This is a genomic window from Mesorhizobium sp. 2RAF45 (genome assembly GCF_052115225.1).
Classification (GTDB): domain Bacteria; phylum Pseudomonadota; class Alphaproteobacteria; order Rhizobiales; family Rhizobiaceae; genus Mesorhizobium; species Mesorhizobium jarvisii.
On record NZ_JBFRGG010000009.1, the window covers coordinates 56,279 to 171,621 of the forward strand.

93 protein-coding genes (2 of these 93 running past the window's edge) are annotated in these 115,343 nt (G+C 63.2%); 44 read left to right on the forward strand and 49 right to left on the reverse strand.

Translation table 11 applies throughout. The features are described from left to right. A protein-coding gene (locus AB4Z43_RS22160) for a branched-chain amino acid ABC transporter permease (protein ID WP_019856603.1) crosses the window boundary here: on the reverse strand, nt 1–284 show its beginning. 589 nt of this gene lie to the left of the window's left edge; the window shows 284 of its 873 coding nt (coding positions 1–284); its start codon is at nt 282–284; the stop codon falls past the left edge of the window. A 70-nt stretch (nt 285–354) separates the two neighbouring features. After that, the gene (locus AB4Z43_RS22165) at nt 355–1,560 is read right to left on the reverse strand and encodes an ABC transporter substrate-binding protein (protein WP_441939015.1); all 1,206 of its coding nucleotides are present in this window, start codon (nt 1,558–1,560) and stop codon (nt 355–357) included. 184 nt (nt 1,561–1,744) lie between these two features. On the opposite strand from AB4Z43_RS22165, the gene AB4Z43_RS22170 reads away from it, so the two are divergent. After that, a complete protein-coding gene (locus AB4Z43_RS22170) occupies nt 1,745–2,731 on the forward strand; it encodes an aldo/keto reductase (RefSeq protein WP_019856601.1) in 987 nt (328 codons plus the stop codon). A 269-nt stretch (nt 2,732–3,000) separates the two neighbouring features. Here AB4Z43_RS22170 and AB4Z43_RS22175 read toward each other — a convergent pair whose 3' ends face one another. The 3 genes from AB4Z43_RS22175 to AB4Z43_RS22185 are packed head-to-tail and all read right to left on the reverse strand — an operon-like array spanning nt 3,001 to nt 6,630. Then, nucleotides 3,001–3,990, reverse strand: a complete 990-nt coding sequence (locus AB4Z43_RS22175; protein WP_167470408.1) for an ABC transporter permease — start codon at nt 3,988–3,990, stop codon at nt 3,001–3,003. A gap of 14 nt (nt 3,991–4,004) precedes the next feature. Further along, a complete protein-coding gene (locus AB4Z43_RS22180; RefSeq protein WP_080643705.1) occupies nt 4,005–5,639 on the reverse strand; it encodes a sugar ABC transporter ATP-binding protein in 1,635 nt (544 codons plus the stop codon). Continuing rightward, on the reverse strand, nt 5,563–6,630 hold the full coding sequence (locus tag AB4Z43_RS22185) for an ABC transporter substrate-binding protein (protein WP_051726740.1): 1,068 nt from the start codon (nt 6,628–6,630) through the stop codon (nt 5,563–5,565). The genes AB4Z43_RS22180 and AB4Z43_RS22185 overlap by 77 nt, the downstream gene beginning before the upstream one ends. A 295-nt stretch (nt 6,631–6,925) precedes the next feature. On the opposite strand from AB4Z43_RS22185, the gene AB4Z43_RS22190 reads away from it, so the two are divergent. From AB4Z43_RS22190 to AB4Z43_RS22250, 13 genes are all read left to right on the forward strand, one after another. Then, nucleotides 6,926–7,825 (forward strand): DeoR/GlpR family DNA-binding transcription regulator, encoded by a 900-nt coding sequence (locus AB4Z43_RS22190; protein ID WP_240564763.1) that lies wholly within the window; start codon nt 6,926–6,928, stop codon nt 7,823–7,825. Beyond that, nucleotides 7,812–8,906 (forward strand): four-carbon acid sugar kinase family protein, encoded by a 1,095-nt coding sequence (locus tag AB4Z43_RS22195; protein ID WP_441938957.1) that lies wholly within the window; start codon nt 7,812–7,814, stop codon nt 8,904–8,906. Before AB4Z43_RS22190 ends, AB4Z43_RS22195 begins: the two co-directional genes overlap by 14 nt. A gap of 230 nt (nt 8,907–9,136) precedes the next feature. Beyond that, a complete protein-coding gene (gene pdxA / locus AB4Z43_RS22200; protein WP_148307347.1) occupies nt 9,137–10,168 on the forward strand; it encodes a 4-hydroxythreonine-4-phosphate dehydrogenase PdxA in 1,032 nt (343 codons plus the stop codon). A 41-nt stretch (nt 10,169–10,209) separates the two neighbouring features. After that, nucleotides 10,210–11,700, forward strand: coding sequence for an aldehyde dehydrogenase (gene aldA / locus AB4Z43_RS22205; protein ID WP_069091505.1), 1,491 nt, complete (start codon nt 10,210–10,212; stop codon nt 11,698–11,700). A 75-nt stretch (nt 11,701–11,775) separates the two neighbouring features. Next, on the forward strand, nt 11,776–12,918 hold the full coding sequence (locus AB4Z43_RS22210) for a substrate-binding domain-containing protein (RefSeq protein ID WP_081296043.1): 1,143 nt from the start codon (nt 11,776–11,778) through the stop codon (nt 12,916–12,918). Between the two features lie 63 nt (nt 12,919–12,981). After that, nucleotides 12,982–14,565, forward strand: a complete 1,584-nt coding sequence (locus tag AB4Z43_RS22215; protein WP_064983471.1) for a sugar ABC transporter ATP-binding protein — start codon at nt 12,982–12,984, stop codon at nt 14,563–14,565. After that, entirely contained in the window at nt 14,562–15,509 is a 948-nt protein-coding gene (locus tag AB4Z43_RS22220; protein ID WP_064983472.1) for an ABC transporter permease, read from the forward strand. The genes AB4Z43_RS22215 and AB4Z43_RS22220 overlap by 4 nt, the downstream gene beginning before the upstream one ends. A 131-nt stretch (nt 15,510–15,640) precedes the next feature. After that, nucleotides 15,641–16,756 (forward strand): sugar ABC transporter substrate-binding protein, encoded by a 1,116-nt coding sequence (locus tag AB4Z43_RS22225; protein WP_027046546.1) that lies wholly within the window; start codon nt 15,641–15,643, stop codon nt 16,754–16,756. Nucleotides 16,757–16,815: 59 nt separating this feature from the next. Then, nucleotides 16,816–18,339, forward strand: a complete 1,524-nt coding sequence (locus tag AB4Z43_RS22230) for a sugar ABC transporter ATP-binding protein (protein WP_441938958.1) — start codon at nt 16,816–16,818, stop codon at nt 18,337–18,339. After that, nucleotides 18,336–19,298: an ABC transporter permease gene (locus AB4Z43_RS22235; RefSeq protein ID WP_202360536.1), complete on the forward strand. Its 963-nt coding sequence runs from the start codon at nt 18,336–18,338 to the stop codon at nt 19,296–19,298. The genes AB4Z43_RS22230 and AB4Z43_RS22235 overlap by 4 nt, the downstream gene beginning before the upstream one ends. Further along, the gene (locus tag AB4Z43_RS22240) at nt 19,298–20,281 is read left to right on the forward strand and encodes an ABC transporter permease (protein WP_019856587.1); all 984 of its coding nucleotides are present in this window, start codon (nt 19,298–19,300) and stop codon (nt 20,279–20,281) included. The genes AB4Z43_RS22235 and AB4Z43_RS22240 overlap by 1 nt, the downstream gene beginning before the upstream one ends. Before the next feature lie 123 nt (nt 20,282–20,404). Further along, entirely contained in the window at nt 20,405–21,310 is a 906-nt protein-coding gene (locus tag AB4Z43_RS22245; protein ID WP_441938959.1) for an SMP-30/gluconolactonase/LRE family protein, read from the forward strand. 14 nt (nt 21,311–21,324) lie between these two features. After that, on the forward strand, nt 21,325–21,720 hold the full coding sequence (locus tag AB4Z43_RS22250) for an SDR family oxidoreductase (RefSeq protein WP_274609721.1): 396 nt from the start codon (nt 21,325–21,327) through the stop codon (nt 21,718–21,720). Nucleotides 21,721–22,334: 614 nt separating this feature from the next. Here the strand turns inward: AB4Z43_RS22250 and AB4Z43_RS22255 are convergent. The 13 genes from AB4Z43_RS22255 to AB4Z43_RS22315 all read right to left on the reverse strand — a co-directional run bounded on the left by AB4Z43_RS22255 (nt 22,335) and on the right by AB4Z43_RS22315 (nt 36,535). Beyond that, entirely contained in the window at nt 22,335–23,102 is a 768-nt protein-coding gene (locus AB4Z43_RS22255) for an SDR family NAD(P)-dependent oxidoreductase (protein ID WP_038644973.1), read from the reverse strand. After that, nucleotides 23,099–24,064: a carbohydrate kinase family protein gene (locus tag AB4Z43_RS22260; protein ID WP_019856583.1), complete on the reverse strand. Its 966-nt coding sequence runs from the start codon at nt 24,062–24,064 to the stop codon at nt 23,099–23,101. Before AB4Z43_RS22260 ends, AB4Z43_RS22255 begins: the two co-directional genes overlap by 4 nt. Before the next feature lie 20 nt (nt 24,065–24,084). Then, nucleotides 24,085–25,068, reverse strand: a complete 984-nt coding sequence (locus tag AB4Z43_RS22265) for an ABC transporter permease (RefSeq protein ID WP_038644971.1) — start codon at nt 25,066–25,068, stop codon at nt 24,085–24,087. Further along, a complete protein-coding gene (locus AB4Z43_RS22270) occupies nt 25,065–26,096 on the reverse strand; it encodes an ABC transporter permease (protein ID WP_019856581.1) in 1,032 nt (343 codons plus the stop codon). Before AB4Z43_RS22270 ends, AB4Z43_RS22265 begins: the two co-directional genes overlap by 4 nt. Next, nucleotides 26,093–27,619, reverse strand: a complete 1,527-nt coding sequence (locus AB4Z43_RS22275) for a sugar ABC transporter ATP-binding protein (RefSeq protein WP_171903268.1) — start codon at nt 27,617–27,619, stop codon at nt 26,093–26,095. The genes AB4Z43_RS22270 and AB4Z43_RS22275 overlap by 4 nt, the downstream gene beginning before the upstream one ends. Before the next feature lie 67 nt (nt 27,620–27,686). After that, nucleotides 27,687–28,688, reverse strand: coding sequence for a sugar ABC transporter substrate-binding protein (locus AB4Z43_RS22280; RefSeq protein WP_441938960.1), 1,002 nt, complete (start codon nt 28,686–28,688; stop codon nt 27,687–27,689). Nucleotides 28,689–28,749: 61 nt separating this feature from the next. Next, nucleotides 28,750–29,409, reverse strand: a complete 660-nt coding sequence (locus tag AB4Z43_RS22285; RefSeq protein ID WP_064983486.1) for an L-fuculose-phosphate aldolase — start codon at nt 29,407–29,409, stop codon at nt 28,750–28,752. A gap of 26 nt (nt 29,410–29,435) precedes the next feature. Further along, nucleotides 29,436–30,212: an SDR family NAD(P)-dependent oxidoreductase gene (locus AB4Z43_RS22290; RefSeq protein WP_019856577.1), complete on the reverse strand. Its 777-nt coding sequence runs from the start codon at nt 30,210–30,212 to the stop codon at nt 29,436–29,438. A 198-nt stretch (nt 30,213–30,410) separates the two neighbouring features. Further along, nucleotides 30,411–31,247, reverse strand: coding sequence for a GntR family transcriptional regulator (locus AB4Z43_RS22295; RefSeq protein WP_019856576.1), 837 nt, complete (start codon nt 31,245–31,247; stop codon nt 30,411–30,413). Nucleotides 31,248–31,318: 71 nt separating this feature from the next. Continuing rightward, a complete protein-coding gene (locus AB4Z43_RS22300) occupies nt 31,319–32,563 on the reverse strand; it encodes an MFS transporter (protein WP_441938961.1) in 1,245 nt (414 codons plus the stop codon). After that, complete coding sequence (locus tag AB4Z43_RS22305) at nt 32,560–33,450, reverse strand: MaoC/PaaZ C-terminal domain-containing protein (protein ID WP_244748258.1); 891 nt, start codon at nt 33,448–33,450, stop codon at nt 32,560–32,562. The genes AB4Z43_RS22300 and AB4Z43_RS22305 overlap by 4 nt, the downstream gene beginning before the upstream one ends. Further along, a complete protein-coding gene (locus AB4Z43_RS22310) occupies nt 33,450–34,601 on the reverse strand; it encodes a thiolase family protein (RefSeq protein ID WP_441938962.1) in 1,152 nt (383 codons plus the stop codon). The genes AB4Z43_RS22305 and AB4Z43_RS22310 overlap by 1 nt, the downstream gene beginning before the upstream one ends. Continuing rightward, entirely contained in the window at nt 34,598–36,535 is a 1,938-nt protein-coding gene (locus AB4Z43_RS22315) for an acetoacetate--CoA ligase (protein WP_202360541.1), read from the reverse strand. Before AB4Z43_RS22315 ends, AB4Z43_RS22310 begins: the two co-directional genes overlap by 4 nt. A gap of 132 nt (nt 36,536–36,667) precedes the next feature. On the opposite strand from AB4Z43_RS22315, the gene AB4Z43_RS22320 reads away from it, so the two are divergent. The 10 genes from AB4Z43_RS22320 to AB4Z43_RS22365 all read left to right on the forward strand — a co-directional run bounded on the left by AB4Z43_RS22320 (nt 36,668) and on the right by AB4Z43_RS22365 (nt 60,493). Beyond that, nucleotides 36,668–37,846 (forward strand): acetyl-CoA C-acetyltransferase, encoded by a 1,179-nt coding sequence (locus AB4Z43_RS22320; RefSeq protein ID WP_441938963.1) that lies wholly within the window; start codon nt 36,668–36,670, stop codon nt 37,844–37,846. Nucleotides 37,847–38,604: 758 nt separating this feature from the next. Then, a complete protein-coding gene (locus AB4Z43_RS22325) occupies nt 38,605–39,735 on the forward strand; it encodes a hypothetical protein (RefSeq protein ID WP_441938964.1) in 1,131 nt (376 codons plus the stop codon). Further along, nucleotides 39,732–41,060, forward strand: coding sequence for a hypothetical protein (locus AB4Z43_RS22330; protein ID WP_441938965.1), 1,329 nt, complete (start codon nt 39,732–39,734; stop codon nt 41,058–41,060). Before AB4Z43_RS22325 ends, AB4Z43_RS22330 begins: the two co-directional genes overlap by 4 nt. After that, on the forward strand, nt 41,057–44,905 hold the full coding sequence (locus AB4Z43_RS22335; protein WP_064983500.1) for a hypothetical protein: 3,849 nt from the start codon (nt 41,057–41,059) through the stop codon (nt 44,903–44,905). Before AB4Z43_RS22330 ends, AB4Z43_RS22335 begins: the two co-directional genes overlap by 4 nt. Then, complete coding sequence (locus AB4Z43_RS22340) at nt 44,902–46,242, forward strand: hypothetical protein (RefSeq protein WP_038644950.1); 1,341 nt, start codon at nt 44,902–44,904, stop codon at nt 46,240–46,242. The genes AB4Z43_RS22335 and AB4Z43_RS22340 overlap by 4 nt, the downstream gene beginning before the upstream one ends. 44 nt (nt 46,243–46,286) lie before the next feature. Next, nucleotides 46,287–48,284 (forward strand): hypothetical protein, encoded by a 1,998-nt coding sequence (locus tag AB4Z43_RS22345; RefSeq protein ID WP_441938966.1) that lies wholly within the window; start codon nt 46,287–46,289, stop codon nt 48,282–48,284. Nucleotides 48,285–48,303: 19 nt separating this feature from the next. Then, nucleotides 48,304–50,427: an RICIN domain-containing protein gene (locus AB4Z43_RS22350; RefSeq protein ID WP_441938967.1), complete on the forward strand. Its 2,124-nt coding sequence runs from the start codon at nt 48,304–48,306 to the stop codon at nt 50,425–50,427. Between the two features lie 65 nt (nt 50,428–50,492). Next, nucleotides 50,493–53,333, forward strand: coding sequence for a leucine-rich repeat domain-containing protein (locus AB4Z43_RS22355; protein WP_441938968.1), 2,841 nt, complete (start codon nt 50,493–50,495; stop codon nt 53,331–53,333). 25 nt (nt 53,334–53,358) lie between these two features. Continuing rightward, a complete protein-coding gene (locus AB4Z43_RS22360; protein WP_441938969.1) occupies nt 53,359–59,817 on the forward strand; it encodes an RHS repeat-associated core domain-containing protein in 6,459 nt (2,152 codons plus the stop codon). 25 nt (nt 59,818–59,842) lie between these two features. After that, on the forward strand, nt 59,843–60,493 hold the full coding sequence (locus AB4Z43_RS22365) for a hypothetical protein (RefSeq protein ID WP_441938970.1): 651 nt from the start codon (nt 59,843–59,845) through the stop codon (nt 60,491–60,493). A 237-nt stretch (nt 60,494–60,730) separates the two neighbouring features. On the opposite strand, the gene AB4Z43_RS22370 is transcribed toward AB4Z43_RS22365, so the two are convergent. From AB4Z43_RS22370 to AB4Z43_RS22395, 6 genes are all read right to left on the reverse strand, one after another. Continuing rightward, nucleotides 60,731–61,285 (reverse strand): Lcl domain-containing protein, encoded by a 555-nt coding sequence (locus AB4Z43_RS22370; RefSeq protein ID WP_441938971.1) that lies wholly within the window; start codon nt 61,283–61,285, stop codon nt 60,731–60,733. A 743-nt stretch (nt 61,286–62,028) separates the two neighbouring features. Then, nucleotides 62,029–63,591 (reverse strand): glutamine-hydrolyzing GMP synthase, encoded by a 1,563-nt coding sequence (gene guaA / locus AB4Z43_RS22375; RefSeq protein ID WP_010914447.1) that lies wholly within the window; start codon nt 63,589–63,591, stop codon nt 62,029–62,031. Between the two features lie 55 nt (nt 63,592–63,646). Beyond that, nucleotides 63,647–64,312 carry a 5'-methylthioadenosine/S-adenosylhomocysteine nucleosidase gene (locus AB4Z43_RS22380; protein ID WP_441938972.1) on the reverse strand — a complete coding sequence of 222 codons (666 nt, stop codon included), beginning with the start codon at nt 64,310–64,312 and terminating at the stop codon, nt 63,647–63,649. Then, on the reverse strand, nt 64,312–64,770 hold the full coding sequence (locus AB4Z43_RS22385) for a PaaI family thioesterase (protein WP_023686843.1): 459 nt from the start codon (nt 64,768–64,770) through the stop codon (nt 64,312–64,314). Before AB4Z43_RS22385 ends, AB4Z43_RS22380 begins: the two co-directional genes overlap by 1 nt. A 96-nt stretch (nt 64,771–64,866) precedes the next feature. Continuing rightward, nucleotides 64,867–65,319, reverse strand: coding sequence for a TspO/MBR family protein (locus tag AB4Z43_RS22390; RefSeq protein ID WP_441938973.1), 453 nt, complete (start codon nt 65,317–65,319; stop codon nt 64,867–64,869). Nucleotides 65,320–65,394: 75 nt separating this feature from the next. Next, nucleotides 65,395–66,684: an RsmB/NOP family class I SAM-dependent RNA methyltransferase gene (locus tag AB4Z43_RS22395; protein ID WP_069091439.1), complete on the reverse strand. Its 1,290-nt coding sequence runs from the start codon at nt 66,682–66,684 to the stop codon at nt 65,395–65,397. A 301-nt stretch (nt 66,685–66,985) separates the two neighbouring features. Here AB4Z43_RS22395 and AB4Z43_RS22400 point away from each other — a divergent pair, with 301 nt between their 5' ends. Beyond that, complete coding sequence (locus tag AB4Z43_RS22400) at nt 66,986–67,663, forward strand: MIP family channel protein (RefSeq protein WP_019860000.1); 678 nt, start codon at nt 66,986–66,988, stop codon at nt 67,661–67,663. A 72-nt stretch (nt 67,664–67,735) separates the two neighbouring features. Here AB4Z43_RS22400 and katG read toward each other — a convergent pair whose 3' ends face one another. Continuing rightward, on the reverse strand, nt 67,736–69,934 hold the full coding sequence (katG, locus tag AB4Z43_RS22405; protein ID WP_064986469.1) for a catalase/peroxidase HPI: 2,199 nt from the start codon (nt 69,932–69,934) through the stop codon (nt 67,736–67,738). 150 nt (nt 69,935–70,084) lie between these two features. Here katG and AB4Z43_RS22410 point away from each other — a divergent pair, with 150 nt between their 5' ends. Beyond that, nucleotides 70,085–70,993 carry a hydrogen peroxide-inducible genes activator gene (locus AB4Z43_RS22410; protein ID WP_019860002.1) on the forward strand — a complete coding sequence of 303 codons (909 nt, stop codon included), beginning with the start codon at nt 70,085–70,087 and terminating at the stop codon, nt 70,991–70,993. Between the two features lie 18 nt (nt 70,994–71,011). Here the strand turns inward: AB4Z43_RS22410 and AB4Z43_RS22415 are convergent, their stop codons facing one another. The 4 genes from AB4Z43_RS22415 to AB4Z43_RS22430 are packed head-to-tail and all read right to left on the reverse strand — an operon-like array spanning nt 71,012 to nt 74,715. Then, nucleotides 71,012–71,764: an amino acid ABC transporter ATP-binding protein gene (locus AB4Z43_RS22415; RefSeq protein WP_441939016.1), complete on the reverse strand. Its 753-nt coding sequence runs from the start codon at nt 71,762–71,764 to the stop codon at nt 71,012–71,014. A 50-nt stretch (nt 71,765–71,814) separates the two neighbouring features. After that, on the reverse strand, nt 71,815–72,756 hold the full coding sequence (locus AB4Z43_RS22420) for an amino acid ABC transporter permease (RefSeq protein ID WP_019860004.1): 942 nt from the start codon (nt 72,754–72,756) through the stop codon (nt 71,815–71,817). 56 nt (nt 72,757–72,812) lie between these two features. After that, complete coding sequence (locus AB4Z43_RS22425) at nt 72,813–73,670, reverse strand: ABC transporter substrate-binding protein (protein WP_038644927.1); 858 nt, start codon at nt 73,668–73,670, stop codon at nt 72,813–72,815. Between the two features lie 31 nt (nt 73,671–73,701). Then, entirely contained in the window at nt 73,702–74,715 is a 1,014-nt protein-coding gene (locus AB4Z43_RS22430) for an isopenicillin N synthase family dioxygenase (protein ID WP_064986464.1), read from the reverse strand. Between the two features lie 103 nt (nt 74,716–74,818). Here AB4Z43_RS22430 and AB4Z43_RS22435 point away from each other — a divergent pair, with 103 nt between their 5' ends. Then, on the forward strand, nt 74,819–75,763 hold the full coding sequence (locus AB4Z43_RS22435; protein ID WP_202379347.1) for a nucleoside hydrolase: 945 nt from the start codon (nt 74,819–74,821) through the stop codon (nt 75,761–75,763). Between the two features lie 103 nt (nt 75,764–75,866). Next, nucleotides 75,867–76,538, forward strand: a complete 672-nt coding sequence (locus AB4Z43_RS22440; RefSeq protein WP_019860008.1) for a TetR/AcrR family transcriptional regulator — start codon at nt 75,867–75,869, stop codon at nt 76,536–76,538. Between the two features lie 52 nt (nt 76,539–76,590). Here the strand turns inward: AB4Z43_RS22440 and AB4Z43_RS22445 are convergent, their stop codons facing one another. Then, nucleotides 76,591–77,115, reverse strand: a complete 525-nt coding sequence (locus AB4Z43_RS22445; RefSeq protein WP_064986461.1) for a hypothetical protein — start codon at nt 77,113–77,115, stop codon at nt 76,591–76,593. Between the two features lie 12 nt (nt 77,116–77,127). Then, nucleotides 77,128–77,958 (reverse strand): class I SAM-dependent methyltransferase, encoded by an 831-nt coding sequence (locus AB4Z43_RS22450; RefSeq protein ID WP_441938974.1) that lies wholly within the window; start codon nt 77,956–77,958, stop codon nt 77,128–77,130. Between the two features lie 77 nt (nt 77,959–78,035). Between AB4Z43_RS22450 and AB4Z43_RS22455 the strand changes: the two genes are divergently transcribed. Continuing rightward, nucleotides 78,036–78,944, forward strand: a complete 909-nt coding sequence (locus tag AB4Z43_RS22455) for a LysR family transcriptional regulator (protein ID WP_441938975.1) — start codon at nt 78,036–78,038, stop codon at nt 78,942–78,944. Between the two features lie 47 nt (nt 78,945–78,991). Here AB4Z43_RS22455 and AB4Z43_RS22460 read toward each other — a convergent pair whose 3' ends face one another. The 5 genes from AB4Z43_RS22460 to hisS all read right to left on the reverse strand — a co-directional run bounded on the left by AB4Z43_RS22460 (nt 78,992) and on the right by hisS (nt 85,531). After that, on the reverse strand, nt 78,992–80,095 hold the full coding sequence (locus tag AB4Z43_RS22460; RefSeq protein WP_441938976.1) for a calcium:proton antiporter: 1,104 nt from the start codon (nt 80,093–80,095) through the stop codon (nt 78,992–78,994). Nucleotides 80,096–80,164: 69 nt separating this feature from the next. Continuing rightward, nucleotides 80,165–81,937 (reverse strand): AMP-binding protein, encoded by a 1,773-nt coding sequence (locus tag AB4Z43_RS22465; protein ID WP_441938977.1) that lies wholly within the window; start codon nt 81,935–81,937, stop codon nt 80,165–80,167. 102 nt (nt 81,938–82,039) lie between these two features. Continuing rightward, the gene (hisG, locus tag AB4Z43_RS22470; RefSeq protein ID WP_441938978.1) at nt 82,040–82,738 is read right to left on the reverse strand and encodes an ATP phosphoribosyltransferase; all 699 of its coding nucleotides are present in this window, start codon (nt 82,736–82,738) and stop codon (nt 82,040–82,042) included. Beyond that, entirely contained in the window at nt 82,735–83,856 is a 1,122-nt protein-coding gene (locus tag AB4Z43_RS22475; RefSeq protein WP_441938979.1) for an ATP phosphoribosyltransferase regulatory subunit, read from the reverse strand. Before AB4Z43_RS22475 ends, hisG begins: the two co-directional genes overlap by 4 nt. 178 nt (nt 83,857–84,034) lie before the next feature. Then, a complete protein-coding gene (gene hisS / locus AB4Z43_RS22480; RefSeq protein WP_064986455.1) occupies nt 84,035–85,531 on the reverse strand; it encodes a histidine--tRNA ligase in 1,497 nt (498 codons plus the stop codon). Nucleotides 85,532–85,883: 352 nt separating this feature from the next. Here hisS and AB4Z43_RS22485 point away from each other — a divergent pair, with 352 nt between their 5' ends. After that, on the forward strand, nt 85,884–86,135 hold the full coding sequence (locus AB4Z43_RS22485; RefSeq protein ID WP_019860017.1) for a hypothetical protein: 252 nt from the start codon (nt 85,884–85,886) through the stop codon (nt 86,133–86,135). A gap of 87 nt (nt 86,136–86,222) precedes the next feature. Here AB4Z43_RS22485 and AB4Z43_RS22490 read toward each other — a convergent pair whose 3' ends face one another. Next, complete coding sequence (locus AB4Z43_RS22490) at nt 86,223–86,861, reverse strand: DNA-3-methyladenine glycosylase I (RefSeq protein WP_441938980.1); 639 nt, start codon at nt 86,859–86,861, stop codon at nt 86,223–86,225. 214 nt (nt 86,862–87,075) lie between these two features. Between AB4Z43_RS22490 and AB4Z43_RS22495 the strand changes: the two genes are divergently transcribed. Continuing rightward, nucleotides 87,076–87,807, forward strand: a complete 732-nt coding sequence (locus AB4Z43_RS22495; RefSeq protein ID WP_019860019.1) for a L,D-transpeptidase — start codon at nt 87,076–87,078, stop codon at nt 87,805–87,807. Between the two features lie 264 nt (nt 87,808–88,071). Continuing rightward, the gene (locus tag AB4Z43_RS22500; RefSeq protein WP_441938981.1) at nt 88,072–88,992 is read left to right on the forward strand and encodes a bifunctional 5,10-methylenetetrahydrofolate dehydrogenase/5,10-methenyltetrahydrofolate cyclohydrolase; all 921 of its coding nucleotides are present in this window, start codon (nt 88,072–88,074) and stop codon (nt 88,990–88,992) included. 10 nt (nt 88,993–89,002) lie between these two features. On the opposite strand, the gene glcF is transcribed toward AB4Z43_RS22500, so the two are convergent. The 5 genes from glcF to AB4Z43_RS22525 all read right to left on the reverse strand — a co-directional run bounded on the left by glcF (nt 89,003) and on the right by AB4Z43_RS22525 (nt 95,074). Continuing rightward, nucleotides 89,003–90,328 (reverse strand): glycolate oxidase subunit GlcF, encoded by a 1,326-nt coding sequence (glcF, locus tag AB4Z43_RS22505; RefSeq protein WP_038644901.1) that lies wholly within the window; start codon nt 90,326–90,328, stop codon nt 89,003–89,005. Between the two features lie 10 nt (nt 90,329–90,338). Beyond that, the gene (locus AB4Z43_RS22510) at nt 90,339–91,544 is read right to left on the reverse strand and encodes an FAD-binding protein (protein ID WP_038644899.1); all 1,206 of its coding nucleotides are present in this window, start codon (nt 91,542–91,544) and stop codon (nt 90,339–90,341) included. Further along, nucleotides 91,541–92,125: a hypothetical protein gene (locus AB4Z43_RS22515; protein WP_038644897.1), complete on the reverse strand. Its 585-nt coding sequence runs from the start codon at nt 92,123–92,125 to the stop codon at nt 91,541–91,543. The genes AB4Z43_RS22510 and AB4Z43_RS22515 overlap by 4 nt, the downstream gene beginning before the upstream one ends. A 4-nt stretch (nt 92,126–92,129) precedes the next feature. Continuing rightward, nucleotides 92,130–93,626 (reverse strand): FAD-linked oxidase C-terminal domain-containing protein, encoded by a 1,497-nt coding sequence (locus AB4Z43_RS22520; RefSeq protein ID WP_027047180.1) that lies wholly within the window; start codon nt 93,624–93,626, stop codon nt 92,130–92,132. Nucleotides 93,627–93,751: 125 nt separating this feature from the next. Further along, nucleotides 93,752–95,074: a DUF3422 family protein gene (locus tag AB4Z43_RS22525; protein WP_010914419.1), complete on the reverse strand. Its 1,323-nt coding sequence runs from the start codon at nt 95,072–95,074 to the stop codon at nt 93,752–93,754. Nucleotides 95,075–95,298: 224 nt separating this feature from the next. On the opposite strand from AB4Z43_RS22525, the gene AB4Z43_RS22530 reads away from it, so the two are divergent. From AB4Z43_RS22530 to AB4Z43_RS22540, 3 genes are read left to right on the forward strand one after another with little or no spacing between them, the layout of a single operon-like run. Continuing rightward, nucleotides 95,299–96,102 carry an FCD domain-containing protein gene (locus tag AB4Z43_RS22530; protein ID WP_019860026.1) on the forward strand — a complete coding sequence of 268 codons (804 nt, stop codon included), beginning with the start codon at nt 95,299–95,301 and terminating at the stop codon, nt 96,100–96,102. A 23-nt stretch (nt 96,103–96,125) separates the two neighbouring features. Beyond that, a complete protein-coding gene (locus AB4Z43_RS22535) occupies nt 96,126–97,262 on the forward strand; it encodes an alpha-hydroxy acid oxidase (RefSeq protein WP_019860027.1) in 1,137 nt (378 codons plus the stop codon). A gap of 37 nt (nt 97,263–97,299) precedes the next feature. Then, nucleotides 97,300–98,067 (forward strand): metallophosphoesterase family protein, encoded by a 768-nt coding sequence (locus tag AB4Z43_RS22540; RefSeq protein WP_038644895.1) that lies wholly within the window; start codon nt 97,300–97,302, stop codon nt 98,065–98,067. Nucleotides 98,068–98,111: 44 nt separating this feature from the next. Here the strand turns inward: AB4Z43_RS22540 and AB4Z43_RS22545 are convergent, their stop codons facing one another. Continuing rightward, nucleotides 98,112–98,243 (reverse strand): hypothetical protein, encoded by a 132-nt coding sequence (locus tag AB4Z43_RS22545; protein WP_257784452.1) that lies wholly within the window; start codon nt 98,241–98,243, stop codon nt 98,112–98,114. A gap of 298 nt (nt 98,244–98,541) precedes the next feature. Further along, nucleotides 98,542–99,240, reverse strand: coding sequence for a type 1 glutamine amidotransferase (locus tag AB4Z43_RS22550; protein WP_027047181.1), 699 nt, complete (start codon nt 99,238–99,240; stop codon nt 98,542–98,544). 87 nt (nt 99,241–99,327) lie between these two features. Here AB4Z43_RS22550 and AB4Z43_RS22555 point away from each other — a divergent pair, with 87 nt between their 5' ends. The 4 genes from AB4Z43_RS22555 (at nt 99,328) to AB4Z43_RS22570 (ending at nt 103,361) form a co-directional block, all read left to right on the forward strand. Next, complete coding sequence (locus AB4Z43_RS22555) at nt 99,328–99,975, forward strand: hypothetical protein (RefSeq protein ID WP_064986444.1); 648 nt, start codon at nt 99,328–99,330, stop codon at nt 99,973–99,975. Nucleotides 99,976–100,006: 31 nt separating this feature from the next. After that, the gene (locus tag AB4Z43_RS22560; protein ID WP_202362374.1) at nt 100,007–100,741 is read left to right on the forward strand and encodes a 16S rRNA (uracil(1498)-N(3))-methyltransferase; all 735 of its coding nucleotides are present in this window, start codon (nt 100,007–100,009) and stop codon (nt 100,739–100,741) included. A 143-nt stretch (nt 100,742–100,884) separates the two neighbouring features. Continuing rightward, nucleotides 100,885–102,258 (forward strand): glutamate--cysteine ligase, encoded by a 1,374-nt coding sequence (locus AB4Z43_RS22565; protein WP_019860032.1) that lies wholly within the window; start codon nt 100,885–100,887, stop codon nt 102,256–102,258. A gap of 89 nt (nt 102,259–102,347) precedes the next feature. Further along, nucleotides 102,348–103,361, forward strand: a complete 1,014-nt coding sequence (locus AB4Z43_RS22570) for a DUF937 domain-containing protein (protein ID WP_019860033.1) — start codon at nt 102,348–102,350, stop codon at nt 103,359–103,361. Nucleotides 103,362–103,530: 169 nt separating this feature from the next. Here AB4Z43_RS22570 and AB4Z43_RS22575 read toward each other — a convergent pair whose 3' ends face one another. Beyond that, on the reverse strand, nt 103,531–103,821 hold the full coding sequence (locus AB4Z43_RS22575) for a DUF1127 domain-containing protein (protein WP_019860034.1): 291 nt from the start codon (nt 103,819–103,821) through the stop codon (nt 103,531–103,533). 177 nt (nt 103,822–103,998) lie between these two features. On the opposite strand from AB4Z43_RS22575, the gene AB4Z43_RS22580 reads away from it, so the two are divergent. Further along, entirely contained in the window at nt 103,999–104,955 is a 957-nt protein-coding gene (locus AB4Z43_RS22580) for a LysR substrate-binding domain-containing protein (RefSeq protein WP_019860035.1), read from the forward strand. An 8-nt stretch (nt 104,956–104,963) separates the two neighbouring features. Here AB4Z43_RS22580 and AB4Z43_RS22585 read toward each other — a convergent pair whose 3' ends face one another. Continuing rightward, complete coding sequence (locus tag AB4Z43_RS22585) at nt 104,964–107,180, reverse strand: bifunctional diguanylate cyclase/phosphodiesterase (RefSeq protein WP_027047182.1); 2,217 nt, start codon at nt 107,178–107,180, stop codon at nt 104,964–104,966. Nucleotides 107,181–107,310: 130 nt separating this feature from the next. On the opposite strand from AB4Z43_RS22585, the gene xseA reads away from it, so the two are divergent. Next, on the forward strand, nt 107,311–108,876 hold the full coding sequence (gene xseA / locus AB4Z43_RS22590) for an exodeoxyribonuclease VII large subunit (protein WP_038644885.1): 1,566 nt from the start codon (nt 107,311–107,313) through the stop codon (nt 108,874–108,876). 2 nt (nt 108,877–108,878) lie between these two features. Continuing rightward, a complete protein-coding gene (locus AB4Z43_RS22595; RefSeq protein ID WP_441938982.1) occupies nt 108,879–110,015 on the forward strand; it encodes a DmpA family aminopeptidase in 1,137 nt (378 codons plus the stop codon). A 60-nt stretch (nt 110,016–110,075) separates the two neighbouring features. Here AB4Z43_RS22595 and AB4Z43_RS22600 read toward each other — a convergent pair whose 3' ends face one another. The 3 genes from AB4Z43_RS22600 to AB4Z43_RS22610 form a co-directional block, all read right to left on the reverse strand. Further along, nucleotides 110,076–110,327 (reverse strand): DUF768 domain-containing protein, encoded by a 252-nt coding sequence (locus AB4Z43_RS22600; protein ID WP_069091423.1) that lies wholly within the window; start codon nt 110,325–110,327, stop codon nt 110,076–110,078. A gap of 390 nt (nt 110,328–110,717) precedes the next feature. Next, the gene (locus AB4Z43_RS22605; protein ID WP_441938983.1) at nt 110,718–111,407 is read right to left on the reverse strand and encodes an SDR family NAD(P)-dependent oxidoreductase; all 690 of its coding nucleotides are present in this window, start codon (nt 111,405–111,407) and stop codon (nt 110,718–110,720) included. Nucleotides 111,408–111,706: 299 nt separating this feature from the next. Beyond that, nucleotides 111,707–112,726 carry an isopenicillin N synthase family dioxygenase gene (locus AB4Z43_RS22610; RefSeq protein ID WP_019860041.1) on the reverse strand — a complete coding sequence of 340 codons (1,020 nt, stop codon included), beginning with the start codon at nt 112,724–112,726 and terminating at the stop codon, nt 111,707–111,709. Nucleotides 112,727–113,319: 593 nt separating this feature from the next. Here AB4Z43_RS22610 and AB4Z43_RS22615 point away from each other — a divergent pair. Both AB4Z43_RS22615 and AB4Z43_RS22620 read left to right on the forward strand, forming a co-directional pair. Then, nucleotides 113,320–114,369: a hypothetical protein gene (locus AB4Z43_RS22615; RefSeq protein ID WP_441938984.1), complete on the forward strand. Its 1,050-nt coding sequence runs from the start codon at nt 113,320–113,322 to the stop codon at nt 114,367–114,369. A 32-nt stretch (nt 114,370–114,401) separates the two neighbouring features. After that, a protein-coding gene (locus tag AB4Z43_RS22620) for a hypothetical protein (RefSeq protein WP_441938985.1) crosses the window boundary here: on the forward strand, nt 114,402–115,343 show its 5' portion. Its footprint extends 351 nt past the window's final position; 942 of the gene's 1,293 nt are visible here — the first part of the coding sequence; it begins with the start codon at nt 114,402–114,404; its stop codon lies off the right edge, out of view.

The following is a 115,343-nucleotide window of genomic DNA, read 5'->3' on the forward strand; positions in this document are numbered from 1 at the left end:
ATGAAGCCGTTGGTCGGCCGCTCCAGCGTGAAGCGGAACAGGCCGCGCTCGAGGATATAGCCCATCAGCCCGACCGCCAGGATCGCCAGCACCACAGCAATGGGGAAACCGAGGCCGGCGCTGACGGCGAGCCAGGTGACGATGCCGCCGATCATCAGGAATTCGCCATGGGCGAAATTGATGATGCCGGTCAGGCCGAAGATCAGTGTCACGCCGATAGCGATGAGCGTGATGACGCTGGCGATGGAAAGGCCGTTGAGGATTTGCTGGATGAAAATATCCACGGCGATCGAGACCTGTCTTGAAAAAAGGGAGTTGGCGGCTGATGCCGCCGCCAACCCTGGGATTAGGGGCTTAGCTCTTCGGCGCTTCGGCCGGCGGCTGCTGCATGGCGCAGGAGATGGCCCCGCCAGGTGCCGCGGCGCAGACTTCCGTTGCATGGGTGACCTGATGCGTCGGATTGAACGTCAGATCATCCGAGACGACGCCCTGGTGGTGGAGGCTGAGCAGCGCCTCGACCGTCTTGTCCGGATCGAAGCTGTCGGCCTTCTGCCAGGCTTCGACGAGGAAGTGCACATAGTCATGGTAGAGCAGCGACACCGACGAGGTCACGCCGTGCGGGGCGCCGGCGGCGAAGTAGGCATCGAAATAGGCCTTGGCCTTCGGGTTGGAGGACTCGCCCCAGCACACCGGCACGCAGCTCATCGCCACCGGTACGTCAGCCGAAAGCTGCTTTTCCTTCCAGATGCCGGGGTCGACGCCGAACAGGAAGTAGCTCTTAGCGGCGCCCAGTTCGAGCGCCTGCGGCAGTGCCGTCAGTGTTGAATCGCCATTGTACCAAAAGTGGATGATATCAGGATTGAGGCTCTTGGCCCGGGTCAGGAAGGGCGAGAAGTCGGTCGTGTCCGGCGGATAGAAGATGATGTCCGGGACATCCTGCCCTTCGGCCTTCAGCGCCTTGTAGTAGTAGGACGACAGGAACTGGCCGGTGGCATCGTTGCCGACGATCATCACCGACTTCTTCGGCTTGAAGCCAAGCAGCGGTTCGAGCAGGGACAGCACGCCGCGCGCGGTCGATCCGGAGCGCTGGAACTCCTGCGGTTCGGACTGGAAGAGATAGTGATCCTCGCCGCCCGGCTTGACGCTGTCGGGGTTGAGGATTTTCGCCAGCGTCGAATTTCCGGCGAAATGGATGATCTTGGCCGGCTGCGTGATCTTGGCCATGGCCAGCGTAAAGTCATGCGTTTCCGAGCCGAAGATCGCCTGCACCTTGACGTCGCGCACCAGTTCCTGGGTGGCGGCGATCGCGGTGGCGATATCGGTGCGGTCGTCGCGCTTGACCATTTCGAGCTTGTAGGTCTTGCCGCCGACCTTGAAGCCGCCGGCATCGTTGATCTGCTTGACGGCAAGGCCGACGCCCGCCGGCAAGGTATGGCCGGCGGACACGAACGAGCCCGATTCCGCCGCGACGACGCCGATCTTGACGATGTTGTCCTCGGCAAACGCCGGATGAGCGAACGCGCCAAGGCACAAGGCCGCCGAGGCGGCCAGTTTAAGCACGGTTTTCAATTTGAGATCCTCCCGACTCCAAATCATTGCAGTCTTACCGGGTTGTCATACAACCCTGTAATCTGGTAAATCTTACGGACGGGGATGTCAATCGCATTGCCATGCGATAAGGCTGCCCGAAGATCAGAATCGCAGAGCCGGAATTGCCGGCGAAGCCGCAGTCAGGAACAGCAAGATGCAATCACGGAAATTCGGCCGCACCGGCAGATCAGTCAGCGAGATCGGCTTTGGCGCCTGGGCGATCGGCGCCGCCTGGGGCGAGGTCAATGACGACGATGCGGTCGCCGCCTTGCACGCGGCACTCGACGCCGGCGTCACCTTCCTCGACACCGCCGATGTCTATGGCGATGGCCGCTCGGAGAAGCTGATCGCCAGGGTGATGAAGGAGCGCGGCGGCGAGCGGCCGTTCATCGCCACCAAGGCCGGACGGCGGCTGCCGAAGCAGACCGTCGAAGGCTACAGCCTGGAAAACCTGACCGGCTGGATCGACCGCAGCCTGAAATATTTGGAGACCGACACGCTCGACCTGGTGCAGTTGCACTGCCCGCCGACCGACCTCTATTACCACCCGGAAGTGTTCGAGCGCCTCGACCGGCTCGTCGAGCAAGGCAAGATTCGCAATTACGGCGTCAGCGTCGAGCGTGTCGAGGAGGCCCTGAAGGCGATCCAGTATCCCAGCGTCGTCAGCGTGCAGATCATCTTCAACGCCTTCCGCCAGCGCCCGGCGGAACTTTTCTTCGCCGAGGCGAAGAAGAACGATGTGGCTGTTATCGCCCGCGTGCCGCTGGCCAGCGGTCTGCTGTCGGGCAAGTTCAAGGCCGACAGCAAATTCGAGCCCACCGACCATCGCCTGTTCAACCGCAACGGCGAAGCCTTCGATGTCGGCGAGACGTTTTCGGGCGTGCCCTATGAGGTTGGGCTCGCGGCGGTCGAGAAGATCCGGCCGCTGGTTTCGGGCGACGCGACGATGGCGAAATTCGCGCTGCGCTGGATCCTGATGTTCGACGCGGTGAGCGTGGTCATTCCCGGCGCCCGCAATCCGGCGCAGGCGCGTTCCAATGCCGAAGCGGCGGTGCTTGCGCCATTGTCCGATGATCTTATGGGCAAGGTGAAGGCCATATACGACCAGGACATCAGACCCTACGTGCACCAGCGCTGGTGATCGTCGACGCCATCGAGCCGGCCGCCCTTCCATCTGCCTCCGACGCCTCCCGTCACAATTCGCGAGAAGCCACCGCTACCTGATTTGACCGTCACGGCAGTCGGTCGGCGTGCCGGCGGCGGCTCGGCGAAACCGATAGATGCCCGGAGTTATGACCGGAGCGGGATGGTCGGGCCGAGCGTAGCGCCTTGACCGAACGCATCTATTGCGTTCGGGGCCGGTATGGCCTCGCGTGATTGCGAGATAGCGATGGCATTGAGCGCAGTTTGCTACTTTATTATGCCGATCTTCCTGCGATCGATGGTCACGAATACGGCACAAACCAGAACGGTCCCCTTGACGATATTCTGGAGGTACGGATCGACGCCGGCCATATTCATTCCATTCGACAGAAGCGTGATTATCAGAACGCCCAGCATGGTACCGACAACACTGCCGACACCTCCGGTCAACGGTGTTCCGCCGACCACCACCGCGGCTATGACGTCCAGTTCCAGCCCCTCCCCGAGTTGAGCGGTGGCGGCCATGGCGCGCGCGCCTTGCAGCAGGCCGGCAATGCCGCACAGGGCCCCGAGAAGCACATACATATAGATTTTCACGCGTGCGACCTGAATGCCCGTTAAAATGGCGACGCGTTCCCCACCGCCTATGGCGCGAACCTCGCGCCCGAACACAGTCCTGTTGATAATGCCATACGCGACAACCATCAGCACCAGGCCAATGATCACGGAATGCGGAATGCCCAAAGTCCGGTTGGTATAGACATTCAGGAATTGCTCGTCCTCGATCGAGACAGGAGCACCGCGTGTGAAAAGCAGCACGATGCCGCGATAGACCACCATCGCGCCCATGGTTGCGATGAAGGACGGCACCTTGCCTTTGGCCAGGAGAACGCCATTGACCAGTCCGGCAGCAGCACCGACAGCAATGGCGGGAATGATCGCCGCGGCGCCGAGGCTGTCAGCTGTCAACGCGGTTGCCAATGCCGCGAGCGCAACAATTGAACCGACCGAAAGATCGATTGAACCGGCCATGATGACGAAGGTCATGCCGAGCGCAGCAACTAGCAGCACCGTGCCCTGCTGAAGCACAATGAGAAAGTTGCTGAAGGTCAGGAAGCGTGGCGAGGCTATCGAGAAGGTCACAATGAGCAAGACAAGCATGGCAAGTGGAAAGCCGCGTTTGACGACTTCGAACCGGCTGGCATTGACGCCAGGTTCCCCGGTTGCGTTCGGTGTTTTGGTGGCGATCGAGGTCACGTTCGTTTCCATGGTCAGGCCATATGTCCAATGATGTCATGCTCGGTGGCATCGGCTGCCGTCTCGATGCGATGCGTAATTTGTCCTTGCCTGAGCACCAGCAAGCGGTCCGACATACCGATCAGTTCGGGCATGTCTTCTGATGACAGGATCACGGCGAGGCCCTGCGCCGCCTTCTGCCTTACGATGCGATAGATTTCCGTGCGGGCGCCGATATCGACCCCTCGCGTAGGATTGTTGAGCAGGAGCAGACGCGGCTGAACAGCCAGGCATTTGCCGATCACCACCTTTTGCAAATTGCCTCCCGAGAGTGACCGACAGGACGAATCGACGCTTTGTGTCTTGATGCCGATCTGGGCAATGAGGTCACCCGCGATGGCAGTGGCAGCGGCGCGATCGAAGAACGGCCCATGATGCGGCGGGCGGGCCATCACCAGATTGTCGAGGATACTGAAGTCGGCGATCAGGCCTTCATTGTGCCGGTCACCCGGCAGATAGGCGACGCCCTGTCCCCAGGCAGAAGTCGGGCTTGACGGCGCATATGAACTACCCGCAAGCGTCATCGAGCCACCACGCAAGGGCAAGTCGCCGCAAATGGCTGCGAACAGCGCTTCGGCGCCAGCGCCCTTCAATCCGGCAAGGCCGAGGATTTCGCCGGCACGCACGTTGAGGCTGACGCCGCCGAGTTCGCGCCCGACGGCGACCTCGCAGGCTTCGAAGACAACAGGCTTGCTTGGATCTCCCGGCGGCCGCGGCGGATAGATGCTTCTCGCGAGCTCGCGCCCCACCATGCGGCGATGAATTTCATTGGGCTCGATCTCGGTCGTCCGATATGTTCCGACATATTGCCCGTCTTTCAGGATCGTCAATTCATCCGCGACGGCAAGCACCTCGTCGAGATGATGAGAAACGAAGGCTACGGTCATCCCCTGCCCCTTGAGTTCGCTGATGACGCGAAGGACAGCCTGAACCTCTCGATGATCGAGATAGGCGGTGGATTCGTCGAGAAGGAGGATTTTCGGATTTGTAGACAGCGCTCGGGCGATCTCGATGCATTTCAGCTCGCCGAGATTGAGGCGGCCTGTGTCGGCAGAGATCGATATTTGCGCGCCGATCCGTTCCAGGATCGCTCGCGCCGCGGCTTCCATACGCCTGCGATCGATAAAACCGAGAGGGCCGGCGAACTGCCGCAGGCGATCGATGAAGATGTTTTCGGCGACAGTCAGCGAACGGTTGATCGTGATTTCCTGGTATACAAGCGATACGCCAAGGGCGGCCGCACCGACAACGCTTGGTGGAGCGTAGCTTGCTTCATCCAACGTCATGACGCCGCTGTCAGGCGGTTCTGCGCCAGCAAGCATACGCAAGGTCGTCGATTTGCCGGCTCCGTTTTCGCCGACGATGGCGTGAACCATGCCGGGCCGAAGCACCACGGATACGCCATCAACGGCACGTGTCTGGCCGTAGCTTTTGCGCAGGTCGCTCGCAGCAAGTGTCATGAATTGACTACGCCCAAATGCCAGGCAGAGCCTGCCTGCAACCGTGGGATTGCAGGCAGGCCCAATCGGACGTTCAGTTGCTATACTGCATCTCGAAAACGGCCGGCTTGGCGTCCTTGTTGTAGAAGCGGGAGTGCTGCCGGAAATCATATGTCGGCACGCCGCCGGGGAAGTCCTTCTCGAACTGCGCAACGCGATCCTTGGTCAGCGGCAGCAGCTTCAGCTTGACATTGTCGGCGCCCGCGGGAACCGGAATACCCTTGATCTGATCGAAAAGGGCGACAAGGGCGAAGCCACCCTGAAGCCAATGACCGCCAATATCGAAAAGCAGGTCGCCGGACTTTACCGCATCGACATTCTCGGGGTTGAGATCCATTCCGACGACCATAACGTCCTTGCCGGGCGCTTTCCCATGGTTCTTGAGCGCAGCCATCACGCCGGTCGCGGTGCCGCCATTCGCGGCCCAGACGCCGGTGATGTCCGGGTTGCCCTGGAAGAGGGATTCAAATGCGGTCTGTGACGTATCACGGACGAAATTGCCATCGACTTCGCCGGCGACGCGCACATCGGGCGCTTCCTTGAGAGCGTCTTCCAGCCCCTTGCGGCGATCAATGGCGACCGAGGTGCCGGCGGTGCCGTTCACCACGCCGATCACTTTCTTGCCATCGGGCCCCGGCTTGATCGCGGCGAACAGCGCCTTGGCCATTTGGTATCCGGCGTCCTCATCGCTCGGCCCGATAAAGGCGATGTAATTGGGGAAACGCTCGGTTTGAGGCGAAAAATCCGGATAGCTGTCGGTGAGGATGACCGGGATGTCGGCTTCCTTGGCCAGGGTAAGCCCGCGAGCGGCAGTGGCCCAATAGGGCGTGAAAACAATGCCGTCGACCTTCTGGGCCACCAAGTCCTCAAGCGACTTGACCATCTGGTCAGGCTTGTTGTCGGCATTGAGGACGACGAGCTTCACACCAAGCTCATCCGCTCCCTTCTTCATGAAAGCGACATAGCTGTTCCAGAATTGCGCATCCAGGGTCGGCACGACAACGCCGACCGTGGGTTCATCGGCAGCGACAGCCGCCGTTGACAAGAAGGCCGCGGCAGCGGCGCCGACAAGGGCCGATTTAAGCTTCGACAAGAAAGACATGGTTCCTCCAACCCGGTTCGCAACAGAGCCCAAACGCTCTGAATCGCTGACATAATTCCCATTTTTTTGACAAGAACTGCGCACTTGTCAGTGCCAATTGACGACGATTGACGATCATCGCTTATCACATATGGTCAAAATCAGTCAAAATAATTCCAATAAGGCCAAAAGCGATAGGAATTCGCTCATCGCCATGACAAACCAGTGGGCTCGCCGAATGAATTCGTGATATTCGCGATGCTGGGCTCGCCATGATTCCGGCGAGCGCGTTGCTTCACTGTGCGGAGATACGGACGTGGCAAGGAATGTTCGAAAATCAACGGTGGAAGATACCGGGCCCTCGGCGTCCGCCGGGTCATGGGAAGACGATGGCGGGCGTGGACGGGTCGATCTGATACCGGCCAAGCGTCATGCCTTCATTCTCGAATGCCTTAAACGGGAAGGAACCGTCGGCGTTCAGGAACTCATCGATCTCATCGGCGCGTCACCCTCGACCATACGGCGCGACCTCGAGACGCTTGAACGGCAGGGGGCATTGGAGCGAACGCATGGCGGAGCGATGCTTCAACGCACGGAACTCGCCACCTTCGAGCCAGATCTCGCCACTGCCGCACACTTCGCCAGGGCTGAGAAGGAGGCCATAGGCGCGGCCATGATGTCGGAACTTCGCCCCGGGCAGAGTGTCATTTTCGACGCGAGCACGACTGTCCTGGAAGTCGCCCGCGCCATCGCCGCCGCGCCCATCGCGCTTACGGCCGTCACCAACAGTCTCGCGATCGCGCAGATACTCGCAACCGTGCCGGGCGTACGCCTCGTCATGCTTGGAGGCACCTGCAAGCCGGGTTCTCTGACTCTGGTTGGCCAGCCTGGCGAGAATTTCCTGCGCACCATCCACGCCGATGTGGCAATTCTGGGCACTCATGCCATCACCGGGGACATGCTCACGGAGACCTCGCTTGAGGTCGCGGCGATGAAGCAGGCGATGATCGCCGCGGCGCGCCGGGTGGTCGTGCTTGCCGACAATTCCAAATTCACCACTCCCAATTTCTGCACCATCTGCCGCTTGGCCGACATCCACCAGATCATTACCGATGACGGCATCGATCAGGCCAACCTCACCAATCTTCGGACGCTCGATGTGAACGTCCGCGTCGTGCGCGTCAGCCGTTCGGGTTCTTCAGTTGAGCGTTCTTGAGACTGTGGATATCCGGATCATCGCGGACGACCTGACCGGCGCCCTGGACAGCGCGGTTTGCTTCGCCTCGCCAGGCCACGGTGTCGGCGTGAGCTGGCGACTGGATCGTGCGCTCTCGGGCCGTTTGGCTGTCGATATCGCCACACGTGAGGGTTCCGAGACAACGGCCGTCGCGAGACATTCGAGGTTCGCGCCGTGGCTTGCCGCCGGACAGCTGAGCTTCAAGAAGATCGACAGCCTTTTGCGCGGTCACGTCATCGCCGAAATAGAAGCCTGCATCGTCGAGGGCGGGTACCAGCGCGTTGTTCTGGCACCCGCGTTCCCCTTTCAGGGCCGCGTTACACGTCTTGGGCGTCAATGGCGGCTCGACCGGCCCGAAATGGTAGGTCCCGACATCGTCGCCGGCCTGGGTCAGCGCTTTTCGTCTGGCCGGTCGGTACCGGGCGCGCGGCCAGCTCATTTCATCACACTCTACGACGCCGAAACGGACAAGGACCTGGACGAAATCGTTGCAACGGCGAGCGCGCCGCGGACACTCTGGGTTGGTACGGGCGGCCTGGCTGCCGCGCTGGCACGGCACGTGGGCACGCCACACATGCCTGTTCCGGCATTACCCGTCCCGTTCCTGGGCCTTGTCGGCACAAATCACGAAGTCACGATGGCGCAGGTGGCCTGCTTTTCCGCCAGCCATGCGGACGCGCATATCGTCGTGGAACGCGACATCGACAAAGCGAAAAGGGATTTGGCCAAACGCATAAAGAGAGGCGCGCCATCGGTTGTCACCGTCGCCGCATCGGGTGATCGCCAAATGGTGGCGGATCATATCAGCAAGGTGTTTGCCTCGCTTCTCGACGGCTTGCCAATGCCTGGAACGCTGCTCGTCACCGGCGGTGAAACATTGCGATCGGTGTGCTCCAGCCTGGGCGTCGTCGAACTCACGGTCGAGAGCGAGATCGAGCCGGGGCTTCCGATCTCCAGAATAGAAGCCGGCGTTTTCAAGGGGCTGGCCACAATCTCAAAATCTGGCGCATTCGGCGACAGCGCCCTCTTCTGCAGGCTCGCGACTCCAGCCCATCGCTGATCAAGACCGTCGCCGATCAAAGGCATAGGGGGCAGATCATTCGCGCCGGTCAAATGACGTCAAACGACGGTTCAGCAGCCCGGGGATATGGGATCGCCCCCTCGGAGCGGTTGAAAAACATGCGAATTTCCACCGCGCGGTTGATTACGAATGACCGCAAAAGAAAACTATTGCGCATTGATGGTTATAAGGATTAGAAGATGATCACAATTGACCGATTAGAGGCGTTCATGTCTGGTCCACGACTCGGCATCACAATGGGTGATCCTGCGGGCATCGGCCCCGAGATCATCGCAAAGGCATGCGCACGGCTGAAACCGCGCCTTGTCGACGGATCGTTGTCCCTTCTCATAATCGGCAGCGTCACCGCGATGCGTGCGATGGAGTCGATTTCCGGGCGCATCGAGGAGGAACAGCCGTCGGCTTCGGCCACCGGGGTTTTTCCGCCGGTAGCCATTCTCGAAGCCGGCCCCGAACGGACACCTATCGAGACAGGCGTCTTGTCGGCGGAAGGCGGGCGCCTCGCCTATCTGGCGATCGAAAAGGCCGTTCGCCTGGCGCAGGCCGGTTCAATTGCTGGTATCGTTACGGCTCCCCTCAACAAGGAAGCGCTCAATCTGGCCGGCTATCATTATGCCGGCCACACCGACATGCTGGCAGAACTGACAGGCGCCCGCGATTCCGTGATGATGCTTGCCCATGGCGATTTTCGCGTCAGCCATGTCTCGACCCATGTAGCGCTTGCCCAGGTTCCGTCGAAACTGACCGAACCTCGGTTGCGGCGGGTAATCCAGTTGACGGTCGAGGCATTGCGCGGCCTCGGCATTGCCCATCCCCGCATTGCGATCGCCGCGCTGAACCCGCACGCCGGCGAAGGCGGCATTTTCGGTCGTGAGGATATCGACATCACGACCCCGGTCGTCGCCTCCTACAAATCCACCGATTTTACGGTATTCGGACCCGTTCCCGGCGATACGGTTTTCGTCAAGCTGCGTGCCCGCCAGTATGACGCCGTGGTCGCGATGTATCACGATCAGGGCCATGTGCCGGTGAAGCTGCTCGGCTTCAACGTCGATCCCGCGACCGGTGAGTGGAAAGCGCTCTCCGGCGTCAATGTCACGCTCGGCCTTCCGATCATCCGCACCTCCGTCGACCACGGCACGGCCTTCGATATCGCCGGCAGGGGCATCGCCAATGAGGACAGTCTGGTCGAAGCGATCGAGTTCGCGGTCCAGATGGCTGCGGCGAAATCCACCCCTTAGGCGCCGGCACGCCTGCAACGCACGCAGAAGCGGATTGAACCATGGCAGTAGAAGACAAGAAATCCTATCTCATGTTGATCGACGGGAAGTTTGTCACCGGCGAAGCCGGTATGCGCCCGGTGATCAATCCGGCCAATGGCAAGGCCTTTGTCGACGTGCCCGAGGCAAGCCCGGATCAGGCTCGCCAGGCCATAGTAGCCGCCCGCAAGGCGCAGAAGGCCTGGGGGCTCAAATCACCTCTTGCCCGTGCGGCGATCATGAAGCGGATCGCGGTCCTGATCCGGCAAAACGCCCGGCATCTGGCCGAGGTGGTGGTCAGGGAACAAGGCAAACCGATCAATGAAGCAATCGGTGAAGTCGGCGGCGCGGCCGAGTTCTTCGACTACTACGCCGAGTTTGCCCGTCGCATTCAAGGTGAGATCCTGCCGTCGGACTACGCGGGAGAACAGGTCTGGATACAGCGTGTGCCGGTAGGCGTCGTCGCCGCCATTATTCCATGGAACTACCCGAGCGCTCTGGTCAGCCGCAAGGTGGCGCCGGCCATGATCGCCGGCGACACCATCGTCATCAAGCCGCATGAAGACACGCCCCTTTCGGCGCTCGAAATGGCCCGCATCTTTGTCGAAGCGGGCGTGCCGGCCGGCGTGGTGAACGTCATAACGGGACGAGGTGAAACAATCGGCGAAGTGCTCTGCACCGAACCCGGCGTCGACCTCATCACCATGACCGGAAGCGTACCGACCGGCAAGCGCATCATGGCGAATGCGTCGCGCAATCTGACGCCTGTTTCGCTGGAGCTTGGCGGCAAGGCGCCATTCATCGTCCTGGCTGATGCCGATCTCGAGCTGGCGGTTCGTTCCGCGGCCACGTCGCGCTACATGAATTGTGGACAGGTCTGCATATGCAACGAACGCACGCTCGTTCACCGTTCGATTTACGATCAGTTCGTCACACGCTTCGTGGAATTCTCCAAGTCGCTCGTCGTCGGCGATCCGATGCAGGCAAATACGGATATCGGCCCGAAAGTCAGCCGTGACGAGCTGGAAAAGGTCGAGGCGGTCCTTGCGGAAGCCGTCGCGGGCGGCGCGAGGCTTGCTCTCGCAGGCGGGCGCCCGACCAAGGCGCCTATCGATGGTGGCTACTGGCTCAATCCGACCGTGCTGACCGACGTCACGCCTGACATGCCGATAATGACGCGCGAAATCTTCGGGCCGGTCGTGCCGATCATGCCATTCGACACTTTCGAGGAGGCGGTCAGCATCACCAATGCCAGCAACTATGGCCTGTCGGCCTATCTTTTCACCAATGATCTGGGCCGCGTCATGAACGCAGTGAACGAGGTTTCGTTCGGTGAGATCTACGTGAACCGGATTGGACCGGAAATGCTGCAGGGTTTCCATGTCGGCTTCCGCGAAAGCGGCCTGGGCGGTGACGACGGCGTGCATGGGCTCGAGAGCTACATGCGCAAGAAGACGGTCTACGTGAATTACTCGGGTGCCGCCACGGCGGCGTTGATGCCTTACGGGCGCTGAACAGCGCCCGACCAGTACGACCAGCCAGGTCGCCACCGGCCGTTGCGGCCGTTTCATCTGATCGGGAGGAATGAAATGCACTATCGTGGATTTATGGCGGCCGCCTTGGCCTTGACGCTATCGGGATTGGCCGCATCGTCGGCGCTCGCCGATGACACCATTCCACCGGAAGCAAAAGCCCTGCTCGAGCCGCTGCCCTTGTCGCCGAGGGGCCAACCCGTCCCGGGCTTCCCGGACGGTCCGCCGGCGGTATCACCTGATGTGCTGAAATTCTCCGATCAGGACCTTGCCAAGCTCAAGGCGGGAAAATTTACCGCTGGCCTGGTGATGCACACCATGGATGCCGGCTGGCCTCAGTTGCAAGTCGCCGGAATCAGCAACACGCTCAAGGACCTGGGCATCGAAGTTGTCGGAACCACCGACGCCAAATTCCAGCCCGGGCAGCAGATCAGCGATCTGGAGCAGATGATCGCCCGCAAGCCGGACGTGATCTTCTCGATCCCGATCGATCCGAAGTCTGAGTCCGAAGCCTACAAGAAGGCGGCGGCGGCAGGCATCAAGCTGGTTTTCATGGACAACGTCCCGGTCGATATGGCGCCGGGCAAGGACTATGTGACCGTCGTCGCCTCCGACAACGAGAAGAACGCCTATTTCGCCGCGCAGGAACTTGTCGGGGCGATTGGCGGCAAGGGTGAGGTCGGCATCATCACGCTGGTTTATGATTATTACTACTCGGTCGCGGCCCGCAAGGTCGGTGCCTTGAAGGCGTTCGGTGAACATCCCGACATCAAGGTCGCCGATGTCGGCACCTTCACGGCGCCGGAGAAGGCTTACGAGGTCGCCACCGCAATGTTGACGGCGCATCCCGACATGAAGGGAATTTTCGTTGCCTGGGACACGCCCGCCCAACAGGTCGTGGCCGCGGCAAAGACGCTCGGCCGCGATATCGTCGTCACCACCAATGACATTGCCGCGGACAGCGCGCTGAACGTTGCACGTGGCGAATTTCTGGCCGTAGGCGCGCAGCGTCCCTACGACCAGGGCGTCGCCGAGGCCAAGGCAGCCGCGCTTGCATTGCTTGGACATGACGTCCCGCCATACATCTCTGTGCCGACATTGCGTGTCAAGAAGCTCGACCTTCTCAGTGCCCTCAAGGAGGTCACCAAGGAAGATGCTCCCGCCTCGGTGGTAAAAATCTGCAACGGCGAATGCTTCTAGCCACTTTTCGTCGGCGGGTCCCAGCTGCCCGCCGACGCTCACCAAGCGATCGAGAAAATCGTCATGGCCGAAGCCAAAACCTCAACGTCCCGGAACGCGATCGTAGCGATGCAGCGCATCAGCAAGTCGTTTGGCGCGAACCGTGTTTTGTCCAATGTTTCGTTCGAGGTCATGGCCGGTGAAACGCACGCGCTGCTCGGCGAGAATGGTGCGGGCAAATCGACGCTCATGAAGATCCTCATGGGAGCCTATCGAACGGACGAAGGCCGCATTCTGTTCGCCGGAGAGGACGTCACCGCCTTGTCGCTTCGCGAGAGGATCGACCGCGGCATCGCAATGATCTTCCAGGAACTGAGTGTCTTGCCGAACCGCTCGGTTGCCGAAAACCTGTTCATCCTTCGCGAGCCGCTCGCCTTCGGCCTGCGCGTCGACGCCAGAAAAATGGTTCGCGATGCCCAGGCTCTGATCGAGCGGTACGCCTTCTCGCTCGATGCGTCCGCGCGTGTGGGCGATCTGGCCTTCGCCCAACGGCAGATGGTCGAGATCCTCAAGGCGATCTCGCGCGGCGCCAAGCTGCTCGTAATGGATGAGCCGACTTCGTCTCTGACCATCCACGAGGAAGAAACACTTTTCCGCACCATCGGCCAGCTAAAGCAGAACGGGATCGGTATCGTTTACATCAGCCATCGCATGGCCGATGTGCTGCGGCTTTCGGATCGCATCTCGATCATCAAGGATGGGCGACTGGTTGGCCCGCTTGACCCGGACAGCACATCCATCGAGCAGATCGCTGCGATGATGTCGCGGCCAAAGGGCGAAGCGTCGTTGCCCACCGTGGCGGCGCCTGCGAAACGCCCGCCGGCAATGCCGGTCGGGACGCCGGCTCTCGAGGTCCGCGATCTGGCCACGTCGCGCAAGCTGTCAGCCGTATCGTTCTCGATCGATCCAGGCGAGATCGTCGGCCTTGCCGGGCTCGTCGGCAGCGGCCGCTCGACCTTGGGCAAGGCCTTATTCGGCATCCTCCCGGATGTATCCGGCCACATCACTGTCGCGGGAGAACCCGTTCGGCCGGGCAGCGTCAACGGGGCCATCGCTGCTGGTATCGCGCTTGTTCCCGAAGACCGTCGGCTCGAAGGGCTTGTCGGCGGGCGCTCGATTGAGGAGAACCTCTCCCTTCCCCGCCTTTCCGATTTCTCGCTGGCGGGTCCCTTTGGGCCGATGGCGAAGGCCCGGATAACCGCACTATTCCGACAATACCGCGACGACCTCAACATCCTGTGCCGCGGCCCCTTGCAGAAAGCCCAGGAGCTTTCGGGCGGCAATCAGCAGAAGATTGTCTTCGCAAAATGGCTGGCAATGAAGCCGAAGCTGTTGGTCCTCGACGAGCCAACCTCCGGGGTCGACGTCAATGCCAAGCGCGATATGCGCGAGCTTGTGCGCCGCACGGCCGGCGAAGGCGTCGCCGTGTTGCTCATTTCTTCGGAACTCGAGGAACTTCTGGATCTGTCCGATCGCATTCTGGTCATGGCGCAGGGGCTGATAACCCGCAGCATCGGCAGCGCGCACGACGAGGCTGGGCTGCGCGCGTTGCTGCAGGCCGAGGCCGCCAGACAAAGCAGCGCACGCGCCCAGGGAGTTGCAGCATGAAACCGTCCTCGATGCCGATGCGCTCAGCTGCGATGGATTTTTTCCGCGATCACATCACCTATGTGATCTTTCTGGCGATCACCCTCTATTTCGTCTTGTTCGCCCCCCACTTCGCGTCGGTCTCGACCGCAAGCGCGGTTCTGCGCATCACTGCCATCGTCTCCGTGATGGCGATCGGCATGACGTTCGTCATCATCTGCGGTGAAATCGACCTGTCGGTCGGGTCGGTTGCCAGCTTCTCAGGCATGATCGGAGCCTTGCTGCTCGATCAAAGTGTCCCGACCTATGTCGCCGCGCTTCTGGTGTTGGGCACCGGGGCCGCGATCGGAGCAGTGTCGGGCTTGCTGGTTACAAAACTGCGCATTCCATCGTTTCTCGTGACCCTTGGCATGTTGTCCATTTTTTCCGGGCTGGCGCTGACCATCACCGGCACCCGGCCAGTGTCGATCGTCGATGATGATTTTTCGAATCTGTTCTGGAACGGCAGTTTTCTGGCCGTTCAGGCACCGATCTGGTGGACGATGGTCCTTACGGCCGCCGGCTACTACCTGCTGCATCAGATGCCCTACGGCCGGCGTGTTTATGCGACCGGTGGAAATGCCGTCGCCGCGCGTTTTTCCGGCGTGCGCACGGACGGCGTCAAGATCTTCGCTTTTGTGTTGTGCGGCATGACCGCATCCCTTGCGGGCCTGATGCTCGCGGCCCGCTCCACGGCTGGCAATCCCAGCCTGGGAGCGGGTCTCGAACTGGACGTGATCGCGGCCGTGATCATAGGCGGGACAAGTCTCTTTGGCGGCTATGGATCAATCGTGGGCTCCGTCGTCGGCGCAATCTTCATAGGCATTCTCGGGTTCGGTCTTCTCGTGCTCGGTCTTTCGACCAGCATCCAGGAGGTCATCAAGGGAGCCATCATCATCATTGCCGTCTCGTTGAACCGGCGTTGAGGAGCAGACCCAATGATCGGACCACATGCACGCATTCCAGAATTCGGCCTCCGCGGCGGTAGCCGCGGCGCAGGAAAGTTCAGTTTCAGTTTGAAAACCAGCGTCGCTGGAGAAAAAGGGAGGAAAGTGAAATGACCAGACGTATGACGCTTCTGATGTTGGGTGCTCTGGCCGCATCCACCGCAATGTTCACCAGTGCTTCTGCGCAAGACACCTACAAGCCCGGCTGCTATGCTCCTGCGCCAAACAGTGCCTCGGTGATCTCCTATCCGAAGAAGGCCGGACCCTACAAAATTGCCTTGGTCAACGGATATGTCGGCAACGATTGGCGTGCCAATTCCATTCAGACCGCCAAGGCCTGGGGCGCCCGTCCCGAAATCAAATCCAAGCTGTCCGAGCTGAAGATCGTTTCGGTTGGCAACGATTCCACCGCGCAGATCTCGGCGATCGACAACTTCATCGCCGCCGGCTACGACGCCGTGATCATCAATGCCGTCAATCCCACCGCCTTCGACGCAGTGGTCAGGCGCGCCAAGCAAGCCGGTGTGGTGCTGGTGACCTATGACAATGTGCTCGACTCCGACCAGGTCGTGCAGATCAACGAAGATCAGGTCGACCTTGGCCGGATCAAGGCGCAGGCCGTGGTTGATGGCATCAAGGCCAAGAAGGGCAATGTTTCGGGTCAGGTTCTCGAAATCGACGGCGTACCGGGCAACAGTGTCGACCGTGACAACCAAGCGGGATTCAGCGAGGTCTTCTCCAAATATCCCGAGCTAAAGGTGGTCAAGGTCGAGGGCGACTGGGATGTGGGCACGGCCTCGAAAGTGACATCCGACGCCATTGCGACCAACGGCAATTTTGATGGCATTGTTGTTCAAGAGGGCTCGGTTGGCGCACTCGAGGCGATGGCCGCCGCGAAGCACCCGGTTGTCCCGGTCGGGTTCGATGCCGGCAACGGCACGCGCATGCTGGTCAACAAGGGTAAGTATCCTGGCATCACGGCTGCCCAGGCGCCGGCGCTGGCCGCTATGGCACTGGAGGCCTCGGTCGTGTTGCTGGAGGGCAATGCGCTGCCGCAGAAGGTGTTCCTGCCAATCCCCCAGAAGAACAATGCGGATCTGGCGGAAGGCAAGGATTTTTTCCCCGATCTGCCAAAGACCTTCTACACGGCCACCGGCTTTCCGCAGTGTTTCCCTGTGTTCACGCCCGATGAGCTGAAAGGCCAGACGGCCGACAACGCCAATTGAGCCATGGCCCGAACCTGGCTGGCGTTTAGGCCGGCCAGGTCGGCAGCAACGGAGCAAGCATGGCCGATCGCTATGTTGAACTGAAATCGGTGTCAAAATCCTATGGCGGCGTTCCAGCGCTGACCGCAGTGGATTTCCGCTGCGAGCCGGGACGCGTGCACGCCATTCTCGGCGAGAATGGCGCAGGCAAATCGACTTTGATGAAGTTGTTGGCAGGTGTCATCCAGCCGGACGCGGGAACGATCTCCATCGGCGGGCAGACGGTGCGCTTCTCCTCCCCGCGGGAGGCGGCCGAACAGGGCACTGTCTGCATGTTCCAAGAGCTGTCGCTGATGCCGCATCTTTCGGTTGGCGACAATATCGTGCTTGCGGCCCCGCGCACCCGGATGGGGATGATAGAGCGCAGCGTTTATCGTGAAGCGCGCGAGGCCCTGGATCTTGTCGGGGCCAAGTCGATCCCGCTTGGCGCTCGCGTTTCGGGCCTGTCCCTGTCGGAACGACAGCTTGTGGAAATCGCCAAGGCCGTGTTCCGCAAACCTAAGCTTCTTATCCTTGACGAGGCGACGTCAGCGTTGACCAGCGAGCTCGTCGAAACGGTGTTCGGTGTCCTCAGAATGCTGAAGGAGCAAGGTGTCGCGATCCTCTTTATTTCGCATCGCATGCACGAGGTCGACGCCATCGCCGACCGCATATCCGTCTTCCGCAATGGCAGACATATCGAGACCTTCGACGTTGGCGCACGCACGACCGACGAGATCGTCGGCCTCATGATCGGGCGCTCGCTGGAAGAGCTCTTTCCACCGCGCCGCGCGCCTGTGCCTGACACGGCGCCGGTCGTTCTGAATGTGTCGAACGTGAGCTGGGCAAGCCAGCTTGTCGATGTATCCCTGGCTGCGCGCGCGGGCGAAATTGTCGGGCTCGGCGGTTTGGACGCACAGGGCCAGCAGCAGATCATGCATGCCGTCTTCGGTGTACTGCGCGGCGTGACGGGCCGCATCACGCTCAATGGCAAGCGATTGAATGGTCTCAAGCCGCCGAGGGTGAAACAATCCGATATCGGTCTGGCGCTCGTGCCTGAGGATCGCAAGACCGAGGGGCTGATCCCCAGCATGTCTGTTGCGCAAAACATGCGCTTGGCGGTTCTTGGGCGGGCCCCCTTCGGCCTGCTTGACCTGGACGGCAGCAGCGAGGCCCGGCTGCAGGAACTGATCGCACGCCTGGCCCTGACCTACGGTTCGCTGGACGATCCCATCGCGACGCTGTCGGGCGGCAACCAGCAGAAGGTGGTGCTGGCCAAATGGCTTGTGCTGTCGCCCAAATGTCTGCTGCTGATGGACCCTACCCGCGGCATTGACCTGCCGACCAAGGCGCAGATCTACAGGCTGCTCACGGACTTGGCGGCCGAAGGAATGGCCGTGATCTTGCAATCAACCGACTATGAAGAACTCATCCACTTGTGCGATCGGGTGTACGTCTTCTACCGGGGCAGTGTGGCCAAGGAACTGACGGGGGATCACCTGACCGCCGATGCGCTCATAGCCGCCTCGATGAACGTGCACCTTCACGCTGGAGCCCAAGCATGATGACCTGGCTTCGCCAAAATGCCAGGGAAACGATCGCCGCGCTCGCGCTGGTGATACTGTTCGCTGGCTATATCGCCATTCATCCGCGCGGCTTTTCGACCTATGTGGTTACCATCTGGTCGAACCAGGGAACGCTGCTTGGGCTCGCCGCGATCGCCCAGTTCTTTGTCGTTTTGGTCAAGGGCATAGACCTGTCGGTAGGGTCAATCATCGCGCTGACCAACGTGATGGGATCCTTCCTCCTCAACGGATCTCCCACGTCGATTGCCCTTGGTATGGCGGTGGTACTCACCGTCGGGGTGGCCTGCGGACTGGTCAACGGCATCGCGGTCGTCTACGGAGGGGTGCAGCCAATCGTCACGACCCTGGCGACGGGTGGCATATTCGGCGGCATCGCCCTGCTTCTGAGGCCAACGCCTGGAGGCAGCATTGATGAGACAATGTCGGACGCGCTCACCTATGCAGTGGCGGGCATCCCGGTCTCGGCGGTCATTCTTGTCATCGTTCTCGTCATATTGCTGGTGCTTCTGCGCCGCACGGCCGTCGGCCTCGGCCTTTATGCTATCGGGTCGTCCGAACAGTCGGCCTATATGACCGGCCTTCGCGTGAACCGGCTTAAGCTCGTCGCCTATGGCAGCAGCGGCTTTGTCGCGGCTCTCGCCGGCACCTATGTCAGTATGGTTACGCTGACTGGCGATCCCAATATTGCGCCGTCCTACACGCTGAACTCGATCGCCGCCGTCGTGTTGGGCGGTGTTGCGCTAAGCGGTGGTGTTGGCAGCCCCCTCGGCGCGGTGATCGGCGCTTTGATCCTGAAGACCATCTCGTCGCTGATGTTCTTCTCCGGCCTGCCGCCATTGGCGCAACCGTTCTTCGAGGGATTGATCCTCGCAACTGCAATTGCACTCGGCGCGCTCGGCGTTTTCCAGGTGCGCAGCCGGCTTGAGTTGTACCGCTGATGACTGATGCAACCGAGCGAACCGTCACCTCCCGCTGGCTCAACCGGGACCGCGTATCGGTGCTGCTGATCGCGCTGGGCTGCGTCGCTCTGCTGTTGGGCGGCTCCCTCTTGTATCCCGGCTTCCTGAAACCTGGCTACATCCTACAACAGCTTCAGATCGCCGCCTTTCTTGGCATCATCGCCACCGGTGCCATGCTGGTGATCCTGCTCGGCGAGATCGACCTTTCGGTACCGTGGACCATTACCGGCACGGCGATCGTCGTCATCTCGGCTTCCGGCAGCTCCAATCCCCTGGTCGCCAGCCTCGCAATTCCCCTGGGCCTATGCCTTGGCATTGCAGTCGGGCTCTTGAACGCCATCGGTGTTGCTGTCTTTCGCGTGCCTGCGATGGTCTGGACGCTGGCCGTCAACGCCATGCTGCTTGGCGCTGCGGTTTTCTACACGGGCAACAGCCGTCCCAACGGCGAGGTCCCCTGGCTGGCGACGCAGGCGGCGACCGGCCGGACCTTCGGCATCCCCAATGCTTTTCTCGTTTGGCTGGTGGTCGCCGCGATCACCGTCTGGGTTCTCAAACGGACCGTTTATGGAAACTATCTCTACGCACTAGGCAATTCGCGACGTGCCGTGTTTCTTGCCGGGGCGCGGGTTCGTCTGGTGATGGTGGCGACTTTCGTCCTTGCCGGGGTGTTTTCCAGTTTCGGCGCCATCCTCCTGCTGGGCTACACCAATCAGGCCTATCAGGGCATGGGGGACCCCTATCTCATGCCGGTAATCTCGGCCGTGGTGATTGGGGGGACCTCGATTCAGGGCGGCCGAGGGAACTATATCGGCACATTCGCCGGCGCGATCTTCATCACGCTTCTGTCGTCGATCCTGTCGGTTATGCAAATGCCCCCTGCAGCGCGCGAGATGATCTTCGGCGCGATCATCCTGGTCATGCTGCTGGTCCACGGTCTCACCAACAAGAAGGAAGGCGTCTGAAAGCCAATGGCGGTCAGCGATGCGCAGCATTCTCGCGACATTGAAATGTTCCAGCAGGCCGAGTGCAAGCCCAAACGGCCGGTCGGCTGGCAAGGCAAACCCTAGCAAGCAAGGCCTGTCAAAATGACATACTACGAGGTTCTTGATGATCGCTTCCAGGATTTCATTATCTCTCTGTGCAGGCTCGAAAAACTCCATACTGGAACGCGCTGGGCCGAAGGGCCAGTGTACTTCGCCGACGGCCGCTTTCTGCTCTTCAGCGACATTCCCAACAACAGGATGCTGAAGTGGGATGAAGTGACGGAGACTGTTTTCGTTTTCCGCCATCCTTCGAATTTCTCCAACGGCAATACGCGCGACCGGCAAGGACGCCTGGTCAGCTGCGAACATGGGCGGCGCGTCACGCGCACCGAGTACGACGGCAGCATCACGATCCTGGCCGATCGGCTCGAGGGCAAACGTCTCAATTCTCCCAACGATGTCGTGGTCAAATCCGACGATACTGTCTGGTTCACCGATCCGCCCTACGGCATCCTGAGCAACTATGAGGGCTACAAAGCACCCAGTGAGATCGGGGCCTGCAACGTCTACTGCCTTGATCCCAAGTCAGGTGCGCTGACGGTGGCAGCTGGCGACTTCGACAAGCCGAACGGCCTCGCCTTCTCCCCGGACGAGGGACGTCTCTACATCGCCGACAGCGGCCGTTCCCACGGCCGGGATAAACCGCACCATATCCGTTGCTTTGACGTGGGCGAAGACGGTCGCCTTTCGAATGGTTACATCTTTGCCGAGATCGATCCCGGCATCCCTGATGGTTTTCGGATCGATGTCGACGGCAACCTATGGGTGTCAGCTGGCGACGGCGTGCACTGCTTTGCGTCGGACGGCACGCTTCTTGGCAAGATTCTTGTCCCTGAGACTGTCGCCAATGTCTGCTTTGGCGGACCTCATCGAAATCGCCTGTTCATCGCCGCCAGCAGCTCGCTCTATGCCGTCTATCTCAACACAACAGGATTACAGTTCTGCTGAGCAAGGAAGATTCCATCCGCGCGGCGCCTGATCTCGTCAAGCAGCATGACCATCGGGCCTATCGCCACCTAAGGGATGGTGGACGTGTCATTACGATCGGCAGCAATGTCGCGATCCGTGCCGGTTCCGCCGGCGTCAGCGCCTACCAGATGAGCAAGGGTGCGGTCGCGGCTCTGGTTAAGGGCGTCGCGCATGATCTCGCGCCGCGCCGCGGTACGGTCAACAACATCCAGCCCGGCGCGATCGGGACGGACATGATCCCCGACCACGGGGCGGCTGCAGGTGGCACCATCCTCAAGCGCACCGGCACGCCCGAAGAGGTCGCCGGGCTCATCTCATACCTCGCCCGCGATGAAGCGGCCTTTGTAACCGGCACCGGCATCACGATGGACGGCAGTTACGTCCTTTGAACACTCGGGGCCGTGCCGGCGCGGTAGTTCCGAAACGCGTCAGCAGGGCTTCGATCAGATTACAGGAGCGCTGCATGGTCACTGTCACGCTAATCTTGCCGAGTGTGCCCAGCACGACGTAAATTTCGCGTTCTTCAGGTCCGTCACCTTCTTCTCACGTGTTGAGACGGAATTCTGATCCCTCTGGCCACGCAGGCTGAGCGACGTTTTTCGCGTTGGCTTGGCTGGTTTGCCGGTTGAAGAAAATGCCCGGCGAGCAGCATCTGGCCCACGTGTCCTAGCAGCGCGGGTGCGGCCAGGATTGTCCCGCGTATGTGGTTAGGCCTGGTGAATCGCTCCGGGCTGTTGCCGCTGGGTTACAGCCTACAACGGGAGGCGGTAGTAGGAGTATCCAGCGCTAGGTTCCTGGCTCTCTGGCGGGGGCATCTGGGAAACGGCGTAGTACGAGGAAATTGCCCGTCGACTTCGGTCGGCGGGCTTTTCATGTTCGATCAGTAGTGAAAATGAGCCGGAGCGTCTTCGTAGCGTCAGGGTGATATGGCCAGAAAAACTGACGCTTGTGTCTCGTATCACACCGGGTAGTCTTGGCGACACGTAGGCCAGACCGGCGAGGATCAGTGGTAGTAGATGCCGCCGTCGACGTTGAGCGACTGGCCGGTGACGAAGGCCGACAGATCCGAGGCGAAGAACAGCACCGGCCCGACGACATCTTCCGGTGCGCCGAGGCGCTTCAGCGCCGCGACATCTTCCCAATGGCGGATCGCCGCCTCGCTGCCGAGGTTGTTCTTGCCCATCTCGGTCAGGATGATGCCGGGGCAGATGGCATTGACGGTGACTCCGTCCATGCCGACTTCCTGCGCCAGCACACGGGTCAGCGTGATCACCACCGATTTGGTCGCCGCGTAATGACCTTGCGTCGGCACCCCCTGGCGGCCGGCGATCGATGCGATGTTGATCACCCTGCCCGATCTCCTGGCGCGCATATGCGGCAGCACGGCCTGGCACATCATCAGCACGCCTTTGGCATTGATGTCGAAATGCGCGTCCCAGCTGGTCTCGTCGAGGTCCTGGAGCAGGCTGGGCTTCAGGATGCCGGCATTGTTGACCAGCACGTCGATGCGGCCTGCCGCCGCAAGCAGCGCCTGCGCCATCGCCTCGATCTCGCGCTTCTTGCTGACATCCATCGTATAGACATAGGCCTTGCGGCCGGCGGCCTCGATCTCGGCCTTGGTCACGGCAAGCTCAGCCGCCTGCGACGGCAGGTCGGTGACGGCGACGTCGAAGCCCGCTTCAGCCAGCCCTTTCGCGAGAGCCCTGCCGATGCCCCGGCTGGCGCCGGTGACGAGAGCCGTCTTGCCCTTGGCTTCAGGAAGAATGGTCATGCTGCTTGCACCTTTGATGTCTTGACCGGCAGCGAGTTCATCGCCGAGACCGTGTCGTCGAATGAAACGAGTTTGCCGTCGGAGCCGAGGCCCATGGCCACCTTGGCGGCGACGGCGGTTGCGAAGCGCGCCGACTGTCTGAGGTCCCAGCCCTTGATGATGCCGACGATGATCCCAGCGGTGAAGGAGTCACCGCAGCCCGTGGTGTCGAAGACCTCGACGTCGAAGGCCGGCAGGTGGAAATCCTCACCATGCTGCGGCGAGACATGGACGCCGTCAGCGCCGAGCGTGATGATGCAGTTCTTCACGCCTCTTGCCTTGAAGAAGGCGGCAACGCGGGCCGGGTCGCGGTCATGCGCCATCTCGCCGGCCTCGTCGATGCTGGGCACGAAATAGTCGATGTAAGGCAGGCACGGCTCGACCAGCTTCCACGTCTCCGGCGTCGCCTGGATGAGATCGAAAGTGGTGATGCGGCCGAGTTCCTTGGCCCGCTTCAGAAGCTTGACCGTCGGCTCGCCATCAAAGCGCTTCAGCAGGCCTGTACCGCCGACATGGACGATGGTGGCGTCAAGCGCGGCATCGAGATCGGCATCGGCGACCTCGAACAAGGTCGCGGTGCCCGGCACATGCAAGGCCGGTCGCTCGCCGTTCGGCCGCACCGGCAGTATGGTGGAAGAGGTCTGAACGCGGCCGTCGCGCCGGACAAGGCTCGTCTCCAACCCGTACTTGCCGAGCTTGGCGAGGAACCAGTCGCCCATGTCGTCGGTGCCAAGCGTCGTGACGGCGCGTGTCTTCATCCCGAGGATGGCGCAGTCCATGCCGGTGGCCCCGGCGGTGCCGGCGACCGTCATGCGGATCTCTTCGATGAAGTCGGCACGCCCGCCTTCGGGGATGCGCGACACCGGCCGGCCGAGAATGTCGAGGACGTAGAAGCCGATCGAGCTGACGTCGAATTGTGGCATGGGAGACGACCCTTTCGAACTCAATGCGAGGCGCGGCGCAGGCCGAAGCTTGCGGCCAGCACCAGGAAGACGAGCACGCCGATGCCGACCTGCTGCCAGTAAAAATTCCAGCCGACCAGCAGCAGCCCGTTCTTGACGATGGCAAGCAGCAGCACGCCGAGCAGCGTGCCGATCACCGAGGGCTTGCGCTCGCGGCTGAGCGTCGTGCCGATGAAGGTGGCGCCGATGGCGTCGAGCAGGAAGGCGTTGCCGGACAGCGGCACGTAGGACTTCACCGTCGCCGACAGCAGGATGCCGGTCACGCCGGCAAGCAGCGCGCACAGCACATGAACCATGGAAAGCTCGCGCGGCACGCGAATGCCGGAATACCAGGCCACACCGGGCTGCGCGCCCATCGCCTGCACATAGCGGCCGAAGACCGAACGGTGTAGCAGAACATGGACCGTAACGGCCACGACGACAAGCACGATCACCGGCGTCGGCACGCCGAACAAATCGGTGCGGGCAATGGCGTTGAACTGGTCAGCGGCATAGCCGCTTGTGAGATAGATCGGCTGGCCGCCGCTTGTGGCAAGCTGCTGCGTGCTCTGACCGATGAACAGCACGCCGAGCGTTGCAAGGAACGGGCTGATGTTCAGCCTGGTGATGAGGATGGCGTTGAGGATGCCGACGATCAGCGCCGCGCCCAATCCACCGCCGACGCCGACCACGCCGCTATAGCCGGTGGCAAGCAGCATCACGAAGACCATGCTGGCCATGTCTACGGAGACGCCGACGGAGAGATCGATGCCACCCGACGAGATGACGATGGTCAGCCCCAGCGCCACGATCGCCAGCATGACGACATTGTTGACCAGCACGTTGAAGAGGTTCGCCGGCGTCAAGAAGGTCGGGCTCGCCACGGCGAAGAAGATGACGATCGCCGCGAAGGCAATAAGCACGCTGTATTTGGCGAGGAAGGCGCGCAGGTTCATCTTGGAGCTGTCATTGGCCGAGACGCTCATCGTGAACCCTCCGAACCGCGGGCAAAGGATGTGATGGCGACCACCAGCAGGATCAGCGCACCCTGCACGCCATTGACCCAGTAGCTGGAGACGTTGAGCAGCTGGAAGCCATTGGCGAGCAAGCCGATGAACAGCACGCTGAGCAGCGTGCCGCCCATGGTCGGCACGAAGCGGCGGGAAAAGACGGTGCCCAACAGTGCCGCCGCCAGCACCGACAGAAGCAGTTCGCCGGAACCGGGCGTGCTGGCTGACAGGCGCGAGACGGTGAGCACACTTGCCACCGCCGCGCAGAAGCCGCTCAGCACGTAGGTGAAGGAGACATAGAAGGGCACGCTGAGACCGGCCGCGCGCGCTGCTTCGGGATGGCCGCCGACCGCGTAGAGCCGCAGCCCAAACGCCGTGCCATGGATGATGGCGATGATGATCGCAGAGAACACGATCAACGCCCAGGCGAGTGCTGAGATGCCGAGGAAGCTGCCTGAGACCAGAAAGCCGAGCAGCGGGGAGGATGCGCCGACAACCGTGTTCTGGGTGAGCGTAAGTTCCATGCCGGCCGCGACGTTCAGCACGGCAAGCGTCGCCAGCAGCGGCAGGATGCCAAGACCGACAACGGCAAGGGCGTTCAGCGCGCCAACCGCCATGCCGACGGCGATGGCCGCGAGCACGGACAGGAAGTCGCCATAGCCCATCGACAACAGCGTCGCGTAGACAGCCGCGCATAGCCCCATATTGGCGGCGATCGACAGGTCTATGCCGCCTTCGGTGACATCGGAGCCGCCGCCAATGATGACGGACGTCATGCCATAGGCGAGCACGCCCAGGATCGCCGACTGCTCGACGACATTGATGAGGTTGAAGGTCGAGGTGAAGCCCGGCGCGAAGACGACGAAATAGGCCATGATCGCGGCGAAGGCGGCAATCGCGCCGAGCCGCACGACGAGGGTGGCGAAGCGCCGGCCGGCACTTTTGCCGGTGGTGCGGGTTTCATCGGACGCGCCGGCCTCAGTGTGGAGAGTTGTCGCGCTCATGCCGCCATTCCATCAGCGTTCGAGCGGGCGCCTGAAGAGGCCGCGAGCAACGCGTCGCTGTTCATCGACGGGCCGGAGAAGGTGCCGGCAAGCCGGCCGCGATAAACAACCAGCACCCTGTCGCAGACGCCGACCAGTTCGAGCAGGTCGGACGACAGAAGCAGGATCGCCGCGCCCTCGCCCGACAGCCGGTTCAACAGATTGTAGATCTCGACCTTGGCGCCGACATCGACGGCCACCGTCGGCTCGTCCAGAACATAGACACGCGACTGGCAGCTCAGCCACTTGGCGATCGCCACCTTTTGCTGGTTGCCGCCGGAGAGTTCGCGCACCAGCGCGTCGCGATGCGGCGTCTTGATCGACAATTCCTTGATCAGTCCGTCGACCGCCTGGTTCTCGCTGTTGCGGCTGACCATGCCGTTCTTCGAATAGCGGCGCAGGCTGGCCAGCGAAATATTCTCGCGTACCGACAGGCCAAGCGCCACGCCATGCGCGCGGCGATCCTCCGGCAGCATGGCGATGCCGTCGCGTACCGCCTTGACCGGCGTCGACAGCGCGAGTTGCTTGCCCTCGACCGTGATCGAGCCGCCGTCGGCGGTCTTGAGGCCGAACAGGCATTGTACGATCTCCTTGGCACCGGATCCGAGCAGGCCGGTGAGGCCGACGATCTCGCCGGCGCGAACATTGAAGCCGATGTTTTCGAAACCGCCGCCGAGGCGCAGATTGGCGACTTCGAGCACCGGCGCGCCCAACGTGACAGAACGCTTGGGAAACATCTCGCCGACATCGCGGGCGATCATCATCGAGATGATCGCATCGATCGATGTCTCGCGCGGGTCGACTGTGCCTACATCGGTGCCGTTGCGCATCACCGTGACACGGTCGCAGAGCTTTTCGATCTCCTGCATGTAGTGGGAAATGAAGACCACGGCGATACCGTCGTCGCGCAGCCGGCGCAGCACGTCGAACAGGCTGTCGACCTCGCGCTTGACCAAGGCCGCCGTCGGCTCGTCGAGCACCAGCACCGAGGCTTTCTGCGCCAGCGCCCGGGTGATCTGCACGACTTTCTGCTGTGCCGTGGTCAGGTCCTTGACCAGGGTTCCCGCCGGCAATTCCATGCCGAAGAACCGCTTCAACAGATCGGCCGCCTTGCGCTCCATGGCGCGGCGGCTGACGAACGGCCCGAAGCCGATTTCGTGGCCGAGGAACACCGCCTCGCCGACCGTCGCGGTCGGCACCAGCAGCCTGTCCTGATGGATGAAATGCACGCCGAGCTTTTCGACCGATGCCGGCGACAGCGAGGTCACGGTCTCGCCATTGATGACGATGGTGCCGCTGTCCGGCTTGATGATGCCGGCCAGCACCTTGATGATCGTCGACTTGCCGGCGCCGTTCTGGCCGACAAGGCCGAGGATCGAGCCGCGCGCAATCTGAAGGTTCGCGTTCTCCAGCGCACGCACCGGGCCGAACCGCTTCGATATGTCCGTCATCGATACAGCAATTTCACGCTTTGCTGTCTGCATGGCCGTCAATCCTGGTTGATGATGGCGGGCAGCCACAAAGGCTTGGCTGCCCGCCGTTACGCTCAGCCTATTTAACGCCTGCCTTCTCGGCCGCGTCGAGGAAGGGTTTTCCCTTTTCGGCGGCATTTTCCTTGTTGATCAGCACCGCGGGCACGAAGGTGAAGGGCGCCACCTTCTGGCCGGCAAGATATCTGGCGGCATTGTCAACCGAAGTCTTGCCGATTTCATAGGGCTGCTGCGCTGCCACGGCACCGGCGGACGACTTCGAATCCATCACCATCTTGATGACTTCCGGGCTGCCGTCGATGCCGTAGGTCTTGACCTCGTTGCGGCCGGCCGCCTCGACCGCCTGCGTAGCGCCGATCTGCGGCACGTCCCAGCAGGCCCACACTGCGCCGATCGAACCCTTCTCGGGCGACTTGGTCAGCATGTCGGTGACGTTGGAATAGGCGCTCTGCACGGTGTTCGGGATGACGTCGCGTAGTTCCGGTTCGACGATCTTCACGTCGGGAAACGAGGTCAGCACATATTTCAGCTGGTCGTAGCGGATCTTGCAGACCGGCACGCTGTAGAAGCCGTTGAAGACCAGCACATTGCCCTTGCCGCCCATGTCGGCGACCATCTGCAGCGCGATTTCGGCGCCGATATTGTAGTTGTTGGAGGTGGTGTTGTTGATGGCGTGCGGTGTCGCGGTGTCGACGGTGAACAGCGGGATGCCGGCATCGCGGATCTTCTGCAGCCACGGGTTCAGCACTTCGAGATTGCCGAGCTGCTCGATGATGGCGTCTGGCTTCTGCGCGATCAACGTCTGCAGCTGCGCGATCTGCTGCTGGTCCTTGCGGCCGGCGTCGAGCGCGATGACTTCGCCGCCTAGCTCCTTCACCCGGTCCTGGATGCCGCGGAAGGCCATCAGGTCCCAATAGTGATCGGTGCCGATAGCGGAGACGCCGATGCGCTTGCCCTTCAGCGACAGTTCCTCGGCATTCGCGCCCGAGATGGCGGCCAGGCTGCAAGCCGCCGCCAACCCCAAAGCGAGCGCCTTGACGAGGCCTTTCATGGATCCGGTCATTCATTCCTCCCTTGTTGATCGCTCCGGGCCTTCCCGGAGGATTCTGCCAGATGACTGCGGCTCAGGCAGCAGCCTCCTTGTCGCGCAGGCCATAGCTGGCCATGCGCTTGATGACGTTTTCGATCTCTTCCTCGGACAGGATCGGCGGCTCGCCGATCTGCAGGGCGCCGTGATACTGGCGCGCCAGCGTTTCCACCTCGACCGCCAGCCACATCGCCTGGCTGAGGCTGGAACCGACCGCGATCATGCCGTGCTGTGCGAGCAGGCAGGCCTTGCGGTCGCGCAGCGCCTCCACCGCATGCGCCGAGAGCTCCGCCGTGCCGAAGGTGGCGTAAGGAGCGCAGCGAATGTCACTGCCGCCGGCAACCGCCACCATGTAATGGATCGCCGGTATCTTCCTGCCCATGATGGCGATGGTCGTGCAGTAGGTCGGATGCGCGTGGACGACCGCGTTGACCTCGGGCCGCGCCTTCATGATGTCGAGATGGAAACGCCACTCGCTTGACGGCGGCAGGCGCCCGTCGACCTCACCGTCCCAGGCCATGAAGACGATGTCCTCGGGCACCAACGTCTCGTAAGGCGTGCTGGTCGGCGAGATTAGCATGCCTTCGCCATGGCGCCTGCTGACATTGCCTGACGTGCCCTGGTTGATGCCCAGCGCGTTCATCTCCAGGCAGGCGTCGATGATTGCCTGGCGTGCCTCTAGGTCCGAAACGGTCATGCGATATTCCAATCCTTGCTCGGCCCTCACCAGGCCGTGTAGCCGCCATCGATCGACAGGATCGCGCCGGTGACGTAGCTCGACGCCGGCGAGGCGAGAAACAGGATCGCCGAAGCGATCTCGTGCGGCTCGCCGAGCCGGCCCATCGGGGTCATATCGATCCAGGTGTTGAAGAGTTCGGGCCGCTCGCGCATTTTCAACGTCATCTCGGTGCCGACATAGCCGGGCGCGAGCGCGTTGACGCGAACGCCTGACTTCGCCCATTCGACGGCGAGCGCCTTGGTCATCATGTGCACGGCGCCCTTGCTTACCATGTAGGACGGCGCGGTCTGCGGACGGTTGATGATCAGGCCCGACATCGAGCCGAGATTGACGATCGAGCCCTTCTTGCGGGCGACCATGGACCGGCCGAAAGCGCGCGAGGCCCAGTAGACGCCGTTGACGTTGACATCCATAACCAGGCGCCATTCCTCGTCTGATGTGTCGAGCGCGGTGTTTAGGCGAGCGATGCCGGCGCTGTTGACCAGTATGTCGACCTGGCCGAAATCGCTGACGATCTTGGCGGCCTTCGCCTCGACGGCACGCGGATCGGTGACGTCGAGCACGCGGCCATCGACGCTTCCAACACCGGCCTTCTTAAGCGCCTCGGCGGCTGCATCCAGGCCCTGCGTATTCACGTCGAGCAGGACGATGCGCGCACCGCAGGTGCCGAGCGCCTTGGCGGCCTCCAGACCGATGCCGCTGGCACCGCCGGTGACGACGGCAACCTCGTCCGTCAGGTCGAATTGCGACCGGTAGTCCATGCAAATCCTCCATCAGGATCAGGCTTGGCGCGGGCAAAATCTTCCCCTCGCCGCCGAAGCGGCGTCGCAAGCCAGCCGGTCCTGATAATGCCTGGGTCAGGCTCCTCCCGGCCCCATGACGAGGACGTTACAGAAGCTTCCCCGGTCCGTCAATCTGGTTATAACCAGAAAACGGAATCTTTTTTGTGCTGTGAAAACTCAGGTGCGATCGACACCGTTCACCGTCGCGGACGGTTGCTCGACCGCCATGTGGATGCGGGCGACGGAGGAGTTGTAGAAGGCCTCGTAATATTCGAGCGCCGCACCGTCCGCGTCATAGGCAATCGACTCGATTTCGATCAGCGGCGTGTTGGCGGCAACGCCCATCTGCTCGGCCTCTTCCTTAGTAGGCAACGCCGCGCGCAGCCAGCGATCGGCGCGCTTCACCGTCAGGCCGAACACCGCGCGGATGGTGCCGAAAATCGACTGGTTTTCCGACAGGATGTTTTCGAGACCGGGCACCCGGTGCCCTGGCAGGCTGATGCGCGTCATGGTAATCGGCGCGCCGTCGGTCATGTAGACGCGGCTGATGCGGACCACGCTGCCATTGGCGGGAATGCCGAAGACTTTGGACTCCTTCTCGTTCGGCGGGCAGCGGTAGATTTCGAGCGTGCGCGTCGAGACCTTGTGGCCTTTCGCCGTCAGGTCGTCGAACACGCCGAGATTGGCGGTCATGAAGTCGACATGCTCGCGCGGTGCCGCGACGAACATGCCCTTGCGCGGCATCTTGATGATGCGGCCTTCGCTGGACAGCGAGCCGATCGCGGCGCGCACGACCGGGCGCGAGACGCCAAAGAAGTCGCACAGCGCCTGCTCGGAAGGGATGCGCGAATTGGCCGCCAGCAGGCCGGTGTTGATGGCTTCCTCGACCTGGTTACGCAATTGCACCCACAGCGGTGCGGCCTCGTCGCGATTCAGTTCGACCTTGGAACCGATCGTGCGGAACGCCTCGGCGGCTCCGGCATCTTCCTGGTCGTAGCGAGGCCGCCCACGCATTCTGGTCGTTTGTTCCATTCAACCCGCCGCAAATCATTTTGCCGCGACTCAGAGAGCGGCAGCGTCCTCCCCTAGCGGAGGCCGCCGGCCATATTCACGCTCTCCGGCAAGTTTCGCAACCACAGCATGGCCGAAGCCCCCAGAAGCGGCCCGGGAACGAGCAGCAGGAAGGCCCAGCGCCAGCCGCCGATGAGGTCGGCGAAGCGCGGTGTCAGCCAGATGGCCAGCACCGTCAGCGCGAAACCGGCACCGAGCTGCACCGACAGCGCCGTGCCGACGAAGCGGCGGTCGGCGAGTTCGGTGACGGCAGCGGAAAACTGCGCGGAATCGCCGACCACCGAAATGCCCCAGACGATCGCGACCAGCATGAACAGCCAGAGCGGCCCCGTGAACAGGAAGCCCATCAGGAGTGCACAGCTTCCCGAGACGATCATCATGCCGACGGTGGTCGCCGTTCGGCCGATGCGGTCCGAGAGATAGCCTCCGAGCAGGCAGCCGAGGATGCCGGAGGCCACGACGAAGAAAGTCGACAGCGAGGCGATCGCGGCCGTTCCAATCGCCTGCGCTTCGAAAGCGGCGCGCGTGTAGGCAAGCAGCCAGGCCCACATGGCGTAGAGTTCCCACATGTGGCCGAGATAGCCGAGATTGGCGAGCAGCAGCGGCTTCTCGCGAAACACCTGGCCGATGCGCGACGGCTCGAAAACCGCCTTGCCGAAAGGATAGGGCCCTTCCCTGGCAAACAGCAGGAACAGCAGCGCGCCGATGGCCGTCGCCAGGCTGGCGGCGGCAACCACCGGCCGCCAGTCGAGCGCGCTCAAGGCGGCACGGAAGAGATGCGGCAGCGCCGAGCCGATGGTCAGCGCGCCAATGACCGCGCCAAGCGCCAGCCCCCTGTCGCGCGTGAACCAGGTCGCGACCAGCTTCAGGGCCGGCGGATAGACGCCGGCAAGCGCCGTGCCGGTGACGATGCGCGCGGCAATGGCGCCGCCCGCATCGGGATGAAACAGCAAGCTGGCATTGGCGAGCGCGGCGACAAGTGCTGCGGCCGCCATCAGACGGCTGAGCCGCACCAGGTCGGGAAGGTTGACCAGGCTCGCCACCAGCGCGCCGATCACGAAGCCGACCTGGACACCGTTGGTCAGCCACGCCTCGGCGCCGGCAGTGAGCGCAAGGTCCTGCTTCAGCTCAGGCAGGATGGCAGTTGCTGAGAACCAGGTGGTCAGCGACAGAACGACAGCCAGGCAAAGCAGTGACAGCACACGCCAGCGTTCGCTGTCGGCCGCCACGCCGGGACGGCTGTCTTCCATCGCGATCATGCGCCTTGCAGCGGAACGGTGAACACCGTGGCCGTGCCAGTGAGGCAAAGCTCGCCCTGGCCGTTGCGCACCGATGTCTCGATCTTGCAGATCGGCTTGTCGGGGCGCACCTCCCTGACCTCGACGCGTCCGGTGATCTCCTCGTCGACGCCGACCGCCTTGACGAACTTCCAGGCGACTTCGAGGAACACGGTGCCGGGTCCCGGCAGGTCTTCGGCGACCAGCGCGTTGAGGATGCCTGAGGTGACGCCGCCCTGGACGATCAGCTTGCCGAACACCGATCTCTCGGCGAGCGCGCGGTCATAGTGCAGTGGATTGCGGTCGCCGGTGATGTCGGTGAAGGCTTCGATGTCGCTGGCGCGCGTGCGCCGCGTGCGTTCGGCGAAGGCGCCGACTTGCGGGCGGCCTTTCACCACGCCTGCCCAGCCGTCTTTCGTCTCGGTGCTCATTGCGGCTTCCTCCTCTGTTGCGGTTTCGACTGGTTTGAAGGCTGGCAGGACGCGGCCGCCGATCGCCGTCGGCGCTAGCTGCAACGCGTCCCCTGCCCTGGGCGGCTGTGCGCCAGGCAGGATGAAGCTCAGCATGGTCGGACCCTCGGCCAGTTCGACCAGCCCGACCACGTAAGGTGCCGCCGGCAACCAGCCGGCATGGCCCGGCTTGTGCACTTGCGAAAAGGATTTCAGCCTGCCCTTGCCCGACACCTCTTTCCAGACAAGGCGCTTGCCCCAGCAATGCGGGCAGATCGGGCGCGGATAGAACACGGCCTTGCCGCAGTCCTCGCAGTGCTGGATTTTCAGCCGCCCTTGCGCCGCCGCATCCCAGAATGGCTGGGTCAGCGCGGTGCTCGTCGGGGCCGGGGTCTTCAAGGCGTTGAAATCGATGGGCATCAGCCGGCTCCCAGCACGAGGGCGGTCGCCTCGCTCATCGTCGCGCCATTGCCGGTGACCAGCGCGAGGCCGGCCTTGCCAATCTGGCGTTCGCCAGCATCGCCGCGCAGCTGCCGCACCGCTTCGACGACATGGGTCATGCCGCCGGCAAGATCCGGCTGGCCGAAGCCGAGCTGGCCGCCATGGGTGTTGAGCGGCTTGTCGCCCCGGTGAGAGAGATCGTGGTCACGCAGCCATGCGCCGAACGCGCCCGGCGCGCAGAGCCCGGCATCCTCGATCGTCGTGGCGACCATGATCGTGTAGCAGTCGTAGAGCGAGAGTAGGTCCATCTCATTGGCCTGGGTTCCGGACTGCGCGAAGGCCCGGGCCATGGCGCTCTTCAGCGGACCGGAGGTCAAGCTGGGCGCCTGGCTGACCGCGCGATGCGTGACCTTCTCGCCGGCGCCGAGCAGATGCACAGGTCTTCTGGGCAGCGAGCGCGCACGTTCGGCCGAGGTGACGATCACCGCCTCGCCGCCGGCAACCGGCATGACGATTTCGTAGAGATGCAATGGCGAGGCGATCATCGGCGAAGCCAGCACGGCGTCCGCATCCGCCGGTTTGCCGAAGAAGATTGCGTCCGGGTTGAGCTGTGCGTTGGCCCGCGCCGCCGCGGCGATCAGCGCGAAATCCCTGGCTGTCGAGTCATGCTGCGCCATATGGGCCTGCATCAGCAGCGCGTAGGAGATGTTGGCGCCCGAGGCGCCGAACGGCACGTCGAACTCGCGGATCGGATTGCGGTTGGGCGAGCGCGGTGCTGCCTCCTCGCGATTGTTGGCGAGCACGCACAGCACCGTCTCGCACATGCCGGCCTCGATGGCCGCCGCCGCGCGCCAGACCATCCCCGCACCCGAAGCGCCGCCGAGGTCGACGACATTGGCCATGGTCGGCGCCAGACCGAGATACTCGGCAATCGTTGCCGGGACATGTTGCGGCGTCTCGCCGACCTGCGGCCCGACCAGAAGCCCGTCGATCGCGCTCGGCTCCAGCCCGGCATCGAACACCGCCAGGCGCGAGACCTCCGCGATCATCTCCAGCGTCGTCACGCCGCTGGTCAGGCGCTGCGGCTTCAATTCGCCGATGCCGACGATCGCTCCCCTGGCCCGGCTCATGCCGCCTTGCTCCTATCGAGCGCGCGGTATTCCTCGAGGCATGCAGGATTGGCAAGCGAAGCCATGTTCTTCACCGGCTTGCCCTCGAGCGTCGTTCGCGCCGCACCTTCCACCCTCTTGCCGTTGAGCGTGTAGGGCACGGCCCGCACCGCATGAATGCGATGCGGCACGTGGCGCGGCGATGCGCCTTCACGAATGGCGCGGCGGATCTGCGCGGCGAACTCAGGCGTCAGCTCAAAACCGTCGTTGAGCTTGACGCAAAGCACGATCTCCTCGTCGCCTTCGACCGGCGCGCCGAACACCAGGCAATCCTCGATCTCGGCAAAGTTTTCGCAGGCGGCGTAGATTTCGGCCGTGCCGATGCGCACGCCGCCGGGCTTCAACGTCGTGTCCGATCGACCATGGATGATCCCCGAGCCATGCGTGGTCATCTCCGCGACATCGCCATGCGTCCAGATTTCCCGGCGTGCCGCGAAATAGGTGGCGTGGTAGCGCGCGTCGCCGTCCTTTCCCCAGAATGTCAGCGGCATGGACGGGAACGGTTCGGTGCAGACCAGGTCGCCCTGCCTGCCTATGACCGGCGCATTGCGCTCGTCCATGACAACCACCGCGAGGCCCAGCCCCTTCACTGTCAGTTCGCCACGGCGAACCGGATGGATCGGCGAACCGAGCAGGAAACAGCCGATGATCTCGGTGCCGCCCGAGATCGAGGCAAAGATCATGTCCTGCTTCACATGCGCGTAGACCCAGTCGAACTGGCTGGGCGAGACCGGCGCACCGGCCGAGAGCAGGGAGCGCAGCGAGGACAGGTCGTGCAGACGTCCCGGCGCGTAGCCTTCGGCGGCCAGCGTCGCCAGATATTTCGGGCTGGTGCCGAAATGCGTGACGCTTGCACGCTGCGCCATTGTCCACAGCGGACTGGGGTCGAGGCCATCAGCGGTCTTCAGGATCGGCGCGCCGTCATAGAGCACAACAGCCGCGTCGCAGGCGAGGCCCGAGATCAGCCAATGATACATCATCCAGGCCGTGTTGGTGTACCAGCTCATGACGTCGCCGGGGCGGACATCGCCATGCAGCAGATGCTCCTTCAGATGCTGGAGCAGGACGCCGCCGGCGCGGTGGACGATCGCCTTGGGCGCACCCGTGGTACCCGAGGTGTAAAGCACATAGGCCGGATGATCGAAGGGCACGCGTTCGAAGGCCAACGGAGCGTGTGCGCCGAAATCCTCGAAAGCAACAGCCGCCGGCATGGCGGGCTTATCGTCGCCGGTCAGCACCAGCGTGGTCACCGTCGGCATCGCCGCGACGATCTCGGTTAGCCTGCCGGAGATGTCGTGCTCCTTGCCCGCATAGCGGTAGCGCGGTGCTGCGAACAACACCTTGACGCCGATCTGGCCGAGCCGGTCGACGATCGCCGCGGCGCCGAAATCGGGCGAGCAGGACGACCAGACAGCGCCGATCGAAAGCGTCGCCAGAAGCGCCACCAGGCCTTCGACCCGGTTGGGCAGGATGCCACCGACGCTGTCGCCGCTGACCACGCCGGCCACGCGCAGGCCTTGCGCGGTGCTGGCGACGAGCCGACGCAACTCGCCAAGGGTGAAGGTGCGGAAATGGCCGCTCTCGTCGGCCTCGATGACCGCGACCCGATCATCGTCGCCCCGCAGCAGGTTTTCCGCGAGATTGAGCGATGCGTCCGGGAAAAACCGGCTCTGCGTCATCGGCTGCTGATCATCCCGCAGGAAAGATCGTGCGCCGGGATTGCCGATCACGCCGGCAAAGTCCCACACCGCCCGCCAGAACGCACCGGGATCACTGACCGACCAGCGATGCAGCGTCTCGTAGTCGCGCGGGTTGAAGCCGTTGGCCAGGCAAAAGCGCGCAAGGTTGGACGATTCGAACGCGGCTGGCGCCGGCGCCCAAAGCACGGATGACATGGATTTCCTCCCGGAATGCAGGCCGGCACGAAGCCGTCATCTTGTCTGCATGTTGCTTTCAGATTATTGGTTATAACCAGAATGTCAAGCGGCGAGCACAGCCTGTGTGCCGCGGAGGTGGAGGACGGAAAATTGCAGGATGCGGTGTATATCGTCGCGGCCAAACGCACGCCGATCGGCAAGCTCAACGGCGCGCTCGCCAGCCTCTCGGCGGCGGAACTGGGCGGGCAGCTCATTCAAGCGATGCTCGCCGAAACCGGGGTTGCGGCCGATGCCGTCAGCGAGGTGATCATGGGCCAGGTGCTGACCGGTGGCGCCGGGCAGAACCCGGCAAGGCAGGCATCGCTCAGGGGCGGCCTGCCGGTCAGCGTGCCGGCGATGACGGTCAACAAGGTGTGCGGCGCCGGACAGAAGTCGATCCATCTTGCCGCGCAGGCCATACGCTGCGGCGACGCCGATTGCGTGATCGCCGGCGGACAGGACTCGATGACGTCGGCGCCGCATTTCATGTCAGGCATTCGCGGCGGCGTGCGCATGGGCGACCGGGTCGTCAAGGATTCGATCATCACTGACGGGCTGTGGGACGCCTTCCATCAGGTCCATATGGGCGTCACGGTCGAGTCCCTGGCGCAGCGCTACCAGATCACACGCGACGAGCAGGACCGTTTCGCGTTGCGCTCGCAGGAGAAAGCCGACGCCGCCATCCGCTCGGGAAGGTTCGGTGACGAGATCGTCCCTGTCTCGATAAAGACCAGGCAGGGCGATGTCATCGTCGACCGCGACGAGCATCCAAGCCCCGCGACTACCCTCGAAGGACTTGGTCGACTAAAGCCGGTCTTCGATCGGGCGGGGACGATCACGGCCGGCAACGCCTCCGGCCTCAACGACGGTGCGGCAGCCGTACTTGTGATGTCGGAAACACGGATGAACGAACTCGGGCTAAAGCCCCTCGCCCGCATCGCGTCCTATGCTTCGGCGGGGGTCGAGCCGATGGACATGGGGTTGGGGCCGGTCGCGGCCTCACACCTTGCGCTGGAGAAGGCCGGCTGGCAGGCATACGAGCTCGACGTCATGGAGATCAATGAGGCCTTTGCCGCGCAGGCCATCGCGGTCAACCGCGAGATGGGCTGGAACGAGGAGATCATCAACATCAGCGGCGGCGCCATCGCGCTCGGCCATCCGCTGGCCGGATCCGGCTGCCGCATCGTGGTGACGCTGCTCCACGAGATGACGAGGCGCAACGCCCGCAAAGGCCTGGCCTCACTCTGCATCGGCGGCGGCCAGGGCGTGGCGATCTGCCTCGAACGATGAAGCTGAACCTCTGCGCAGTTTTAGTCTGAGAAGAAACGGGCATGGTCTTGGCCACGCCGCCTATTAATTTCATGATCCGACGAACGGCAGCTTTGGTCAACGGCAAGGCTCAACTCTACGACCGACTTGCGGCGCAAAGTAGACCTGTCTTTGTGCACGCCGTTCTACGCTGTAGCCCTCCCCCTTTCGAAGCGTCTTTATTTCATAGGGGATGTAGGCGCAGATCGAGTATGCTGTGCTCTCCAATGACACCGAGCTCGCCGACGGTCGTGTCGAAGGTACTAGCTACTCTGACCCGCCGCACCCACCGGTCGCTGAGATCGACGGAGATCTTGTTGACGTTGTCGTTCAATCCGGCGTCACGCGCGGTTCCGGTACGCCCAGCTATTGTCCCGACACGAGCGCCTCCGTCTCATCGGCGACGTTCGTGCCGGCCGAGCCAGATTTCCTTTTGAACAAAAGCTTAGACGTTCAAGCAACTGGATCGAAAGCCGCGGGAAGGCAATTCTTTACGATACGTTAACCGCGTCGACACTTTGGCACGGATTTCCGTAACGGAAGCCAAAAACCAGGTGCATTGGTCGCCAATCCGTTTTAGTTTACATTCTATAAATGCGTTATTCGGCGAAGTTGAATTTGAATTAGCCACACTTTTTGTGGCCGATCCTCGCTGTAGCGACCCAATACAAAATTGAACTTGCAAAGATATTGCCTGTAAAGAGCGATGAGGCCGCCGCTCCGGTGGCCGGGGGGCTTTCGTGCATTTTCTTTTGCTCGTCTTGCTGAAGAAACACGTCTTCAATCCAGCGATCGCCCTGGCAGCGCTTCTTGTCTGCGGCGGAGGAACTAACCTTGCCGCAGCTCAGCAAATGTGCGGCCAGGCGCTGTCACAGTGCGACCTGCAGACCGACTCCGCATGCCTCGAACGCACTTATGCGTGCGGCGAATATGATACCGTTATCCAGTCGCTCTTCGTTGAGCGGTTCGAACCGACGCCCGACCAGAAATACTTCGTCGGTGCATCGTTTTACGGCCGCCACATCCGCGAGCGCGCCGCCGGCGTGCAGTGCGAGATGGTGAAGTTCGCGCGCGAATACCTGACCGACTACCTGTCCGGCGTTGAGGCCGAGTTCACCACCAGCGGCTCGTTCGGCACGATGCGCCAGATGGATCAAATCTATCATGCCGCGCAGATGCTGACCGACCTCGGCGACGTCACCGGCTGCCCGGAATCGGCGCTGACACGCGCCACGGTCGAGGACATCGCCCGTAGCGAGGCCGTACGCTATGCACGCTCGGTGTTCCTGCAGCCGCCGCCGGAAGCTCGTTCGTCGTTCGACACGCTGCAATTGGCGCTGAGAAGCTTCGTCAGTCGGGCGTCCGACCTCGAAACGGGGATCGCCCTGCGCCGCGTCGAAATCAAGTCGGCCGAAACGCATCTGAAGGCGATCCGCGCCATTTTCGCTGATATCTTCGGACCGGTGACCGGGGCGGGCGCGACGCTGGTCGCCAACACCTCGATTCTCGACGGCCTGGCCGCGAATACGACGCAGATGCTGCGCTCGGTCGAAGTCTCGGAGGGAGAATTCAAGCGGGCGCTCGGCAACGTCACGCCAGAGCAATACGCCAATCTCAATCGCAACACGGTCGCCAGCGCGGAAGATTTTCTCAAGGTCTCCGCCTTCCACATCAACATGATCGGAGTGCTGCTGCCCACCGATCCGGCAAAGCCCTTCTGGCGGCTGGACGCCGAGGTTCATGCCGACAACGCGGCCCAAGGGGCATTCAACGATCTCGCCAAGATAAAGGCAGACTGGAAGGCGCACGGTGCCGCGACCGGGATCTGCGCCCAGGCTGGCGCGGCAGACAGGGTGTGGTACTGCCGATGACAAGCCTCCGAGACATCGCGTTGTCTCTGATCGTCAGTTGCGTCCTGGCCGACGCGGCCAGCGCCGCATCGATCCTGGAGCGCGCCTACACTTCCGAGAAACTCGACGGCTTCTGGAACGCGACGCTCTCGAACGCAACGCCCGAGACGAGCCGGTTCAACCTGCTCGCCCCCGGTCCCGCCGCCGTCGAACCGAGCCACGAGGCAACGCAGCCCGATTTCGGCCTGCCCTTCGCCGGCGAGGTGATCGGCGAGGCGTCGGGCTCCTCCGGCGGCAGCCGCAGCGTCGGCTTTCCGATCATCCCGCTTTCGGCCGACGACGCCTCGGTGCTGATGCGACGGCTCGCGTGGTCGGAGATCTACCTAAGCCGCTACCGCTTCTTCGCCCCAATCTCGACCGATAGCGCCGAAGAGCTCGCCGCGCTCGTCGGCCGACAATACGCCGCCGCCGTAGAGGCCTATCTGATTACCGGGCGGCTTTACTTCTCCGGGGCCGACCTGCCGGAGAAATGCCGACACCTGACGCGGATGAACGAGATCAATGCTGGACCTTTGTCGGGCGCCAGCATGGATGCGCTGCCCGCGGCATGGCGTCCGCTGTTCCCGATCGTCGAGGCAGTGCGTGCTCGGCTCGGCTCGGACGCGCTGGCGAAACTGGTCTGTTCGGTCAGGCCGGTACGCGGCCGGGCCGAAACGACCGGCCTGATCGAGACGCGGGTGCGCGCGCAAATCGTCAAGGCGGTCAGGACGAAGGTCGACGACACGCTCAACCTGATGAACGCCGCTTCGACCGAATACCAGTCGCTGGTCAACGAGATGGACGTGTCGATCAAGTCGGCCGAGGTGATGGAGCTGGAGCGTGTGCTTGGCAACGCGCAGGCTAACATGGTCCTCGTCAAGGAGGATCAGCTGAAGGCAGCCGAGACGATCGCCGCGCTGCAGGCCGTCGACCTCTCCAGCCTCAACCAGCCGGAATCGCTGAAGGAGTTCGAAGACGGCAAGGCACGGATGACGCAGATCGTCGGGCAGATAGAAAGCGTCATGACGGCTCTGTCCGGGCTCGCGCATGTCGTCGACGATCCGGCGATCACCGCCGAGCTTTCTTCCTGCGCAGGACTGGCCGGAGCGTATTCGAGGCTGGATCTCACGCTCGACACCGGTGCTCTGACCGCGACGATCAACGGCCCCTACGAGGACTGCATCAACCATGCCCGGGCGGTGGTCGGGCGGTTCCAGAATCCATCGCTTTCCAAGGCGCAGATGGCCGAGCTTGCACGGCACGTGCGCCAGATTTCCGAGGTCTTTCTGTCGACGGGGCAACCATGAGACGGTTCTTCCTGCTTTGCGGACTGGTCGTCAGCATCGTTTTCGGCGCGGCAGGAATGGCGCGCGCGCAGGACTGCATGGCGCTCGATGTCGACGCGGCGGCCGGCCATGCCGGCGAGCTGACGACGCTGCTCAAGATCGCCAATTTCCGCGCCGACGTGAAATACATGGGTGAAGTCGCCACCGAGCTCGAACAGTTCCTGACGACCTGCGGCGACGAGGCGACCGGACGGCTGGCGATCGTGTGCGATTTCGACTGCCACCTACAACTTGGACGCTATCGCCTGTTCCTCGCCGCCGACATGCCCTTCCTGTCGTCGGCAAGCGGCGTCAGCCGCAACGATACGCCCGTTTCGCCGCAATCGGCGCAGGAATTCGGCCGGCAAGGCATCGAGATCGTCGACCGAGGTCTTCGCATTCTCGCCCGACAACAAGGCGGTGACCAGGGCACCGCGGCGGGAGAAGATGCAAGTTACCGCACCTTCGTGCGGCAGCTGACGGCGCTGTCCTCGCTGAAGATCCAGCTGCTGATGAACACCGGGGACGTCTGGTACCAGACCGTCTCGGAAGCACGCGTCAAGGCGCTCGACTTCCTGGTCAACGATACGCTTGGCGCCGTCGGAGGCGCTGGCCTCGACAGCCAACCCAACCTCTCCAAGGCCTACACCAACTACGAGGCCGCGATGTGGGTGCTGGTCGAGACGCAGATGGATATTCCGGGCGAGTCCACCTACGACGACCTGCGCGCCGACCTGCTGCTGCAGCAGAGCGACCTCGATGCGCGCATGGACAGCGTGCGCAAGGGCTTCCTGTTCCTCAACATCGACCCGATGCAGTTCACGACGATTCCGTTCGAGGAACTGCAGCAGGCCCTGGCCGAGAGCGAGCAGCGGTTGACCGAGGTCGAGCGCAATGTCGAGGCGCTGGTTGAGCGGTGGTACGCCAACAAGGAAGGCGAAGCGACCCGCGCGCTCGACGAGGAGCGGACGATCCGCAGCCAGGAAGTCAACCTTATCGCCCACAAGATCGGCAAGCTGGAGCACGAGGCACAGACCTTCGCCACCACCGTCCAGCAAGAGATCAACGCGGTCGACGCCGAGAAGGACACGTTCGGCTATCGCCAGCAGATCAGATCGCTGGAAATCGAGCTCGGCACCAAGATCGCCGAGTTCGAAAACCAGCGCCGCCAGATCAATGACAGGCAGGAACTCGACCTGATCGTCCTCTCCAAGGAGGCCGAAGTCGAACGGCGCAACGAACTGCGCTGGCTGCTGAACTGGGAAATGACGCAGATGAACCTCGATCTGCAGATTTCCTCGCTCGAAAGCCAGATCACCGAATATGCCCGCCAGACCGAGCGCAACGCCAACCAGCTCGAACAGGCGGTTCGCCAGCGGCAGATCCTTCAAACGCAGATCACCAACAACCAGGGCGCTATCGCCCGCGCCAACGACACAATCACCGAACTGCAACTGCGCCAGACCGACCTCTATCAGCGCCGCCGGGCCGTCGACCGAGAGCAGCTTTGCGGCATCGAGAATCAGCTCGCCCTGATCGGAGATACAGCCGACCATCCGTTCACGCCGCTGCTCGCGGGCGAACAGCCATGCCAGACCGTGACGCCGGCCTTCACGCGCAACCAATACGTTGCCCAGATGTGCGGCCCGGACGGTCAGTCGGGCCTCCGGGCCCAGCTCTTGAACTCGCAGACACAAGCGAAAGCGTTCCTGATGAAGTGCGTCATCGGCAGTGCCGACTTCGCCGATGTCGAGCCGCTGATCGCCGACCAGCAGATGATCACGTCGAACATCTCCCTGCCGCAGGAACTTGCAAACGTCGATTGCGGTTCTTTTTCCCAGACGGAAACGGACTTCGCCAAGAAACTCTACGAAGCCGAGCGGGACCTCTACGCGAAGAGGAAGGCGGACCTTGAGGAGGCGCGCGACCAGGTCGACGGCCAGTTGTCGGAAGTGATCGCCTGGTTCGTGGCGTTCAACGGCACCACACAGGCCGCGCAGGTCATCCTGACTTCGGTGCAAGGTGCATATTCGATCGGCGCCGCGGTACCCGAAATCATCACCTGCGCCTGCGGTTTGGGCAGCGGGGTCGCGACTGTGGTGGACGTCGCCAAACCGATCAGGGCGGCGTTGGAGGCGGCCCAATCCATCCTGTCGACGATCATTAACACCGGCCAGATCACTCAGGCGAACATAAATGAAATCAATGCGCTGAAGCAGCGTCTCACGCAGCTCCGCCAGGCGATCGGGCAACTCGATCTCGACAAGGCGCTCAAGGCAAGGGCGCTGGTCGACACGCACTTCCAACTGGCCGGCCGGTTGGCGCAAGGGGCACAGGACATCAAGGAATTGGCGCTACAGGGCTCGATGGCGGCGGTCGACTGCCAGAGCCAGGATCTCAGCATCGACGAGCAGGTGGCGCGGCTCAAGTCCGACCACGAACGCATCCTCGCCGGGCTCGATCTTCAGGCGCGCGAGAACGACTTGCTGAGTTTCCAGATTACCGACCAACAGCGCACGATCGACCGGCTGACCAACGAGATCGCGATCCTCAATCTCGAACTAGACAAGCTGTCCCTGTCGGAAGCCCAGCTCAACCAGGACAACGCACGTGTCGCCGAACTGGTCGCGGCAACCAACAGCCGCATCGACCGCGTCCGCGCCGCGCAGACGACCGTGACAGGCCTCGCCGAGGAATCAAACGCCTCGACCAACCTGATCAATGAACTGCGCGACCGGCAGAAGGACAAAATGCTGGCGCTGAACGATGCCGAACTCGCCTTCGTCGAGCAGCGCATCACGCAGTCGCGCGGCAACACCGAGGAACTCGTCGCGGGTCTGAACCAGGCAAAGGATCTCGGTCTCAAGAGCCGCGCGCTGCAGGACAGCATCCTGAAATTCCAGAGCAACGTTCAGGCCGAGGTTACAAAGCAGCAGGAGGACATGACGAAGCTCGTCACACAGATCGACGATCCGGCGACGCGCAAGAATCTGTTCATCGCGACCCAGGACACCGTCGCCGATCTGATGAAGGGCATTCCCGAATATCTGGTGACTAAGCGGCGCGTGCTCGAGACCGCCAACCGGCTGATGCACCTGATGAGGCGCCGCTTTGAAGTGGTGCAGGCCTTCACCGGCGAGGCGGCGACAGTGCCCATGGTCTATGTGCGCAACGCAACCCAGCTGCAGGCGATGATCGACGACATCGTTGCCAAGCGCTTCTTCGACGAGCGGCAGATCAATATCGATGTCGCCCAGATCGTCGTGCCCGCCAATTCAGGTTTCGCCCGCAAGCTGGCGCTCGACGAGAATGTCGAGTTCGAGGTTTCGCCGTTCGCGTCGACCGAAGCGCTGATGAAGGCAAACGGCTATTTCGCGCTGTGGGCGCCCAACAAATTCCGCGAGCGCAAGAACCTGACCCTGATCGATGTCTTCGCCGGCACAGACTACCAGTGCACGGGAGCGCAGTGGAACCGCTTCGCCTTGCAACACCGCGGCAGCGGCTTGGTCTTCAAGCCGCTGACCAAGGGATCGAGCGAGGTCAGCGCAGACATTTCGGTTGGGCCGGAGCGGGTGGCGTTGCAGACCTTCTTCAACCAGGCCGACAGTGGCGACGAGATCAACCGGATCATCCGCTACTGGGTGCAGGATCGCTACCAAGCGCGCAAATTCCCGCGCGCGCCCGGACCGTCGAACGACACCAGCCTGATCCTGCCCTATCTCGGCGCGCCGCTGATCGGCTCGTACCGACTGTCGCTGCAGCCGAGCGATTGTCCGTTCGACGGCGCCGTGTTCACCCTCTATTTCATCTTCGCGAGCGCGCCATGAGAGCCGTTGGGGTCATAGCAGCGCTCGGCCTGGCGCTCAGCGCGACGGGAGCAGCCGCGCGCGACCTCTTCGTCGACAATCTCGCCGGCTATACGATCGAATCGCGCGTTCTCGACGCTCCCAACTGCGAGGGGCCGGCCATTCCGGACGGCATGCTGAAGACCTTCGAGCAAGGCCTCTGCGTCTTCCATCGCCCGGCCCGCAGTCCGGCCGACAGCCAACGTGCGGCCAACCTGATGCGGGAGGCGCAGACCCGCGGACTGCCGCCCGTCCACCAGCAACTTGCCGGGCTGATTTCAGGCTTGGCGAACTGTGCGGAGGCGACGCGCCATCTCGATGCCTACCGCGCTTCGGGCAACCAGAGCCGGATGGAGCAGACACTGTTCTGCCGCGACCGGCGCCACAGCCAGGCCGACCTGAACGCGATCGAATGGAACCATGCGCTGTTCGAATATGCCGACGGGCTCGCTTCGAACCGAACGCTCGATCAGAGGCTGGCCGAGATGAGCGTGTGCCAGGCCGGACCCTTGAGCGCCGATTTCGACGCCCAGTGCGGCCTGATCTCCAACCTGTCCGACACCGAGATCGATGCCTTCGCCGATGGGGCGGCCGGCAAGGTGATTGAGAGCTACTTCGCCAGCGTCGAGAGCCCGATCACGGCGATGTTCTCGCGCAAGCTGAAACGAGCCGAGGGCCTGGTGCAGAGTTCGCGCGCCGGCATCGATGACATCAAGGCGGGCGCCGACACGGTGAACAAGGAATACGCCGCTTTGAACCAGGTCTATGAGGCGGCGCGCGATACCAAGATGGGGCCGATCTACAACGCCTACCGAGAGGCGATCCTGAGGGCGACCTCGATCCTCGACGAGTTCGACCGGTGGAAGGGCGGGCTGTTCATAACCTCGGAAAACATCAACCTGATGCCGAAGATCACCGAACGATCGGGCGAGATCGCGGGCGAGAAGACGCGCGTTGACGGCCTCGCCTTCGAGGCCAAGGCGAGCGCACTGGTCGGAGACATCAAGCGCATCATCAATGCCGATGCCGAGAACCGCGCCGCGGTGGCCGCATTCTGCCGCATCTATTTCTGCGAACTGACCAACCGCCGCGCGATGGCCGACGTCATCCGAACCTGCCGTCGGCCGGCGCTCGCCAACAATCCGCTGTGCGTCGGCCAGAACGGGCAGATCACCAATGGAACTCTTACTGTCGACTTCCAAGGGCCGCATTCGATCACCGTCAAGGCGCTGTGCCAGTCAGCCGGCCTCGATCCGCTGATGACCGAAGTCAACATGGACCCCGCGCGCGCCGCAAGCTGCTTGAGCGAGTTGAGATGAGACGGGCGGTCGTATTGCTCACCCTAATTCTCGCAGGCGCGTCAGTGGCCCGCGCCGAGCCGCAGCTTGCCGCTTTCGTCACCGACCAGAACAACGACGTCTATGTCGCGCTTTTCGACGGCAAGGCGGTGGAACTCGCCGGCTGCTCCAGTGCGGGTCAGGCGAAAAGGTTGCTGCACCTGCCCGACACCGCTCTCGTCGCGGAGGCGACGCTCGCCAAGCTTCAGGCTGAAAACAGCTTTGGGGCGCAGCCTCGGCTGCCATGTCCTGGGACGGCGTTCAATATCGACTGGCAGGCGACGACCGCTATCTGGGCCGATGTCGAGGCATCCGGCAACTACTATCTCCCTTCCCCCTCGGGCACCGGCTATTTCGCCGTGCCCACCGCCTGCGCAGAGATCAAAGCGGCACTTGCCATCCGCGAGCGGCTGCAACTGCCGGGCGTACTCCAGGGTTTTGCCGCGCCGCCCAATGTCGGGACACCGTTCGTACTCGATTGCGGACGCGGCGATCTCGGGGGCCTATCGGATATTGCGGCGGCGAGCGTGGCCCGCTGGAGCCTGCACCGGTTCGAAACCTTCCTCAGCGCTGAAAGCATCGGCGACACGATCTATGTCGTGCGCTACACGCCACCGGGCGAAGGCGCTCGGCCCTCCTACCTGCCGATTGCGCGCCTCGACGGCAAGGCTACGCGCGACATCATCGCCGATGCGGCCGCAGCCGAAGCGGCGGAGACGAAGCTGCGAGCGTTCTTCGGTATCGCCGAGGCCGAGGCGGTAACCCTGCTCGGCGCCGACGCGGTAGCGGCGCTTCGTTCGGCGCCCTTCGTGGACCTGTGTCTGTCGAACTGCGATGGCTATCAGCGCGAGCACGCGGCCTTCGCGCAGCCGGGCATCGACCTCGGCCTGTCGCCGCTGTCCGCAGGCCTCTCCATCACCTCGCTCGACCCCCTCGGCAATGCGCGACTGGACTGGACTTTCGCGGAAGGGCGGGCGCTATCCTTCACGGGTTGCCCGCTTCTAACATCGGCGCTCGGCCTCTCCGCCCCCGGCATTGGCGACTGGATGGGCGAGACGGATCGCGCGCTGACCGCCGCTCCACCGCCGGGTACCAGCTTCGACTGTCGAGGGTCGGCCAGTGATACGTGCGTTCGCCGCATCAATGATGGCGGCACGCTGACGCTGGCGCAATTCTCCTCCGAGGGCGATTGCGCAGGGCGGGCGAATCTCAGGCTCGAACTGCCCGCATCGGTTAAGACGCCGCAGACACTGATCTTGAAGGGACTGCCGTTCAAGACGGTGCATATGGCGCCGGCCCCCGGCGTCGCCCGCACGCGGCTCGTCGGCACCGCCAACCGGGTGCCGGCCGGCACGTCGTCATGCATCCTGTCCGCCACCGGGGTGATCATCGTCGCGGACGGGTTGTCGCGGCTCGAACTCGAGCGGATCGACTTATCGCGGGCTGCCGATCAAACGACGGATGAGGTCGTTGCCGTGATCGCTCAAAACGGCGCGGTCGCGCTCGACGATGTGACCATCGGCACCGTGGCGGATGGACTGTCGCCGATGGCGCGCGGCGCGTCGTTGTGCCTGGCCGACCTTTATGCGCGCGGGCTCAGGGTTGAAGCAGACATGCTGGCGATCCAGGGCGTTCGGGCGCGGCTGCTGATTTCGGCACAAGCGCCAGTCCGTTCCACCCTCGTCCGCGCGCGTTTCGGCGCGGTGCTCACCTCCGACAGCCTGATGCGGATGGACTTCACCGACATCGCCGCAGCCAATCCGCTGGTGCTGCGCGGGGCGGTCGTGGCGGGCCGCTCGGACGGGCTCGCGCCGACGGCGGCGGGCCTTGCGGTCGGCTCCGCTATCCAGCTCGAGCGCGGTTCGTCGGCGAATTTCACCACCTCTACGGTGTCCGGCTTCCGCTGCGCGGTCAGTTTCGCCGACAGCGCCTCCAGCGCCAGTTTCCTGCTGCCGGGCAACGACATCGCACACGACAACACCAGCCAAGCCTGCGGGCCAGGCCACTTCAGCCTGGTCGAATAGAGCGGAAGGGGAAAACCAGATGACCCGAATCGCCCAATCGCTGCTCCTGTTGGTGGCGCTGCTTGCGGCGATCACCGCAGGTCCTGCCCGTGCCGAGGAACCGAAGGTCGTCCTGTTCGAGGATCCGACGCTGAACGCCACTCGCTTGCACTATCCCCTGCTCATCTCCGAAGGACGCGGCTACCGCATCCGTTGCAGCGACCAGGCGGACGAAGAGGCGGTAATCCACGGACTAGGCTTCGCCACCGTGCCATCGCAAGTGCTGAGCGCCGTCGACAATGCGGTCGTCGCCGCCGACCCCGCCGCCAATCCGCTGTTGTGTCCATCCGCCGAGAACTACCCGATCAAGGTCTTCGCGCACGACGGAGGCAGCGGTATCGTCTACTACCTGCAGTTCCCGATCGATTTCGGGTCAACATCCTTTTCCGACCAACTTTACATTCCCGGCTGCGCGCCTTTGGTCGAGGGACTGGCGCTCAACCTCAACCAGGCGATCGACGCCGACCCCACCCCATTCTTCGCCGGAAAGGTCCATACCATCGCATGCGTCGCGGGACCGCCGCTTGTCGGACGGCCGACGACCTTTGCCAGTTGGTGCATCAAGGATAACCTTGATCCGGCCCAGAAGACGACGGTCAAGGAACTGCTCGAGCTGACACCTGGCGGTGCCTCCGCTCTTGGCAATCCGGCGGCGTGCGCAAGCGCGCAGGACTTTCTCGCGTCGAGTACGACACTCGACCTGGCCGGGCGACGGCTGACAAACCTCGAACCGCTGGCGACGCTTACCCATCTGACGCGCCTGACCTTGTCGGGCAATGAAATTGCCGACACGCGGGATCTGGGAAAGCTGACCAAGCTCACCTTTCTCGATCTGTCGCGAAACAGGATCAGCAACATCAACGTGGCGGCCGTGATGAAGGATCTGGCCGACGCCGACCTCAGTTCCAACCAGATCGCCGACCTGCGGCCGCTCGCCTCGGCACGGGCGCTGACACGGCTGGTTCTGGCCGGCAACAAGATCGTCGACGTGTCGCCACTGCGGTTTCTGCAAGAGCTCACCGCGCTCGACCTGTCGAAGAACCGGATCACGGATGCGCGTCCCTTGATGAGCCTGACCAAACTCGCCGCTCCGAACCTGCGCGCAAACCGCCTGGCCACGGCGCAGTCCGTCAGCGCCATCCTACCGTTCAATCCTTCGCTGGACGGCAATCCGGTCTGCATCAGTCGACCCGAGCAATCGACCACGGCCACCAGCAAGATTTTTGAAGCCTGCATCACGACGATCAAGGAGGGAGACGTGGTGATGGCCAATATGCAGACCGGCAAATGCCTGGCTGTTTCCGAGGGGCGCCTCGACAACAACGCGCCAGCCGTCCAGTTCACCTGCGACGGCGACCAGTGGCGTCGCTGGAAACTGGTCGAGACAGATGACGGTTTTCAGCTGCAGAACGTGCGGACCGGAAAATGCCTGACGATTTCCGGTGGGGTCAGCACCGGCAACAACATCCCGGCCCTTCAATTTGACTGCGACCGGGATCCGTCGCGGCGCTGGAAGCTGACCGCGACCGGCGATGGCTTCCAGGCTGAAAACGTGCAGACGGCGAAATGCCTGACCATCGCCGGCGGGGTGAGCACCGATGACAACGTCCCTGCCCTCCAGTTCAACTGCGACCGGGATCCGTCGCGCTTCTGGAGCATCCGGGCGGCTGACCCCGAAGTCATGTTGGTGAACCGACAAACCGAAAGGTGCCTTTCGGTTGCGGAAGGACGAACCGACAACAACGCACCGACGGTGCAATTCGACTGCAACGGCAGCAGTCAATGGCAGCGCTGGAGGCTGGTCGAGACAGGCGACGGCTCCCAGGTGGCGAACGTCCAGACGGGCAAGTGCCTGACGATTGCCGGCGGGATCAGCACCGAAGACAACATCCCGGCCCTGCAGTTCAACTGTGACAGCGATCCTTCGCGCCGCTGGAACCTGGTCGAGACCCGCGACGGCGTTCAGGCGGAGAACGTCCAGACCGGCAAGTGCCTGACGATTGCCGGCGGGGTCAGCAACTTGAACAACATCCCGGCCCTTCAGTTCACCTGCGACCGCGATCCGTCGAGCTATTGGACCATCAAGGCGGCGGACGAGAGGTAGCGCCGCCAGCGGTTCGGGCTGATTGAGCCTTGTCGATCAGCCTGAGCCTCGAAAGGAGACACAAGATGAACCGCATCGCCCAATTGCTCCTAGTTCTGGTCGTGCTCGTGGCCGCCGGGACTGGCATGGCTCGCGCGGACGAGCCGAAGGTCGTGCTGTTCGAGGATCCGACACTGGAGGCGAACCGGCTGCATTATCCGTTGCTTATCTCCGAAGGGCGTGGCTATCGCATCCGCTGCAGGGACCAGGCGGAAGAGGAAGCGGTGATCCGTGGACTTGGCTTCGCGACAGTTCCTTCGGAGGTGCTGACCGCCGTCGACAGCGCGATCGTCGCCGCTGATCCGGCCGCCAATCCGCTGCTGTGCCCTGCGGGCGAGACATATCCGATCAAGGTGTTCGCCAACGACAATGGCAGCGGCCTTGTCTACTACCTGCAATTCCCCTCCGACTTCGGCGCGACGACATTTTCCGACCGGCTCTACATTCCCGGCTGCGCGCCGCTGGTCACCGAGCTGAAGCTCAATCTCGATCAGGCTCTGAATGCCGACCCCACGCCATTCTTCGCTGGCAAGATCCACACCATCGCGTGCCTCTCCGGCGCGCCGCTGGTCGACAATCCGACGACCTTCGCCAAATGGTGTGTCAAGGGCGACCGCACGCCGGCTGAAACGGCGACCGTTATGGCGGTGCTCGATTCAACGCCCGGCGGGGTCTCGGCGCTCGGCAACCCCGCAGCCTGCGCCGCCGCACAGACCTTTCTGGAATCGATCACGACGCTGAACCTGAACGGCAAGGGCGTGCAGTCGCTCGAGCCGATTGCAGTGCTGAAGAACCTCACCAGCCTGTCGATCGCCAACAACTCGATCGCCGACCCCGGGCCGCTGGCCAAGCTCAAAACGCTGACCTTCCTCGACATCTCCGGCAATCACATCAGCAACATCAGCGCGCTGACGCCGCTGACCGCGCTGACACGGGCCGACGTCTCCGACAACGACATCACCGACATCCGCGCGCTGTCGGCGCTGGCGTTGCTGACGAACCTCACGCTCGACGACAACAAGATCGCCAGCCTTGAGCCGTTGCAATTCCTGCAGGCGCTCTCGATCCTGTCCATCGCCAACAATGGCCTCACGGGCGATATGCTCGATCCGCTCAGCGCGCTCGGCGGCCTGACCAGCCTCAACCTCGCCAACAACAAGATCGAGACCTTCGCCAATCTCGGCAGCTTCCCTTCGACGCTGGCCATCAACCTCAGCGGCAATCCCATCGTCGCGAATGGCGGGCAGAGCTTCGTCGACCTGTGCGTGCTGCACCGCGACGCGGCGACTCCGCTTGGGCAAACCATCCGGGCCATGGTCGAGTTGGAGGGTAGCGGGACCTGCCTGGCGGTCGGCAACAAGCTGCTGGCGACCACCGCGCTCGACCTGTCGTCGAAGATCGTCAGCGACCTACGTCCGCTCGCCACCTTGCCGCAGCTCACCTCGCTCAACCTCTCAAGCAATGCCATCACCGACGTTTCGCCCCTTGCCGGCCTGACCAATCTCGGCACGCTCAACCTGTCGAAGAATTCGATCGCCAATGTCAGGCCGCTGGCAGCGCTGTCGGGGCTGATCAGTCTCGATCTTTCAGACAATCCCGTGCAGGCGAACGACTTCCTGTCGGCGTGCCTGATGCGCAACCAGACCGACTTTCTGACGCCCGCGCAAACTGCGGAAGTGAACGCGCTGCTGTCGATCTCTGGCAAGACCGTCTGCGGCAAGGCCTATGACGATCTCAATTCACGCCAGTTCGCCGATGCCAGGAACCGCGGGTTGACCAGCGTCTCGCTCTTCCCGGTGATGGGAAATCTGACCTCCATCGACCTGTCCGACAACCAGCTGTCCGACGTCTCGGCGTTGTCGGCGGTGCCGGGGCTGACGAAGCTTTGGATCCGCAACAACCAGATCCCGTCGATCCAGGGCGTGTTGCAGTTGCGCCGCCTAGAACAATTGAACATCGAGGGCAATCCACTGTCGAACCTGATCGGCATCGGGGTGCTCAACAAGCTGACAAAGCTCTATTTCTCGAACACGCACGTGCAATCCGTGACGCCGCTGGCGGACCTGCCGCTGCTCGACGACGCCGGCATGCGCAATCTGCCGCTGCAATACGCCAGCTTCGCTGAGTACTGTATCGTCTACCGGTTCGATTCGATTGCGCTCGGCGACGTGCGCGGCTTCATGGCGGCACTCGACAGCCGCATGCAGGCCGACCACGTCGATAGCGCCGATTGCAGCGCTGCGCAAAACTGGGCGCAGTCACTGAGCAGCCTGACGCTGAACAAGAAGTCGATCATCGCCGTAAACCCCGTGGTCTATTTCCGGGCGCTGGGCGAACTCAACCTGTTCGACAATGTGATCACCGACGTGTCCCCGATCGCTTCGCTGACGGGACTTCAGAAACTGAACCTCGCCACCAACCGGCTGTCGGCAATCCCGCGATTCGGCTCGAGCGGGCTCAAATACATCTATCTGAACGACAACCAGATCACCGATGTCGGCAATCTGTCGAACATGCCAGCGTTGTCGAATGTCGATCTACGCAACAACCGGGTCTTCAATGCGCTGCCGCTCGGCTCGCTTCCAGCGCTGTCGATCGTCGATCTGAGGGGCAACCGGATCGAGAACTTCGCCCACATCAATACGGTGATCGGAAAGTCCTATCTCGGCAACAATCCGATCTGCTCTTTCCCGCAACCGCTGGCGCCGCAAGTCGCCGAAGCCTGCAAACGCGAGCCGTTGCGCATCCTGGATGTCAACATTCATTTGCTCGACGAGATTGCCGTCCAGCCTTTGGTCGTCTGTCCGCGCCCCAACTGCCTGCAGCTTCAGCCGCACGTCATCGTGAGCCCGATCATTCATCAGTAATGCCTGCATACGGAGAGGTAGTCCCATGTTCGCAAAGACCCTTACCGCCCTCGCAGCCCTGACCGCCGCCACCGCAGTCCTTGGCTCCCCGGCCCGTGCAGAAGACAAATCCGCGACCTCGATCGTGCAGCTGCCCTCTGCGGGCGGCACAGTCACGCAGGAGGAAGGCAGCTTCGCGCTGAACAACAACACGGGATCGGCGAACTTCACCCTGCCGCTACCCACGCTGCCGACGCGCGGCCAGTTCGGGCCGCAAATGAGCCTCACCTACAGCCAGTTCGCGGGCGATACCGGCAACGGGCTAGGCATCGGCTGGCAGTTCAATACCCAGGCGATCGTCGTCAACGACGATCTCGGCACGGCCGTGCCCGGCACCAAACCGGGCGGCGATTTCTTCTCCCGCCTATCGTACATGGGCACGCGGCTCGTCTTCCTCGGCAACCAGAACGGCGTCTGGGAATACAAGCCCGAATACGCCGAGGATTTCGTCAAGATCCTCTACCACACCGGCGCGTTCGACGTCATTTCGCTCGACCTGTCAGGCGGCCTGCACACCGACACCATCCCCTCCGGATTCGAGGTGACCAACGCCGACGGAACGCGGCTGATCTTCAGCGGCGACCCTTCGGTGGCTGAAGGTAATTTCGACATAGCCAAGCCCTACGTGACGAAATGGCCGCTGGTGCTGCAGCTCAACGCCAACCGCGAAGCCGTCCGCTACGACTACCAGCGTTTCGGCGGACGCAGCTATCTGACGAAGACCAGCTTCGCTGGCGGCCAGAGCAGCTACCAGTTCGACCTGATCGAGACGCAGTCGACGCTCGTCAGCCACACCAATGGCAGCAAACAGGAGAACGCGCGACTCTACGGCAAGGTGACGGCCAAGTTCAAGGACACTGTCTACGCCCAATGGTGCATGGGGTATGTCGGCCGTGACACCAGTGACACCTCGAAGTTCGTCGTCCGGGCGCATCCGGACTGCCTGGCGAAGGCGCAGGCCGACCTGACGCCGCTCATCGACACGCAGTCGGTCAATGTGCTCGACCAATTGCGCGTGCTCTACCGCTATGGCGACACCAGCGGCGAGGCGCTGGCTCAATCGACGCTGAAGTTCCCGGACATCCATTTCGGCTATTCGTCGTGGACAAGCGCCGAACTGGCGTCGCGCCCCGTGGTGTTCGAAGCGCCGAAGATGGCGTTCGCCGGCGACATCCCTCCGCAGAATTTCGAATTGGCCGACCTCAACATGGATGCCCTGGTCGACATCGTGCAGACCAAGGATGACGGCGCGACCGTGCATCTCGGCAGCGGCGACCTGAACAGCGCCTTCGGCGACACAACCCAGCTCGTGCTGTCGCGTCCGACCGAGGCTGGACTGATGCGCCAGATCGCGCCCCGGCTCACCGACAATCGCTTCGCTTTTGCCGACATCCTTGGCGACAGTTTCGTCGACATCGTCGAAATCGAAGACGGGCTGATGCACGTCTATGACGGCAAGGCCGACGGGACCTTCCCCTATCTCGGCCGCTCGATCCCGCTGCCCGGCGTCTCGCCGACGACATTCGCGGGCGGCAACGGCCGCTTCGCCGACGTCAATATGGACAGCCTGTCCGACATCGTCACGACGCGACTCAACGCTGATGGCCGCACCGAATGGCGAATATTCCTCAATCTCACCCGGCGCCAGGCCGATGGCGGCTACAACGTCAATTTCGGCGCGCTGACCAAGGCGTTCCCATTCAACAGCCAGGACGGCCAGATCCTCGGCCGCAACAATGTGCGGATGGTCGACATCAACGGCGACCGGCTGCCCGACCTCGTCGTCATCCGTCCAGCCGACCAGGGCTTCTGCCTCTACGAGAACCAGGGCAACATCTTCTCGACGGACCCGAATGCGCTGCTGTTTGGCGACGCCGCGATCAACGATCCGGTCTGCGGTCACGGCACCTTCTCGAAGATTGGCGGCATGCAGCCCGGCGATAACCTCGCCACGATGTGGTACATCGACGCCAATGGCGACGGCATCATCGATTTCGCGTCGATGGGCGAGCGCACCGACCAGATGCGCATCTGGCTCGGCTTCGGCGACGGGACTTACCTGAAGGATCCGCTCAGCATCGCGCTCAATCTGCGGGTTCAACTCGGCACGTCGACGCAGACCTTCGCCTCGCGCGTCGCTGACATCGATGGCGACGGCGAGAGCGAAATAATCGTATTCCAGAAACCGTCCGGCGACGAGGTGAAGCCCGTCGTCATCATCGACTTCAACCGAACCGCGACCATGCAACTCGTCAAGGCGAACCTGCTCACGGTCGTCGACTTCGATTCCGGCCGCCGGCACGACATCCGCTATGCGACCTCGATCGACGAGATGCTGCGCGACCGCGCCAATGGCCAGCCGACGCGCAACCTGCATTTCCCCGTTGTCGTCGCCAAGCAACTCGTCACGTCGCAGGGCATACCCGGCCAGGTTCGCGCCCAGGTGCAGACGGACGAATATTTCTACCACAATCCATTCTACGACGTGATCAATCGCCGCTTTATCGGCTTCTCGGAGGTCGAGAAGGTCTCTTACGGCGACGAGAACGCGGCCGGCCAGCGCGTCACGCAGCGTTCAAGCCTCGATAGAGAACAGTATTACACCTTCGCCAAAGCGGCAGCCGACCTGAACCTCGCCGGCAAACTGAAGATCCGCAAGACCTATGAGGTGAAGCCCGAGGCGACGCTCGTTGCGAGCGCGGAGACAACCGAAACGCTCGATCCGGCGTCGGCGGCGCTGCATTCGCTGTCGACCGCCACGCGCAGCCAGAAGCTACCGACGACCGGCATGATGCTGAAATGCGAATCGTCGGTGTGGGAGGCATTTCCGCGTGGCGACGGCTCGTCCTATCTGAGGAAGGTGAAGGAGACGCTGACCGAGTCCGCCGGCGAGGCCGAACAGCAGGACGTGGCCGATCCCGAATGCAAGGATCCGGTCAAGACCCAGACCTATGCGGGTTTTGACGAATTCAACATGCCTGCGTCGGAGACGGTCAGGGTGCGCGACATTCCGGGACCGGAGAACCTGACGGTTCCTGGCTTCAGCCGGACGACCCAGACCGACTACACCCAGTCGCGCGCCGATCTGGCGGCGCTCGGCATCGTCAACGCGGCGTCCGAGCAGCGCATCCTGGCCGGGACCCGGCTGCTCAGCCGCGAGAGTTTCACCTACCTGCCAAATTCCGGCGGTCGGATGGGGTCGCGAACCCTGGAAGTGCTGTCGGGACTTGGCGCTCTGCCGCCCGCGCTCGAACAGTTCCGCAACGCCAGCCGCAAGCTGGCGAAGACCATGGGTTACGATGTCTTCGGCAACAGTATTTCGATCGCCGACGAACTCGGCATCACCGAGTCGGCGATCTACGACCCAACCGGTACCTTGACGCTCAGCTACACCAAGCCGTCAGGCGGTGCGGCCGAACTCGATCAGACGACGAAAATGACCTATGACGGGCCGCGCCAGGGCGCGGTGGCAACGACGACCACGCCCTTGGGCATGGTCGTGACGAACAGCTACGATGCCCTCGGCCGCAAAACCCGGGAAACCGCCACGGACGGCGCCGAACGCTTCTACACCTACAAGATCGGCGAGCATGGGCTGCCGTCGCTCATCCTGACGGCGCGCCGCCGCTATGCGAGCGCCGCCGAGACGCCGGAAGGCGAGAGCGAGTTCATCGCGGACCTCGCCGCCTATGACGCGCGCAGCGAAAAGGTCGCCGACCTGGAGAACGTCGCCGAAGGCGGGGTCCGGGTCAATAATTTCTCGCTCTACAACCGCAATGAGAAGCAGATCTTCCGCTGGACGCCCTTTGTGGTGACCAGCTTCGGCGGCGTTGATGATCTCAACCTGCAGAAGGTGTTCGATCTTGGCGACGTTCCGCGCCCCGATCACGAAGTCGGCAATGCCTACACCTATGACCCAGCCGGCCGGATGGTCCGCGAAACCCATCCGTCGGGCAAGACGTCCGACATGACCTTCCGACCCTGGGGTACGCTCACGGTCACGACCTACAACGACCAGTTCGACGGCGCCGTTCAAAGCAGCGAGTATTCGCTGAGGAACGAGAACGGCGTGACCGCGACTATCGCCAGCAATGGCGGCGGCACGGTTCATATTTCCCGCTTCGTGCGCGATTCTTTCGGCTACCTGAGCGAAATCTGGCTGCCGGGCGAGACGACGCCGCGGCGGCTGATCTACAACTCCGTCGGCGACATCGAATTCCAGTCGATCCCGGGAATGGGCGACCGCTACGCTTTCTACGATGCGCGCGGTCGCCAATCGGTGATCGGGCGGGTCGGCAGCAATGGCGAAACGTCGGTCCAGACCTTCACCTACGACTTCCTCAACCGCAAGCTGACCGAGGTGAACGATGGCGTGGTGCACCTAGAATACCGCTATGACCGCGCCGTTCAGGTCGCCTCAGCGGCCGGCTTCGAAACGCCGATAGCGCTGCCTCTCGACAAGACGACCGAGGTGATCATTCACGATCCCAATGGCGCGTTCGACGCCGTCCAGCGCTACGCCTACAATGCCAACGGCCGGATGGTCACCAACGAGGTCGAGATCGGTGGCGCGAAATACGCCGATCATTTCCATCACACGCTGGATGGCCGCATCGATTCGTCCGAAGGTCCGCGCGGCCTGGCGTCGAAATTCGCGCTGGGGCCCGACAAGAACCTGCGGTCGGTGACGGTCACGCATCCCGATTTTTCGGGACCGGAGAAGATCATCGAGAATATCACCTACAATCCCGAATCGCGGATCGAGCGGGTCGATTATCGTCTGGGCGCATTCACCCGGATGACCTACGACCCAGCGACCCTGTTCCTCACCCACATCGTTACGCAGGCCGGCGGCAAACCGCTGCAGGATTTGAGCATGACCTTTAACGGCAACGGCTCGATCACCCAGATCGTCGACGCGTTGGCGCAAGGCGCGGGCAGCGACGGACATGTCGACCGGTCGGGAACGTTCCACTACAATTTCAAGAACGAACTCGTGCGGATCGACCGTTACGGCCAGCAGGCGGAATTCGCCTATTCGGCGGCGGGAACGTTTGCCCGCAACGACGAGCTCGAGCCCGGCGCGCCGATAGCGCCGTCGACCGGCGCCGCGACCAACCTCATCCCGGCCGGCAGCGCATCGAAGCCCTACTCCTTTGACGGATTCGCCCAACTTGCGAAATCGCCGACCTTGACCGGAACGGTGTTCGACATCAACGGACGGTTGATCCGAGCCCAGACGGCGACCCATGAAGTGCTCTACGGCTACGATCAGACGGGGCGCCGCCTCTATAAGAAGGTCATCCCGACCGACGGATCAGGGCCCGAGCAGCTTTACCTCTACCCGGTTGAAACGTTCGAGATCGGTCCAAAAGGCGAGGAGAGCTACGTCAACATCGCATCCAGCAAGCTCGTTCGTCTCGAACACGGCACCGGCAAATGGTTCTACTATCTGAAGGATCATATCGAGAGCAGCGACTATGTCATCGCCTCCGACGGCGTTCCCGTCGAGCAGATGCTCTACAGGGCGTACGGCACTGAACACAAGCCGGAGACGCTGGCCTCTGCCTGGGCCAGCCACCTGGCAGATGTGGCAGCGGAGTTGCCGCGCGAAAAGACCCACCATCGTTTCACCGGCAAGTATCTCGATGACGATACCGGGCTCTACTACTACGGCGCCCGCTACTACGATCCGGCGCTGGGGCGGTTCATTTCACCCGATCCGCTTTATGTCGGCGATCCGGAGAAGTGTACCGGCAATTCCACGTCCTGCAATCTCTTTGCCTACGCCAACAACAACCCGATGGCCTTCATCGACCCGACCGGCCTGAAGGAGATCGTCGCCGGCGACGCGGCCTACCGGAGGCAGGTCGAAGAGGACATCCAGCGAATCGATCCGACTGCACGCGTCGACAGCAAGACTGGCGAGGTATCTCAAAGCTGGCTGCACGGCGCGTGGCTGGACGTGAAGAACTTCTTTGTCGGATCCAACTCCTTCGACAGCGGCCGCGACCTGATGCACCGGGTCATCGCCGACCCGCAAACCACGACGATCCAGAACGAGCCGGGCGTCACCGCGGCCCGCAACAAGGATCCGTTGGTGAACCCGGAAACGACAAAGGGCGACGTGATCATCGGCTATGACCCGGCTACGTCACGCACGCGCACGTCTGTCGAGTTCGACAAGGCCTCTGGAACGACTGCCTCCAATCCGGCGGATCCTGGCATCGTGCTCGGCCATGAGCAAATCCACGCAACGCACCGCATGGCCGGCCAGCATTCGGGGTTCAGCGATGCGCCCTACATAGGCCTCGATGGCAAGCCATATGCTTATCGCAACGAGGAAGCACGTACCATCGGTGTCGGCGGCACACGTCGACCCGACGACATAACTGAGAACCAGCTGCGCGACATGCTCGGCATTAAGCCGCGCGTCCATTGGTAACCGAACCAAGGATGGAGACTTTGACATGCGACGACTCCCGAAGCTCCCGGCGATCCTTGCCGGTTTCGCGCTCCTGTTTGCGGCAGCGGCGGCGGCCCAATCCATGAGTAAGCAACTCAAGGAACCGCAGGCCGTGCCGCTCGATTTCCTGACATGGATCAACCGCGATCCGGCTTGGCTGCAGCAACAGATGGCCACACTCGGCGCCACCGGCGGGGTGAAAATCGGCAATGACATGCTCGAAACAACAGACGTGGAAGCGTTGAAGGCGGTTAACCGCATCCGCGGCTTCGCCTACCTCGCGGCGAAGGGATTGAATCCGCCCTATTTCGACCTGTCTGTCGCCGGCCCGGACGCGACCGTCCGATGCGTGACCTCTAATCCCAGGGGCATCGCGCCCGGCATCGGGCCGATGGACTTCGCCAGGGCGTCGTTTCCGGCGGAGGCCGCCGACCAAACCGAACTGAAATCCTGCACGGTCGCAGGCAAGGGCGGAGACTATGCCGAGCTTGATCGGGCGGCCTTTCGCGATCGTTACTTCAACGCGTCAGGCACATTGAAGCCGGAATTCCGGGACCTGGGCAACGATTCTGCCTTCAAGGCCAAGGCGATCGACGAGGGCTTCTTCCTGACGACGGAGGACTATAGCGGCCTGCTGCAGCTGGATCTGCGGTAGGCGGCTGAGACGTAGTAGGCACAATGGCCGTGCCGGTGAAGGCAAGCTGGACGGTCGCTCTGTTTCGCGGCCTGGCCGCTGAGCAGCCAGGCATCACATCGCGAAAGCTGGGGGTCCGTCACGACTTGCCCGGGTGCGAGTGTCGAGCGCGAGTTGCCCGCTGGGTGCGCCACCGCGGCGGTTGCCTGATGCCTGAAGGAGACTTGATTGCCCAAAGGCGACTTGGCGTAAGAGTGTCTACTCCACGCCTGTGGCCGGCATTCCGAAGACGCACCATACCCCGGCCTTGTTGGTCGCTTCAAGCGGATGCACCACAGTCGTGCGTGCGCTGAACGTGACGACCGCGAAGGAGCCTGCCGCCCCAGGCCACTCAGTGCGGGTCCAGTAATCGGTTTCGCTGCGGGCGAGCGGTGGCAGCTTGTATTGCGCGAACGCATCATGCTGTCTTGGCCAGTCCGCCGAATCGAGACTGGTCAGTTCCGCCATCGTCGGAAGCTGCCAGCCCATGTCGCCGTTCGGACCGCCTTGTCCGAGGGTGGCGCAGTGCCCCATCGCATCGCTCAGCGTGAGCGGCTGATCAACCCTGTCCAGCCTGGCGACAAGGCATGTGCGCTGGTCGACGAAGGCCTTGCCGTCATGTTCAGCAAGCAGCCAGAAATTCTGGTCATTCAGTGGCTGGCGGGTCAGTTTGTGGACTGTGCCACATGGTTCGGCTTGGGATGGCAGCACTGACAACATTGCAAAAAGCGCAAGTGCCGTGTTGAAAGTCGCAAGAGACGCGATCCGAAACATGCCTTCCTCCTCGCTGGTTTGGCATCATGACGGGCGTTCGACGTGGCAACCAAACAAGTATACTTGAAGCGGCGAACAATTGAAAGGCCTGTCACTTCCCGATACTTAACGTCATTGCCCCGGAATGAGTTGGAGCTCCGCAGGTCTCCTCTGCAAATTGGCGCCGGGCGGCAACTTGGAAGCCACCGCTCGACTTGGCCGCGACGCGTTGCAGGCCGCGGTGCCCCCCCGGTTGAGACCGCAGGCAACCAGCCGGTAGGCAGCTGGGTTCCGGCAACTCATACCTATTGGCTTTGCTTAACCTAGGGGCATCTCAAAATGGCCTGCCCTCCACTTGCTGTAGCGAATTTTTCTACCTCGACGAGAGCAGATGAGCCGAGGGACCCTGGCCGAGGAACATGCTAAAGCACCGTTAGCGAGAAAACGTCACGCGAAAGGCATTTTCCATATATATTTCAAAGCGTTGACCTATAGAAAAGTACCGTCAGGAGCGGAAACCGGCGACGGTACTTTTTCTCGGACATCAAGCAGCACATGAAAAGTACCGTCAGAAGTACCGTCAAATTGATCTAGTAGCCTTCACTTTCAGCGCAACACTGGTTCGCACTAGCCATAAAAATCAGCGGCTTAGGTAGTCGATGACTTCAATTGGCGACATAGGTCCGATGGTGAATGAAATGAGCCGCAAAACATTGTTTTTCTGCGAAAAACTACGTCGCAGTACTCCAAACTGCGCTAAACCCCTACTCCCACTCGATCGTACCAGGCGGCTTCGACGTCACGTCGTAGACGACGCGGTTGATGCCGCGGACCTCGTTGATGATGCGGGTGGCGGCGGCGCCCAGGAAGGCCATGTCGTAGTGGTAGAAGTCCGCCGTCATGCCGTCGACCGAGGTGACGGCGCGCAGCGCGCAGACGAATTCGTAGGTGCGGCCATCGCCCATCACACCGACGGTCTGCACCGGCAAGAGCACGGCGAAGGCCTGCCAGATGGCGTCGTAGAGCCCGGCCTTGCGGATCTCGTCGAGATAGATGGCGTCGGCCTCGCGCAGGATCTCCAGCTTCTCGCGGGTGATGCCGCCCGGGCAGCGTATGGCAAGGCCAGGACCTGGGAACGGATGGCGGCCGATGAAGCTTTCGGGCAGGCCGAGCTCCTTGCCCAGCGCCCGCACCTCGTCCTTGAACAGTTCGCGCAGCGGCTCGACCAGTTGCATGTTCATGCGCTCAGGCAGGCCGCCGACATTGTGGTGCGACTTGATGGTCACCGACGGGCCGCCGGTGAAGGAGACGCTCTCGATGACGTCGGGATAGAGTGTGCCCTGTGCCAGGAAGTCGGCGCCGCCGAGCTTTTTGGCCTCTTCCTCGAACACTTCGATGAACAGCCGGCCGATGGTCTTGCGCTTCTTCTCGGGGTCAACCTCGCCTTCCAGCGCCGAGATGAATTTTTCCGAGGCATCGACCAGGATCAGCGGCAAATTGTAATGCTGACGGAACATTGCCACCACGCCCGCCGCCTCATCCTTGCGCATCAGGCCATGGTCGACGAGGATGCAGGTGAGCTGGTCGCCGACCGCCTCGTGGATCAGCAGCGCGGCGACCGAGGAATCCACACCGCCCGACAGCGCGCAGATGACCTTGCCCTTGCCGACCTGCTTGCGGATCGCCTCGACCGCGTGTTCGCGATAGGCACGCATCGTCCAGTCGCCCTCGATGCCGGCGATGTTGTGGACGAAGTTCCGGAGCAGCCTGGCGCCGTCGGGCGTGTGCACCACCTCGGGGTGGAACATGATGCCGTACATCTTGCGCTCGACATTGCCAAAAATGGCGAAAGGCGAGCTTTCCGACTTGCCGAAAACCTGAAAACCCGGCGGCAAGGCAATGACGCGATCGCCATGGCTCATCCACACCTGGTGGCGCTGGCCGGTCGCCCACAGCCCCTCGAACAGTGGGCTGTCCTTCTCGATCTCGACGAAAGCGCGTCCGAACTCGCGATGGTTGGAGCTTTCGGCGACACCGCCCATCTGCACGCACATGGCCATCTGGCCGTAGCAGATGCCAAGCACCGGCACGCCGGCATCGAAGACGATCTGCGGCGCGCGCGGGCTGCCGATATCCGATGTCGAAGCCGGGCCGCCCGACAGGATGACGGCTTTGGGATTGATGCGCTTGAACGCGGCTTCGGCCGATTGGAACGGCACGATCTCGGAAAACACGCCGGCCTCACGGATGCGGCGGGCGATGAGCTGCGTAAACTGGCTGCCGAAATCGACAATCAGGACGGTGTCGGGATGATTGGCTGTTTTCATGGCGAGCGTTTAGAGAAAGAAATGAGTCGACGCAATGGGTTGCGTAGCCTGACTTTCAGACTGGTCTGGCCTGGTCGTTGGACGGAGCCGTCCGCAGCAGACCCGAGCCGATCGCCTGTTCGAGGCGCATGACGGCGTCGGCCAGCCTTTCGTCGATGACATGAAGATATTCGGTCCAGTCGCCGACATGCCTGAGATCGGCAGCGCCGTCAGAAATACCGCGCAGCCCGATCAGGGGCACATCGAACAGCTGGCAGGCGCGCAGGCAGGCGAAGGTCTCCATGTCGACCATGTCGGCCGCGATTGCGTCATAGGCAGCGCCGGTGATGATGGCGCCGCCGGTCGACAGTGTGGCTTGTTTGATTTCAGGAATACGAAACGGCAGCGGCACGGTGACCGGCAGATCGAGGAACGGCGTCGCACCTTTCTCGAAACCCAAAGCCGAGGCATCGATGTCGCGATAGCTGACCGAGACGGCCTGATAGATTTCCGTCTGTTCCAGCGTCCGGCTGCCGGCTGAGCCGAGCGAGACGACAAGGTCCGGCAACGCCTTCTGCGACTTCAGCCAGGACAGTTCCGCACCCAGCCGGACGGCTGCCTCGACCGGACCGACGCCCGTCATCAGCGGTGTGAACAGTTTTTGCAGATGCGAACCATATTCGGCCTGCGCCGCCATGACGAAGAGGACGTCCTTGCCGCCAATTCGCGTAACGTTGGCCATCACCCAGCAATCCCGTCACGCCCAACCACCGTCATCATCGTTCCGGTCATGGTGGCGATGAGCTTGGCCTCGCCATCGGCGGCGAAGGCGTAGGCCTGGCCGTCGGCGACGATGATGGTGCGGCCGGGCTTGGTCACCGAGCCGCGGAACAGGAAACGTTCGCCCCTGCCCGGCGCCAGTAGGTTGACCTTGAATTCGATGGTCAGCACGCCGGAATTCTCAGGCATCAGCGAAAAAGCCGCGTAGCCGCAGGCCGAGTCCAGCGCCGTCGAGATGACGCCGGCATGGAGGAAGCCGTGCTGCTGGGTCAGTGCCGCCGAATAGGGCATCTCGATCTCGATGATGCCGGGCGTCACCAGTGTCAGTTCGGCGCCGATCGTCGCCATTGCCTGCTGGCGCGCGAAGGACGCCCTGACGCGATCCTCATAGTCCGGGGCCGGTACGATCTTTGCTGCCATCGCAATTGCCTTCAGTTTTGCCGGGAAAGCTTATCGCAGAGGCACGCGCGGCAGGCAAATGCTTTTGCTGCACTGCAACAAAACGATCTGAAGCAGCTAGTTCAACCCCAGAAGCGAAGCATTGAGCACGGTGGCGAAGACCACCCATGCCGCGTAAGGCGCGAACAACCAGCCGGAAAGCCTGTCACGGTTCCAGACGCTGGCGATGAACAAGACGATGCTGGCGAGGAGACAGACGATGACGACCAAGGCAGGTCCCATCATTTTTGCGCCGAAGAAGGTTGGCGACCATGCGAAATTCAAGATGAGCTGGACGCCCCAGACCTTCATTGCCGCTCCCGTCGGCTCTCGTCTCCATGTCCGCCAGCCGGCTATCGCGATCAGCACATAGAGCAGTGTCCAAGCGGGCCCAAATACCCAGTTGGGCGGATTGAAGGGCGGTTTGACCAGCGATGCATACCAGGCGCCCGGCAATGTGGCATAGCCGATCAGCAGGCCTCCACCGAGCACCATGACAAGGAAAAGCAGCAGCGACAGATATTTCTTCAAGAATCCCACCCCAGTGGCGGCACGGCGCCGCGCAACTGCAACTGGGGCACGATCGCTACCTGTCAACGGCAGCGTTCAACTCACGTTGCGCATGGCGCAGAAGTAAAACCCGTCCGTGCCGCTCAGCGCCGGGGACAGCGATATATCCCCGCCAGCGCCGATCCGCGTTGCGGCCTCGTGGCCCGGAAAATAGCGATCCCACAACGCGCGGTGGTCCACCGGAACAAAACGGCTGTTGCGCTCGCGGAACGCGGCGATCTGCTCGTCATTCTCCTCGGAGAATACCGAGCAGGTGATGTAGACCAGCAGGCCGCCGGGTTTGACATAGGCTCGTGCGGCATCGAGGATCGCCGACTGCTCGCCCTTGCGGGCATCGAGCTGCCTTTGCGTCAGCCGCCATTTGGCATCGGGACGGCGCCGCCAGGTGCCGCTGCCGGTGCAAGGCGCGTCGACCAGCACGATGTCCATGTGATTGGAGAGCGGAGCGAGTTCGACCGGCTTGGTGACGACCTGCACGTTGCGGTTTTCTGAGCGGCGGATGCGATCGAAGATTGGCGCAAGGCGCGCCTTTTCGGCATCATGGGCAAAGATCTGGCCGCGATTGTCCATCGCAGCCGACAGCGCCAATGTCTTGCCGCCGGCGCCGGCACAGAAGTCGAGCACCTGCATGCCGGCCTCGGCGCCGGCAAGTGTTGCCGCTATTTGCGAGCCCTCGTCCTGGACCTCGAACCAGCCTTTCTGGAAGGCGGGCTCGACCTGCACGTTCGGGTGCCTGCCGTCGCCGTCGATGGGCGGAATGCGGATGCCGAGCGGCGCGATCCGCGTGGCCTGCGCCCCTGTATCGGCCAGTTCCTTGAGCACCCTGGCGCGATCGGCCTGCAACGTGTTGACCCTTATGTCGAGCGGCGGGCGGGTCGCCAGCGCCGCGCCCTCCCCGACCCATGCCTCGCCGAAAGCCCGTTCGAAAAGCGGTTCACACCAATCTGGTATGTCGGCACGCACCGCGGGCGGCGCGTCGGCAAGCCGGCGACCGGCAATCGTCTGCAGCTCGGTGGCGCTGAGCAGCGGCGGCGCGAACTTGTCGCCATCGAGTGCGTCGTTGAGCGACTGCGCTGTCTGGCCCCATTCGAGCAGCAATGCGCCGAAGCCGACGGCGCGCGGCGTGTCCTCGCCGAGCAGCCAGCCGGCGGAACGTTTGTGGCGCAGCGCGTCGTAGACGATGTTGCCGATCGCCGCGCGATCACCGCCACCGGCGAAGCGGTGTGACAGGCCCCAATCCTTCAGCGCATCGGCCACCGGCCGGTGCCGCCGGCCGATGTCCTCCAGCACTTCGATGGCCGCAGCCAGCCGTCCGCCCAGTCGCATTGATCATTCCATCAAATCAAGATTTATCGCCTGCTCTTAGAGCCTTTCGCGTCCGGATTGAACCCCGCTGCGTCACGCGACGAAGAGGTCGCCTGAAATCTTCCGATCGATAAATATCGCGGGCCGGCAACAGCAGATCGACCAATAAATGCAAGGTCTCTAATGTTCGCAACTGGCGACTGCAAGCACGGCCTGTGGCGCAACCGCTCTGCTTTCCAAGTTTTTCCGTTGGGAATACTCTTCACGCTATGATTCGCGGCGCGGAAAACGCGAACCGGCGGATCGCTACGAGGAGAGGGCAATGAAAACTTATCTGGCGGAAGTTCTAGGCACATTTCTGTTGGTGTTCATCGGCACGGCGTCGGTGGTGACGGGCGGCTTCGGCGGCGCGCTGCCGCTCGGTCAGGAAGGCATCGGTCTGGCATTCGGCATCGGCCTCATCGCCGCGGCCTATGCGATCGGCCCGATTTCGGGCGCGCATCTCAATCCGGCGGTGACGCTCGGCGTCTTCCTCGCCGGCCGGCTGCCGGCCAAGGACGTCATCCCCTACTGGATCGCGCAGATCATCGGCGCCATCCTGGCTTCGCTGGCACTGTGGATCATCGTCTCGGGCAAGGCCAGCGAACCCATCACCAACTTTGGCGCCAATGGCTGGGATGTGGCCAAATGGGGCATGAGCTCGGCGTTCCTGTGGGAGCTGATCGGCACCTTCACCTTCGTCACGGTGATCCTCGGCGTTACCGCTGAAAAGCACTCGACGGCATTTGCCGGTCTGGTCATCGGCCTGACGCTGGCGGGCATTCACTTCGCCATGATCCCGGTCACCGGCACCTCGGTCAATCCGGCCCGCTCCATCGGCCCGGCGCTGTTCACCGGCGGTGCAGCGCTCAGCCAGCTCTGGCTGTTCATCGTCGCCCCGCTGATCGGCGGCGCCATCGCTGGTGTCGTCGCCAAGGCACGCATCTTCGAGAAGGATTGATCTCGAGAGCCTGAATGCAAAAGGCACGGGCCACGGCCCGCGCCTTTTTTGTTGGATAGAGCCTCGTCTGGATCAGCCGGCGATGTCGAAACGGTCGGCGTTCATCACCTTGGTCCAGGCCACGACGAAGTCCTTCGCGAACTTCGCCTTGGCGTCCGCCGTCGCATAGACTTCGGCCAGCGCGCGCAGTTGCGAGTGCGAACCGAAGATCAGGTCGGCACGGGTGCCGGTCCACTTGACTTCACCGGTCTTGCGGTCGCGGCCTTCGAACACGTCCTTGGCGTCCGATGTCGCCTTCCACTCGGTGCCCATGTCGAGCAGGTTGACGAAGAAGTCGTTGCTCAGCGTTTCCGGCTGTTTGGTGAACGCGCCATGCTTCGACTGCCCGGCATTGGCGCCGAGAACACGCAGGCCGCCGACGAGGACCGTCATTTCCGGAGCCGTCAGCGTCAGCAGCTGCGCCCGGTCGACCAGCGCTTCCTCGACGGTGAGCCGCTGCTTGCCGCTGACATAGTTGCGGAAGCCGTCAACAGTCGGCTCCAGCGGCGCGAAGGAGTGGATGTCGGTCTGCTCCTGCGAGGCGTCCATGCGGCCCGGCCAGAAGGGAACGTCGACGCTGTGGCCGGCGGCCTTCGCGGCCTTCTCGATCGCGGCGTTGCCGCCGAGAACGATCAGGTCGGCAAGCGAGACTTTCTTGCTGCCGGTCTGTGCGGCGTTGAAGTCCTTGGCGATCGTCTGGAGCTTGTCGAGCACCTTGGCGAGCTCGGCCGGCTGGTTGACGGCCCAGTCCTTCTGCGGGCTGAGGCGGATGCGCGCGCCATTGGCGCCGCCGCGCTTGTCCGAACCACGGAAGGTCGAGGCCGACGCCCACGCCGTCGAGACCAGCTGCGACACCGACAGGCCCGAAGCCAGTATCTTGGCCTTGAGCGCTTCGGCATCCTGCTCGTCGATCAGCACATGATCGACCACCGGGATGACGTCCTGCCAGGGCAGCTCTTCCTTCGGAACCAACGGGCCGAGATAACGGGCGACCGGGCCCATGTCGCGGTGGGTCAGCTTGTACCAGGCGCGGGCGAAGGCGTCGGCGAACTGATCCGGATTCTCGTGGAAGCGCTTCGAGATCGTTGCGTAGGAGGGATCGAAACGCAGCGCGAGGTCGGTGGTCAGCATGGAGGGTGCGTGGCGCTTGGCCGAATTGTGTGCGTCCGGCACCGTGCCGGCGCCGGCACCGCCCTTCGGCGTCCACTGATGCGCGCCCGCCGGGCTTTTGGTCAGCTCCCAGTCGAAGCCGAACAGATTGTCGAAGAAGTTGTTGCTCCATTTGGTCGGCGTCGTCGTCCAGATGACTTCCAGACCGCTGCCGATGGCGTCACCGCCCTTGCCGGTGCCGAATTTGCTCGCCCAGCCAAGGCCTTGCTGCTCGATATCGGCGCCTTCCGGTTCGACACCCACCAGGCTCGCATCGCCCGCACCATGGGTCTTGCCGAACGTATGGCCACCGGCGATGAGGGCTACGGTTTCCTCGTCGTTCATCGCCATGCGCGCGAATGTATCCCTGATATCGCGCGCCGCGGCCAGCGGATCCGGATTGCCGTTCGGCCCTTCCGGGTTGACGTAGATCAGCCCCATCTGCACGGCGCCGAGCGGGTTCTGCAGGTCACGGTCGCCGCTGTAGCGCTCGTCGGCCAGCCATTTGCCTTCGGGACCCCAGTAAACGTCCTGCTCGGGCTCCCAGACGTCGGCGCGGCCGCCGGCAAAGCCAAAGGTCTTGAAGCCCATCGATTCCAGCGCGACGTTGCCGGTGAGGATCAGAAGGTCGGCCCAGGAGATCTTGCGGCCATATTTCTGCTTGATCGGCCACAAGAGCCGGCGGGCCTTGTCGAGGTTGACGTTGTCCGGCCAGCTGTTGAGCGGCGCGAAACGCTGCTGGCCAGCCCCGGCGCCGCCGCGACCGTCGGCGATGCGGTAGGTGCCTGCGCTGTGCCAGGCCATGCGGATGAACAGCGGGCCGTAATGGCCAAAGTCGGCCGGCCACCATTCCTGCGAATCCGTCATCAGCGCATGCAGGTCCTTGATGACAGCATCAAGGTCGAGGCTTTTGAATTCCTCGGCATAATCGAACGCCTCGCCCATCGGATCAGACAGGGATGACTGCTGATGCAGGATCTGGACGTTCAGCTGGTTCGGCCACCAGTCACGGTTGGTCCTGCCAACGGCTCCGTGCGCAACCGGGCATTTGCCCGCGCTTTTGTCATCGGTGTTCGCGTCCATCTTCAGTCTCCGATTTTTGCCGAGTTTTGATCTTTGCCAGGATTTTGGGCGCGGGCTGGTCGGCCGCACCATCTTGGAATGATTCCAGACTAGGCCGCATTGGCGATAAAAACAAATTGCCTTTCCTGTTCATTTCGATAGGATTTTCTTATGATCGGATTGACAGTTCGCCAGATGCATTATTTCGACGCGCTGGCGCAGACGCTGCATTTCGGACGCGCGGCAAAACTCGCCGGTGTCAGCCAGCCGGCGCTGTCCTCGCAGATCGCGGAGATGGAGCAGAGGCTGAACTGCCGGCTGTTCGAACGCGGCGGCAAGTCGGTGCGCATGACCGACGAAGCGATCGCGCTTTTGCCGCGCATCGAACGCATCCTGGCCGACATACGCGATGTCGAAACGACGGCAAGGCGCGGCCGCACCGCCATGGAGGGACGCTTCCGGCTGGGCATCATCCCGACGGTCGCGCCCTATCTCCTGCCGCGCGCTTTGCCCGAACTGAAAAAGCATTTTCCGGCCCTGCTGCTCGAATTGCGCGAGGCGGTCACGGCCACGCTGGTCGATGACATCGCATCGCGCAAGCTCGACGCCTTTATCGCAGCGCTTCCACTCGATCATCCGGGCCTGATCACCGAGGCGCTGTTTTCGGACCGGTTCTTCCTTGCCGTCCCGGCTGGCGACCCGGCCTTCGCCTCGCCGCCGGTTCCGCCCGAAAGCCCGGCGCTGGAAAGGCTCATGCTGCTGGAAGAGGGCCATTGCCTGCGCGAACAGGCGCTCGCGGTCTGCGGCAATGTGCGGCCGGTGGCGATGGCCAGCTACGGCGCCACCAGCCTGACCACGCTGTTGCAAATGGTGGCGCACGGGCTCGGCGTCACGCTGATTCCCGAAATGGCGACCGGCCCCGCCGGCACCATCCCCGACCTCAAGATCGTGCCGTTCCAGGAACCGATGCCGCAGCGCATGATCTGCCTCGCCTGGCGGCGCAACAATGCAAGACATGGCGAATGCGTCGAACTCGCCAAGATCATCCGCAGCCTCGGCGCGGCGGTGTTGGCCGCGTGAGAAATGATCAACCGGACGTCACAGAACGCGGGACAGAAACTCGCGGGTGCGCGGCGATTTCGGGTTGGCGATCATCTCGCGCGGCGCGCCACGTTCGACGATCACACCACCATCCATGAAGACGAGCTGATCGCCGATCTCGCGGGCAAAGCCGATCTCGTGGGTGACGACGACCATCGTCATGCCGCTCTCGGCCAGATCGCGCATCACCTGCAGCACCTCGCCGACCAGTTCCGGGTCGAGTGCCGATGTCGGCTCGTCGAACAGCAGCACCTTCGGCTTCATCGCCATGGCGCGCGCAATCGCCACACGCTGCTGCTGGCCGCCGGACAGTTCGCGCGGATAGCGGTCGACCTTGTCGACAAGGCCGACGCGCCTTAGCAGGACTTCCGCCTCGGCCTTGGCCTGGTCGACCGGGATGCGCCGCACCTGCGTCGGCGCCTCGATCAGGTTCTCCATCACCGTCATATGCGAGAACAGATTGAACGACTGGAACAGCATGCCGATCTCGGCCCGGCGCTGGCACAGGAGATCGTCCTTGACCTCGTAGAGCCTGTCGCCCTGAAGGTCGTAGCCGACGAACTGGCTGTCCACCAACAGGATGCCGCCGCTGAGTTTTTCCAGATGGTTGATGCAGCGCAGGAACGTGCTCTTGCCAGACCCCGACGGGCCGATGATGCAGGCCACCGAGCCCTTGGGCACGTCGAAGTCGACACCCTTGAGGACCTCGAGCGAGCCATAGGTTTTGCGCACGCCGCGCGCGAACACCATGGAATCGGCCGGCACGCCGAAGCGAGCGCGATTATCGGACTTCACATCGCTCATCGGGCAATGCCGCGCAGGCTGACCAGATTGCGCAAGGCGCGCATCGTCAGAGGTTCACGGCGCGTGTCGCTGCGGCCGAAATGACGCTCCAGGAAATGCTGCCCCACCGACAGGATGCTGACCACGGCGAGGTACCAGAAGGCGACCACGATCAAGAGCGGGATCGTCTCGAAGGTGCGGGCATAGATGCTTTGCGCAGTGTAGAACAGATCGTCGACCGCAATGAAGGTCACCAGCGAGGTCATCTTCAGGAGATTGATCGCCTCGTTGCCGGTCGGCGGCAGCACGAAGCGCATGGCTTGCGGCAGGGTGATGCGCTTCAGGATCATCCTGTAGGGCATGCCGAGCGCGCTCGCGGCTTCCGCCTGGCCCGTCGGCACCGACTTGATGCCGGCGCGGATGATCTCGGCCATATAGCCGGCCTCGCACAGCGAAAGCGCCACGACGGCGGAGAAGAACGGGGTCATGAAATCATTGGTGCGCACGGAAAACAGCGTGCCCAGGAAAGGCAGAGTGAGCGAGATTTCTCGCACCAGCAGCGACAGGTTGAACCAGAAGATCAGCTGGATCAGCGCCGGGACACCCCGGAAGAACCAGACATAGACGCCCGCGAAGGCGCGCAGCACCGGACTTGGCGACACCCGCATGATGGCGATGACGGTGCCGACCACGATCGCCAGCGCCATGATGATGACGGTGAGCACCAGCGTGTTGCCAAGGCCGCGCATGATCGAGGGATGGAACAGGTAGCCGGCGGCCGTGCCCCAGGCGAAGGCCGGGTTGCTGGCGAAAGCGCGGATGATCAGGAAGGCCAGCAGCAAGGCGAACGCCGTGCCGACCCAGATGCCATAGCGGCGCTGCGGCACGACGGTCAGTCGTGACACGGCGGCGGCAACGCCGGGCTCGACGCCGATCTCGGTCGGGTGGGCCACGCCCATCAATGGTCTCCTGGTTGCTGGCCGGCGCCTGACCAGGATCAGGCGCCGGGTAATTCCTATTCGGCGCGAAGCGCGTCCATGGTGCCTACGAAATAGGGTTCCTTGATCGCGTAGGCGCCCATGCCGTATCTGTCGAGGATAGCCTTGTAGGTGCCGTTCTTGAACAGTTCGGCTAGTGCTGCCACCATCATGTCGGCGGTCTCCTTGTCGTCCTTGGCAATCGCCATGCCGAGCGGCGCGACGTCGTAAAGCGTCGGCAGCACCACCAGCTGGCCCTTGCTCGTCACCTCGAAATAGCTCGAAGCGGTCGCATCGTCCATGCGAGCGTCGACGCGATCCGACAGCACGGCCTGGACGATATCGGTCGAGGAGTTGAAGACCGACTTCTCGATGGCCGCCTGGCCCTTGTCGGTGCATTCCTTGCTCAGCTTGTCGACCAGGAAGTCCGAGGCGCTGCCGGCCGAAACGCCGATGCGCTTGCCGCAAAGCGGGGTGTCGCCGCTGAAGCTCGCCTTCTTGTCGGGCGATGTCGAGACGGCGAGGCCGGCCTTGAGGAACATGACGAAATCGACCTGCTTCAGCCGCTCCGGCGTCGCCGAGAACGTCTCCCAGGCGATCTTGAAACGGCCGGCCGCAAGGCCTGGGATCATCGAGGGAAAGGGCGTGCGCTGCACGTCGAGCTTGGCGTCGACGAGCTTGGCCACCTCGCCGGCCAGCTCGATGATGATGCCGGTCTGCTTGCCGTCGGCATCGAGATATTCGAACGGAGCATAGTCCAGCGTGTTGGCGACGGCGAGCGTTCCGCTCTGCTTGACCTCGGTGGATTTCGCAACCTCGGCGGCCCGGGAAACCCCGCCCCAGGCCACGGTGGATATCGCCAGCGCAAGGCCGGTCATTCGAAGATATGCATTCATTGCTGTTCCCCTTTCTCTTGCTTGTTTGCCGTTATGCGCCGGCGGCTTCCGCCGCCTTCTTCTTGCGATAGTGGTAGTTCTTGTCGATGCGCTCCATCAGATAGTCGCCGTAGAGCACCGGCCCGTATTTCGGCTGCGTGCCGGCCGGCACGCAGACCGACAGCGCCTCGATCGTCTCGTCCATGGACGGATCGAAGAAGAAGGGCTGCGAATAGCGCTCGCGTCCCGACCGGTTGATGACCCGGTGCGGCGTCGAGACGAACTGGTCGTTCGACCAGCGCGCCAGTATGTCGCCGACATTCATCACGAAGGAATCCGGGACGGGAGGTGCCGGAACCCAGTCGCCGGCCTTGTTCTTCACCTCGAGGCCGCCGACATTGTCCTGCGCCAGCAAGGTGATGAAGCCATAGTCGGTGTGCGGCGCCGAGCCGAAGAGGCCTTCTTCCTGGGGCTGGGTCGGATAGTGCAGCAGCCGCAGGAAGGTGGTCGGCTGCTCGAAATGGCGGTCGAGACTGTCGGAGGGCAGTCCGAGCGAGAGCGCGATGGCGCGAACCATCTTGCGCGCGAGCGTTCCCATCTCCTCGACATAGCGCTCTATCGTCTCCCTGAAACCGGCAAGCGCTGTTTCGTCGGGCCATTGGTTGGGGCCTTGCAGCGGCTTTTCGGCCAGGGCCCTTGGATCGTCGGCGCCGACCTCGTGCATGAAGAAGATCGATTCGCTCTGGTTGGGCTTGCTGACGGTTGCCACCGACGAGGTGACGATGGTCGAACCGGCAAAGGGCAGATAGCCGCGGAAATTCCTATCGATCTTCAGCTTCGCCTTTTCCTCCTCGGGCAAGGCAAAGAAGCGCTTGCTGGCTTCGCGCACGGCCTCGACATCGGCGCGCGGAATGGGGTGCCCGGTGACATAGAGGAAGCCGATCGTCTCGAGATAGCGGCGCAGCGTCGCCGCCGTTGCCCGGATGGCGCCCTCATCGTCGCCATAGAGCGCCGAAACGTCGAGGATCGGAATTTCGGAAAAATCGCCGCGCTCTTGTGCATCCATTTTCGAACACCCTGTCTTGAACATAAGATACAGTACTGTATTTCTACACATACGAACGGCCTCATCAATAGGCTTTCGATCGCGAAAGGAAGAGCGCTGAAACATGGCACCACGCAAGATCATCATCGACACCGATCCGGGCCAGGACGACGCCTTCGCCATCCTCTTCGCGCTGGGGTCGCCGGCCGAGCTCGACGTGGTCGGCATCACCACGGTCGGCGGCAACGTACCGCTTGCCCTGACGTCGAAGAACGCACTGAAGGTGGTGGAGCTTGCCGGGCGGCCTGATGTGCCGGTGCATGCCGGATGCCCGGCGCCGATGGTGCGCAAGCTGATCACCGCCGAATATGTTCACGGCGAAACCGGCCTCGACGGCGCCGATCTTCCCGAACCGGTGACGCCACTGCAGAGCGAACACGCGGTTAATTATCTCGTGCGCACCATCATGGACGCGCCGGAGGGCGAGTTGACCGTCTGCACGCTCGGGCCGATGACCAATCTCGCAATGGCCATGACCATGGAGCCGAGGATCGTGCCCCGGCTGCGCGAAGTCGTGCTGATGGGCGGCGGCTTCTTCCAGGGCGGCAACGCCACGCCTGCGGCGGAATTCAACATCTTCGTCGATCCGCATGCCGCGCATAAGGTATTCGACAGCGGCGTGCCTGTGACCATGGCAGGCATAGACTGCACCTACACCGCGCTGATGACGTCGGAATGGCTCGACCGACTGCGGGCAACCGGCAGCCGGGCGGCGATCGAGGCCGCCAATCTGGCCGACTTCTACCGCCAATACGGCACGCACAAATTCGAAACGCCGGCGCGCCCCATCCATGATGCCTGCGTCACCGGCTATCTGCTGGCGCCGCAAATCTATGAGCAGCGCCAATGCGCGGTGACGGTCGACATCGTCTCGCCGGAGACGATCGGCATGACCGTGGTCGACTGGTGGCATGTGACCGGCCGGCGGAAGAACTGCAACGTCCTGCGGCGCATCGATCCGGCGCCATTCTTCGAACTCATGCTGGAGCGGATCAGCGCATTGCCCTGAGCTGCGCCTTCCGCGATAGATGGACACTTGATGAGTCGCGAAGCGCATCGAAGCCGGCGAACGGGTTGCAGGCGTCGCATATGGCGATGAAGGTCTTGATCAGATGAAAGCGGACCCTGCCCCGGCCCGGGCCAAAAGACCGAAGGCCGCCCCGCCTGCGAAGCCGGCGCGGCAGACGCTCAGCCGCGAGGCCTGGATCACGGCTGCGCGCAAGGTGCTGGAGAAGCGCGGCATCGGTGAGGTCAAGATCGACCGCCTGGCGCACCAGTTCAAGGTGACACGCGGCAGTTTCTACTTCCACTTCGCCAGCCTGGCCGACCTTCGCGACGGCCTGCTGCAGGAATGGCGAAACACCAATTGCGCGCCGTTCTGGGCCATGCGCGACGTGCACGACATAGACGGCCTGCAATTCTTCACCGACATCGTGCATGTCTGGGTCGATGAGGCGCCTTTCAGCCCGCTGCTTGATCTGGCCGTGCGCGACTGGTCGCGAACGTCGAAGAAGCTGGCGCAGGAGGTCAAGGACATGGACGATCTGCGCATCGCGCTGTTGATCCGCTCCTTCCGCGCCATGGGCTATCCGGAGGACGAAAGCCTGGTCCGGGCGCGCATCACCTATTTCCACCAGATCGGCCAGTATGCGCTGTCCTTCAAGGAGGATCCGGCGGTGCGCAGGAGCTACCAGCCGCTGTTCGGAGAGGTGCTGCTTGGACCGCTCGTGCAGGAACCGGGCTCGGCGCCACGGCCGTCGGAGATTCAGAGCGGACGGCGTTAAAGGGCGTGCCAGCGATAGCGGGCTGCGGTGCGTCCAGCGACCTGCCAATCATCTAGGAAGCAGCCGCATCACCTGCCATGGCGCGAGTCGCGTTCTGCTGGGGACGTAGCAGAAAATAGAACGCGGCGACGTGCGTGATCATCAGCAGCGGCACGTAGATGACCGGGATCGCATAGGTCGCACCCAACAATCCCGCATGGGCGGGAAGACCGGCCTGGATCGCTTGGTAATAATCGACGATGAGGTCGATGGTCCCGACGACATTGAAGGCAACGACGAATAACCAGAAAAGCGGGCGTACCCTCACGGCAGACAGTGCCAGCATGGCCAGCACCCCGGTTGCGAAGTCGCCGTAGGCGGCGAAGGTAGCGAAGCTTGCGGGCAGGTCGGGGCTGACGACGCCCGGAAGGATGAAGACGAGCCCGAAGAAACGGAAACTGTGCAGGGTGGCAATGGCGCGTTGCGCTGCGACCCCGTCCATCGAGCTCAGCCAGGGCCAGATGTACACACCGAAGCACAGCAGCCATACAACATAGCCGAGAACGAGCTGGATCTGAAAAAGGACTTCCGTCGACATTGTGGTCTCCCGTCAGCTGTTGGTCGACGCGGCCTCGAACACCGCGGTCAGGATGCCGAGCCGGCCTTCCATGAGGTTTCGTCCCAGATTGGCTGCAAGCTCGGCGAAGTCCGGCCCCATCACCACGCCGAGATTTGGCGAAGGCGGCGGACCCGACGCCCGTAATTGCGCGAACCAGGCCTTGGCGGCCTCGGTGTCGTCTTGCCATGCCATCATACGGAAGCCGGCCGGCTCGATCGCCTCACGCGTCGCATCGATTGTCATGAGGAAGCTCGTCGCCGGTGTTCGCGCCCAGGGAAGCGGATAGTCCGGCTGCCCGCCGCCTAACACGACATCGAAGGTGGCAAACCTGCCGCCTGATTTCAGCACGCGCCGAATCTCACGATAGAGCCGCCCCCGGTCGAAGATGTTCATTGCTACATGCTGCAGCAGCACGATGTCGAAACGGCCGTCATCGAACGGAAGCTCCAGGGCGTTGGCGGTCTGGAAAGACAGCCGCTCGCCCTGCCCCGTGCGCTCGGTCAGGTAGCGCGCGGCATCCACGAATGGCGCGCTGAGGTCCACGCCGGTAACCCGGCAGTCATAAGTCGCAGCCAGGAAGCGCGCCGGCCCGCCGACGCCCGAGCCGACGTCCAGAACCGACATGCCAGCGGTGATGTCAGCCAATTGGGCAAGCTCGGCGGTGGCGGCAAGCCCACGGGTGTGAAACTGGTCGAGGGTGCCCAGTTGCTGCGGCGTGAGAAGCTGATCCTCAGGGCCAAGAGCAGCCAATACCGCCCTCAACCGTTCAGTCAGGCCGGTCGCGCGATAGTGGTCGCGCACTCCATCAAGTTCATCGGTCATGGCAAGATGCTCCTGTCTCAAGCTCTTACCTAAACCCGCTTCCATCGTTCGACTATCCGCTGTAATTACAACAACCCATGAAGCAGAACTACACAATCCGGCACGGGGCGCTGGAGGGCGTCGAGGTGTTCCTGGCTGTCGCCAGACACCGCAACTTCCGCCGCGCCGCCGCCGATCTTGGGGTGACGCCATCGGCTGTGAGCCAGGCGGTGCGCGTGCTCGAAGCGCGGCTTGGTGCGGCGCTGTTTGTCCGCACGACGCGCAGTGTCGGTCTGACCGAGGCCGGTCAGCGCTTCCTCGACCGTGCCGGCCCTGGCTTCGAGGAGATCGTCGCCGCAGGCGAGGCCGCGCGTGATGTCGGCCAACGACCGACCGGCCTGCTGCGCCTATCGGTGCCGCGCGCCGTCGTGCCGTTGATCCTTGAGCCGGTGATCGCGTCGTTCTGCCAGGCCTATCCCGAAGTCGAATTGGAGATCGCCGCGAGCGACGAGATGGTCGATCTGGCGACAGGCGGGTTCGATGCCGGCATCCGCCTCGGCCAGTTCATTGCCACCGACATGGTGGCGGTGCGGCTGACCCCGTCCTTCCGGTTCGTCGTCGTCGGCAGTCCCGACTATCTCGATCGCCAGGGCCGCCCTGAGCGTATCGACGATTTGCGCCGGCATGCCTGCCTGCGCCTGCGCCGTTCCAACGGCGCCATCGCGCCGTGGACATTCGTCGACGGCAACGAAGCGATCGAGGCGATGGTCTCAGGTCCGCTGATCGCCCACGACTATCCGACATTGCTCGGCGCCGCGATGCGAGGGATTGGGCTGGCGCAGATCCCGCGACCGGTCGCCGAAGGTCCGATAGAACAGGGAAAACTCGAGCCTGTGCTGGACGCCATCGCGGCGACGACGCCGGGCGTCTTCCTCTATCATCCCGGCAAGCGCCAGATCCTGCCGAAGCTGCGCGCCTTCATCGATCACCTCAAATCCTCGGTCTGAGGCAGCGAAGGATGTCGGAGCCTGATCGCTCACTTGTACCAAAGCTCTCATGGTATAAATATCAGAAATATATAGGTAAAAAATACGACAAGATGGACCATTCCGGTCAAGAACGTCGTTCTTTCCGTGCTGAAACTTACATTGCATATGAAAAGCGCCAGGACCAAAAGGACCGCATCGGCAGGCGGCAGCCCCAGGGTCAGTCCTCTCCCCGTCAGCAGGCTGGCGGCTGCGACTGCCGGTATGGTCAGGCCGATCGTGGCGCAAGCCGAGCCCATCGCGACATTCAAGCCGCGCTGCAGCTCGTTGTTGAGTGAAGCGCGCACCGCCGAAATGGCCTCCGGCATCAACACCAGCCCAGCGATCATTGCCCCGACAATGCTGTCAGCCTGGGTCACCTGGTAGGCAACGAGCGTATCTTCGACGCTTGCCGCGACCTGCTCGGCGAGCATGACAATTCCGATCAGCCCGGCCATCAGCAGCAGAGCGCTGGAAGAGATGTTCTCGTGAGGGGCAGCGCGCACCGAAACGTCGTGTGGTTGTCCCTGGATAAAGTCTTCCCGGTGCCGGACCGTCTGCGCGAACACGAAGCTTGCATAGAGCAGCACTGAAAGGACGCTGACGAAACCAAGTTGGGCTGCCGAAAACGTGCCGGGATCCGTGGTCTGGGTGTAGGTCGGCAGAATAAGCGTCATGACGGTCAGGGCGATCAGAACCGCCAGATAGGCACTGGTCCCCTGCCGCACGATGGCCTGCTTGCGATGACGCCAGCCGCCAAACGCGAGACACATGCCGACGACGCCGGTGGATGCGATCATCACCGTCGAGAAGACGGACTCCCGTGCCAGCGTCGGGTTGTTCTCTCCATGCAGCATCATGGAAACGATGATCGACACTTCAATTGCCGTGACGGCAAACGTCAGCACCAGCGTGCCGTACGGCTCCCCTACCCGCCGAGCTACCGCCTCGGCGTGGTCGAGCACCACGAAAATGGTGACGAACATGATCGCACTCGACAGCGCACCGACAAGGATCCTGGCGTTCAGCAAACCCTCGTCCACGGACAGCCCGCTGGCTCTGACCGCGACAGCCATCGCTAGCGCAGCGAGGGGCATCGCGTAGGAAATCGCCGATCGTCCGAAACCGCTCATCCAAGCCCCTGTGCGCTTCTGCGAACCTTGGCTGCATTCGCGCACCGACAGATCGAAGCGTTCACCCCTTCACGCCGTCTTCTGCGCCACCAGCCCCAATTCCTCGACCATCGCCTGACGCATCAGGAACTTCTGCGGCTTGCCGGTCACCGTCATCGGCAATTCGGTGCGGAAGCGGATGTGGCGCGGGATCTTGTAGTGTGCGATCTGGCCCGCACAAAAGGTTTTGATCTCCTGCTCGGTGGCGATCTGGCCGGGCTTGAGCACGATCCAGGCGCACAGCTCCTCGCCATATTTCTGGTCGGGAATACCGAACACCTGCACCTCCCTGACCTTGGGATGGCGGTAGAGGAATTCCTCGACCTCTCTGGGATAGACGTTCTCGCCGCCGCGGATGACCATGTCCTTGACCCGGCCGACGATGTTGCAATAGCCCTCGGCGTCGATGGTGGCGAGGTCGCCGGTGTGCATCCAGCCATCGGCGTCGATCGCCTCGCGGGTCTTTTCGGCGTCGTCCCAATAGCCCTTCATCACGGAATAGCCGCGTGTGCAGAGCTCGCCCGGCGCGCCGACCGCGACGGTGGAGCCGTCGGCGTCGATGGCCTTGACCTCGACATGAGGGTGGATGCGCCCGACGGTGGAGACGCGCTTTTCCAGAGGGTCGTCGACGCCGCTCTGGAAGGAGACCGGGCTGGTCTCGGTCATGCCGTAGGCGATGGTCACCTCGGACATATGCATCAGCGACACCACCTTCTTCATCACCTCGATCGGGCATGGCGAGCCGGCCATGATGCCGGTGCGCAAGCTGGAGAGGTCGAAGGTCGCGAAATCCGCATGGTCGAGCATGCCGACGAACATGGTCGGCACGCCATAGAGGCCGGTGCAGCGCTCCTGCGCCACGGCCTTCAGTGTGGCGCACGGATCGAAACCCTCACCAGGAAACACCATAGTCGCACCCTTGGTCACGCAGCCCATCGTGCCCATCGACATGCCGAAGCAGTGATAGAGCGGCACCGGGATGCAGAGCCGGTCGTCGACGGTGAGCTTGATCGCCGAGGTCACGAAATTGCCGTTGTTGACGATGTTGTGGTGGGTCAGCGTCGCGCCCTTGGGCGCGCCCGTCGTGCCCGAGGTGAACTGGATGTTGATGGCATCATTCGGCTTCAGCCCCTCGGAAATGCGGTCAAGACTGTCATGCTCGTCGCGGCCGGCCATGGCCAGCACGTCGGCAAAATTGAACATGCCCGGCGAATTGTCCTCGCCCATGCGGATGACGATCTTCAGGGCCGGCAGTTTTTGCGCCTTCAGCTTGCCTGGCGTGGCCTTGGCGATCTCCGGCGCCAGCGTCTCGATCATGCCGAGATAGTCCGAGGTCTTGAAACTGGCGGCCGTGACCAAAGCCTTGCAGCTGACCTTGTTCAGCGCATATTCCAGCTCGGTCAGCCTGTAGGCCGGGTTGATGTTGACCAGGATCAGGCCGATGCGGGCGGTGGCGAACTGCGTCACCAGCCATTCCCAGCGGTTGGGCGACCAGATGCCGACGCGGTCGCCTTTCTCGAGACCCAGCGCCAGGAAGCCGGCGGCGAGCGCATCCACCGTGTCGGACAGTTCGCTCCAGGTGAAGCGCTTGTCCTGGCCGACGAAGACGGCGGCATCTTGCGTGGCATATTTGCTTGCGGTGTCGGAGAAAAGCGCCGGAATAGTCTTGTCGAGCAGCGGCACCTTGCGCTCGCCCGAGACATGCGCCCTGCCATCGATGGGTGCGATAAAGACGCTGCCGGCGCGCCCAGAGCGGCCGCGCAGATTGGTGGCGTTCTTCAGCTCGTCGAGATTGACCGGCATCGCTGTTTCCTCCCCAGGCCGCGCCGAGTCTATCAGCCCGGCGTGGCAGTGGAAATCCTGTCGATGGTCGTGGCGTTCTGGTCCCTCGGACGGACGGGATGGCTATCCGACCGCCACCGCCATCTTCGCAGCGATGTCGCGCAAGACCGCTTCGTCAGCCACCGAACGCGATCTGCGCGATGCCACCAGACAGGCCTGCGACTTCAAGACCACGCCGTCGCCCAGCACCTTGAGATGGTTGGCGCGCAGCGTCGAGCCGGTGGTGGTGATGTCAACGATGACGTCGGCCAACCCAGCCGCCGGCGCGCCTTCGGTGGCACCCAGGCTCTCGACGATGCGATAGACCTGGATGCCGTGTTTTTGCGAAAAGAACTGCTGCGTCAGCCGCCAATATTTGGTGGCGATGCGCAGCCGCCGGCCGTGGCGCTGGCGGAAATCGGCGGCGACGTCGTCGAGATCGGCCATGGTGTCGACATCGAGCCAGATTTCGGGCACCGCCACCACGACATCGGCATGGCCGAAGCCGAGACGGGCGACGATCTCGGCGCGGGCTTCCCAGTCGGCGAGATTTTCGCGCACCAGATCCTCGCCGGTGATGCCGAGATCGACCGCACCCTGGCCGATTTCGCCTGCAATCTCGGAAGCCGACAGGAAAGCGATCTCGACATTGTCCAGGCCCTCGACACGGGCATGATATTTGCGCTCGTCGCCGGGCAGGCTGATGGCGAGGCCGGCCTTGGCCAGCACTTCCAGCGCCTGTTCCTTGAGCCGGCCTTTCGATGGGATCGCCAGCGTGATCATGGTGCCGTCTCCCGCAACGCCTCGATGCGGTCGACCCAGACGGAAAAGCCGACGCCGGGGATCGCCGTCTTGGCGCCAAGCAGCGTCAGCAACCGATCGTAGCGGCCGCCACCGGCCAGGGGACGCTCGCCGCCTTGCGCCGCGATTTCGAAGACCACACCGGTGTAATAATCGAGCGGACGGCCGAAGGCGGCATCGTAGCGGATTTTTTCCGCCGGCAAGCCATGCGCCTCGATCGCCTTGGCACGGGCAGCGAATTTCTCCAGCGCGGCACCCAGCGACAGCCCGGCACCGGCAGCAAAGGTTTCCAGCGCCTCAGCCGCGCCATCGAGCGGCACGTCGATCGCCAGAAAATTCTTCAATGCCGCGAAGGCTTCGTTCGACAGCCGCACACTGCGCAATTCGGCCTTCTCGATCAATCGCCGCGCAATGTCTGAGGGCGCGCGCCCGGCCGATGCCGACAGGCCTGCCTCCTCCATGCCGCCGGCAATGTGCGTGGAAAGACTTTCGAGATCCCCGTCGAGGACAAGGGCGGCGACCTCGCCGGAGAGCTGGCCGTTGCGCGGCGGGTTGGCGAGGTCGGCAAGTGCCGCCTGCAGCATCGGCGCCGAGCCGAAGGCTCGGGCCAGCCGCATGCGCCAGCCGCGCGGCAGGCCGAGTGCGGCCAGCACCGCTTCGAAGATGCCCTGGTCGCCCAGTGTGACCGCCAGCGACCGGCCGGGCAGCACCAGCGACAGCAGCGCATGCGCGTCGGCCACGGAGCGGGCGTCGGCCTCAGCGGTGTCGCGGTCGCCAAGGTCCTCGATGCCGGCCTGGAAGAACTCGTTGCCGCCTTCGCGGCGCTGGCGAAACACTTCGCCGAGATAGGAATAACGGCGCGGCGTGCCGGCCTGCGAGCTTATATGGTCGAGGCAGACCGGAATGGTGAATTCCGGCCGCAGGCACAATGTCTGCCCGGTCTCGCTTTCGGTGAGGAAGATGCGGCGGCGCAGATCCTCGCCGGCCATGTCGAGGAACGGGTCCGCCGGCTGCAGGATGGCGACCTCGACCGCGTGCGTGTTGCGCGTAGCGAAGAGTTTTACGATGTCGGCCGCGATGGCGGGGAAGCGGGAGGTCATGTGGCGCGCCCTTCCCTTCTCCCCTTGTGGGAGAAGGTGTCGCCGAAGGCGACGGATGAGGGGTGTTCCAGCGAAGTGAGACGCTGGCATTCCCTGGAGCACCCCTCAACCGTCTCGGCGCTGCGCGCCGATCCACCTTCTCCCACAAGGGGGGAAGGGAAGAACAGCGCGGCGCTCATCATTTCGCCCGTTCCTCGGCCTGCGCCGCCAGGATCTTCTTCACCTCTGCGACCAACTCACTTTCCGCAACCGTCACCTGCGCCGGGCGCGCGGCGCGCCATTCGGCGTTGTCGGTAATTTCGGCGGACATGCGCGCGCCTTCGATCAGGTCCTTGATCTGCAGTTCGCCCTTGGCGCGCTCGTCGCCGCCCTGGATGACAGCGACCGGGCAACCGCGCCTGTCGGCATATTTCAGCTGCGCCTTCATGCCGGCGCCGCCGAGATACATTTCGGAACGAATGCCGGCGGCCCGCAACTCGCTGACCATCTTCTGGTAGCGGCCGAGGCTCTCGGTGTCCTTGTCCATGACCAGGACCACGACCGGCGCGATCACATCGGCGCTGTCGAGCTTGCCGAGGTTCTTCAGCGCCGTCATCAATCTGGAGACGCCGATGGAAAAGCCGGTCGCCGGCACCGGCTCGCCGCGGAAGCGCGAGACCAGGCCATCATAGCGCCCGCCGCCGCCGACCGAGCCGAAGCGCACGATCTGGCCGTCCTCATTGGGGATTTCGGCCAGGAGTTCGGCTTCGAAGACCGGGCCGGTGTAATATTCCAAGCCGCGCACCACCGAGCGGTCCATGGCGATGCGGTCTTCGCCGTATCCTGCCGCCCTGACCAGGGCTTCGATCGTCGCGAGTTCGCCGACGCCTTCCTGATAGGTCGCGTTGGAATTGACCACGGAATCCTGGCCGGCCTGCGCATTTCTCGCGGTTGCTTGAAGAACCGCCTCGGCTTGCCCGTTGTCCAAGCCCGCGCCCTTGGCGAAATCGCCTTCGCCTTCCTTGCCGCCATCCCAGCGCCCCGGGCCAAGCAGAAGCTTCACGCCTTCCGGCCCGAGCTTGTCCAGCTTGTCGATGGCGCGCAGCACGGTCAGCCGGCGTCCGGCATTCTCGTCGCCGCCAAGGCCGATCGCCTCCAGCACGCCGTCAAGCACCTTGCGGTTGTTGACGCGGATGACGTAGTCGCCACGCTTGATGCCGAGCGCTTCCATGACGTCGGCCATCATCATCGCCATTTCGGCGTCGGCGGCGACGCCCGGCGTGCCGATCGTGTCGGCGTCGAATTGCATGAACTGGCGGAAGCGGCCGGGGCCTGGCTTCTCGTTGCGGAACACCCAGCCCGAGCGGTAGCTGCGATAGGGCTTGGGCAGGCGCTCGTAGTTCTCGGCTACGAAACGCGCCGTCGGCGCGGTCAGATCGTAGCGCAGCGACAGCCACTGCTCGTCATCGTCCTGGAAGGAGAACACGCCCTCGTTCGGCCGGTCCTGGTCGGGCAGGAATTTTCCGAGCGCATCGGTGTATTCGATCAGCGGCTGGTCGGCCGGTTCGAAACCATAGAGCTCATAGACCGAGCGGATCGTCGCCATCATCTTCTCGACGGCGCGGATGTCCTCAGCGCTGCGGTCGGCAAAACCGCGCGGCAGCCGCGCTTTCGTCTTTTCCGATTTGTCGGCCATGAGATGGGTCTTTTTGCTAAGTAAAGGATGACTTATTTTCGAGTGCGCGTGTCCTAGCCGAAGCTACCGAGAGCGGCAAGGGTTAGCGCCTCTCCCTTCTCCCCTTGCGGGAGAAGGTGGCCTCGCGAAGCGAGGTCGGATCAGGGTGCTCCAGGGAATGCCAACGCCTCACTCCGTCACGCACCCCTCAACCGTCTCGGCGCTACGCGCCGATCCACCTTCTCCCACAAGGGGAGAAGGAAAGATGACTGAAACAGAAACGCACCGAGAATGAAACAATCCCGCCACGGGCACGGCATCGTGCCGACACAATCGGCGCCGATACAGCGCAGGACACGAAGGGGTTCGGAACATGACCAGCGCAGCGAAATTCCATGCCAACAGCGATGCCGGCGAATTGCCTGCGCGGCTGCGCCCGGCCGGCACCCACGCGCCGAAACTGGTTGGCCAGGCTGCCGGGCCGTTCAATGTGCCCGCCGACACCGGCAAGGGCCCCTCCCTGCGCGATGCATTGGTGACCGGCCTGCTGGTGATCTATCCGACGGTGGCCACGGTGGTGGCAATCGTCGCCGGACTGTTCCTTGCCAGCGTCAACGGCACCTGAAACCGCCCGCTTCGTCGGGTTCCATATTTTCTGATCGAGGGATTGAGCAGGCGACTGGGCTTCTCCCCGTGAACGGGGAGAAGGGAGCTACGCCGGCCGCTTGAACGCCTTGCGTTCCTTCTCGACCTGCTTGCGGCAGACACAGCCCTCGAGATGGTCGTTGACCAGGCCCATGGCCTGCATGAAGGCATAGACTGTGGTCGGGCCGACAAAACTCCAGCCGCGCTTCTTCAGTTCCTTCGATATCCGCACCGAGACCGCCGTCGTCGGGTTGGCGCGCAGATGGGCGAGGTCGACGATTTCGGGCCGTTCCGCCTTGCCGGGTTCGAACTTCCAGAACCAGGCGGCGAGCGAGCCGAACTCGTCGACCATTTCGAGGGCGCGCTTGGCATTGTTGATGGTCGAGACGATCTTGCCGCGATGGCGGATGATGCCGGCATTGCCGAGCAGGCGTTCGACATCTTTGTCGGTGAAGGCGGCGACCTTGTCGAAATCGAAGCCGGCGAAGGCCTCGCGAAAATTCTCGCGCTTTCGCAGGATGGTCAGCCACGACAGGCCCGACTGAAAACCTTCAAGGCAGATCTTTTCGAACAGCCTGCGGTCGTCGGCCACCGGCCGCCCCCATTCATGATCATGATAGTGCAGATAGTCGGGCAGGTTGCCGTGCCAGAAGCAGCGCACGACACCGTCGGGACCGGCGAGCAGGCCGGTGTTTTCATTGCTCATTGCGAAAAATCCATCCGTTAATGCGCTTTAGCGCTGCTTTTACCGTGGCTTTACCAGATTCCTGAACCCGGCGGTAACCACACCAAAAGGTTTACTGACAAAGCCGCATTTTACGCATTCCGATTCATGTTTCGGTTGCTGCCTGCGCGCCAATGATCGCTGGACCGGGGAGCGTTTCCACCCGGTGTATCAGACGATCTAAGGTGCGTTCCCGATGAAGAGAGTTGTGTTTTCCGTGTTCGGCGCCGTGGCTGTGTTTGCCGGCGTCACACCCTCGGCCGCTGGCGACCGCTATGCCGACAGGCCGCCTGTGATGGTGAGCCCCGACCTTTCCGCCCCCTGGGTGCTGCAGCTCGGCAATGCGCCCGGCATCGTGCGGCAGAACCGCCAGCAGCCGCGCCTGCGCACCGCGCAACCGGCACAGCCAGACCGCGTGCAGACGGCGGCAGTGCAGGCACCGGCGAAGCGGATGGTCATGCGCCCGCAGATCAATCCGATCTACCTGCCGCAGGAAGTCGCCTATGACGGCACGCAGAAGCCGGGCACGATCGTCATCGATACGACGCAGAATTTTCTCTATCTGGTCGAGAAGAACGGCAAGGCGCGGCGCTACGGCGTCGGCACCGGCAAGCCCGGCTTCGAATGGTCGGGCACGCACAAGATCACCAACAAGCGCGAGTGGCCGGACTGGCGCCCGCCGGCGCAGATGATCAAGCGCGAAGCCGCCAAGGGCCGTTATCTGCCGACCTATCTGGCCGGCGGCATCGAGAACCCGCTCGGCGCCCGCGCGCTCTATCTCGGCACGACCGAATACCGCATCCATGGCACCAACCAGCCATGGACGATCGGCGGCGCGGTGTCGTCTGGCTGCATCCGCATGCGCAACGAGGACGTGGTCGACCTTTATGAGCGGGTCAATGTCGGAACCACGGTCGAGGTGATATAATAGCTGCAGCGAATCACCTGGTCGGGAAGCACATCGTTTCCTGAAGTCGGAAGGAACAACGGGGGACGGGCCGTATGGGGATGCGGTCAGTCAGGAAGGGCAGCACGGGAAACCGCGCTGCCCTTCTTCTTTGATCGGCGTCCTGTCCCAGCGACAAAGCCCGCGTCGTTGCGTCGCGCAGAAGGCATGGCGCTTCGCTTTCATGCTGCCATTTTCGGCGGTCCTTTGCTATGTCGGCGCCAACGCAAGCAAAGAGTCCCTCCCATGTCCCTGCCCGACGACAGCCGCTATCTCAAGGGCGGCCCGGTTGCCCAGCGCATCATCGCCGCCGTGCGCGAGGATGCGGCGATTRCCAAGGCCGAGGGTTTTCCGCCCAAGCTGATCTCGATCACCGTCGGCGATACCGATGCCGTGGATGTCTATGTGCGCAACCAACGCGCCAAGGCGCAGCTTGCCGGCATCGATTTCGAGGAACGGCGTTTTCCCGCCACCATCACCTCGGGCGAACTGGAAGCGGCCATCCACGGCCTGAACGCCGATCCGCGCGTCACCGGCATCATCATCCAGCGGCCGGTGCCGGCGCATATTTCGGTCAAGACGCTGCAGGCGGCTGTGCATCCGCTCAAGGATGTCGAAGGCATGCACCCGGCTTCGATCGGCAACATCGTCTACAACCAGCTTGATCTGGCGCCCTGCACGGCGGCTGCATCCGTCGAACTGCTCAAGGAGACCGGCCTTGACCTCAAGGGGCTGGAAGTCGTCATCGTCGGCCATTCGGAAATCGTCGGCAAGCCGATCGCTTTCCTCTTGATGAGCGAAGGCGCGACGGTCACGGTCTGCCATCACATGACGCGATCGGTCGCAGCGCATGCGCGCCGCGCCGACGCGCTGTTCGTCGCCGTGGGCAAGCCGCGGCTGATCAAGGCCGACATGGTCAAGCCAGGGGCTGCCGTCATCGATATCGGCATCAATTCCGAGATCGGACCCGATGGGACGAGCCGCATCGTCGGCGACGTCGACACCGACAGTGTGAAAGACGTGGCCTCCTGGATTACGCCGGTGCCGGGCGGCGTCGGCCCGATCACGGTCGCGATCCTGCTGCGCAACACGATGGTGGCGCTCAGCCGCCAGCGCGCGCTGTACGAGGCGACCTACGGCACCGCGGACAGGCTGGCGGCGGAGTAAGCGCCGATCCCTACTCCGCGGCGATTAGGCTCTCGTCGCGAACACCCTCCGGCTTTGGCCCGCCATAGGCCCAGTCAAGCAGCTTGATGGTATGTATGACGGGCATGCTGGCGGCCGACGCAATCTGGGTGATGCAGCCGATGTTGCCGGTGGCCACGATCGAAGCCCCGGTCGCCTCGATATTCCTGACCTTGCGGTCGCGCAGCTTGGCTGAAATCTCGGATTGCAGGATGTTGTAGGTGCCGGCCGAGCCGCAGCACAGATGACCCTCGCGCGGCTCGCGCACAATGAAGCCGGCCTTGGCCAGCAACTCTTTCGGCTGGCGTGTGATCTTCTGGCCGTGCTGCATCGAACAAGCGGAGTGATAGGCGACGATGGTACCTGGCTTGCGCACCGGCTCCGGCAAGTCGAGGCTTGCCAGATATTCGGTGATGTCTTTGGCCAGCGCCGACACCCGCGCGGCTTTCTCCGCATAGGCCGGATCGAGCCGCAGCATGAAGCCATAGTCCTTGATCGTCGTGCCGCAACCGGACGCGGTGATGATGATGGCGTCGAGCCCGCCCTGGTCTATGGTGCGCGTCCAGGCATCGACATTCTGTCTTGCCGAGGCAAGTGCGGCCTCTTCTCGCCCCATATGATGGACCAATGCGCCGCAGCAGCCCTCACCGGGCGGCACCACGACGTCGACGCCGAGGCGCGTCAGCAGCGAAATCGTCGTGTCGTTTATGGCGGGATCGAGTACCGATTGCGCGCAGCCGGTGAGAATGGCGACGCGGCCCTTTTTGGCCCCCTGCCCAGCATGGACGCCCGGCGAGGCCATCGGCGAGGCTGCCGGGATCGAGGCCGGCGCGAGCTTAAGCATGGCGGCGAGCGGCTTTAGCGCCGGCAGCTTCTCGAACAGGCCGATGAAGGGCTTGCCGAGTTTCGCCAGTCTGAGAGCGGCGCGAAAACGCCGGGGATAGGGCAGCACGAAGGCCAGCATGGCGCGCGTCAAGCGGTCGAGCAGCGGCCTGTCATAGGTCTCCTGGATGTGGGCGCGGGCATGGTCGACCAGGTGCATGTAGTTCACACCCGAAGGGCAAGTGGTCATGCAGGCAAGGCACGACAGGCAGCGGTCGATATGGGTGACGATCTCCTTGTCGGCCGGACGGCCGTTCTCCAGCATGTCCTTGATCAAATAGATGCGCCCGCGCGGCGAATCGAGCTCGTTGCCGAGCGTCACATAGGTCGGGCAAGTGGCCGTGCAGAAGCCGCAATGCACGCATTTGCGCAGGATCTTTTCGGATTCCGCGACATGCGGGTCGGCGAGCTGGGCGGATGAGAAATTCGTCTGCATCGCTGATGTCCTAGGCCATGCGGCCGGGATTGAGGATGTTCTTCGGGTCGAATTCCTGCTTCAGCCGCTGGCTGAGCGCTGCCAGCGCCGGCGGCTGCGGCTCGAACACCGGCAGCGCGGCGCGATGGGCAGGGGCGGCGCGCACCAGCGTCGCATGGCCGCCGCCATGTTTGCGCAACAGGCCGCGCAGCAGGGCGGCTTCGGGGTCGCCCTCTTCCATGCGCAGCCACACCAGCCCGCCCTGCCAGTCATAGAAGGCGCTGGCGGCCGCCTGCATGCGCAGGGTCAGCACCATCTGATGCGCGTGAAAGGGCGCCATCGACACGCGCCAGACCGGTTTCTCGCTGCCGTCGGCGAACGGCCTGATATCGCGCACATCGCGCCAGATCAGAGGCGAAGCCTCGCCGGCAATCTCCTCCAGCGGCCCGGCCTTGCCGAGCAGCGTCTTCAGCGCGGCGATGCGATAGGCGACCGACGGGCCAAAACCTTCAACGCGCAGCAGCGTGGCGGCGTCGCTGCCGAGCGCACCGCCGGCGACGCGCGCGGCAATGCGCTCCGGCAGATGGGCAGCGCTCGACACTTCGGCACTGGACCCGAGCGCCAGCGCCATGGCACTTGCCGCGGCATCGTCGAGCAGCCCACGGATAGCGAGCGTCACCTCGGTCTCGGCTGATGGCAGCACCTTGAAAGTGACGTCGGTGAAAACGGCGAGCGTGCCCCAGCTGTTGGCCATCAGCTTCGACATGTCGTAGCCGGTGACATTCTTGACCACGCGGCCGCCGGACTTGAAAGCTTCACCCCGGCCGGACACGACGTTGATGCCGAGGATATGATCGCGCGCCGCACCGGCCTTCAGCCGGCGCGGACCGGAGAGGTTCGCGCCAAGCACGCCGCCGATCGTACCTTTGCTCGGCTCGCCGCCGAGCAGCGGGCCATAGTCCATCGGCTCGAAGGCCAGTTGCTGGCCGTTTTCCGCCAGCAGCTTTTCGATATCGGCCAAAGGCGTACCGGCCTTTGCCGACAGCACCAGTTCGGCGGGTTCATAGAGGGTCACGCCGGTGAGTGTCGACAGGTCGAGCGTGTGTTCCGTCTGCAGCGGCCGGCCAATGCCGCGCTTGGAGCCGTGGCCGATAATTTCGAGCGGCGTCTCTTCCCCCACCGCCCAGGCAATGGTGGACAGGACCTCGTCTGACGTAGTTGGGGTCAAAGTCGTCAAAGCCTGTGCTCCCTGAGTTTTTCGAGCACGGCTTCGCCCCTTGGCGACAGCCGGTAACCGATCTCGAGGCTCTCGGTGAGCCCGAATTCCCCAAGCTTGCGGACATCCCGCTTGAACTTCAGCGTCTCGACCCCGGCCTTGGCCGCCAGGTCAGCCGCCCGCACTTCCGGATGCGCGCCGATTGCCCGCAGGATCGACGGGAAATAGCCGAGTGCCGTCTTGTCCCAGCGGGCAAAGCGTGCGGTCAGGGCGTGCCAGTCCGCATCGGAAAGCGAAGCCTCGCCGCGCAAGGCAACCCGTTCGTCGGGTTCAAGACCGATGAGTTCGATGCGATAGACCGGGGCGCCGTCGTCGGACCCCAGCATCTCCCGAAGAGCTTCGAGTGTTGGAAAGCCGGCGGCACTCGAATCCTTTTCCGACAATGCGGACATCTCCACGACCGCGATACCGCCGATCAGCACGACACCCGACGCCGTTCTCACCCGCCCGCCAGCCTTGACCGTCGGTCGCTTCCAGCGGCGAAAGGCGAGCGTCACTTCGCCCAACGCAATGGCCGCAAGGGTCTGGTCCCGGAACAGCATCCCCTCAAAACCTCGGAATGTCCGGAAATGCCACCTGCCCCCGGTGCACATGCATGCGCCCAAGCTCGGCGCAACGGCGCAGTTGCGGGAAGACTTTTCCCGGGTTGAGCAGATGGTTGGGGTCGAAGGCGCATTTGACGCGCATCTGCTGGTCGAGATCGACCTGGTTGAACATTTCCGGCATCAGATCGCGCTTCTCGACCCCAACCCCATGTTCGCCTGTCAGCACGCCGCCGACCTTGACGCAGAGGCGCAATATATCGGCGCCAAAACTTTCGGCCTTGTCGAGTTCGCCGGGAACATTGGCATCGTAGAGGATCAGCGGATGCAGATTGCCGTCGCCGGCGTGGAAGACATTGGCGACGCCGAGACCGTATTTTTCCGACAACTCGCGCATGCCGGCGAGCACGCGCGGCAATTCCTTGCGCGGGATGGTGCCGTCCATGCAGTAGTAGTCGGGCGAGATCCGGCCGACCGCCGGGAAGGCCGCCTTGCGGCCGGCCCAGAAGCTCAGCCGCTCCTGCTCGGATTGCGAGATGCGGCAGGTGGTCGAGCCGTTGCTTATGGCGATCGCCTCGACAGCGGTGATGAGGTGATCGACCTCGACGCCCGGCCCGTCGAGCTCGACGATCAGCAACGCCTCGACATCGAGGGGATAGCCGGCATGGACGAAATCCTCAGCGGCATGGATCGCCGGCCGGTCCATCATTTCCATGCCGCCGGGGATGATGCCGGCGCCGATAATGTCGGCGACGCACTGGCCGCCCTGCTCGCTGGTCGGAAAGCCGATCAGCAGCGCGCGCGCCGTTTCCGGCTTCTTCAGGATGCGCACCGTAACCTCGGTGACGACGCCGAGCAGGCCTTCCGAACCGGTCATCACGCCAAGCAGATCGTAGCCTTCGGCGTCGAGATGGCTGCCGCCGAGCCGCACCACCTCGCCATTCATCAGCACCATCTCGATGCCGAGCACATTGTTGGCGGTGAGGCCGTATTTCAGGCAGTGCACGCCGCCGGAATTCTCCGCGACATTGCCGCCGATCGAGCAGGCGATCTGGGAGGATGGATCGGGGGCGTAGTAAAAGCCCTCCTGCTCGACGGCGGTGGTGATGCCGAGATTGGTGACGCCCGGCTGGGCGACGACGATGCGATTTGGAAAATCGATCGCCAGGATGCGGTTGAAGCGGCTCATCACCAGAAGCACCGCGTCTTCCAGCGGCAGCGCACCACCCGACAGCGAGGTGCCGGAACCGCGCGGCACGACGCGGATGTTGCGGTCGTTGCAGTATTTCAGCACCCGGGAGACCTGCGCCACCGTCTCGGGCAGAACGACGACCAGCGGCAATTGCCGATAGGCGGTCAGGCCATCGCTCTCGAAGGCACGCATGGCGTTGGCGGCGTCGACCACGCCCTCGCCCGGCACGATGATGCGCATGTCGGCGACGATCTCTTCGCGCCGACGCATCGTGGCGTCGTCTGGTTTCGGCATGGCCAGGCCGGACATCAGCAGCCTCATTTTGCTTCACTGGTCAAAATCTTTTACCAGTGAAGCGCGCTGCTTGCAAATGCCGCGGTGATGGGAGGCGCCCGCGTCGGGCCGGGACAGGTTTCCGCAGCGGCAATCTGCCGCTATTCGCCCGGGTGCTTGGCCGGCTCGGAATGCATCCGCCGCACGCGGCGCACGCCCCACCAGACCAGCAGGATGGCGACCGGCACCGAGGCGGCGGTGACGACTTCCGGCGCGAAAGCATGGCCGAAGATCGAGGCGCCCTTGGCGACATAACCGATGAGCCCGACGACGTAGTAGGAGACGGCGGCGACCGAGAGGCCCTCGACGGTCTGCTGCAGGCGCAGTTGCAGCCGGGCGCGGTTGTTCATCGAGGCGAGCAGGTCACGATTCTGCTTCTCGACCTCGACATCGACCCAGGTGCGCAGCAGCGTCGTGGCGCGGGTCAGTTTGCGCGACAGATTGGCTTGCCGCTCCTCCACCGAGCGGCAGGTGCGCATGGCAGGCGCAACGCGGCGCTGCAGGAACCCACCCCAGGTGTCATAGCCGGGCACGGCCTCTTCCTCGAGCGCTTCGAGCCGCTCGACGACAATGCCGTCATAGGCGCGGCTGGCGCCGAAGCGGTAGAGGCTGGAGGCAGCGTCGGCCTCCAGTTCGGCGGCAAGTTCGGTCAGGTCGGCGAGCAAAGTCTGGCTGTCGCGGGTCTCGGCGACCTTCATTTCCAGCGTGGTCTGCGCCAGCCTGTCCTCGATGCGGCGGGCGCGGCCGGACAGGGTCAGCGCCAGCGGCAGGCCGAGCATGGCGAGCGTGCGATAGGTCTCGATGTCGATCAGCCGCTGCGACAGCGCCCCGGTACGCGCCGGCGTCAGGCCACGGTCGAGCACCAGGATGCGGGTCATGCCGTCGCCATCCTGGCGGAAATCCGTGACGATGGCTGCGTTGCCGCGCTCAACCAGCGAGTAGCACAGGCTGGTCGGGTCGAAAGCCGCAATCAGCCGCTCGCTCGTCTGCGTCCATTTGCGGATCTCCAGCCGAATGCCCGAAATGACGGTGCCCGGCGGCGAAAAGCCGTTGCCGAAGGGCGTATCCTCCTGCGCCCTGCCGCTTTCGGAAAGCGGGCCCTCCCAGAGATAGGTCGAGAACTCCGTATGCCGCTCCCAGCGCAGCGAACCCTTGCCCCACTTCATCGCATGGTGACGGGCCTGGCGATCGGGCGCGGCGATACCGAGGCGCCGCGACAGTTCAGAAAGCACGGCATGGTCGACGCCGGAGCCACCCTCGGTCATGAAGGCGAGTTGCACCAGGACGCGCGGCTTTTCGATGAGCGGATGCGGCCGGGCATGGACCTCTCCCAGCGCGCCGGGCCGGCCCTCATGCGCGGGGAAACCCATGACGCTGCCCTTGGCGCGCGGCTGGAATTCGAGATTGGACGGGTCGTCTGACACGGCTTGCCCCCCGGGGTTCTCTAGACCCTCTTTCTCTGACCTTTTGGCAGTCGCGTCCCTCTAGAGCCAATAGGCTGACGACGCAAACAGCAAAGTTTAGCCGAAGATGATATTGCGCCGGGCGGCGAAACCGACACGCTTCGACCAATTGGATAAATAATTTGACCAGTTGGCGACGCAGGCTTTATCCTGCGCGACACCGGTTCAATTCCCAGGCACAGCTGTTGAGCGATATTTTTTCCCGGATCGAGCATTCGCGCACCGCCGACGAGGTGGTGCAGCAGATCGAAAGCCTCATCCTCGAAGGCGTGCTGCGCACCGGCGACCGGCTGCCGGGCGAGCGCGAGCTGGCACGCCAGTTCGACGTATCGCGGCCGATCCTGCGCGACGCGCTGAAGGCGCTGGAAGGGCGCGGGCTGCTGACGACCAAGGCCGGCGGCGGCACGCATGTCGCCGACATCATCGGCCAGCTGTTCACCAAGCCGGTGGCCGACCTGATCTCGACGCATCGCAAGGCGGTGACCGATTATCTGGAATATCGCCGCGAGATCGAAGGCATAGCCGCCGAATATGCGGCGCGGCGCGCCACCCCCGAGGATCTGGCGCTGCTCGACCGCATCATGGCGCGCATGGACGAGGCGCATCGCACCGGCGATTTCGACGACGAGGCCGAGATCGACGTCGAGTTCCACCAAGCGATCTGCGAATGCGCGCACAACATCCTGCTCTTGCACACGCTGCGTTCCTGCTACCGGCTTTTGTCGGAAGGCGTCTTCCAGAACCGGCTGCTGGTCTTCACCGTGCCTGGCGCGCGCGAGGCGCTGCTGGCGCAGCACAAGGCAATCCACGCCGCGGTCAAGGCCGGCGATCCCCACGCTGCCCGGCACGCGGCAATGGACCACATGACCTATGTCGAGCGGTCGATGGCCGAAGCCGAGCGTAGCGGCGACTGGCAACGCGTGTCACGGCTGCGGTTGCGGCAGCGTTCGGAAGCCGGCGACACCGAACCGGCGCGCAGGCGCTCCTAGTAGTACGATCAAGCAGGGACATCATGAGCGACATTCTCACCATCGCGGACCTCAAGGATCTCGCCCGCCGGCGCGTGCCCAAGATGTTCTTCGACTATGCCGATTCCGGCGCCTGGACCGAGAGCACCTATCGGGCCAACGAGCAGGACTTCCAGAAGATCAAGTTCCGCCAGCGCGTGATGGTCGACATGAGCAACCGCTCACTGGAATCGACCATGATCGGCCAGAAAGTGTCGATGCCGGTGGCGCTGGCGCCGACCGGCCTGACCGGCATGCAGCATGCCGATGGCGAGATGCTAGCGGCACAGGCGGCCGAGGAATTCGGCGTGCCTTTCACCCTGTCGACGATGAGCATCTGCTCGATCGAAGATGTCGCCTCGGCGACGACGAAACCGTTCTGGTTCCAGCTCTATGTGCTGCGCGACAAGGATTTCGTGCTCGATTTGATCGATCGGGCAAAAGCGGCGAAATGCTCGGCGCTGGTGCTGACGCTCGACCTGCAGATCCTCGGCCAGCGCCACAAGGATGTGCGCAACGGGCTTTCGGCGCCGCCCAAGATGACGCTGGCCAACATCATTGACCTGGCCAGCAAGCCGCGCTGGTGCCTGGGTATCGCCGGCACCAAGCGCCGCACCTTCCGCAACATCGTCGGCCACGCCAAGGGTGTCGGTGACGTCTCTTCACTGTCGTCCTGGACAAACGAGCAGTTCGACCCGCAGCTGTCGTGGAAAGATGTCGCCTGGATCAAGGAACGCTGGGGCGGCAAGCTGATCCTGAAAGGCATCCTCGACAAGGAGGACGCGCTGATGGCGGCCAAGACCGGCGCCGACGCGATCGTGGTTTCCAACCATGGCGGGCGCCAGCTCGACGGCGCATCGTCCTCGATCATGGCGCTGGAAGAAATCGCGGACGCGGTCGGCGACAAGATCGAGGTGCATATGGACGGCGGCATCCGCTCCGGCCAGGACGTGCTGAAAGCGCTCTGTCTCGGCGCCAAGGGCACCTATATCGGCCGGCCATTCCTTTACGGCCTGGGCGCGCTCGGCAAGGAAGGGGTTACCAAAGCGTTGGAAATCATCCGCAAGGAGATGGACATCACGCTGGCTCTGTGCGGAAAGCGTCTGGTCACCGACATGGGCAAGGATCAGCTCCGGCGCTAGGGTCCGGTGACAGCCTGACCACGGAGACCACGAGGCGTTGGCGGAACCCGGCATCCATTTTCTCGACGCGCATGGGCCGGAAGGTGTGCGTCTTTACGCCATCGGCGACGTGCATGGCCGGCTCGACCTGCTGGCAGCCATGCACCAGCGGATCGAGAGCGAGCTGGAGTGGAAACCGGTTCGCGACTGGCGGGTGATCCATCTCGGCGACTATGTCGACCGCGGACCGGATTCCAAGGGCGTCATCGATTTCCTGATCGCGGCGCGCGAACGCGATCCTCGCCATCTGATGCTCGCCGGCAACCACGACATCGGCTTTCTCGATTTTCTCAGGACCCCCGAGCCGGAAGGGCTTTTCATGCGCTATGGCGGCGTCCAGACGGCGCTGTCCTATGGCGTGTCGCTGACTGCTGACGCCAGCTGGTTCGGCAAGATGGAGACGATGAGACGCGGACATCAGGCCCTGCTTGAGGCGATGCCGCCGGGCCATGTCGATTTCCTGCGATCGCTGCCGTTCTCGCTAACGTTCGGCGACTTCTTCTTCTGCCATGCCGGCATCAGGCCGGGCATTCCGCTGGACAAGCAGAATCCGCAGGACCTGATCTGGATCCGCGACGTTTTCCACGATCACACCGGCCTGTTCCCGAAGATTGTGGTGCACGGCCACACACCTGTCCCCGAGGCCGAAGTGATGGCCAACCGCGTCAATGTCGACACGCTTGCCTGGCAATCAGGCATGCTGACCGCCCTCGTCGTCGACGGGGCGGACAAACGCATCCTGGAAATGGCTATGAAGGGAGCTTGAGCCCAGCCGCGTCGCAGGGATGCGTCGCGAGCGGGCCGGCTTTTCTAGCGAAGCGAGGCGGTGACGCCGTAGCCGTCGACGGCGTTGTGGTTGTTGGCGGCATCGGCGGAATAGATGCCGAGACCGCACAGCACGATGGCGGACAACATGGCAAAGGACAGAAGAGCTGCTTTCACGGACGTCATCTCTTGTTGAGCTTCCTGCATCTGTGCACCAGGCGGTTACCAATGCGTTGAAACGGAGAATTCGCTTCAAAGTTTCGACGATTTCGCGCTTCTAAGCGCGTTCTGTATCGGAGGTGTGTCGCACGGGTCACACAAAAGGTTCATCCCGGTTGCACAGCCGATGCAGAGCGCGCGCCTTCTAGGATGGCGGTCTGACACAAGCCAAGGATGAAAGGGGTTTTCCCCAGCCGGTTTCACGGCTGCGTGCCAATTATGTCACGTATGTCACGCGAGGCACGAGGGCAGGCTCTTAGATCGTGGCTACCCAGGCGCGGGCAATCGCCATACCGGCGGCATCGGCGTCGGGTCCGTTAAGGGCCATTTCGCCATCGAGCCTCTCGGCCCAATCGGGATGCCGCGAAGCGATTGTCGACGCGAAGGAGGTACTCCAGTCCTTCACCATCGGCCGGTCGGCCTCGAAATGGAACTGGAAACCATAGATAGCGCGGCCGACACGGAACGCCTGGTTGTCGGCGACTTCGTTGCCGGCCAGCCGCACGGCGTTATGCGGCAGATCGAACGTGTCGTCGTGCCACTGGAAGATCGGGAACATTTCCGGCAGTTCAGCCAATACCGGATCGGCCCTGGCGTCTGGCGTCAGCGACACGCCGCACCAACCGAATTCATTGGCGCCGCCGATGCGGTTCTCGCCGCCGAAGGCGCGGGCGACGAGCTGGCTGCCAAGGCAGATGCCGAGCACGGCGCGATCCTTGCCGGCGAAATCGCGGGTGAGTTCGAGCAGTGCTGGGAAATAGGGATACTCATCATCGGCCAGCGCATTCTGGCCGCCGCCGAGCACCACCATCGCATCATGCTCCGTGGCGTCGTCCGGCAGCGGATCACCCTTGTAAGGGAGACGCACGTCGAGATCGGCGCCGGCTTCAGCAAGTGCGGCACCGACCTGGCCGAGGCCGGTATTGTCGTAGTTCTGAACCACCAGCACCCGCATCGCAAAACCCTGCTGACATGAAAATGATGCCAGGAGCGATATCATGCCGCCCGCGTTGCAGCCAAGATCGTATTCTGGGAGAGAACTATGCCACTGCAGAACCGGGTCGATCCGTTCGGCACCATCCACGCCGTGCCCGAGCGCGGACTGTTCACCGGCAATCGCGGCATCATCCACGATCCCGCGACCAAGACGTTGCTGAAGAAGCGCTGGGCGCTTCAGGCCTGGATCATCTGCATATGCCAATTCCGCAATGTGCGGCGCGAGCCGATGGGCAAAAACCGTCCTGGTGGCAAGGCCGGCTGGACCGAGCTGTTCTTCCTCGACGAGGTGACGGCGCTTTCCGCCGGTCATCGGCCGTGCTTCTTTTGCCAGCGCGAACGGGCCAGGGATTTTGTCGGCCGCTTCGGCGAAGCCTTTGGCATTGCCGAACCCCGTGCGCCACAAGTCGACAAAAGGCTGCACAAGGAGCGGCTGGCGTCGAGTGGCAAACGCCCTGCTGTGGCGATGCATGAGCTGTCCAGCCTGCCCGACGGCGCGGTGGTCGCCACCGGCGGCAACGCCTATGCCTTGCGTCACGGCAAGGCGTTGCGTTGGTCCTTCGCCGGATATGGCCCACCCGCCGGCCTTGGCCAACTGGAAGACAAGGCGCTTATGCTGCTGACCCCGCAGACAACGCTTGCCGTCCTGCGGCATGGCTTTCGACCGGTTTGGCATCCGTCGGCCGAGGCTTGACGCCAGCCGCCGGCTCGCTCATTCCTCGGCCATGCGCGCCAATTACAAGATGCAACGTCTGTTCGTGCCTGACGACCTTGGGCCGGATGCCGAGTTCGACATCGACCAGCAGCAGAGCCATTATCTCATGCATGTGCTGCGGCTTGGCGAAGGCGCCGAAATCCTGCTGTTCAATGGCCGCGACGGCGAATGGTCGGCGGCCATCGCGGCGAAGTCGAAGAAAGCGGTCAGACTCAGGGTGCGGACCTTGCACCGGCCACAGCCACCACTGCCCGACCTCATCTATTGTTTCGCACCGCTGAAGCAGGGCCGGCTCGACTATCTCGTGCAGAAAGCGGTCGAGATGGGCGCCGGCGTCCTGCAGCCTGTCATCACGCAGCACACGCAAGTGGCCAAGCCGTCCATCGATCGGCTGCGTGCCAATGTCGTCGAGGCCGCCGAGCAATGCGGCATCCTGGCGGTTCCGGAAGTACGCGAAGCAGAAAAGTTCGAACGCCTGCTGACCGGCTGGGACAAGGAGCGGCGGCTCGTCTTTTGCGACGAGGACGCCTCGACCAACAATCCGCTACCGGCCTTGCAGGCCGTAAAGGAGAAGAAGCTCGCGCTGCTGGTCGGGCCGGAGGGCGGCTTTTCCGACGATGAACGCAAGATGCTGCGCGCCCTGCCCTTCGTGACCGCCATTCCGCTCGGTCCGCGCATCCTGCGCGCCGACACGGCGGCGGTGGCCGCACTTGCGGTGATGCAGGCAACTGTCGGAGACTGGTAGGACGTCATGTCGTGCAAGAGGCCGCCCGGATCGTGGCCTTCAATTCCCCTTGACCTGTGGCTCAGGATTTTTCGCTTGATCGGCTACTGACATTTCGTCCATTTACCGCCGGCGGTCGCCCGACCGCCTCTGAGGGCTGAACCATGGCGCGCGACACAACCGATTTCCGGCCGATCGAAGGCGTCGACGAACTCGTCGACCACCTGGCCGAGGGCAACAAGCCGCGCGACAAGTGGCGCATCGGCACCGAGCACGAGAAATTCCCCTTCTATGTCGATGGCAACGCGCCGGTGCCCTATGGCGGCGAGCGCGGCATCCGCGCCATCCTCGAAGGCATGCAGTCAAAGCTTGGCTGGGATCCGATCATCGACGACGGCCGCATCATCGGCCTAGTCGAACCGACAGGCCAGGGCGCGATTTCGCTGGAGCCCGGCGGCCAGTTCGAGCTTTCCGGCGCGCCGCTGGAGACCATCCACCAGACCTGCCGCGAGGGCAATGCGCATCTGGCGCAGGTGCGCGAGATCGCCGAGCCGATGGGCATCCGCTTCCTCGGGCTCGGCGGCAGCCCGAAATGGTCGCTGGCCGAAACGCCGAAAATGCCGAAGTCGCGCTATGAGATCATGACGCGTTACATGCCCAAGGTCGGCACCAAGGGCCTCGACATGATGTACCGTACCTGTACGATCCAGGTGAATCTGGACTTCGAGAGCGAGGCTGACATGCGCCGCAAGATGCAGGTGTCGCTGAAGCTGCAGCCACTGTCGACGGCGCTGTTCGCCAACTCGCCCTTCACCGAAAGCCGGCCGAACGGCTTGCAGAGCTGGCGCGGCGACATCTGGCGCGACACCGACAACCAGCGCTCGGGCCTGCTCGAATTCTGCTTCTCGCCCGATTTCGGTTTCGCCGACTATGTCGAATGGGCGCTCGACGTGCCGATGTATTTCGTCATCCGTGACGGCCGCTATCACGATATGACGCGCATCACCTTCCGCCAGTTCATGGCCGGTGCCGCGCGAAACGAAGTGCCGGACGGCCTGCCGACCATGGGCGACTGGGCGAACCACCTGTCGACGCTGTTCCCCGACGTGCGGCTGAAGCGTTTCCTCGAAATGCGTGGCGCCGATGGCGGCCCGTGGCGGCGCATCTGCGCGCTGCCGGCCTTCTGGGTCGGACTGCTCTATGACGAGGCGGCACTCGATGCGGCCGAGGCGTTGACCGCGAGCTGGACCTACAAGGAAGTGCTGGCGATGCGTAACGCCGTGCCCGAGCTCGGCATTGCCGCGCCCTTCCGCAACGCCACGCTGCGCGAGATGGCGCGCGATGTGCTGGCCATTTCGCGCACCGGGCTGAAGAACCGCGGCAAGAAAAACCGCGACGGCTACGACGAAACCTCGTTCCTCAACACTTTGGACGAGGTGGTCGCGCGCGGCACGACCAGCGCCGAGGAGATGCTTTCAGCCTACCACACGCGCTGGGGCGGCTCGATCGAACCGGTGTTCATGGAATACGCCTATTAACCGCGCGCGTTAGGCAGCGGCAAAAGCCGCTTCAATCGAGCATTGAAACGAATTAGGCTCTCTTCCGAGGAATTCAGGAGGAGAAGCCGATGCCTACCTTGTTCGACATGCTGGCGCAGGCCCAGAACGGCAACGGCATGCAGGCCCTTGCCCAGCAATATGGGCTTTCGATGCAGCAGACACAGGCAGCGGTCGCCGCCCTGCTGCCGGCCTTTTCGCAAGGGTTGCAACGCAACACCGCCGATCCTTACGGGCTCGGCGCCTTCATGACGGCGATGGCAAGCGGCCAGCACGCCAAATATTTCGAGGACGCGACGCGCGCCTTCTCGCCGCAAGGCGTCGACGAAGGCAACGGCATTCTCGGGCATCTGTTCGGCTCGAAGGACCTGTCGCGCGCCGTCGCCAGCCAAGCGGCGCAGGCGAGCGGCGTCAGCCAGCAGATCCTGCAGCAAATGCTGCCGGCGATCGCCTCGATGGTGATGGGCGGACTGTTCAAGCAAACGACAAGTCAGATGCAGGCCGCAGGCGGTTTCGGCGGCGGCAACAATCCGCTCGGCGAGATCATCGAGCAGATGATGCGCCAAGGCGGCATGCAGGCGCCGGCGCCACAACAGCGCCAGGCACCTCAGCCCCAGAACCCGATGGACAACCCGCTCGGCAAGGTCTTGCAGGACATGTTCGGCGGCAGCGCACCGCAACCGCAGCCGCAGCCGGCACCCAATCCCTATGGCGACAATCCGTTGGGGAAGGTGCTGCAGGACATGTTCGGTGGCGGTACCCCGCAACCGCAAGGCCGGGCGCAGCCGCAGCAGACGCAGAGCCCCTATGGCGACAACCCGCTCGGGAAAATCTTCGAGGAGATGCTGCGCGGAGGTGGTGGAGGTGGCTTCGGCATGCCTGGGGGGCAGCCGGCGCCGCAGCCGCAGGCACCGCAGCAGCGCCAAGCCCCACAGCCGCAAACCAATCCGAGCGGCCGGCCAAGAAACCCGTTCGACGATCTGTTCGGCAAGATGTTCGAGACCGGCGCCCAGCAGCGTGACGACTACCAGAAGGGCGTGGAAACGATCTTCGACCAGTTCAAGCGAGACATGGACCGTCGGTAGGCGCCAAACCTACGGCCCTTTCTGAGCAAGCCAGAAAGAAAAGCCCGGTCCTTGGGAGGACCGGGCAACGTGCAGGCAGGCCGGCGGGGAACCGGCAGGGAGTGGGGAGCCTGCATAATCCTTGGTCGCGCTGAACCTGAAAAGGTTCAGCAGGACCGAAATCAGCCGATCAGGCCACCTTGCGGGCGATGTCCTCGATCGTTTCGACGCGATCGCTGGCGATTTCGCGCAGGATCGCGGTCGGGTCGCGGCCGAATGGCACGTCGATGGCGACATGCAGGTCGGCGCGCGTCAGACCGATATCGGCGAGCTCAGCGTCCGACATCTCGCCAAGGCGATAGAAGGCGCGACGGTTTTTCCAGGCGCGGTAGAAATTGAAGACGGTATTGGCCACGCGCATCGCAACGGCCGGACGCGAGGTGATGCGCGAGGTCTCGGTGGCGAAATCGATCGTGGTCATGTCGGTCTCCTTCAGTCTCGAACAGACAAAGCCAAGCAGTCGGCGCTGGCGACAGCGGCCGTTCCGGCTTCGATTCACATGCCTTCATGTGGATGTCAGCAATTTGCCATCGACCGATTGATTAATCCAACGAATGTTTTTAATCTTTAGCATCAACACCAGTGATGGATCACGCCGATGAAAGCGCCGCTCGATCTCGATCAGTTGCAAACCTTCATCTCGATCGCCGATACCGGCAGCTTCACGCGGGCGGCCGAAGAGGTGCACCGGACCCAGTCGGCGGTGTCGATGCAGATGCGCCGGCTGGAGGAGCGGATCGGCAAGCCGCTGTTCGAGAAGGAGGGGCGCTCCAACAGGCTGACGGAGGAAGGCGACAAGCTGCTCTCCTATGCAAGACGGCTGCTCTACCTCAACCGCGAAACGCTCGCCGCCTTCGACGACCAGCGGCTCGAAGGCACGATCCGCATCGGCACACCGGACGATTATGCCGACCGTTTCCTGCCCGAGATCATGGCGCGCTTCACGCGCTCCAACCCGCGCGTCGAGCTGACAGTCATCTGCGAGCCGACACCGGGACTGGTCGAGCACATCAAGCGCGGCAATCTCGACCTGGCGCTGGTGACGCACAATGATGTGCGCGGCCAGTCGGAGGTGGTGCGGCGCGAGCCGCTGCTGTGGGTCACCTCGGCCAATCATGCGACGCATGAACAGGAAACGCTGCCGATGGCCTTTGGCCGCCCCAACTGCATCTGGCGGCGCGCCGCCGTCGATGTGCTGGACCAGCAGAACCGCGACTATCGCATCCTGTTCACCAGCTTCTCGGCGACCGTCATCACCGCCGCCGTGCTATCGGGCCTGGCGATCTCGGTGCTGCCGGAATGCGCGCTCAGGCCCGGCATGCGGGTGCTGGGCGAAGCCGACGGCTTCGGCGCCCTGCCAGACTGCCGCATCGGCATCATGCGTGGCCAAACCTCGCGGCCTGAAATCGTCGATGCGCTCGCCCGCCACATCTCGGAGAGCCTGGACAACATCTCGGTGCCGCTCGTCGAAGAGGCCGGGACGTTCGATTTCGCCGCACTTGCCTACGCCAAGATCAGGCGGACCAAGGCAAACCAGATCCTGCCGGGCTGGTAGGACGGCTCTCAGGCACGGGCAGTGGCTTGACCGCCCTGCTCGCCGGGCAAAGCCAGACCCGGCAAGCCAAGCAACTGAACCGGCTCCAGCGGCGGCGACAGCAGGTAGCCTTGCAGTTGATGGCAACCCATGCCGACGAGCAATGCCTTTTGCTGCTCGGTCTCGACGCCTTCCGCGGTGACATCGACGTTAAGCGCGATTGCAAGGTCGATCAGCGCCTTGACGATTGCCGTCGAATTGCCCTCGGTGCCGAGCAGGCGCACGAACGAACGGTCGATCTTGAGCTTGTCGATGGCGTGACGCCGCAGATAGCTCAGCGACGAATAACCGGTGCCGAAATCATCGAGCACGATGCCGATGCCGGCCTGGCGCAGAGCCACCAGGGCCGCCGCGGTCATATCGTTGTTTTCCAGGAGGACGTTTTCGGTGATCTCAAGCTGCAGACGTGTCGGCGCAAGGCCTGTCTCGGCAAGGATCGCAGCGACCATTGTGGGAAAGCCGGCATCGCGCAGCTGCAGCGGCGACACATTGACCGCCACCCATGGCAGCGCCGATCGAACGGCGAACCGGCAGGCTTCCAGCAGCACCCATTTCCCGAGTTCGCCTATCAGGCCGCGTTCCTCGGCGATGGCGATGAACTGCGCCGCCGGTAGGGCGCCATGGACTTCGTGGCTCCAGCGGATCAATGCCTCCGCGCCAAGGATCGCCCTGCCGTCAACGGCAAACACAGGCTGATAGTTGAGCTTGATGCCCGTGCCACCGATCAGCGCCTTGCGCAGTTCGCTTTCGACCTTGCGCTTGCGCAGCAGCAGATCGTCCATGTCGCCGGCAAAGACCTGGTAGCGGCCGCGGCCATTTTTCTTGGCTTCGTAGAGCGCGATGTCGGCCTTGCGCAGCAGATCGTCGGCGTCGGCCTCGGGACCTGTCGACACGGCGATGCCGATGCTGGCACTGACAAAGACCTGATCGTCCATCAGTTTGAACGGTTCCCGCAACCGCTGCTGAAGCAGCTCCGATACATCCTCGGCATCACGCACGCCGCGGATGTCGACGAGAATGACGGCGAACTCATCGCCGCCAAGCCGCGCCACGGTGTCGACGTCGCGAATGGTCCGTTGCAGCCTGGCCGCGGTCTGGCGCACCAGTTCGTCGCCGGCCGGATGACCGAGCGTATCGTTGACATGTTTGAAGCGGTCGATATCGAGATAGAGTAGCGCCACCTTGGCGGCATCATGGCCGGCAGTCAGCAAGGCGCGGCGCAGCCGGTCCTCGAACAGCGCTCGGTTGGGCAAGCCTGTAAGCGTATCATGAAAGGCAAGATACTGGGCTTCGTTGCGGCTGGTCTGCAGCGCCGTGGATGCGCGACGCAGACGCCGCAGTAGAAATGCCAGCACGCTCGCCGCAAGGAGCATCGCGGCGATCAAGGCTGGGCCGGCCTTGCGCATCAGCGTCAGGCCGGGGCGCTCCTGATCCCAAGCGATATAGCCCAGGATAACCCCACGCGAGTCGAGCAGCGGGATGGCGGCCGAGCCAGTCGGCTGCGACAACGACAGGAGATGCGCGCCGTCCAGCAGATATTTTCGGGCGATCTTGTCGATAACGGTGTCGTTGATGAACTCGACGGAAACATACAGATATTCGCTGCCCCGCGCTTGGGTGACGCGGTCGGAGCTCGGTATCAACGGCATGACGCTGAGGATGGCCGGCTTGCCGCCGAGCGATATCAGATCCTCCGCAACCATCTTGACCGGGCCGCCGGCCACAGTCTCGTCCGGTGGCCGGTCGATCAGGCCACGCAGCTTTTCGACGGTGGATCGCAAGGCAGTTTCGTCCTCGGCATAGAGGTCCGGCGCCACCACCTTGCCCTCACGCATGGCGTGGATGGGACGGTTGGCCTCATCCAGCACGTAGACGCGGTTGTGGCCGTAGTAGGAGTACATCCAGACGCTGAGGTTTTCGGCCATCCACGTCTGATTGCCTGATTTGGCATTTATGACGGAATCGTCCCAGACCGAGACACTTTCCTGCTCTCGCTCAACGGCAGCGATCTGGTCCTGCAAGCCATTGGCGAAGAATATCTTTTGGCGCTCAAGCGAAACGTGATCAGCCTGCACGGCGGCGTAGAACCCAAATCCTACGACCATGACGAACGAGAAAGCGGCAAGCGCCAGCACGGTCAGCGTGACCTGATACGTCAATGGGCTCCGATGTGCGCGTGTGCTCATGCGTCCTTGGCCAGCTGCTTCGGGCGCCAGTCAACTAAAATAGGCTTAAGATCGCGATAAGATCGCGCTATGACATGCGGGCCGACACCGGCGCCTTGACGCGAGGCGCCAACCAGCCCCCAATCGGCCGATGAGCGAAGCAGCATCCGAATCACGCACCAACGCCACCGAATACACGGTGAGCGAGATTTCCGGCGCACTGAAGCGCACGGTCGAGGACGTCTTCGGCAATGTGCGGGTGCGCGGCGAAATCTCGGGCTATCGCGGGCCGCATTCCTCCGGCCATGCCTATTTCGCGCTGAAGGACGACCGTGCCCGGCTCGACGCCGTGGTGTGGAAAGGCACGATGAGCCGGTTGAAATTCCGCCCCGAGGAAGGGATGGAGGTGATCGCCACCGGCAAGCTCACCACCTATCCCGGCAAATCCAACTACCAGATCGTGATCGACAATCTGGAGCCGGCCGGCGCCGGCGCGCTGATGGCGCTGCTGGAAGAGCGCAAACGCCGGCTGCAGGCCGAGGGGCTTTTCGACGCCGGTCGCAAACGCCGGCTGCCCTTCATGCCGCGCGTCATCGGCGTCGTCACCTCGCCGACCGGGTCCGTCATCCGAGACATCATCCACCGCATCAAGGACCGCTTTCCGCTGCATGTGCTGGTCTGGCCGGTGCGCGTTCAGGGCGAGACTTCGGGCGTGGAAGTGACCAATGCCGTCAACGGCTTCAACGCGCTGGCCTGGGATGGCTCCATCCAGCGCCCCGATCTCCTGATCGTCGCGCGCGGCGGCGGCAGCCTCGAGGACCTCTGGGGCTTCAACGACGAGGCGCTGGCCCGCGCCGTTGCGGCCTCCGGCATTCCGGTGATTTCCGCTGTCGGCCACGAAACCGACTGGACATTGATCGACCTCGTCGCCGATGTGCGGGCGCCGACGCCGACGGGCGCCGCCGAAATCGCCGTGCCGGTGAAGGCCGACCTCGAAGCGACGCTGGCCAGCCTTGGCGCACGGCTCAAGGCGGCGGCGTTGCGCAATTTCGAACGCAAGCGGCAGGCCGCCCGCGCGGCGGCGCGGGCCCTGCCCTCGCCCGACCAATTGCTGGCGCTGCCGCGCCGGCGCCTCGACGAGGCGACATCAAGGCTCGGCCGTGGCCTGTCCGTCAGCGTCGATCGCAAGCGGGCGCGTCTCCAGGGCCAGAGGCTGACTCCGGCCACGCTGTCGCGGCGCATCAACGAGGCGCGCACGCTGACCGGGCGTGACCTTGCCCGCGCGCAGGCGGCGTTCTTCGCCATTGTGCGCGAACGGCGCGCGCGCTTCGCGCGCACCGCGACGCGGCTTTCGCCGGCTCCGATCGCGCGCAGGCAGAAACTGCAGGCCGACACGCTGGCGGCGCTCGCCAGGCGGCAGGATCGGGTCATTTCGCTGCGGCTCGAGCGCCTGCGCGGCCAGTTGAGCCAGGCCGAACGCCTCTTGACCACGCTTTCGCACAAGGCCGTGCTCGCGCGCGGCTTCGCGCTGGTGAAGGATGCCGACGGCGCCGTCATCAAGCAGGCGGCTGACGTGGCATCGGGGATGGCGCTTTCGCTGGAGTTTGCCGACGGCACGGCGGACGCGGTGGCAACCAGCGGTGCGGCGCGCCCAAAGCCGGCAGCCAAGCCATCAACAAAGGCCAAAGAACCCGGAAATCAGGGATCGCTGTTCTGATCATGACCGATAATCCCCACCATCTGGCAACGCCCAGTGGCAAGCCGCGCGTGCGCAGCTTCGGCATCGGTTTCGACGGAACGCCCGGACCGTTCAATGCAATCACCGACGTGCCCGGTGTCGCGGTCGGCTATGCGACGCTGATTTCAGGCGACGGGCCGCTCGTCGTCGGCAAGGGGCCGGTGCGCACCGGTGTCACGGCGATCCTGCCCAGACCGCGCGCCGACCTGGCTACACCAGTCTTCGCCGGCATCTTCAGCCAGAACGGCAATGGTGAGTTGACCGGCTCGCACATCATCGAGGAAACCGGCGCTTTCAACTTCCCCATCACCATCACCAACACGCATTCCTGCGGTGTTTCGCGTGACGGCACGCTGCGCTGGATGCAACGCGTACTGCCCACCGCGCTCGACAGCGCCTGGGGCCTGCCGGTGGCCGCGGAAACCTATGACGGGTTTCTCAACGACATCAATGGCCACCATTTGACATCAGAGCACGTCGCCCAGGCACTCGATGACGCAAACGGCGGCCCGATCGAGGAAGGCAGCGTCGGCGGCGGCACCGGCATGATCACTTTCGGCTTCAAGGCCGGCTCGGGCACGGCGTCGCGCATCATAGGGTGGCAGGGAAATTCCTACACGGTCGGCGCCTTCGTGCAGTCGAATTTCGGCAAGCGGCGCAATTTCACCCTTCGTGGCCTGCGCGCCGGATCCGAACTCGCGGAGCCCGCGATCCGCGAAGGCACGCCACGCGCCGAAAAGGGTTCGATCATCGCCGTTGTCGCCACCGATGCGCCGTTCCTGCCGCACCAGATGAAGCGGCTGGCACGCCGGGTGCCGCTGGGCGTCGCCATGACCGGCGGCTTCGGCTATCACAGCTCAGGTGACATCTTTCTCGCCTTCTCGACAGCCAATCCTGCCGCCGCACTTGCGCCGTCGGGCCGTATCGCCACGGCCGATTTCATTCCCGATACAGACATCGATCCATTCTTCGATGCGGTGATCCAGACGGTGGAGGAATCGATCCTCAACGCCCTGGCCGCCAATGACGACATGACCGGGCGCGACGGCAATTTCGTGCCGGCGCTGCCGAAGGCGTGGCTGAAAGAAGAATTTGGGCTGATAGAAAAGTTCGACTGAAACGAAAACGCGGGCCAAAAGGCCCGCGCATTCAGACAAACAGAAAGTTCAGGGTAAAATCTATTCCGCGGCCTTGCTGGCCGCCTGCTGGTTCTCGTCGGCCTCGGCGGCTTCCTCGAGCCGGGAGGCAATGAGCTCCTGGATGTCGCCGACTTCTTCCTGGATATCCTCCAGGGGAATACCGACTTCCGCAGCCTTGGCGGCACATTCCCTGGCCAAGGTCTCGGCCTGCTTGTCGATCCTGGCCTGGGACTGGCAATGGACCTTTTCGCCGATCCATCCCCGCAAGAACTCGATCGCGTGTTCACTCATACTGCTGTTCCCTGGCGGCAAAGCCGGTTGGTAATCATAAACGTCGGCATCCCGCAAAGGATGCATGCTCCCATTCCAGCCGAGTCGCGGCGAGCCGGCAAGTCAATGCCGTGCAGGGTCCACAGAGCCGAAGGAAATCGAGGGTTCAAGCACATTTCTGATTCTGGAGGGTTGCTTCCGTGAGCTGGATCAACCCAGCTTCGCGCCACTGTTTCTATTTGCTTTTCCGGTTTTCCAGCCGATTTTTGGTCACAAACGATGGCGCAATGCGTAACACATTTTTACAGTCGCTCCGGACGGCTGCGCTGGGCGCGCCGGTCGAAGCCGCCGCTATATAGTGATATCCCCATGCAATGTCGACTCCCGGAACGTCGCACCTCGCCGGCCCCATCAGAAGGTCTCAACCCAGGGCCTGAGCTCCATTTCCCAAGTCCAGGCGCTGCGGTGCTGGCGATGGATGGAGAGATAGGCCTCGGCGATCGCGTCCGGGGACAGCCGGCGATCCTGCGGCCCGGACTCCTGTCCGGACGCGGCCGAGGCAATGGCGCCATCGATGATGAAATGCGCGACGTGGATGTTCTTCGGCGCCAGTTCACGGGCCATGGACTGGGCCAGCCCGCGCAAGCCGAATTTTGGCATGGCAAAACCGGCGGAGCCGGCGAACCCCTTCACGCTGGCCGTCGCGCCGGTGAAAAGGATCGAGCCCGATCCTCGCGCGACGAGCCGGCGAGCCGCCTGCTGGCCAACCAGGAACCCGCCATAGGCCCCAACCAGCAAAGCTTGACGGACGGCCTCGGGATCGAGCTCCGCTATTGGTCCGCGGGCGCGTCCGCTGGCGTTGAAAATCACCAGCGAGAGCGGGCCGGCCTTGTCGGCGACATCGAACAGGTGCTCCACCGATGCGGGATCGGAGACATCCGTTGCCACGGCCTGCGCGCCGGTCTCGGCCTGCAAGGCACCAAGCTTCTCAATGTTGCGGGCGGCCAGAACGACGCTGAACCCTTCCTTCGCGAGGAGGCGCGCCAGCGAGGCGCTCAAGCCGGAACCCACACCGGCGATGATTGCGACATTGGATGTCATGAAACCTCTCCTTCTTTCCACGGGACTGCGGTCGATGGCAGGCGAATGAGCTGTGGTGAAACTTGCCGGATCGGCGCGCCGACGGCAACGCGCAACGTGGCTAGAAAAAGGCCGGGCGCGAAACCGGCCCGGCCAAAAAGAAGGTCATAACCTTCAGAGGGGAACACCGCTCGGTGAAATGGGAGGAAAACACCGAACGGATTTTTCTCTTTTGAACCGATTCGCGGGTAGATACGACGAATTGTTTTCCAAAGATCGGACAGAATGGCGAGAATCCTATCCTTTGTTCGCCAGGAAGCTCAGCCAACCCGGCTTTCCCCTTCGAGCAGATCCGCATAATGGCGCCGCGCGACGTCGGGATGCGAGCGCAACCGGCTTTTCAGCACATTGGTTCCGACATCGCGAAACAGCGGATTGTCCGGATCGCTGGCCGGCCCGCGCGCCTGCGCCGCCAGTTCCTCGGAAAGGCCAAGCAGCGGGATCGTCGCATCGAGTCTGGCGCTGAAGAAGAACGGCACCGAAATGCGCTCGACGCCGGCGGGCGGCGTCACGACACGATGCACGGTCGCGCGCAAATAGCCGTTGGAGGCCAGTTCAAGCAATTCGCCGATGTTGACGACGAGCGTGCCGGGAATGGGGTCCACATCCACCCAGCTGCCGTCATAATCGACCTGCAGCCCCCTATTGTCATCCTGGAGCAGCAGGGTCAGGAAGCCACCATCCTTGTGCGCGCCGACACCCTGGTCGCCGCCGGTTGCATCACGGCCGGGGTAGCGCACGATCTTCATGCGATGGTTGGGCTCGCTGCTGTAGATCGGGTCGAAGGCATCCTCGGGCTGATCGAGCGACAGGGCGAAGGCTTTCAAGAGCCGGATCGCCACGGCCGTCACCTTGCTCTGCCAGGCAAGCAGAGCCGGTTTGAGATCCGGCAGCGCCGCGGGCCACTGGTTCGGTCCCTGCAGCCGCGTCCAGGCGGGAATTCCCGGCCCTTGCGCGATTGCCTGGCGTTCAACGCCGATGTCGAGCTGCTCGCGCCAGTCCTCCTTGCCCTTGGTCAGTTCGCCGCCGGCGCGGGTGTAGCCGCGAAACTGCGAGGACTTGAGCATCTCGATCGCCCGCTTGTCGGCCTCCGGCAAGGCAAAGAACTGGCGCGATGCGGTGAGCACCTCTGTGATCTCCGCCCAGGAGATGCCATGTCCGGCCAGATAGAAAAAGCCGATGTCGCGCGAAGCGGAACGAAGATCCGCCAGAAATGTCCGGCGTTCCGACGCGCCTTGTTCAAGACGGCTCAGATCGAGCACAGGCACTATTCTGGGCATATCAAGCTCCTTTCCCAGTGCTTTCCGGATGTTGCTTGAAATTTCCGTCCGAAAAACCCAGCAGATTGAACATGCAGGCACTTTTGCGCGACCCTGGCCGCCATCATTGCGCGCTAGTCTTATCGACTTCGAATGGCCGGGAAAGGAACGATCGGCCCTTCGGCGCGGCCGTGACGAACAATTTTTCCATTCGCAGGCGCAAGCGGATGATGATCGCGATCCGAGGGAATTCAGGCGGAGTGTGAGTCGCTCTGCCTTGCGCGGCGGCTGCTTCGATATCACCGTCCCTTCAGCTGGCAAGTCCAAGGCCGTGTAGGGCGAAATATTGGTGGTCGCTCACGATTTGATTGGGCCACATCAATCCACCCTCTCATCGACCACTATGAAAATAAAGATAAAATAATATCTGCATTGTAACTATGATTACGCACAAAATCACTCGACTGAACAGTCGCTGATATTGGCGACCACCTTTCAACTACCCGTTCCTGTCGACTTGAGAGCTATTGTATCGAGGGCGACTATCCCGACCGGCGTTAATCGCTTTGGTCCCGCTCCCCTGAGGGGCCGATCGCTCAAGAGGAGATCTCGAGATGGACGGGTATGACGAATCGATGTTCGACGACCTTGCCTTTGATGAAGCGGAAGGCCCTGCCGACAGTTACGACGAATTCGACGAAATGGACGAGGGCGACGGCTTCGATGAGGCCGACGAAGGCGACGAGTTCGACGAAGGCGACGAATTCGAGGCCTCGGGCTTCGACGAGATGGACGCCGGCGACGAATTCGATGCCGGTGAGGAGTTCGACGAAGGCGACGGTTTCGATGAAGGCGATGAGTCCGACGACGATGCCTGGGACCAGGCCATGAGCTACGCGCTTGCGGCTGAAGACAGCGACGAGTTCTTCCGTCGCATCGCCCGCGGCGTGCGCGGCGTCGTACGCACCGTCAGGCGTGCCGCTCCCACAATTGGACGCATTGCTCGCGCGGTGGCACCAGTCGCCAGCCTTATTCCCGGCTACGGCACCGCGATTGGTGGCATCGCCAATGTCGTCGGCCAGTTGATGGCGGACGAAGCCTCCGAGGACGAGGCGCTTGACGCCTTCGCCGAGCTCGCGGTGCGCAATCGTGCCGCCATTCCCGTTGTGGCCGCGCTTGCGACGAGGCGAGTGCTTGGCCCGGTGGCGGTGCGCATGCCCGCGGCCGCACGCACCCAGGCGGTTCGCACCGTGCGCCGCGCCGCCACCCAGCTCGTCAATCGTGGCGGGCCGACAGCGATCCGCGCTCTGCCGCGCATCGCCAACAGCGTCCGCCGAACGGCCGTGACGCGCCGCACCCCGGCGTCTGTCCGGCCGCTGGTCCTGGCGCGTACCGCGCGCCGTGTCGCGGCGCGCGGGCACGGCCTGCGCCGGCAGTTGACCAGGCCCTTGCCGGCTGGTCGCCAGATCGTGCGCCGCACCGCGGCGGCGGTTCGCGCCGGCATGGCCCCTGGACGCAACCTGGCGCGTATCGCCGGACGGGCCTTGGGGCGGACTGCCGGCGGATGGCCAGGCGGTTGGACTGGCGGATATGGCCCAAATCACGGGCGCCGGCGGCGTATCGTGATCCGCGGTCCGGTCAGCATCACCATCCGGCCCAATTAAACCCAGTCGGTGCAACAAGAAGGATCGCGGCGATGCGCACGGGTTCTTCGACCAGGCGGTTCCTGGACACCAAGCTGCGGGCTTTGAAGGCTCGCGCACAACGCCTCAACCGCCTGACACCGAGGCGCATCGGACTTCGTCCCGAAGACCTGCCCTATGCGCCGTCGCGGGCTCACTTCCATGCCGCCAACAAGCGGCTGGCGACCATCGGCAACGCCATCAACCGGCATATCGCCGAGATCGAGCGCGTCTGGCCGCCCGCGACGGCCGAGGTCGCGCTCACCCAGATGGCGATGCTCGACCGCAGGATCGATCGGCTGCGCCGGACCTTCGGCATGTTCTTCGAGGTGATGTCGCAGCGCGGCTCGGGCTTCGCGCCGGCGCTCGCCGCCCATGATGCGATCGCCCTCGACTGCTACACGGTCGTCCGCGCGGCCTTGCCGGGCGTCTTCGGCGGCCCGCTGCTCAAACCGCTGACCTACATGGAACACGGCTATTCGCCTGCCACGCAGCGTCGCGGTGTCGCCCTTGCCCGCTTGCTCGGCGACAGCAACCCGTTCCCGGTGATCCGCATTCCGTGGGATCGCGACAATCCCTGGCAGTCGGTCTTCCTGCACGAGGTCGCCCACAATCTGCAGGCCGACATGGGCCTATGGCAGGAGAACGCGCAAGCGGTCGCCAACCGCCTGGCCTCGATGCGTTTCGACCCGTTGGTGGTGACGATCCTGCGCCGCTGGCACAAGGAAATCTTCGCCGACCTCGCCGCACTGCTGCTCGGCGGCACCGCGTCGCTCTGGGGTATGATGGAATTCCTCGCCCATCCTGGCGCGCGGGCCCTCACCTATCGCCCCGGCGGGGCGCATCCAACCGGCTGGATCCGGGTTCTGATCTTGACCGAGATGTTGCGTCGCATGGGCTTTGCCGCCGAGGCGGCGCGCGCCGAACGCGTCTGGCGTGGCCTTTACAATCCGGCG

Bases quoted from the DNA above. Each gene is read 5' to 3' on its own strand.
- AB4Z43_RS22495 (WP_019860019.1), top strand. From the start codon at position 87,076: ATGAAGAGAGTTGTGTTTTCCGTGTTCGGCGCCGTGGCTGTGTTTGCC.
- AB4Z43_RS22555 (WP_064986444.1), top strand. From the start codon at position 99,328: ATGCCACTGCAGAACCGGGTCGATCCGTTCGGCACCATCCACGCCGTG.
- AB4Z43_RS22615 (WP_441938984.1), top strand. From the start codon at position 113,320: ATGGACGGGTATGACGAATCGATGTTCGACGACCTTGCCTTTGATGAA.
- AB4Z43_RS22340 (WP_038644950.1), top strand. From the start codon at position 44,902: ATGAGAGCCGTTGGGGTCATAGCAGCGCTCGGCCTGGCGCTCAGCGCG.
- AB4Z43_RS22380 (WP_441938972.1), bottom strand. From the start codon at position 64,312: ATGGCCAACGTTACGCGAATTGGCGGCAAGGACGTCCTCTTCGTCATG.
- AB4Z43_RS22305 (WP_244748258.1), bottom strand. From the start codon at position 33,450: ATGCCCATCGATTTCAACGCCTTGAAGACCCCGGCCCCGACGAGCACC.
- AB4Z43_RS22565 (WP_019860032.1), top strand. From the start codon at position 100,885: ATGGCGCGCGACACAACCGATTTCCGGCCGATCGAAGGCGTCGACGAA.
- AB4Z43_RS22435 (WP_202379347.1), top strand. From the start codon at position 74,819: ATGGCACCACGCAAGATCATCATCGACACCGATCCGGGCCAGGACGAC.
- AB4Z43_RS22180 (WP_080643705.1), bottom strand. From the start codon at position 5,639: ATGATTTCCGGCAGCACTCCCGCTTCTACAACAAGGACGCCAAGCCGG.
- AB4Z43_RS22280 (WP_441938960.1), bottom strand. From the start codon at position 28,688: ATGACCGGATCCATGAAAGGCCTCGTCAAGGCGCTCGCTTTGGGGTTG.
- AB4Z43_RS22170 (WP_019856601.1), top strand. From the start codon at position 1,745: ATGCAATCACGGAAATTCGGCCGCACCGGCAGATCAGTCAGCGAGATC.
- AB4Z43_RS22335 (WP_064983500.1), top strand. From the start codon at position 41,057: ATGAGACGGTTCTTCCTGCTTTGCGGACTGGTCGTCAGCATCGTTTTC.
- AB4Z43_RS22585 (WP_027047182.1), bottom strand. From the start codon at position 107,180: ATGAGCACACGCGCACATCGGAGCCCATTGACGTATCAGGTCACGCTG.
- AB4Z43_RS22225 (WP_027046546.1), top strand. From the start codon at position 15,641: ATGACCAGACGTATGACGCTTCTGATGTTGGGTGCTCTGGCCGCATCC.
- AB4Z43_RS22295 (WP_019856576.1), bottom strand. From the start codon at position 31,247: ATGCGTGGGCGGCCTCGCTACGACCAGGAAGATGCCGGAGCCGCCGAG.
- AB4Z43_RS22515 (WP_038644897.1), bottom strand. From the start codon at position 92,125: ATGCTGTTCCGGGACCAGACCCTTGCGGCCATTGCGTTGGGCGAAGTG.
- AB4Z43_RS22330 (WP_441938965.1), top strand. From the start codon at position 39,732: ATGACAAGCCTCCGAGACATCGCGTTGTCTCTGATCGTCAGTTGCGTC.
- AB4Z43_RS22490 (WP_441938980.1), bottom strand. From the start codon at position 86,861: ATGAGCAATGAAAACACCGGCCTGCTCGCCGGTCCCGACGGTGTCGTG.
- AB4Z43_RS22245 (WP_441938959.1), top strand. From the start codon at position 20,405: ATGACATACTACGAGGTTCTTGATGATCGCTTCCAGGATTTCATTATC.
- AB4Z43_RS22265 (WP_038644971.1), bottom strand. From the start codon at position 25,068: ATGAGCGTCTCGGCCAATGACAGCTCCAAGATGAACCTGCGCGCCTTC.
- AB4Z43_RS22285 (WP_064983486.1), bottom strand. From the start codon at position 29,409: ATGACCGTTTCGGACCTAGAGGCACGCCAGGCAATCATCGACGCCTGC.
- guaA (WP_010914447.1), bottom strand. From the start codon at position 63,591: ATGAAAACAGCCAATCATCCCGACACCGTCCTGATTGTCGATTTCGGC.
- AB4Z43_RS22230 (WP_441938958.1), top strand. From the start codon at position 16,816: ATGGCCGATCGCTATGTTGAACTGAAATCGGTGTCAAAATCCTATGGC.
- aldA (WP_069091505.1), top strand. From the start codon at position 10,210: ATGGCAGTAGAAGACAAGAAATCCTATCTCATGTTGATCGACGGGAAG.
- AB4Z43_RS22580 (WP_019860035.1), top strand. From the start codon at position 103,999: ATGAAAGCGCCGCTCGATCTCGATCAGTTGCAAACCTTCATCTCGATC.
- hisG (WP_441938978.1), bottom strand. From the start codon at position 82,738: ATGATCACGCTGGCGATCCCATCGAAAGGCCGGCTCAAGGAACAGGCG.
- AB4Z43_RS22360 (WP_441938969.1), top strand. From the start codon at position 53,359: ATGTTCGCAAAGACCCTTACCGCCCTCGCAGCCCTGACCGCCGCCACC.
- AB4Z43_RS22350 (WP_441938967.1), top strand. From the start codon at position 48,304: ATGACCCGAATCGCCCAATCGCTGCTCCTGTTGGTGGCGCTGCTTGCG.
- AB4Z43_RS22270 (WP_019856581.1), bottom strand. From the start codon at position 26,096: ATGAGCGCGACAACTCTCCACACTGAGGCCGGCGCGTCCGATGAAACC.
- AB4Z43_RS22240 (WP_019856587.1), top strand. From the start codon at position 19,298: ATGACTGATGCAACCGAGCGAACCGTCACCTCCCGCTGGCTCAACCGG.
- AB4Z43_RS22215 (WP_064983471.1), top strand. From the start codon at position 12,982: ATGGCCGAAGCCAAAACCTCAACGTCCCGGAACGCGATCGTAGCGATG.
- AB4Z43_RS22220 (WP_064983472.1), top strand. From the start codon at position 14,562: ATGAAACCGTCCTCGATGCCGATGCGCTCAGCTGCGATGGATTTTTTC.
- AB4Z43_RS22445 (WP_064986461.1), bottom strand. From the start codon at position 77,115: ATGTCGACGGAAGTCCTTTTTCAGATCCAGCTCGTTCTCGGCTATGTT.
- AB4Z43_RS22485 (WP_019860017.1), top strand. From the start codon at position 85,884: ATGACCAGCGCAGCGAAATTCCATGCCAACAGCGATGCCGGCGAATTG.
- AB4Z43_RS22520 (WP_027047180.1), bottom strand. From the start codon at position 93,626: ATGTCCGGCCTGGCCATGCCGAAACCAGACGACGCCACGATGCGTCGG.
- AB4Z43_RS22400 (WP_019860000.1), top strand. From the start codon at position 66,986: ATGAAAACTTATCTGGCGGAAGTTCTAGGCACATTTCTGTTGGTGTTC.
- AB4Z43_RS22420 (WP_019860004.1), bottom strand. From the start codon at position 72,756: ATGGGCGTGGCCCACCCGACCGAGATCGGCGTCGAGCCCGGCGTTGCC.
- AB4Z43_RS22440 (WP_019860008.1), top strand. From the start codon at position 75,867: ATGAAAGCGGACCCTGCCCCGGCCCGGGCCAAAAGACCGAAGGCCGCC.
- AB4Z43_RS22365 (WP_441938970.1), top strand. From the start codon at position 59,843: ATGCGACGACTCCCGAAGCTCCCGGCGATCCTTGCCGGTTTCGCGCTC.
- AB4Z43_RS22455 (WP_441938975.1), top strand. From the start codon at position 78,036: ATGAAGCAGAACTACACAATCCGGCACGGGGCGCTGGAGGGCGTCGAG.
- AB4Z43_RS22260 (WP_019856583.1), bottom strand. From the start codon at position 24,064: ATGCCACAATTCGACGTCAGCTCGATCGGCTTCTACGTCCTCGACATT.
- AB4Z43_RS22275 (WP_171903268.1), bottom strand. From the start codon at position 27,619: ATGCAGACAGCAAAGCGTGAAATTGCTGTATCGATGACGGACATATCG.
- AB4Z43_RS22535 (WP_019860027.1), top strand. From the start codon at position 96,126: ATGAGCGACATTCTCACCATCGCGGACCTCAAGGATCTCGCCCGCCGG.
- hisS (WP_064986455.1), bottom strand. From the start codon at position 85,531: ATGGCCGACAAATCGGAAAAGACGAAAGCGCGGCTGCCGCGCGGTTTT.
- AB4Z43_RS22185 (WP_051726740.1), bottom strand. From the start codon at position 6,630: ATGTCTTTCTTGTCGAAGCTTAAATCGGCCCTTGTCGGCGCCGCTGCC.
- AB4Z43_RS22255 (WP_038644973.1), bottom strand. From the start codon at position 23,102: ATGACCATTCTTCCTGAAGCCAAGGGCAAGACGGCTCTCGTCACCGGC.
- AB4Z43_RS22465 (WP_441938977.1), bottom strand. From the start codon at position 81,937: ATGCCGGTCAATCTCGACGAGCTGAAGAACGCCACCAATCTGCGCGGC.
- AB4Z43_RS22290 (WP_019856577.1), bottom strand. From the start codon at position 30,212: ATGGACTACCGGTCGCAATTCGACCTGACGGACGAGGTTGCCGTCGTC.
- katG (WP_064986469.1), bottom strand. From the start codon at position 69,934: ATGGACGCGAACACCGATGACAAAAGCGCGGGCAAATGCCCGGTTGCG.
- AB4Z43_RS22460 (WP_441938976.1), bottom strand. From the start codon at position 80,095: ATGAGCGGTTTCGGACGATCGGCGATTTCCTACGCGATGCCCCTCGCT.
- AB4Z43_RS22430 (WP_064986464.1), bottom strand. From the start codon at position 74,715: ATGGATGCACAAGAGCGCGGCGATTTTTCCGAAATTCCGATCCTCGAC.
- AB4Z43_RS22370 (WP_441938971.1), bottom strand. From the start codon at position 61,285: ATGTTTCGGATCGCGTCTCTTGCGACTTTCAACACGGCACTTGCGCTT.
- AB4Z43_RS22425 (WP_038644927.1), bottom strand. From the start codon at position 73,670: ATGAATGCATATCTTCGAATGACCGGCCTTGCGCTGGCGATATCCACC.
- AB4Z43_RS22610 (WP_019860041.1), bottom strand. From the start codon at position 112,726: ATGCCCAGAATAGTGCCTGTGCTCGATCTGAGCCGTCTTGAACAAGGC.
- AB4Z43_RS22605 (WP_441938983.1), bottom strand. From the start codon at position 111,407: ATGACATCCAATGTCGCAATCATCGCCGGTGTGGGTTCCGGCTTGAGC.
- AB4Z43_RS22315 (WP_202360541.1), bottom strand. From the start codon at position 36,535: ATGTCATCCGTGCTTTGGGCGCCGGCGCCAGCCGCGTTCGAATCGTCC.
- xseA (WP_038644885.1), top strand. From the start codon at position 107,311: ATGAGCGAAGCAGCATCCGAATCACGCACCAACGCCACCGAATACACG.
- AB4Z43_RS22235 (WP_202360536.1), top strand. From the start codon at position 18,336: ATGATGACCTGGCTTCGCCAAAATGCCAGGGAAACGATCGCCGCGCTC.
- AB4Z43_RS22600 (WP_069091423.1), bottom strand. From the start codon at position 110,327: ATGAGTGAACACGCGATCGAGTTCTTGCGGGGATGGATCGGCGAAAAG.
- AB4Z43_RS22310 (WP_441938962.1), bottom strand. From the start codon at position 34,601: ATGAGCCGGGCCAGGGGAGCGATCGTCGGCATCGGCGAATTGAAGCCG.
- AB4Z43_RS22560 (WP_202362374.1), top strand. From the start codon at position 100,007: ATGCGCGCCAATTACAAGATGCAACGTCTGTTCGTGCCTGACGACCTT.
- AB4Z43_RS22410 (WP_019860002.1), top strand. From the start codon at position 70,085: ATGATCGGATTGACAGTTCGCCAGATGCATTATTTCGACGCGCTGGCG.
- glcF (WP_038644901.1), bottom strand. From the start codon at position 90,328: ATGCAGACGAATTTCTCATCCGCCCAGCTCGCCGACCCGCATGTCGCG.
- AB4Z43_RS22575 (WP_019860034.1), bottom strand. From the start codon at position 103,821: ATGACCACGATCGATTTCGCCACCGAGACCTCGCGCATCACCTCGCGT.
- AB4Z43_RS22570 (WP_019860033.1), top strand. From the start codon at position 102,348: ATGCCTACCTTGTTCGACATGCTGGCGCAGGCCCAGAACGGCAACGGC.
- AB4Z43_RS22450 (WP_441938974.1), bottom strand. From the start codon at position 77,958: ATGACCGATGAACTTGATGGAGTGCGCGACCACTATCGCGCGACCGGC.
- AB4Z43_RS22415 (WP_441939016.1), bottom strand. From the start codon at position 71,764: ATGGTGTTCGCGCGCGGCGTGCGCAAAACCTATGGCTCGCTCGAGGTC.
- AB4Z43_RS22385 (WP_023686843.1), bottom strand. From the start codon at position 64,770: ATGGCAGCAAAGATCGTACCGGCCCCGGACTATGAGGATCGCGTCAGG.
- pdxA (WP_148307347.1), top strand. From the start codon at position 9,137: ATGTCTGGTCCACGACTCGGCATCACAATGGGTGATCCTGCGGGCATC.
- AB4Z43_RS22595 (WP_441938982.1), top strand. From the start codon at position 108,879: ATGACCGATAATCCCCACCATCTGGCAACGCCCAGTGGCAAGCCGCGC.
- AB4Z43_RS22300 (WP_441938961.1), bottom strand. From the start codon at position 32,563: ATGATCGCGATGGAAGACAGCCGTCCCGGCGTGGCGGCCGACAGCGAA.
- AB4Z43_RS22395 (WP_069091439.1), bottom strand. From the start codon at position 66,684: ATGCGACTGGGCGGACGGCTGGCTGCGGCCATCGAAGTGCTGGAGGAC.
- AB4Z43_RS22355 (WP_441938968.1), top strand. From the start codon at position 50,493: ATGAACCGCATCGCCCAATTGCTCCTAGTTCTGGTCGTGCTCGTGGCC.
- AB4Z43_RS22550 (WP_027047181.1), bottom strand. From the start codon at position 99,240: ATGCGGGTGCTGGTGGTTCAGAACTACGACAATACCGGCCTCGGCCAG.
- AB4Z43_RS22475 (WP_441938979.1), bottom strand. From the start codon at position 83,856: ATGACCTCCCGCTTCCCCGCCATCGCGGCCGACATCGTAAAACTCTTC.
- AB4Z43_RS22210 (WP_081296043.1), top strand. From the start codon at position 11,776: ATGCACTATCGTGGATTTATGGCGGCCGCCTTGGCCTTGACGCTATCG.